We start from the raw sequence: 112,638 nt of genomic DNA on the forward strand, positions 1-112,638 counted from the left end.
CGCGGAAACCACGAGGCCCTCATGCTGGACTATCTGGAGCACGGGGCGTATGACCTCTGGCGGGTCAACGGCGGCGACGCCACGCTCGAGAGCTACCTGGACCGGGGCCGGCTGCACATCCCGGACGAACACGAGGCCTTCGTGCGCGACACCGAGCTCTACCTGGAAACCCCGTCGTTCTTCTTCGTCCACGCCGGCCTGAAACCGGAACTCAGCATCGCCGAGAACCTGGCGCGCCACGACGAAACGGTGTTCCTCTGGGAACGTGGCCATCTGAAGGCGCAGCAGCCGGCCTGGGAGAAACCCGTCGTCTGCGGTCACACGCCCCTCCCCGAACCGCTCGACCGGCCCCTTTTGATCTGCATCGACACCGGTTGCGTCTACCACACCCACCCGCGCCTTGGCCGCCTGACCGCGGTGCGCCTGCCGGAGCGTGCCTTCGTCAGCGTGCCCTACGTGGGATGAGGAACGGGCGGCTCCCGGTCTTCAGAAGGTGAACCAGAGCCCTCCGCGGAAAACCGGGCGGTGCAGGCCCACTTCCAGGTAGAGGACGCGCCCCTCGCCGACGAGGGAAGAGAAACGGGCGAAGAGATCCACGAACAGGCTGAAACGCCGGTTCTTGGTGAAGCGCGTCTCGTTGAACGAAAAGAGCAGGCCGGGCCCGAAGCGCAGGCCCACGTCGAGGTCGTAGCCCCGGTAGCCCGCGTTGCCCAGCGTGCGCTCGAAGCCAAAGATCCGGACCGCCCCCCCGAGGCCGCCCGAGAGCTGGACGTTCCCCTCGCCGCCCCCGAAGGACGGGGACACGTCGGCGCCCAGCACAAACTCCTGCGTGTAGAAGCTGCGCAGGGCGACGTAGCCCACCTGCAGCCCGCCGCTCGGAAGCACCCCCACCCCCACCTGCACGTGCCGGCCGGCCGGGGCCGGCTGGGCGGCCGCCGGCCCGGGCAGGCACACCACCACCCCGCACAACGCCCACAGCCACCGCACAGGGCTTCCGTGCTTCTTAACGATGCCCGTGGAACAATTCATCCCGGCACCCGATTCGGTAGTGTTTTTTCCGAGAACCGCTTCCTTCTCCTGATAGCAGGCCGGAACGGGCCAAGCAAGATAGCACACATGCCGTTACGTTGTGGTATCGTCGGGCTGCCCAACGTGGGTAAGTCCACCCTCTTTAACGCCCTCAGCAACGCCGGGGCCGAGGCCGCCAACTATCCGTTTTGCACCATCGAGCCCAACGTGGGCGTGGTGCCCGTGCCGGATGAGCGGCTGGACCGGCTCGCCGAGCTGGCCGGCTCGGCCCGGGTCGTGCCCACCACCATCGAGTTCGTGGACATTGCCGGGCTCGTGGCCGGCGCCTCGAAGGGCGAGGGACTCGGCAACCAGTTCCTCGCACACATCCGCGAGGTCGATGCCCTCCTGCACGTCGTGCGGTGCTTCGAGGATGAAAACGTCGCCCATGTGGCCGGTTCCATCGACCCCGCCCGCGACATCGAGATCATCGAGACCGAACTGCTGCTCAAGGACCTCGAAAGCGTCGAGAAGCGCATCGAGCGGACGGCCCGGCTCGCCAAGAGCGGCGACAAAAAGGTGCAGGCCGAGCTGGGGTTCTACGAGCGCCTGCACGCCCACCTCGACGCCGGACGCCCGGTGCGCGCCTTCGCCGTGCAGGGCGACGACGAGGCGGCCTGGTTGAAATCGCTCTTTCTGCTCTCGACCCGCCCGGTGCTCTACGTGGCCAACGTGGCCGAGGACGACCTCCCCGGGGGCAACGCGCATGTGGCGGTCGTCCGTGAGATCGCGGCCCGGGAGGGCGCACGCGTCGTGGTGGTGTCGGCGGACCTGGAGGCCCAGATCGCCGAGCTGCCCCCCGAAGAGCGGGCCGACTTCCTGGCCGCCGCGGGCCTCGAACGCTCGGGCCTCGAACGCCTCATCCGGGCCGCCTACGACCTGCTCGGGCTCATCACCTTCTTCACCGCCGGCCCGAAGGAAACCCGGGCGTGGACCGTCCGCCGGGGCACCCGCGCCCCCGCCGCCGCCGGCCAGATCCATTCCGACTTCGAACGGGGCTTCATCCGCGCCGAGACGATCAAGTTCACCGACTACGTGCGCTACGGCTCCGAGGCAAAGGCCCGCGAGGCCGGCGCCCTCCGTGCCGAAGGCAAAGACTACGTCGTCGAAGACGGGGACGTGATCCTCTTCCGGTTCAACGTCTGATCAGAACAGCTTGCCGAAGAGGAAGGTGAGCGTCGGCGTGCCGAAGAAGTGTTGCGCTTCCTGCACGGTGGGTTCGAGCAGCTGGATGCCCTGGAAGAAGTAGGTGAACGTGTAGCCGAGACGCACGCCCTGCACCACGCTGCGGCTGCGCCCGAGGTGGGCTCCGAGGGCGAGGGTGCCGCCGAGGCCGAAGCGGGCCCGTCCCTTCGGCAACGCGCTGATCGAATCCAGCCGCTTTTCCCCTTCGTCGAGGGTGCCGTTGCCGTTGTCGTCGAGAAAGTAGGGATACTCCCACCCGAATGTCGGGCCGGTGGTCACCTGCAGGTACGGGCGGAAATTGTCTTCGATGCTTTCCCGGAAAAGCCGCTGCTGAAAACCGACCTGCGCCGGCAGCATCAGCAGGTAGTTGGCCTTATCCGGGATGTCCTTGCGCCCGAAGCGATCGAAGAAGGCCACCTCGCGCTCGTCCTTGCCGGCGGCCAGGCTCAGATCCACCAGGAAAGACACCGAGGGCGTCAGGCCCAGGTGGTAATAGCCGCCGAGGCCGAAGCCGCTGTTCGTGAGCAGCACCTGGGCCCCGAGGCCCGTGCCGTACGGGTTCTCCTCCGCCTCCGTCCCCTGACCCCGTGCCGGCCCGGCCCAGCACAGCAGCACCGCCGCGGCCGTAAGCCAGGGCGTGACGAAAAGCAGGCAGCACCGCACGCAACGCTTCATGACAAAAAGAAAGATCGTACCGGCCTCTCTTTTCGAAACCGCACCGGAAGAGGTTTGTTCTGTCCGTTGCGTATCTTTCCGACACGTTTCCTCCCACCAGGATGCTTCCGGACATGCACTTGCTTCGTTTTCTCTTGCCGGCGGGCCTGGTCGTCGTGCCGGCCCTGCTCGCGGCCGGATGCGGGCCGTCCCGTCCGGAGGCCGGCGTCGAACGGCCGCCGCTCGAAACCTACGCGGACTCCGTGGCGATGCGCGTCTATGAGGCCATGGGCGGGCCCGAGGCCTGGGCCCGCCTCCGCTACCTCGGCTTCGAGTTCGCCTTCCAGCCCGAAGGTGGCGAGCGTCGCCCCGGACGAAAGCACTTCTGGGACCGGCACACGGGCGCCTACCGGCTCGAATGGACACCGGGCGGCGACACCACCTACGTGGCCCTGTTCGACGTCGACACCCGGGACGGCACCGTGTACCGGAACGGCGCCCCGGTCGATTCGGCCGAGGCCCACAGGCTGCTCCAGACCGCCTACCGCAGCTTCATCAACGACACTTACTGGCTGCTGATGCCGGTGAAACTGTTCGACCCCGGCGTCAATCGCCTCCACGTGCCCGACTCGTCCGACGCCGGCACGGACGTCCTCCGCCTGACGTTCGGCCCCGTAGGCCTCACCCCGGGCGACACGTACTGGGTCTACGTGGACAGGGCCTCCGGCCTCGTCCGGCACTGGGCCTTCGTGCTGCAGGGACGTGAAAACCAGCCGCCGGCACACTGGGACTGGGCCGGCTACGAGACCTTCGAGACGCCGGCCGGCACGATCCGTCTGGCCACGCGCAAGGTCGGAGCCGCCGGCACCCTCCTGACCGACCGCATCACCCTGCCCGAGAGGCCGCCCGAAGGCATCTTCACCGACCCGGTGTTGTAAGGGTGGAGGCGTGGAAGAGGAGGAAAACCACGTCCACCCTTCCCTGCCCCCACACCGTGAAGCGCCCGATGGACTACCGTTTTCTGATAGCCCGGCGGTATCTGGCCAGCCCCAAGCGGGTGTCGCTGATCTCGACGATCACCGGCATCTCGATGGCCGGGGTGGGGCTCGGGGTGGCGGCGCTGCTGGTGGTCCTCTCCGTGATGAACGGCTTCTTCGACTTCGTGCGGGACATGCTCGTCTCCTTCGACCCGCACGTGCGGATCGTCAGCACCTCGGAGCGCGGCTTCGCCCATGCCGACTCGCTCCGGGACGTGGCGCTCTCCCTGCCCCACGTCGAGCACGCGGCGCCCTACGTCGAGGGCAAGGCGTTGCTGGTGCATGAGGGCCTGGCGGAGGTCAACAAGGTCGTCATCGTGCGGGGCGTGGAGGCGGCCACCCTGAGCGGCGTCAGCCGCGTCGTCGAGCGGACGCGCCTCGGCACGTTCGACCTGGGCCGGCACGACGGGCGCCCCGGCATCGTCGTCGGGCAACGCCTGGCGCAGCGCCTCGGCCTGGCCGTCGCCGAAGCCGGCCGGCCGGCGGGCGAGGTCGGGCTGCTCTCGGCCCCCGCCATCGAGCGACTCTTCACCCGGGTCTTCAGCGGCCCGCAGCTGCCCCGCTTCGAGGTACGCGGGCTCTACGAACTCGAAGCCGTCTACGACGAGAACCACGTCTTCATCGCCCTCGACGAGGCCCGGCGGCTCTTTCGCATGGGCGACCGCGTCTCCGGCCTCGAACTGCGCCTGGACGACCTGGACCGGGCCGGGGCCGTCAAGGCCCAGCTCGAAGCCCGCCTGGACCCCGAACGGTTCACCGTGCTGACCTGGTACGACCTGCAGCGGTCGCTCTACGACGTGATGCTGCTCGAAAAATGGGGCGCCTCGCTCATCATGGCCCTCATCGTGATCGTGGCCGCCTTCAGCATCGTCGGCTCCCTCACGATGGTTGTCATCGAGAAGCGACGGGACGTGGGGGCGCTCCAGGCGATGGGGGTCTCCCGCCGCAACATCCGCCGCATCTTCCTGCTCGAAGGCCTCTTCATCGGCGTGATCGGCACCGGGGCCGGCCTGGCGCTGGCGCTCGTCCTGCTCGTGCTTCAGCAGCAGTTCGGGCTGGTACGGCTGCCCGGGGCCGGGTCGTTTCTGATCGAGGCCTACCCGGTGGCCATCCGCGCACTCGACGTGGTCCTGATCGGGCTCGTCTCGGTCGCACTGTGCGTGGTGGCTTCCCTCTATCCGGCCCGGCGGGCGGCCGCCATCGAACCGGCCCGGGCCGTGCAACTCGACGGCTAGGGCGGCCCGGCTTCATGGATTATTGGCGGAGGAACCCGGCGCGCACCGGCGCGTTCGGTTGCGGATCCGGCCGAAGCGGCCTTATCTTCATAATCTTGCGCCGCATGGCGGCATGGCCGACCGGAACAGCACGCACGACGCCCCCCTCACGGGCGATAACCGAACGAGAACCATGGCACGCAAAGATCAGTTGACGGGCAAAGGCCCCGTTTTCGGGAACAACGTCTCGCACGCCAACAACAAGACGCGGCGCCGCTTCGAGGTGAACCTGCAGAAGAAGCGGTTCTACATTCCCGAAGAGAAACGCTGGGTGACGCTGCGCGTCTCCACGCAAACGCTCAAGACGATCAACAAGAAAGGCATCAAGGCGGTGCTCGACGAGGCCCGCCGGCAGGGGATACGCCTCTAACGCCCCGAACCAGCCACAGGTACGCATCATGGCCAAGAAAGGAAAAGACATCCGGCTGAAGGTGATCCTGGAGTGCACCGAAGCCCCGGGGACCTCGCGCTATGCGACCACGAAGAACCGTCGCAACACGCCGGAACGCCTGGAACTGCGCAAGTATAACCCGGTGCTGCGCAAGCATACGTTGCACCGTGAGATCAAGTAACCCGTTATCGTAGCGAGGCTGTCATGGCAAAGAAGGTCAACAAGAACCAGCGTACGGACCGGATCAAGAATTCGGTCAAGAACCGCATGGCGAAGGTGGTGGTGGCCGTCAAGAAGGAGAACGGGCAGTACACCTTCCGGCAGAAGATGGTGCCGATCGACGAGGTGAAGGCCGAGTTGCAGGCGGCCCAGGCCTGACGCGGGCGGCCCGGTCGCCGGTACACACCGCCGCCACGACCGTGCCGCCACGGCGGGGTGTAGCGCAGCCCGGTTAGCGCGTCTGCTTTGGGAGCAGAAGGTCGCCGGTTCGAATCCGGCCACCCCGACCTCCGGGCGTGCCCTGCGCCCGACGTTTTCTCACGCGCCCGTAGCTCAACCGGATAGAGCAGCGGACTTCTACGCAAACGTGGGCCGCTGTGGAGAAATCTGCAGCGTGTAAGCGGTCAAATTCGGGGGAACCTACGGGCAGCCGGGTCGGCTGCGCTATGGCCATCCCGAGCCAAGCCCCGGCGGGAAGCGGCCTGCCGGCCCCCGCCGGGGAAGGTGTAGAGACTAGACGGCCGCCACCTACGTCCGGGCCCGAAGCCGGGGACCGGATAGGGTGAAGGGATAGTCCAGGGAGCCGGGAAACCGGCACAAACCTGAATCCGCAGGTTGCAGGTTCGAGTCCTGCCGGGCGTGCCCCCCTTCGGGTATGCAACCCACAAGCCGTGCCGGGTACGCGCGCTTCCCCACGGCACCGCACCGCCTTCCGTACAGGGCGCCCTTTCCGAGAGGAACGGGCGCCCGTTGCCTTTCAGCCGCCCTCTCGAACCGGGGACCGGCGCCGGATTCGCCGGGCTTTCATCGAGCGTTCCGAACCCGGGTCGCACCCGAACGTAGCGATCCTGTCGTCGCAAGCCGTCCACCTCACTGCCCGGGTACGATGGAACCGCTCGATCCCCTTCTGGCGGCCCGGTGGCAGATGGCGCTGTCGCTGGGCTTCCACATCGTCTTCGCCTGCATCGGGATGGTGATGCCCTTCTTCATGGCGGCGGCGCACCGGCGGTGGCTCCGCACGGGGGAGGTCGTCTACCGCGAGCTGGCGCGGCGCTGGGCCTACGGGGTCGCCATCTTCTTCGCCGTCGGGGCCGTTTCCGGGACGGTGCTCTCGTTCGAGCTGGGGATGCTCTGGCCCCGGTTCATGGAAATCGCCGGTCCCATCTTCGGGCTGCCGTTCGCCCTCGAAGGCACGGCCTTCTTCCTGGAGGCGATCGCGCTGGGGCTGTACCTCTACGGCTGGGACCGCCTCCCGCCGCGGGTGCACTGGGCGGCGGGCGTCGTCGTGGGCATCGCCGGGGTGTTCTCGGGGATCTTCGTCGTGGCGGCCAACGCCTGGATGAACAGCCCGGCGGGCTTTGCCTGGGTCGACGGGCAGGCCACGGACATCGACCCGGTGGCGGCCATGTTCAACGCGGCGTGGCCGTGGCAGGCGCTGCACATGACGCTGGCGGCCTTCGTGGCGACCGGCTTCGCGGTGGCGGGGCTGCACGCGGTGCTGCTGCTCCGCCGTCCGGGGCACCCGCTGCACCGCGCCGCCCTGCGCATCGCCCTGCCCTTCGCCGTGGTGGCCGCCTTCCTGCAGCCCGTCAGCGGCGACCTCTCGGCCAGAGACGTGGCGCGGCGGCAGCCCGAGAAGCTGGCGGCCATGGAGGCGCTCTTCGAGACGCAGGCCCGCGCCCCGCTGCTCATCGGCGGGCTGCCGGACGTGGAGACGCGGGAGGTGCGCTACGCCCTCGAACTGCCCGGCCTGCTGAGCTTCCTCGCCTTCGGCGACGTGGACGCCGAGGTGCAGGGGCTGGACGCCTTCCCGCGTGAGCTGTGGCCGCCGGTGGTCGTCACCCACCTGGCCTTCCAGGTGATGATCGGCATCGGCTTCTTCCTGATGGGCGTGGCGCTGCTCTACCTGTGGGCCCGCTGGAAGCGCCCCGCCTGGCTGGACCACCCCCGCTTCCTTCGGCTCCTGGGGCTGACCATGCCGCTGGGCTTCGTGGCCGTCGAGGCCGGGTGGATCGTGACCGAGGTGGGCCGGCAGCCGTGGATCATCTACCAGATCCTGCTCACGCGGGATGCCGTGACCACCATGCCGGGCATCTGGGTCTCACTCGGGATTGTGGTCCTCGTCTACGTCCTGCTGACCGCGTTCCTCGTCTGGCTCATGCGGCGGCAGATTCGCGCCCTGCACGCCCGCCCCGTTTCGGACTTCGTCACCCCTCCATCGGTGTCATGACCCCGTTGCTGGCGTTCATCGTCTTCGTGCTGGCCGTCTCGCTGGCCCTCTACCTGCTGCTCGGCGGGGCCGACTTCGGGGCCGGCATCCTGGAAGGACTCACCCGCGGGCGCGACCAGCGTCGCCTGGCCGACGCCATCGCCCCCGTCTGGGAGGCCAACCACGTCTGGATCCTGCTCGTGATCGTCATCCTGTTCGTCGGCTTCCCGTCGGTCTACAGCACACTCACGCACTACCTGCACCTGCCGTTGCTGGCGGCGCTGCTCGGCATCGTCTTCCGGGGCGCGTTCTTCGCCTTCCGGCACTACGATGTGGGGGTGGACCCGGCACACCGGCTCTACGCCTGGGGCTACCGGATCTCGAGCGTGTGGACGCCCTTCTTCCTGGGGATGACGCTCGGCGCGGCGTTCCTCGGCCGCATCGACACGGATCCGGCCTCGTTCGTCGACGGTTTCGTGGCGCCCTGGCTGAACCCGTTTGCGGCGGCGGTGGGGCTCTTCACCGTGGTGCTGTGCGCCTACGTGGCGGCGGTGTTCATGGTGGGCGAGGTGCCCGCACGGGCCGAGCAGGCCTACTACGCCCGCCTGGGCGCGCTGCTGCTGGCCGCCGCCGTGCCCCTCGGCGGCCTCGTCTTCTGGACGGCCCACCTGGGCGACTACCCGCTCTGGACACGGTTCCTCCGGACTCCCGCCGGCCTGGCGGCCCTGGCCGCCGCCACGCTGCTGCTGCCGCTGATCGCGCTCAGCCTGCGCCGCCGCCGGGTGTGGACGAGCCGCGTGCTGGTGGGGCTCCAGCTCCTGGCCATCCTGGGCGGCTTCTTCGCCGTGGAGTACCCCGCGCTCGTCCGCCTGCGCGACGGCACGGCGCTGACCCTTCTCAACGCACAGGCCCCGCCGGCCGTGCTCGCGTGGCTGGCCGCTGCGCTGGTGCTCGGCGTCGTCGTGGTCTTCCCCGCCACCGGCTACCTGTTCTGGGTCTTCAAACACGGCCGGCAGGCCCCCTCCGGAGACACCGACCCGGCCTGAGCCGGCCGCAACCCGGTCAGGCCCGTGCCCCGGCGGATACGGCTTGACGGGTTCGGCGCTCGGCAAACGCCATCTCGATCAAGAGCGCGACCGGCCCCACGATGAACAGGGCGTAGAAAGGCGCATGCACGACCTCCGCGAGCCGGAGCACCGTCTCGACCAACGCCACCGCAAAGGCGACGACGGCCTGTCCCGGTTTCGAGGTGACCGTCGTTTTGGGGTCGGTGATCATGAAAAAGACGAAGAGCTGGTACATGGGGCCGGTCAGCGGAGCCACCTCGGCCAGGAAGGAGTCCCCCGTAATGAAGGTGCGCACAAAGGCGAAGAGCAGGAAAGCCGCTACGTAGGTAGCGCAGATGTGGAAGCGGCGGAAGCGCCAGATGATGACCGAGCCGAGGATCCAGATCACGAGCATCGGCCAGAGGTTGTTACCCCACTGCACGCTGAGCGGGGCGACCGCATGCGGCGCCAGGAACAGCATGGCACAGATGCCGAAGTTCGAGGGATTCCAGAGATGACGCCCCCGAAAGCGGAGGACATACTTCGACGTGATCGTCAGCAGGCTGCAGACGACGAACGGCCAGTAGAGCGGTGTCCGGATCAGGATCCCGACGCTGATGCCGGAGATGTAGGCGCTGGCCAGGTGCGGCCACCGATCACGCAACAGGCGGGAGAGCACGACCTCCGCCACCAGCGCCGTGAAGATGGCCAGCAGGATGGCCCGGTAGCTCTCCAGGATCCCGAAGGAGAGATGCCCGCCGATCAGGATCGAGGTGATCAGCAGGGGAGCGGTATAGCGCCCGTCGTACCGAAGCTTCCAGCGTGTCATGACGGCTCGACCACCCGGTGAATGCGGCCCGTCTCCAGGCCGGTCAGGGTCTGTACCCGCCCCGAAGGCCATCGGATGACGGCTTTCTCGATGCGGGCTCCCCGCCCGAGCCCGAAGTGCAGGCGGCGCTGGTTCTGTGCACAGAAGCCGCTCCCGCCCGAAACCTCCTGGCGCTGCCGCCGGCCGTCCCAGTAAAGCTCTACGGCGGCCCCGATGGCGCTTCGGTTGCTGGCCGTACCGGTCAGATCGAACGCCACCCAGTCGCGCCCGGCATCCACCGTGTTCCTGTAGACCAGCAGGGGGCCGCGCTGATGCGCCACCACGACGTCCAGCACGCCGCGGTTCCAGAGATCGGCCAGGGCGACGGCCCGCCCGTCGAACGTTTCCCGCACACCGACTGCCTGCGCGACCTGTTGAAACCACCACTGCCCGGTGTTGAGCCAGAGCTTCTTGTGCTGGTAGCCCGACAGGCTCCGGCCTTCCATCGCCGGCCAGTTCTTCGCGTCGGAGATGATCGCCCGGTTGCCACCGGCCACCTTGGAGAAGTCATACCAGTAAGAGCGCTCGCGGTCGGCCGAGACGTAACCGTTCGTGACGAACAGATCGAGCCAGCCGTCGTTGTTGAAGTCTCCAAACTGGGCCCCGTAGCTCCAGCCCCCCATCTCGACGTTGAAGGCACCGGCCATATTCCGGTAGCGCAGGTCCTTGCCCGACGGCTCCGGCACCCACAGGTTGTTGCCCTGCACCAGGATGCCCGGTTCCGTAATGTTGGTCACATAGACCGAGAGCGTGCCGTTGTTGACGATGTCGCCGAAGGCCACATTCATCCCGCTTTTCGGGGTGAAGCCCACGCGCGTCGCCTCGCCGGCGGCCACGAACCCTTTCCCTTCCTGGTTGAGGTAGAGCTCGTCCGTGCCGTAGTCGTTCGCGATGAAGAGATCGGGGTAACCGGTTCCCCGCAGGTCGGCGGCGGCAACGGCCATCATCCAGCGCCGCGTCTCCAGCAGGCCCATGGCTGCCGTGACGTCCTCGAACGTCCCGTCGCCGCGCCCGCGCAGCAGGTATTTGCGGCCGCCGTTGTTCGCATACTCGAAGCTTTCCGGCATGATGCGGGTGTGCTCGAGCCGCCAGAGGTTCACGTCTTCCGGGTAGTACCCGCCGAAGAACAGGTCAAGATGGCCGTCCCGGTCGTAATCGAGCCAGATGGCGGCATTCACGTTGGCCCAGGCGGGCAGGCCGGATCCGTCTGTCACGCGGGTGAAGGCGCGGCCGGCGTCGTTGTGGAAGAGCTCGGAACGTCCCCACTTGTAGAGAAAGAGGTCTTCATAGCCGTCGTTGTCGTAGTCGCCCCAGACGGCGCCCATCGAGACGCCGGTGCCTTCGCGGTTCACGTCTGCGAGGCCCACCTGGGGGGCCACGTTCTCGAAGGTGCCGTCGCCCCGGTTGCGGTAGAGCGCGTTTTCGGCACCGGTGCGGCTGGAGGTCACGTACAGGTCTGCCCACCCGTCCCGGTCGAAGTCCACGACCGACACGGCGGCGCCCATCGAGGCCACCTGGGGCATGATGTGGTCGAGCTTCGGATCCAGCACCGGTGCCTCGTGCCGGAAGCGGATGCCGGCGGCCGCCGAGACTTCCTCGAAGTAGAAACCGTACCGGCTCAGGGCTTCCTCCGGCCGGAGCCCGGCCGCGCCCGTGGACGTGCGCGAACGCAGGTAGCGATCGGCCAGCGGGAAGGCCAGCAGGGCGAGGAAAAAGAGGACGACGCCGGCCCGTATCGTGCGTTTGGGCATGGCAAAGAAACGGTCAGAGGTACCCCTGGGCGGCCAGGCGGGCCCCCTGCTGGTCGTACAGGCCCGGGTCCTCGGGCGTCCAGGTCGCCAGCCCGTCGACGTACCGGTTGTACATGCAGAAGGCCGCCGCGATCAGGACCGTGTGGTGGAGCTCTTCGTCCGTGGCGCCTTCGGCCCGGGCCCGTGCGACGTCCTCCGCCGTCACCTGCCGCCCGCCGAGCTGTACCTTCTTGGCAATGCGCAGGAGCGCCTTGAGCTTCTCGCTGACATCGGCCCCCTCGAAGTCCGCCCGAACCTGTTCCACCACCCCGGCCCGGTCGCCGAGCAGATGCCGGGCCGCCGCACCGTGCGAATGCATGCAGAAAAAGCAATCGTTCTCCGAGGAAACGTATGCGGCGATGAGCTCCCGCTCGCCCGGGGAAAGCGAGGAGGGTCCCCGGAGAAGCTCCTGGGCCAGCGCCCGCAGGTGCCGGCCCGTTCCGGGAAATTGCTCGAGCAGCCCCACGATGCCGGGCAGCCCCTCCGGGAGAGATACGTGTGCCATGGGCGTGAAGACGGTATGATGGATGATCCCGGGAATACACAAGATAGGACACCTCCCGCACCGACGAAAGGCCCTCTCTCGTACCTGAGACGACGCGGCCGTCCCCGGCCGGAAGGGAGGGCGGTCCAAGCGACCTCCCCGCACCGGTGCCGCACCCGGCAGGCCCCTCCCGAACGACGGCACGTCTTCCCCCCGGGATCGCGCACCATGCCTCCGGGGTTTCACCCCCGGCTTTTCTGCGAACCCGAACCCACCCGACCGATGCACCGGCGCTTTCAACAGATCGACGTTTTCGGAGCCGAACCGTTTTCCGGTAACCCGCTCGCCGTCGTCCTGGACGGGACGGGGCTCTCGGACGAGGCGATGCAACGCTTCGCGCGCTGGATGAACCTGTCCGAAACCACGTTCATCCTCCCGCCCGCCTCACCGGAGGCGGACTACGCGGTGCGCATCTTCACGCCCGCCTGCGAGCTCCCCTTTGCCGGTCACCCCACGCTCGGCACCTGCCATGCCTGGCTGGCCGGCGGCGGGAGGCCGCGCCGGGCGGACCGGATCGTGCAGGAATGCCGGGCCGGCCTCGTGCCGATCCGGCGCACCGACCAGGGACTGGCCTTTGCCGCACCGCCACTCCGGCGCACGGGACCGGTGGACGAAGCTTTCCTTGAACACCTGGCGGCGATCCTCCGGCTCCACCGATCCGACCTCGTCGATGCCCGGTGGGTCGACAACGGCCCCGGGTGGGTGGGGGTGCTGCTGGAAGATGCGGAGCGGGTGCTTGCGCTGGAGCCCGACTTCGGCCGGTCTACGGACCGGCTCTACCTGGGCGTCGTGGGGCCTTACCCGCCGGGCTCACCGTGTGCCTTCGAGGTGCGGGCGTTCTTCGGCGAGGAGCCGGGCATCATGCGGGAAGACCCGGTCACCGGAAGCCTCAACGCTTCGCTGGCGCAGTGGCTCCTCGACACCGGCCGGGCCCGGGCGCCGTACGTGGCAAGCCAGGGGACGCGGCTCGGCTGCCGCGGCCGTGTACGGATCGAACGGGATGCGGAGGGCACCGTCTGGGTCGGCGGGGCCACCACCACGTTCATCCGGGGCGAGCTCGCACTTTGACACCGCCCGCGGGCCGCCGCCTCGTCCGAGCGCGGCGATACTTTCAGGGTTCCGGATTTCGAATTCCCGGAAGGAAGGGGGGCCGGAAGCGGCGCAGGCGCAGCGCGTTCGTGACCACGAAAACGCTACTGACGCCCATGGCCGCCGCCGCGAAGATGGGCGAGAGCAGGAGCCCGAAGGCCGGGTAGAGCGCCCCGGCGGCCACCGGGATCAGGATCGTGTTGTAGAAAAAGGCCCAGAACAGGTTCTGCCGGATGTTCCTCAGGACGGCCTTCGAGAGGGCGATGGCGTTCGGAAGGCCGCGCAGGTCGTCCGACATCAGCACGACGTCGGCCGCCTCGACGGCGATGTCCGTGCCGGTGCCGAGGGCCACGCCGACGTCCGCCCGGGCCAGCGCCGGCGCGTCGTTGATGCCGTCGCCCACGAAGGCGACCCGGTGCCCCTGGGCCTGCAGCCGCTCCACGGCTTCCGCCTTGCCGTCCGGCAGCACCTCGGCGAGCACCTCGTCGATGCCGAGTTGCCGGGCGATGGCCTCCGCGGTGCGGCGGTTGTCCCCCGTGATCATGGCCACGCGCAGTCCCAGCCGGTGCAGGGCCGAGACGGCCGCCGCGGCCGACGGCTTGGGCGGGTCCGCCACGGCCAGGACGGCCACCGGTTCGCCGTCCACCGCCGCATAGAGCGGCGTCTTGCCCTCGGCCGACAGGCGCGCCGCCGCCTCCGCGAAGGGCGCCACGCTCAGCCCCAGGCGGGCCATGTAGCGGTCGGCGCCGGCCTGAACGAGGTGTCCCTCGACGCGGCCGCTGACGCCGTAGCCGGGCACGGCTTCGAACGCCGTCACCTCGCCCGGCACGATCCCGCGCCGGGCCGCCTCTTCCACGATGGCCTGCCCGACCGGATGCTCGGAACGGGACTCGACGGCGGCGATCCACCCGAGAAGGGTCGCTTCCCCGCAGGGAGGCCGCCCCTCCCCCGCCGCCCGCAGGACGAAGTCGGTCAGTTGCGGGCGTCCGCGGGTGAGGGTACCCGTCTTGTCGAGGGCGACCACGCCGGCTTCCTGCAGGGTCTGCAGGGCTTCTCCCCGGCGGAACAGGATCCCCAGCTCGGCCGCCTTGCCGGTCCCCACCATGATCGAGGTCGGCGTGGCCAGGCCCATGGCGCACGGGCAGGCGATGATGAGGACCGCCACGGCGTTCACCAGGGCAAACGTGAGCGCCGGGCGGGGTCCAACGAGCAACCATACCCCGAAGGTGACGGCGGCAATCCCGAGCACGACCGGCACGAAGACGGCAACGACCCGGTCGGCCAGCGCCTGGATGCGCGGCCGGGCCTGCTGCGCCGCCTCGACCATCCGGACGATCTGGGCCAGCACCGTCTCGGCCCCCACGCGCGTGGCGCGGAAAACGAAACTGCCCGTCCCGTTGACGGTCCCACCGACCACCTCGGCCCCCTCCGACTTCTCGGCCGGGATCGGCTCGCCGGTGATCATCGACTCGTCCACGTACGAGGCGCCCTGCACGACGACCCCGTCGACGGGGATCCGCTCTCCCGGACGCACCCGCACGAGGTCGCCCGGTACCACCTCGTCCACCGGAATCTCCACCTCGGCCTCGCCGCGGAGCACCCGGGCCGTCTTCGGCTGAAGCCCCATGAGCCGCCGGACGGCCTCGCTCGTACGCCCCCTGGCCACGGCCTCCAGGTATTTCCCGACCAGGATGAGCGTGATGATGGCGGCGGATGCCTCATAATAGACGTGCACGGTCCCGGCCGGCAGCACGGACGGCAGAAACGTCGCCACGACGGAGTAGCCGTAGGCGGCGCTCGTGCCCAGCATGACGAGCGTGTTCATGTCGGGGCTGCCGTGGCGCAACGCCGCCCAGCCGGTCCGGTAGAAGGGAAGGCCCGGCCCGAACTGCACGACCGTCGCCAGCGCGAAGAAGACGTAGTGCAACGTCGCCATCGGGACGACACCCGCCAGCCCGTCGCGCAGCGGCGGAAACAGCATCGGCGCCATCTCCAGTACCAGCAGGGGCAGGGTGAAGAGCACGGCGACCGTCAGGCGACGGCGCAGGGTTCGACGCTCCGCTTCGCGGGCTTCCCGCTCGGCGTCGAGACGGTCCTTCCCCGGTTCGATCTCCAGCACGTCATAGCCTGCCCCGCGCACGGCGGCCCGGAGGTCGGACGGAGCCGTCACGCCCGCGACGTAACGGACGGTGGCGCGTTCGGTGGCCAGGTTGACGTCCGCCTCCAGAACACCGTCGACGCCCCGGAGCGCCTTCTCCACACGACGCACGCACGCGGCGCACGTCATGCCCCGGATGCCGAGGGTCAGTTCGGCCGTGCGAACGCCGTAGCCGCTCTCCTCGACCGCCCTCACGAGCGCGTTTCGGTCCACCTTCCCGGCATCGAACCGGACGGTGGCGCGTTCGGTGGCCAGGTTGACGTCCGCCTCCAGAACACCGTCGACGCCCCGGAGCGCCTTCTCCACACGACGCACGCACGCGGCGCACGTCATGCCCTCGATGCTCAGCGTCGCGGCGGCGTGCGGGCCGGGCCGGTCGTTCGTCCCGGTCCCCCGGTGCACCTGCGCGTCTTGCGTTTCAGGCTGCTGCATATCGCTCCCTCCATGAAGACGTGGCGGTTCCAGACAAATGACGCCCGAACCGGGGACCGGTTACACGGTCAGGGGTTCCGTTCGTTTCCTTCGACCCGGTACAAACGCCGTGGAAGAGCATGTGAAAAGGGATTTGCCGGAGAACCCGACAGCCCTTAAATTGTAGATTTCGGGTGCCGGGTGTGCCTGGCACCTTACCTGGTGACGTGGCCGAGAGGTTAGGCAAGGGTCTGCAAAACCCTGTACGGCGGTTCGAATCCGCCCGTCACCTCATCCTGAAAACGGGGATCGCGACGCGCTTTTCGCTGTTTTCCCGTCAACCTGGCAGCCCTTTCTCCTCCGGGAGACGGGGCTTTTCTTTTATCCCGCACCCCCGAAACCAACCCGTTTCGAGGGGTGGGCGCAGCGCGTACTGGCAATCGTGCTGACAGTAACGAGGCTCACCAGACCACACCGAACGGGTCCCTTCCTCCAAAACGAAACGCCCCGCCTCCCTCCGGGGGAAGCGGGGCGTTGATGTGTGCGGCGGAGCCGGGTCTAGGCGGCCACGACGACGCGGGCGTGGCGGAGCACCTCGCCGTCGAGCAGGTAGCCGCGCTGCACCTCGCTGAGGATGGTGCCGGGGGCCACGCCCTCGGGCGCGGGCTGCCGCATCACGGCCTCGTGCAGGTGCTCGTCGAACGGGACGCCCTGCACGTCGATGGGCTCGACGCCCAGCTGTTGCAGCGCCACGGAGAACTTCTGATAGACGAGCTCGAAGCCCTGGAACAACCCGGCACAGGCCTCGGGAAGGTCCTGCGTCCGGGCCGACTCCAGCGCCCGCGCCACGTCGTCGTAGACCTCGAGCACCGGCCCGAGCACCCGTTTCTTCGTGGCCTGCGCCGCGCGGGTCAACTCCCGCTCGGTGCGCCGGCGGAAGTTCTGGAAGTCGGCGGCCGTGCGGAGCAACTGCTCCCGCATGCGTTCGAGGTCCGCCTGCACCTGCTCCAGCGTCGGCTCTTCCTCCTGCACCTCGGCGGCCGGCTGTTCCGTGGCCGCGGCTTCTGCCTCCACGTTCGGGTTGACGTGCTCTTTTTCCATGGTTCTATCGGTTCAAAAGGTTATTCGCGTGGTTCGATCGAAGCGGGGACTCAGGCCTCGACGGCCGCTTCGGCCGTGACGGCTTCGAAGACCAGCCCCGAGCCGTCCGCCGCCCGGTCGATCCGGACGGTGGCGCCGTCGGGGATCGTCCCGGCCAGCACCTCTTTGGCGAGCTTGTTGGCTACCTCGCGCTGCAGGACGCGCTTGAGCGGGCGGGCACCGAAGACCGGGTCGAAGCCCATGTCAGCCAGCCAGTCCTTGGCGGCGTCGGTCAGTTCCAGCGTGAGGCGGTGGCTCTGCGCCGCCAGCGCCCGGATGCGGGCGAACTGGATCTCGACGATCTGCCGGATCTGCTCCCGGCCGAGCGGGCGGAAGACGACGATCTCGTCGATCCGGTTGAGGAACTCGGGCCGCATCCGGCTCTTGAGCAGGTTCATCAGCTCCTCCTTGAGGCGGTCCGCATCCTGCTCCGGCAACGTGCCGCCGGCGGCCTCCATGCGCTGCAGGATCAGCTCCGAACCCAGGTTGCTCGTCATGATGATGATGGTGTTCTTGAAGTCCACCACCCGGCCCTTGTTGTCGGTCAGGCGGCCGTCATCGAGCACCTGCAGCAGCACGTTGAAGACCTCGGGGTGCGCCTTCTCGATCTCGTCGAGCAGGACGACCGAGTAGGGGCGACGGCGCACGGCCTCGGTCAGCTGCCCGCCCTCTTCGTAGCCGACGTAGCCCGGCGGCGCCCCGATGAGGCGGCTGACGGTGTGCCGCTCCTGGTACTCGCTCATGTCGATGCGCACCATGGCGTGCTCGTCGTTGAAGAGGAACTCGGCCAGCGCCTTGGCCAGCTCCGTCTTCCCGACGCCGGTGGAGCCGAGGAAGATGAACGAGCCGATGGGCCGCGTGGCCTCCTGCAGGCCGGCCCGCCCGCGCCGCACGGCGTTGGCGACGGCCTCGACGGCCTCGTCCTGCCCGACGACCCGCTTGCGGAGCTCGTCCTCCAGGTGCAGCAGCTTCTGCCGCTCGCTCTCGAGCATCCGGCTGACGGGGATGCCCGTCCAGCGCGAGACGATCTCGGCGATGTCCTCGGCGTCGACCTCCTCCTTCAGGAGCGCGCCCTGCCGCTGGATCTCGTCGAGCTTGGCCTGGGCCTGTTTGATCCGCTCTTCGAGCTGCGGGATGCGGCCGTAGCGGATCTCGGCCACCTTGTCGTAGGCGCCCTCGCGCTCGAGGTTCTCGGCCTCGACGCGGAGCCGGTCGATCTCGGCCTTGGCCTGGCGGATCTGCTGGATGATCTCCTTCTCCTCCTGCCAGCGGGCCTTCAGCTCGGTGCGGCGGGCCTCCAGGTCGGCCAGTTGCTTCTGGATCTCCTCGAGCTTGGCCTGGTCGTTGTCCCGCTTGACGGCCTCGCGCTCGATCTCGAGCTGGCGGATCTGCCGTTCGAGGTTGTCGAGTTCCTCGGGCATCGAGTCGATCTGGATGCGCAGGCGGGCCGCCGCCTCGTCGATCAGGTCGATGGCCTTGTCGGGCAGGAAGCGGTCGGTGATGTAGCGGTGCGAGAGCTCGGCCGCGGCCACGATGGCGCCGTCGGTGATGCGCACGCCGTGGTGCACCTCGTAGCGCTCCTTGATGCCCCGCAGGATGGAGATGGTATCCTCGACCGTGGGCTCTTCGACGAGCACCATCTGGAAGCGGCGCTCCAGCGCCTTGTCCTTCTCGAAGTACTTGCGGTACTCGTCGAGCGTGGTGGCGCCGATGGCGCGCAGCTCGCCGCGGGCCAGCGCCGGCTTGAGGATGTTGGCGGCGTCCATGGCGCCTTCGGCCGCGCCGGCACCCACGAGCGTGTGGATCTCGTCGATGAACAGGATGATCTGGCCGTCGGAGCCGGTGACTTCCTTGACGACGGCCTTCAGGCGGTCCTCGAACTCACCCCGGTACTTGGCCCCGGCGATGAGGGCGCCCATGTCGAGGGCATGGATGCGCTTGTTCTTGAGTCCTTCGGGCACGTCGCCCTGCACGATGCGGATGGCGATGCCCTCGGCGATGGCCGTCTTCCCGACGCCGGGCTCACCGACGAGCACCGGGTTGTTCTTGGTGCGGCGGCTCAGGATCTGGAGGACGCGGCGGATCTCCTCGTCGCGCCCGATGACCGGGTCGATCTTACCCTTGCGGGCCAGGTCGCACAGGTCGCGCGTGAAGCGTTCGAGGGCCTGGTAGCGGTCCTCGGCGTGCGGGTCGGTCACCCGCTGCGAGCCGCGCACCTCCTGCAGGGCCTGCAGGATCTTCTCCTTCGTGACGCCCTGCGCCTGGAGGGCCTGCCCGACGGCATCCTTCGACTCGGCCAGCGCGATGAGCAGGTGCTCGGTGGAGACGTACTCGTCCTTCAGGAGCCCGGCCTCGGCCAGCGCCCGGTCGAAGACTTTCTTCAGGTCGTTGCCCAGGTACTGCCCGGAGACACTGGCGCCGGTGACGGTGGGCAGCTTCTCCAGCGCCTCGTCCGTCTTGTGGCCGAGGTAGTCCAGGTTGGCGCCCAGCTTTTTCAACAGCGAGACGGCAATGCCCTGGGGATCGTCGAGCAGCGCCTTCATCAGGTGGGGCGGCTCGATGCCCTGGTGGTTGCGCGAAGCGGCGATCTCCATCGCCTTCTGCACGGCCTCCTGGGCTTTGACGGTAAATTTCTGCAGATTCATGGTTCGTTGTCCGATCTGGTGTGTGGGACGGGTTGCGCGGTGCGGGGAAAGCCACACACGCTATGCACGACGCAGGTGTTTTTCGGCCCAGGTCTTCAGTTCGGCCCGGGCCTGTTCACTCAGGTGCTCGGGCACGTGGACTTCGATCTCCACGTAGAGGTCGCCGGTGTTCCGGTCGGTCTGGACGCCCTGGCCGCGCAGGCGGAGCTTCTGCCCGTGCTGCGTGCCGGGGGCGATGCGGAGGCGCACGTTCTGCCCGTAGGCGTTGGTGATGGTGCGCGTGGTGCCGAGCATGGCCTCGACGGCGTCGATGCGCTCGGTCACGTAGAGGTCGTCGCCGTCGCGGCGGAAGCGGGGGTGCGGCAGCACCTCGAAGGTGATGTAGAGGTCGCCGCGGGAGCCGTCGGGGCCGGGCTGGCCGTGCCCCTTGAGGCGGATGCGCGTGCCGGAGCGCACCCCTTTCGGGATGGTGATGCGCACCTTCTCGCCGCCGGGCAGCTCCACCTCGCGCTTGCCGCCGCGCAGGGCCTCGTCGAAGGTGAGGCGCATCACGGTGCGGACGTCGCGGCCGCCGGCCCGGCGCCGGCCGCGGGCCCCGAAGAACCCGTCGCCCAGGTCGGGTTCGTCGAAGTCGCGGGCCCGACCGCCGAAGAAGGTGCTGAAGATGTCGCCGATGCCGCCGAGGCCCTCGTCGTTGAAGATGAAGTCCGGCCCGGCCCCGGAAGTCTCGACGCGGACGTAGGTGCCGTCCGGCGTGCGGTAGAAGCGCGTGCCGGCGCTGCGCCCGGCCCCGGTGAAGCCTTCGAAGCCGGCCCCCGCGAAGGGGTTGCGGCGGAGCGCGTCGTACTCTTTCCGTTTGGCCTCGTCGCTGAGGACGGCATAGGCCTCCTGGATCTCCTTGAAGCGCTCCTCGGCGTCGGGCTTGTCGGGGTTGCGGTCCGGGTGGTATTCCCGCGCCAGCTTCCGGTACGCCTTCTTGATCTCCTGGGGCGAGGCGTCCTCGGAGACCCCCAGGATGGCATAGTAATCTTTCGTGGCCGGGTTCATCACGATGTATGCGTTTTGATCACTGATGTTACGCAGTTAGGACCTGTGCGGTGGCGGAACTACCCCTCCGTCGCTGCGCGACACCTCCCCTTCGCATGGGGAGGGGCTTGATGGTTGCCGCATCGCGCAACCCCAGGCCCTTCCGCCTGGCCGCACCCGGCGGCCCTGCAGGGGGAAGTACCCCGAAGGGGGTCGCTATCTCGCTGCCATGAAGCGAAAGGAGCGAAACGGGGTGGCTTCGCCGCCTACTGCGTAACATCAGCCAGTTAATCATGGTCTCATCAACAAAGAGCCCTGCGCCGACACACGGGCCGGGCAGGGCTCGACCAGCGGCCGTCCGGCGGACGGCACGGTTCGAGGAAGGAGGGCTTACGAGATCTTGATCCGAACCGGCTTGCTCTCCTCCCGCTTCGGCACCGTGATCATCAGCACGCCATCCTTGAACGTGGCCTTGATCTTGTCGGCGTCCACGTTCTGGCCGAGCTGGAACGAGCGGAAGAAGCGGCCCTGCCACCGCTCGATGCGATGGAACTGCTCGCCCTTCTCCTCACGCAGCTGCTTGCGCTCGCCGCTGACCATCAGCGTGCCGTTCTCGAACGTGACCGTCACGTCGTCACGGGACAGCCCCGGCAGATCCATCCGCACCAGGTAGGCATCGTCGGTCTCCGAAATATCGACGACCGGCGTCCACACCTGGGACAGCGCGCCTTCCTTCTCTTCGGTCAGGTTGCCGAAGAAGCGATCGAAGAGACGATCCACTTCACGTTGCAGGCGCGACATCTCGGTAACAGGAGCATAGGGCATGATGTTGGCCATAACCATCACCTCCTTTGCGTGTGTTTAAGGTTCCTGTTACAGTGATGCTGGACTGACTGCGGTTTGCCCGGCCCGAGGGCCGGGGGCCTCACCCTCGTGAAGCCGCCCGGTGGTATTTCAAAGGGCGTGCCAGCCCGTGGGTTCTGTCAATCCGTGAGGCTGTTTCTAGCATCCCGTCAGGGGAAAGGCGCCGCGCGCCTGTTCTCCTGTCAGGGGCTCGCCCGTGGTGTCAGGGGGCAGGGCGGGGCCGGGGGAGAGGCTGTCAGGATGACAACGCAGCAGCGAGTGGGGCCTCCGGGGGCAACACAAAAGGGAGCACACGCGGGGCCAGCCCGAAGCGGTACGACCGGCTGCGCAGCGGCTCGCCGTCGAGGTTCACCAGGAGGTCGTCCGGGCTGTGTACCGCCAGCGCCGGGACGCGGGCATAGACCGCTCCGGTATCCGCCGGAGGGAGCCCCCGCAGCAACTCGGCCAGGGTAGCCAGCAACTGGCCCGCCGGCATCTCGGGCAGCACGAACACATCGAGCAGGCCGTCGTCGAGGCAGGCCCGGGGGCAGACCTGAAAGCCGCCGCCGGCCTGCCGGCCGTTGCCCACGGCAAAGACGAAGGCCGTGCCTTCCCAGGTAAAGTCGTCGCCGGTCAGGTGCAGGCGCCGGGCCTGCAGGGTGGTCATGTGGCGGAGCCCCGAGATGAGGTAGGCGGCGCGGCCCAGCAACTGCTTCTGGGCCGCCGGCGTCTCGGCGGTCACCTGAGCGCCGAAGCCTCCGCTGGCTACGTTGATGAAGGTGCGGCGCCCGGGGGCGTCTTCCGGGGCCTCGTCCACAGATACGTGCCCCACGTCGATGGGGCGAGCCGTCCCCTCGGCCGCCAGGCGCAGGGCCGCCTCGGGGTTGGCGGCGTCGAGGCCGCAGGCGGTGGCGAAGTCGTTGGCCGTGCCCTGGGGCACCACCCCCACGGCGCACCCCGCCGGGCCCGCCCGCATCACCCCCTGCACCACCTCGCTGAGCGTGCCGTCGCCACCGGCGGCCACCACCCGGGGGACGCCGGCGCGCACCGCCTCTTCGGCGAAGAACGCGGCATCCCCGCCTTCCCACGTAACGCGTACCTCCACGCGGTGCCCCGCTCCCCGTACGGCCTCGACAGCCGCCCGCAAGGCGGGGCGCGCGGCGACCTTTCCGTTAACGATCAGGCGAAGCATACGAGGGGCCATGGCGACGGGACGGCGACAGGGAAGAGCAAGGTATCGGATCGAAAGAAGACATACCAGCCCTGGATCGTTCGAGAGAACGTCGTTTTTTTTTGAATATCAATTGAATATCAATGCTTTTGGATTCGACCCCTTTTATCTTCTTTTTCGCCCTCTTCCGCACCCAGCCCGTACGTGAGACCATGATTCTGATTTTCACCCGCTCGTGGACCAGCCTGCTGCTTCGCGGGCTGCTGGCGATTCTGTTCGGTGTGCTGGCGCTGCTGTGGCCGCAGCTGACGTTGCACGTGCTCGTGATCCTGTTCGGCGCCTTCGCCCTCATCGATGGGGTGCTCGGCGTGACGGCTGCCGTGCGCGGGCGCCGGGTGCACCCCCTCTGGTGGCTGCTCCTGCTCGACGGGGTGCTGAGCCTGCTCTTCGGGGTGGCGGCGCTGGTATGGCCGCAGATCACGGCCATCGTGCTGGTCTACCTGATCGCGTTCTGGGCCCTGTTCACGGGGTTCGTCGAGCTGCTGGCGGCCTGGCGGCTGCGCAAGGTGGTGAAAGGGGAGTGGCTGCTGGCCCTCAGCGGGGTGCTCTCGGTGCTGTTCGGCTTCGGGCTGGCGCTCTTCCCCGGCGCCGGGGCCCTGGCCCTGGTGACCGTCATCGCCGTCTTCGCCATCCTCTACGGCGCGGTGCTGGTGGCGCTGGCCCTGAAGGTGCGCCGGCTGCGGCGCTGGGCCGAAGAGCAGTTTGCCGCCACCCTGCCAGGATGACGAGCCGGGCGAAAAAGTGACGCACTGGCATGGTTTTTAAAGGGCCGGCGGGTGATGACCCATCAGGCATCATTCCTTCGAATCCCATAGAACGAGGTGAACATTATGGCCACGACGAAACAGTTACCCCGCGAACAGTGGAAGGAGTACTTCGATACCTTTACCAAGAACTTCCTGAGGGACCCCAACCCGGAAGCCGCCGTCATCGAACTGGTGTCTCCGGAGCTGGGCGACCAGGTGGAGGCAGACCACGTCCGGGTGATCGGGGTCACCTACGATCATAAGGACAACGTGCTCGAGGTGGCCCTGGAGGACCTCGATCATCTGATCTACAACCCCAAGGAGATCTGGGTGCTCGAAGAGGATAATGGCTTCGTGAGCTCGATCGAGGTCGTCCGGGACGACGACACCCGCGAGATCATCCGGCTGCAGAGTGTAGGGATCGTGCCGGCGAAGCAATAGCGCCGGCCGGCATCATGCGTTAAGGCGTGACCATGGACACCGGAGGCTGCCTGGCCCCCGGTGTCCGTGCTTTTAGTTTCACAGCAAGTCTGACAGGAGGAAATAGAACCATGGCAAAAATTATCGGCGTTTCGAAGTTTGAACGGCTCTTTCGGGAGGCGGCCAGCCTGGACGTGGACAAGAACGACCTGGCGCGGCTGAACGACTTCGTACGGCAGAAGGTGTATGACCTGTTGCTGGCGGCCCAGGCCACGGCCAAGGCCAACCAGCGGGATATCATCCAGCTGCACGATCTGCCGCTGACGCTCGGCTTCAAGGAGAGCATGCGGGCCTTCGACGGGCTGGACACCGAACTGGAGCTCCAGCCGATCCTGGATCAGCTGGCGGCCCTGCCCCCGCTCGACCTGGAGTACAGCTATGAGGTGGAGGCGGAGTTGCCGCGCCTGGTCGGCGGGCTGACGGTGGCGCTGGCGCGCGCCTTCAAAATCCTCGATCCCACGGTCAAGAACCCGCAGACCGAGCACTGGGAGCGGGCCATGGCTATCTTTGACCTGCTCTTTTAGCCTGCCCAAGACCGCCTCTTCGGCACGCTCCACCCAGCCCCGCCACGTCCATGAACGACCTATTCTTTCTTTTTCTGATCCTCTCTAGTGCTGTGTCAAGTTATAATTGACGGGTATAGCCGCTTCAACTTCACCCGCGCATCCGCCGTCGTGAACTGCCAGTCTACACCCCGCTGCTTTGCGTTGCGCGCCTCGTACCAGGCGGCGATCTCGCCCTCTAACTGCGATGCATTGCCGATGCGGCGACAGAGACCCTGACGAACCAGCACCGAAAGCTCGATCTCGGCCATGTTCAACCACGAACCATGCACCGGCGTCGAGACTATCTCCAACTTGCGCACGATGCGCCGGGCGCGCTCGGCGTCGAAGACCTCGTAGAGCGCCGAGGCGGTGTGCGCGGAGAGGTTGTCCTGAACCAGCGTGATCGTCTCGGCGTCTGGATAGAGGTCTTCGACGAGGTGGGCCACCACACGAGCCCAGGTCAAACGGTCCTGACGCTCCTTGACGAGCACCTTCCGGAAGCCGCCCAGGGGCTCGCAGAGCATATAGAGCGTGCGGGTCCCTTCGCGTTTGTACTCGTAATCCACGTGCCGCACCCCGTCGGCACGCGTGAAGGGCTGTCGCACCTCGCTGATGAGTTGCTTGCGCGCTTCGTCGAGGCACACAACCGGTCGGAGCGGGTCGTAGGGCCGGGCGTAGACATCGAGCACTTGCTCCATCTGGCAGACGAAGGCGGCATCGGCCTGAGGAATTACCCACGACTTAACGCGCCAGGGCTTGAGTTCGTTTTTTTAAGCAACTGCCGCACGCTCTCATGCGAGATCGATTCGACGTAACCGAGTTCGATCATACGGTCAGCCAGAAGGCGGAGCGACCACCGGGCAAAGCCTTCCGGCGGCTCTGAACAGCGCAGGGCCACCAGATGAGCCTCGACCTGCCCGTCGAAGATCTTCTCTTTAACCGGTTCGCGTTTTTTGCCGTAGAGAGCCACCTCGAAGCCTTCTTCGACGAAGCGCCGACGTAAGCGCTCGACGGTTCGGACACTGACGTTGTAGCTTTCGGCGATGCGTTCATCGGTCCAGGCCGGTGCGCCCTGGCTCTGGTCTGCTTTGAGCAGCATGAAGGCTCGTTTGACCGGCGGGACACCTTTTGAACGCCGCTCAATGAGGTCATCGAGGTGCTGGCGTTCACTGTCATTGAGCGTGACGCAGTATTTTTTGGCCATGGCAGGAAGTGGCTTCAGGAGTGAGCGACTGTTGAAGCTACTATCCTACCCGGCAGATGATCCTTGACGCAGCACTAGCCTGTCGCCGATCTTCCGACAGCAGATCCTGGAGGCCCGCCGGGCGGGGATCATGCGCCTGATCGAGAAGCAGCGCGGCTCGCGGGTGATCTCGATGATCCACCGGCAGGAGACCCTCTCCTTCCTGGGGATCGGGTTCAACCGGTACATCTCCATCGAAGACGCCGAGGAGGTGCTGCGGGCCATCCGCCTGACCGACCCGAGCCGGCCCATCGACCTGATCGTGCACACGCCGGGCGGGCTGGTGCTGGCCGCCGGGCAGATTGCCTGGGCGCTGGCCGACCACCCGGCCAAGGTGACGGTCTTCGTGCCGCACTATGCCATGAGCGGCGGCACGCTGCTGGCCCTGGCCGCCGACGAGGTGGTGATGGACCGCAACGCCGTCCTCGGGCCGGTGGACCCGCAGCTGGGGCACCAGGCCGCCGCCTCCATCGTGGCGGCCGTACGCCGTAAGGACCCCAACCACGTCTCGGACGAGACGCTCATCCTGGCCGACATGGCCGAGAAGGCCCTGGGACAGGTGGAGCACAGCGTCCGGCAGCTGCTGGCGCGGAAGATGGACCCGGACCGCGCCGCCGAGACGGCCCACCTGCTGGCCTCCGGTGTGTGGACGCACGACCACCCCCTGCGCGTCGACGATGCCCGCGCCCTGGGCCTGAACGTCTCGACGGACATGCCGCCGGAGATCTATTCGCTCATGGCGCTCTACCCGCAGCCCACCCGCCAGCGGCCCTCCGTGGAATACGTGCCCATCCCGGACCGTACGACGCGCCCGGCCCAGCAACCCGGAGGAGGTGCGCGATGATTCCGATTGGCGACGACGTACCTGAAAGGCGCTATCCGTTCGTGACGTACACCCTCATCGGGCTGAACGTCCTGTTTTTCTTCGTGGAGCTGGCGCAGGGGCCCCGGCTGCAGGAGTTCATCTACCGGTGGGGCACCGTGCCGGCGCTGGTGACCCGGTGGCCGGATCAGCCGGAGGTGCTGTGGACGCTCTTCACGTCGATGTTCCTGCACGGCGGCATCGCCCACCTGGTGGGGAACATGCTCTACCTGAACGTCTACGGCAAGTCGCTCGAGGGCAACATGGGGCCGGTCCGGTTCCTGCTGTTCTACCTGCTGTGCGGGCTGGCCGGCGGGGTGGCCCACGTAATGATGAACCCGGCCAGCACGGTGCCGGCCGTCGGGGCCAGCGGCGCCATCTCGGGGGTGCTGGGAGCCTACCTTCTGTTCTTCCCCCGTGCCACGGTCTACCTGGTGGTTCCGCTGTTCCTGTTCTTCCCGGTGGTGGCGCTTCCCGCCTCGTTCGTGCTCACGTGGTGGTTCGCCCTCCAGATCATCGGGGGGATGACCTCGTCGGCCTTCATGCAGGTCGGCGGTGGTGTGGCCTACTGGGCCCACATCGGCGGCTTCGTGGCCGGCATGGCGCTGATCTACCTCTTCCGGCGGCGCGAGGACCAGCCGTTCCGCTACTACGGTCGCCCGGACCGGCATTACTTCGAGCGCTACCGGCGGCACGCCGGGCCGATGCCGTTCTGAGGCTCGGTCACGCCACGGCGGCCGTCGCTTCGGCGGGGGTCGCCTGGCCGTCGGCCCCGGTGGCCGCGGCGACCAGCGCGGGCGGCAGCTCGCCCAGCGTGGTGTGCACGGCGTCGCGGGCGACGTAGTAGCCCTGCAGGGCCTGCTCGCGGTCGGCCACGGAGAGGGTTTCCTTGCTCGCCAGCGCCAGGAAGTGGGCCTCGAGGCCCGGGGCCAGGTCCACCCACAGGCGCAGGATACTGGCCAGCTCGTCGGCCTGCTCGCCCAGCCGGACCAGCGGCGCGGACGCCTCGTGAGGCACGTCGTGATAGGTCAGCAGGGCCCGCCAGGCCGAACGCATCGCCGCCAGGCTCTGGCCCAGCAGGCGGTGGTAATCCGGCGAAGGCTTTCCTTTCTCGGCACGGGCCGCCTCCAGGTGCTTCAGGGCCTCACGGATCAGGTGGGCCACTTCGTCCATACGTGCGCGCGTATTCATCTCGGCAACGGACTTGATTAAACTTTCACGGGTCGATGCGACGTTCTGACAGGCTCAACGGCCATGCCTCGGGGAGTCAAACGGTGTGCCGGAAGGCCCCGCACCATCTGCCCCAAACTAAGGAAGCCGTTTCGTATGTTCATCCCCGTGCCTGGAAACCTGCGGATGGCCTCCCGCCCTCCTTTTGCCGCCGATGAACGAGCCGCTGCTCCAGCCCGCTGCCGAACAGGCCGTACCGCCGCGCCCCCGGATCGAGATCGGGCTGATGGTGGCCGGCCGGTTCGACGCCGTCGACCGCGCCGCCATCCAGCTGATGCGGAAGGACCTGCTGGCCACGCTTCAGACGCTGTTCCCCGCGTTTACCTGGCGGCTCCCGGTGGTGCGGCGGCGGGAGCTGTACCTGGAGGCCCCGGCCGAACCGGTGGACCTGATCGAACGGGTGCTGACCGAGCGCGACGCCTACCGGTGGGACCTGGGGATGGTGGTCACCAGCCTGGATCTGCGCAGCCACTTCAAGCCGTACATGGTGGGCGCGCCGGCCTCCTCGCTCGACGTCGCCGTGCTCTCCACGGCCCGCCTCGACCCGCTCGATGCGCTCGAAGGGGACGACGAGGAGTCGGTCCGCACGGCGCTGCTGGCCCGGCGGCTGAAGGCGCTGGCCCTCCACCTCTTCGGCCACCTGAACGAGCTGCCGCACCAGGAGGACCCGGAGGACGTGATGTACGACTTCAACACCGTGGAGGACCTCGACCGGATGCACCGGTTGGCCGACCGGGAGCGGCTGGAGGAGACGCTCCGCGAGGTGGCCGACCAGCGGCTGGAGGAGACCGAAGCCTACCGGCGCGGCGGGCAACGGCTGGGCTTTGCCCTGCGGGTGCTCTGGCGCGAGCGGCGCAACCTGACCCACGCCGTGCGCGAGGTGGAGCCCTGGCGCTTCCCGCTCCGCTTCAGCCGCATGACCACCGCGGCCGTCTCCACGTTGCTGGTCTTTCTGCTGACGGCCGAGGCGTGGGAGTTCGGGATGGGGCAGCCGCCGGGCCGGATGGCCGGGCTCGCCCTGGCGGCGCTGGTGGGGGCCAGCACCTACGTGCTCCATCGCCAGCACCTGCTCACGCGCCGCCGCCGGGCCCGCCTGAGCGAGCAGCGGGTGGTGGCCACCCTGTCGGCCGTCGTGGCGGTGGCGCTGGGCCTGGTCACCACCTACGGCCTGCTCTTCGGCATGGGCCTGGCCGCCGGCCTCGCCCTCTTTGCGCCCGAGGTGGTGCAGGCGTGGACGGCTTCGCTGGGGAGTCCCCCGGCCCTGCGGCACTACCTCGTCCTGGCCGCCTTCCTCGCCACGCTGGGTCTGCTCACGGGCGCCCTCGGCGCCTCCTTCGAGGAGGAGCACTATTTCCGGCACGTCCTCCTGCTCGACGAGGAGACGTGAGGTGCCGCCTCAGGCGGGACCTCAGTCCTCCGCCTGGCGCCCGGCGCGGACCTGCTCGCGGGCCTCGCGCAGGATCGTCACCGTCTCGGCGACGGAGAGTTGCAGGGCGTAGGCCACCTCGGGGATGGTGAGCTTGTGCACGTCGCGCAGCAGCAGCGCCTGACGCGGCACCGTGGCCAGCCGGTCGATGGCCTCCTCGTCGGCCAGCTGCTCGTCGGGCAGGGGCACATCGTCCGGGAAGACGTCCTCCCACTTGGTGATGTCGTCGGGCTGGTACCATTCCCAGAACGACTCCTCGTCGTCGTAGAGCGGCTCAGGCGGCAGCGGCGCCTCCAGCGAGACGGCCCACAGGGCCCGGTTCGTCTTCTCCCGCTCGATCAGCTTCTGCAGCACCCGATGCTGGGTGCCCAGCAGCCAGGCCCGCAGGCGCACCGCCTCGGGCTTCTCCCGGCGGCTGTACCAGGCCCGCACCAGCGTCTCGCCGACGAGCTCTTCCGGCGTCAGGTCGGCCGGCAGCAGGTCCTTCATGAAGCGATGGTAGCCGATGTCCCTGCGGGCGGCGCGAAGGAGTTCGTTCAGGTGGGGCTCCACCAGGCGGTTGAAGGCCGCCCGGTCGCCGTCGAGGGCGGCCTGCCAGAGGGTCTCCTGTGAAGGCGAGGTCGTGGTCATAACAGTCAGCGGGTTTGACGTCGTGTGATGCGGGCCTGGTGCCGCGTGCCGGCCCCTGGCTCCACGCTAGATACGCATTTTTTTTCATTATCTGCCACGGGACCGGTTCCCTGGCGCAGGCCCGGGACGGGGCCCGGCCGTGTTCTTCGCGATAAATTACCGGCGCGTTGTATATTGGCCCGTCCGCCGCCCTTCTCCTCAACCCCGCACCGTTTTGGACTGGCTCACCGACCCGGAAATCTGGATCGCGCTGGCGACGCTCACCTCGCTGGAGATCGTCCTCGGCATCGATAACATCGTCTTCATCTCCATCCTGGCGGGCAAGCTGCCGGCGCACCAGCAGGCCCGGGCGCGCACGCTGGGGCTGGCGCTGGCCCTCATCGGGCGGCTGGTGCTGTTGTTCTCGCTGGCCTGGATCATGCGGCTGACCACCCCCCTGTTCGAGGTCTTCAGCTACGAGATCTCGGGGCGCGACCTGATCCTCATCGGGGGCGGGCTGTTCCTGCTGGCCAAGAGCACCCACGAGATCCACAACAAACTCGAAGGGGAGGAGAACGGTCAGGAAGCCGGGCAGGGCGTCACCTTCGCCGGCGTGCTGACCCAGATCCTGCTGCTCGACCTCGTCTTCTCGCTCGACTCGGTCATCACGGCCGTCGGCATGGTCGAGCAGGTCCCCGTGATGGTGGCGGCCATCGTGATCGCCATCATTATCATGATGCTCAGCGCCCGGGCCGTCTCGGCGTTCATCCACCGGCACCCGACGGTGAAGATGCTGGCGCTGTCGTTCCTGCTGCTCGTGGGCGTGGCCCTCATCGCCGAGGGGCTGGACCTGCACATTCCGCGCGGCTACATCTACTTCGCGATGGCCTTCTCGGTGTTCGTCGAGATGCTCAACCTGAAGGTGCGCCAGCGCAAGGCCCGGGCCGCCGCCCGGCCGGTGGAGCTACGCAAGATGCCGGTGCTCGAAGAGAAGCCGTGACGCCCGGCGACGGGCCTCAGAACGGCGCCTCGTCGTCCGGCGGGATAGGGGGCGCCCCGAAGCCGTCGCCACGCCCCAGGCCGGCGTCGTCGTGCCCGTCGGGCGTGTAGTGCATCGTCAGGTTCTCGAAGCGGGCGAAGTGCTTGACGAAGGCCAGGCGGACGTCGCCGATGGGGCCGTTACGCTGTTTGCCGATGATGATCTCGGCCAGCCCCTCGGTGGAGTTGCCGTGCTCGTCGACCGTGATGCCGTAGCGCTCGGGCCGGTAGATGAACATCACCACGTCGGCGTCCTGCTCGATCGAGTTATGCACGACGATGTCGTTGGCGACGAAATTGTGCGGACCGGGGACGGTGAGGTCGAATACCTCCTCCACGCCATCGGGTTCGATGGAGACGATCTGGTCCCAGTAGAGATCGCTTTCCGCCAGGCGGGCGAGCAGGCCCGCCCCCACCACGGCAGCGACGCGGCGTGCGCGATCCCGGCTCAGGTTGGTCTGATACAGAGCCGTTCCACAATACTGATGGCCCAGGCGGGCCTGCATCTGGCGGGTGGTGAGGCCGGCGCGTTTCATGGCCGGCACCACCAGCGCCTGCCAGACGCTCCGGGGGATCACGTCCCGGTTGGTATTCGCCTCGTGGGTGTGCAGAGATGCTTGCCCGGATCGTTCCGGCTGGGCGACGTGCCGGGGGAGCGCAAGGTGTTCTTCCGGGGAGAGGGCATCCAGGCGTTTCCAGCCCTCCACCGTCAGGAATTTGTGGTTGGCCGTTGCGCGGATGGTGCGGCCGAGGCGGGTCGTGATCTTGTAGACCGGCTTGACGCCCGTGGGAAAGGCCCGGCTGACGGGGGCTCGGACCAGCTTGAGGGTCGCGGGATCTACCGCCCACACGTCGAACCCGCCGTGGGGATAGCGTTCCACCAGGTCGCGGAGGGGGACGCGTCGGCCCGTATCGGCCCGCGTGACGAGCGTGTCGCCGGTGAGGCAGCCGGACTCGCGGAGGTCGGAGAGCTGCGGGCGTTTGTCGCCGCCGCGCGTCTCAACGGCGCGGCTGAGCTGCGAGAGGGCGATGACGGGCACGTCCAGCTCTTTGGCCAGGCTCTTGAGCGAGCGCGAGATCTGGGCGATCTCCTGCTCGCGGTTGGCGCTACGCGAGAGGTTGGTCCCGTGCATGAGCTGGAGGTAGTCCACGATGACGAGCCCGATATCGTGCTCGGCTTTGAGGCGGCGGCACTTGGCGCGGAGCTCCAGGATGGAGAGGCCCGGCGTGTCGTCGATGAAGATGGGGGCGGCCGAGAGGCGGCCGGCGGCCCGGGCCAGGCGCGGCCAGTCGTCTTCACTGAGGCGGCCGGTGCGGGCCGCCTGTGCGTCGACGCGGGCCTCGGACGTGAGCAGGCGCTGCGCCAGCTGCTGGGCGCTCATCTCCAGCGAGAAGATCGCCACGCCGGTGCCCATCGTGGGGTGCAACGCCGCGTTCCGCGCACAGGCCAGCGAAAAGGCGGTGTTATGCACGCAGATGTCGTTGGCAACGAAGTTGTGCGTCTCCGGAATGGTCAGGTCGTAGACCTGCTTCACCCCCACGGCCTCGATGGCCACGATCTCGTCCCAGTACACCTCGCTCTCGGCCAGATTTTTCAGGCCGGCATGGTCCAGCGCCCCGGCCAGGCGCCGGAGCCGATCCCGGCTGAGCGCGCGTTTCCCAACGTGCAGGTTCGTATAGCCCCGGAGGCCGGCCTTCTGGCCCAGCGCCTGCCACGACGCCGCCCCTTTCGCGGCCCGCAGCTGCTCCCAGACCCCGACCGGGACCAGATCGCGGTTGGTCTGGTACCGTCGCCCTCGGAGCGCTTCCCGGACGCACGCCAGCGCCTCCTCTTTGCCGAACATACCAATCTCCCGCACGAACGTCTCGATGGAGCGGGCGTCGGTGATGTCGAGCTGCCAGGCCGTGCGCCGCCCCGCCCGGTATTTCACCCGGCGCTCTTTCAGGCGCGCGATGATGCCGAAACGCAGCAACAGGTGCTGGACCTGACGCGCCAGCCGCTCGCTGGCCGTGGCATAGCCGAGCTGCGGCTGCCCGCTGCGGAGCACCGTCGCCCAGCCATCGGTGGCAAACAGGCGGTTCAGGAACAGCGCGACGAGTGGCTTCTGGAGGGTGAAGACCACGGCCGGGATGTGCTTGGTGTGGGCCGAGCATCCCCAGAGGCCCAGGGCCTGGAGCCACCGGGTGAGGGCGTTCTGGCTGGACCGGCTCATGGCCGCATGTCCCTCGGGCGCCAGCGTGGCCGCCGGCACGTCCAGCGCGTCGCAGAAGCGCTCGAAAGGTGCGGCACGGGGAGCCGGCGTCCCGGCCTGCCATTCCTCCACGGCCCTGCGCGTCACGCCAACGGCCCCCGCTACGTCTGCCGTGCCAGCAGGATGATCCTGCAGCATCGACGTGAGGGTGCGTGCAAAAGCCCGGCGGTTCCGGATCGTCGCGGCCGCATCGCTCGCCACACGGAGGGTGGACGTGCGCCGCCCGCCCGAGGTCGATACCGTCGTGGTCAGCCCGCCGAAGGCCTCCACGGCCCGGGCGAAATCCTCGCGGAGGGCCGGGTTGCCGTTGGTGAACTCGGGGCACGTCTTGGTCAGACAGCCGTCACCGATGAGGTAGGCCAGCAGCTTGACCCGGTGCGCCGGAAGGGTTACGCTGCCGAAGACGTCGAGGCGGCGCGGGACGGCCACATGGTCGCCCACCCGCAGGGCCGAGAGCGGCTTCCAGCCTTCGATGGTGAGGAACGGATGGGTCAGGGTGGTCTCGATCGAGCGCCCCAGCCGGGTGCGCACCCGGAAGACCGGCTTGAGGCCATCGTCGACGTACGCCGAGGGCTCGGTGAACCCGAAGCGCCCGTTGGCGTGCAGGGTCAGCAGCCGGGCCCGCCGCCGCCGGTAGAGCGCTTCGATGGTGACCAGGCTCCCGTCTTCCAGAAGGATCTCACTGTCATACGCCAGGCATTTCCCCATCGACGGGCGCGCGGCGATGATGATCAGGTCCGACTTCTGCCAGCCGCCGGTCATCTCGTCGAGGCGGGTGAAGCCGCTGGGCACGCCGGTGATGCCGCCCTCGCGCCCGTGGATCGCCTCGAGTTGCGCCAGCGTCTCCTTGAGCACCTCGTTCATCGACGCGGCGGCCCGGCGAAGCTGCGTGTCCGAGATGCGGAAGATCTCGGCCTCGGCCTGGTCGAGCAGCTCGAAGGCATCCGCCCCGGGGTCGTAGCCCCGGCCGATCAGCCCGGTCATCGTCTCGATCATCTTTCGCAGGAGCGACTTCTCGGCGATGATCCGGGCGTGATACTCCACGTTGGCCGCCGAGGCCACCTTCGTCGTCAGCTCGGAGATGTAGTAGGCCCCGCCGACGTCGTCGAGTTCGCCCCGGCGCCGGAGCTCTTCCGTGAGCGTGATCAGGTCGACGGGATTACCGCGTTCGAAGAGGCTCAGGATGGCCAGGTAGATCTTCTGATGCTTCGCGCTGTAGAAGGCGTCCGGCGGCAGGATCTCGATGGCGCGGGGGATGGCTTCCCGCTCGATGAGCATCGCCCCGAGGACGGACTGCTCCACGTCGACCGCCTGCGGCGGCACACGCCCGCCCGGGGAAGCGGCCTCGGCACGATGGCGCCGGCCCCCGCGCATCAGCTTTTCGAGCGGGTACGGCTGGCCCTCGTCGTCGATGTTGAAGGGTCGCTGGGGAAGGTCTTCGTGGTCCGCCATGCCGGGTTCGGGTCAGCCGTTCGAGGGATGCGGGGGGGCCTGGGTGTGCCCGGTGAGCTGGTCGTAGCGCGTGCGGAGCAGCTTAACGTCCTCCCAGGTCGGACGTTTCCACTGCGGGTTGCGCAAAAGCGCCGCCGGATGGTAGGTCACCATCAACGGTAACCCGTGGAAATCGTGGAACTTGCCACGCAACGATGCCAGCGATGACTGCCGCCCGAGCAGGGCATTGCCGGCGGTTTTGCCCACACACAGCAGGAGCCTGGGCCGGACGAGTTCGATCTGCTTGTAGAGGATGGGAAGGTGCGCCTCGATCTCGGCGGGCAGCGGGTCCCGGTTGTTGGGAGGACGGCTCTTCAGAATGTTGCAGATGTAGACCTGGTCCCGCCTGAAGTGGATGGCTTCCAGGATCTTGTTGAGCAGCTGCCCGGCCCGTCCCACGAAGGGTTCGCCCTGCCGGTCTTCATCCGCCCCCGGCGCCTCGCCGATGACCATCAGGTCCGCGTTCGGGTCGCCCGTGCCGAAGACGGGGTTGAGCCGCTGCGCGTCGAGGGGGATGAGGACCGTCTCCGCCACATAACGGGCCACCTCGTCGAGCGTGTTCATGCGGCGCAGGGGAGATTCCGGCGGGATGAGCGCGGCGATCCGTTCGTAGGGCGAGAGGGCAGGGTCTTCATCCGGGGCGACGGGGTTGCCGAACAGATCGAGCGTGGGCATGACTTCCGGGGGCGTGGGTGGGGAAGACGAGCGGCCGGCGGCAGGCGACGCGGCGAGCCGGCCCGCCACGGCACCGGACACCGGTGCGGAGGGAACAGGCGCTTCTGCCTCCTCCAGGGGAACGAAAGCACCGGAGAGGGCCATTTCGAAACGCAGGGCCGATCGAAGTTCGTCCAGCAGGGTTTGCATGGTGCCGGGGCCTCGCCCCTCGTTGGGTCCGGTGCCTGCCTCCATAAGCCCGGTAAACTTAGGCCCGGCAGCACGAATTTCTCAAGGCCGCCGGGCCCTTCGACCGGCTTTTCACACGGAGACGAAGAGCCCTCGAGGCCATGGCGCAAACCACCGGGCCGCGCGGGCGTATAGGGACCGGACCGTCCCACCCTCTCCCTGACGTCATGCGCATCCGTACCCTGCCGCTCCTGTTCACGCTCGTGCTCTCCGGCGCGGCCTGCCGGGACGAGGCCCCCCAGGCGCCGGAGCCCGCCCCCGAAGCCACGGCCACCGTCGTGCGCGAGGTGCCGCCGGACACGCTCGCCGCCCGCCTCGCCGCCGAAAGGCCCCCCCTCGTCCTCGACGTGCGGACGCCGGAGGAATACGCCGGGGGGCACGTCCCCGGCGCGCTGAACATCCCGCACACCGAGGTGGCCGCCCGGCTCGGCGAGCTGGCGCCGTACCGGGACCGGGAGATCGTCCTCTACTGCCGCAGCGGCCGCCGCGCCGGAATCGCCGCCGACGTGCTGAAAGAGGCGGGCTTCTCCCGGCTGGCCCACCTCTCGGGCGACATGCCGGGCTGGGCCGCCCGGGGGCTGCCGGTGGAGCAATGAGCCATCTCGCGTCGCTGCTCGGCCTGTGCGTGTTTCTTCTGGCCGCGTGCCGCACCACGCCGGACGTCCCCCCCGGCGTGGTGCCGCTCTCGGCCCGGTTCGATTCGCTGGCCCAGCCCTATGCCTTTGCCCTGCCCGTGCTGGCCCCGGTGGAGGGCGTGGGCGGCGTGCGGGCCGGGGACTGCGGCCGGTGCCACGAGGCCCACTACGCCGAGTGGCGGGGCTCGACGCACGCCCGCGCCCTGCACGACCTCCAGTTCCAGGCCGAGATCACCAAACCCGACGCGCCGAAGTGGCTCTGCCTGAACTGCCACGCCCCCGCCGGCAACCAGCGGGCCAGCCTGGTGACAGGCCTCGACGGCGGCGACGTCCTCCGCCCCGTGACGCGGCCCAACCCCGCCTTCGACGCGCAGATGCAGGCCGAGGGGGTGACATGCGCCGCCTGCCACGTGCGCCCCGACCCGGAAACGGGCCGGAGCGTCATCGTCGGCGCGTTCGAGACGGACCGGGCGCCGCACCCGGTGCGCGTGGACCCGGCCGCCCTGCGCGACGTGTGCCGCCGCTGCCACGACCCGCAGGGCGAGCCCCTCACGCGCAACCTGGTATGCTGGTTCGAGACGTACCGCGAGCTGGAGGAAGGACGGGCGGCCCTGCCGCCGCCGCTCCGCTCGGCGGACTGCGTGACGTGCCACATGCCCGCGACGCGCCGCCGCCTGGCCGTCGGGTTCGACGACCTGCCCCTCCGCACGAGTCACCGTCACTGGTGGACGGGCGGCGGCGTGCCCAAGACGTTCGGCGCCTACGACAGCCTCCTGGCGCGGGGTTTCGCGCCGGCCCTGGACGTGGCCTGGGCCGGCCTCGACGGGGTGGACGGCGGCGACTCCCTCCGCCTCACCCTGCACCTTACCAACCGGGCGGCCGGCCACCACCTGCCCACCGCCGACCCCGAGCGCTTCCTCCTCGCGCTCGTCTCCCTCCACGACGCCGGCGGCGACACGCTGGCCTCGACCCGCCTCCGCATCGGGCAGACGTGGGCCTGGAACCCCGCCCGCAAGCTCGCCGACCACCGCCTGCGCCAGGGCGAGACGCGGGTGTGGACGGCCACGCTCCCCCGCCCGCCCGGCCCGCCCCGGGGCCGCCTCGACGTGACCGTCCTCCACGTCCGTCTCACCACGTCGAACGCCCGCCACATGATGACCGGAGCCCCCGCGGTGGACGAAGCGCTGCTGCCCGGCGGGCGCCGCCTCGTGGCCGAGCTGCCCGCCCACTATCCGTTCGCCACGTACATCTACGCGGCCTCGCTCGACCTCGCCACCGGCGCACGACGGGTCGCCACGCCGGAGGAGTTGATCGCCCGCTCGAAGGCCGAGCAGGGACGCCCCCTCCCGGAACGCGTGTACTGAGCCGGCTCCGTGCCCGCTTCCGGCGAGACAACCGGAACCTGTTTATCTTCCCTCGACGAGAAGCACGGTAGACGTGCCGGTGCAGGGCATAGAAAACCGGGAAAAAACCCGGAATGCGATGAAAACGAGAACATGGTGCCTGTTGCTGTGCGTGGTGGCCTGGTGGCCGGCCCTTCCGGCCGGTGCCCAGGAGCTGTCGGCTACCGAGATCGTGCGCCGCGCCGACGAAAAGATGCGCGGCACCGAAAGCAGCACCGGCGAGGTGAAGATGACCATCGTGCGCCCCACCTGGACGCGCGAAATGCAACTCAAGACCTGGGTCAAAGGGACGGACTATGCCCTCATCCTGGTCACCGCGCCGGCCCGCGAGCGAGGCACCGCCTTCCTCAAGCGCGGCAACGAGATCTGGAACTGGCAGCCGAGCATCGACCGCGTGGTCAAGCTGCCGCCCTCGATGATGAGCCAGTCGTGGATGGGCTCCGACTTCACCAACGACGACCTGGTCAAAGAGTCGAGCATGGTCGAGGACTTCGAGCACCGGCTCCTGGGCAGAGAGGAGGTCGGCGGCAGGCTGTGCTACCAGATCGAGCTGACGCCCCGACCCGACGCGGCCGTGGTGTGGGGCAAGATCCTCACCTGGATCGACCGGCAGGATTTCGTGCAGATGAAGGCCGAGTTCTACGACGAAGACGGCTGGCTGGTCAACACCATGGTCACGACCCGGGCCGGAGAAATGGGCGGCAAGGTGATCCCCATCGTCATGGAGGTGATTCCCGCCGACAAGCCCGGCCACAAGACCGTGATGGAGCAGTTGAGCATCGAATTCGACAAACCCATACCCGACGACTTCTTCTCGATCCAGAATATGAAACGGCTGCGCCTCTGATGGGCGCGGCCGTGCCGGACGGGCCGGTGCGAAGCCGGTGCCGGCGGGCCGATGCTTTTTCCGAAAAAGGCTTTCGCCATGCGAACCCTTGTCGTACTGGCCTGGCGCAACATCTGGCGGAACAAGCGCCGCACGTGGATCACGGCGGCTTCCATCTTTTTCGCCGTGCTGCTCTCGACCCTGATGGTGTCCATCCAGAAGGGGGCCTGGGATCGCATGGAAGAGAGCGTGGTCAACTATTACTTCGGCTACGTGCAGATCCACGGCCGGGGCTACTGGGAAGACCGGTCCATCGACCGGGCTTTTGCCGAGACCGACAGCCTGCGGCGCCTGGTCGAGGAGATACCGGGCGTGGAGACGACCGTGCCGCGGCTCGAATCCTTCGCGCTGGCGGCCCACGGCGAGCGCACCCTCGGCGTGATGGCGGTGGGCATAGATCCGGAGCGAGAGCACGCCATGACCCGGTTGCGCGAGCGCCTCGTGCAGGGCAGCTACTTCGAAGACGACGAAGAAGCCGTGCTGGTAGCCGAGGGCATGGCCGAACGCCTGAACACGCAGGTGGGGGATACGCTCGTGCTGTTGAGCCAGGGCTACCATGGCGTCAACGCGGCCGGCAAATATGTGGTGAAGGGCCTGATCCACTTCGGCTCGCCCGAGCTCAACCGGCTGATGGTCTATCTACCCCTGCCGGTGGCCCAGTACTTCTACGGTGCCGACGGGCTGATCACTTCCATTGCACTGAAGGTGACCGAAAAAGACGACGTACCGCAGATCCTGGCCACCCTGCAACAGAGGCTCGACACCACGCGCTACGAGGTGATGGACTGGCACCAGATGATGCCCGAACTGGTGGAGGCGCGTGCCGTGGACACCGCCGGCAACTACCTGATGCTGCTCATTCTGTACCTGATCGTGTCGTTCGGCATCTTCGGCACCATCCTGATGATGACGGCCGAGCGCACGTACGAGTTCGGCGTGCTGGTGGCCATCGGCATGCGGCGCCTCCAGCTCTCGGTCGAGGTGTGGCTGGAGGTCCTGTTCATCGCCTTTCTGGGCACGCTGCTGGGCTTTCTGGCCAGCTTCCCGCTGGTGTACTACTTTCACCGGCACCCGATCGACCTGTCGGGCTCCAGAGAGCTGGCCGAGACCTACGCGCAGTTCGGCTTCGAGCCGGTTTTCCCGGCGGCCTTCGAGCCGATGGTGTTTCTGGGCCAGGCCATCGTGGTGTTCATCATCACCTCGGTGCTGGCGTTGTACCCGTTCTGGAAAATCGGCCGCCTGCAGCCGGTGACGGCCATGCGCCACTGAGGTCCATGTGCGGCACCCCGGCGGATCCGGTTTGCAAAAGCCCGAATCATGCTGCTGAAGATAGCCTGGCGAAATATCTGGCGAAGCCCCGTACGCAGCTGGGTGGTGATCGTGGCCATCGCCCTGGGCGTGTGGGCGGTGATCTTCCTGATGGGCTTTTCTACCGGGATGGCCAACAGCTACGTGGACAGCGCCATCCGCCTGGAGGTGGGCCACCTCCAGGTGCACCACCCGGAGTACCTGACCGACCGCGAGGTGCAGTTCGTGCTGCCGCAAGCCGACTCGGTGGCGAACCTGATTGCCGCCGGGCCGGGCGTGCAGGCCGTGAGCGTGCGCACGCTCGTCGGCGGCATGCTGTCGTCGGCGCGGGGTAGCCATGGCCTGCGGGTGCGTGGTGTAGATCCTGCCGAAGAGGCAGCCCTCTCGCAGCTCGACCGGAAGCTGGTGGAGGGCGCCTACCTGCCCGAAGGGCGCCGCAATGCCCTCTACCTGGGAAAGAAGCTGGCCGACCGGCTGGGCGTGCGCCTGCGCTCGCGGGTGGTGCTCACCTTCCAGGACCTGGAGGGCAACATCACCTCGGCGGCTTTTCGCGTGGCCGGCCTGTTCGACGTGGAGAACAATGCCTTCGAGGAGGGCACGGCCCTGGTACGCCGTGAAGACCTGAACCGCGTGCTGGGCCGGCCCGGCGCCGCCCACGAAATCGCCGTCTTGCTGGAGGATGCCGCTCTGGCCGACACGGTGGCGGCCCGCCTGCGCAACCGCCTGCCCGGGCTCGACGTGCAGACCTACATGCAGCTCTCGCCCGAGATCCGGCTGTTCGAGTCGCAGATTTCCGCCTCGGTCTATATCATCATGGTCATTGTGATGCTGGGGCTCATCTTCGGCATCATCAACACCATGCTGATGGCGGTGCTGGAGCGCGTGCGGGAGCTGGGCATGCTCATGGCTATCGGCATGAACAAGCTGCGTGTCTTTGCCATGATCATGCTCGAGACCCTCCTGCTGGGACTGGTGGGGGCACCCCTGGGCATCGCCGTGGGCTCGGTTATGATCCGGTGGTATGCCCGCCACGGGCTGGACTTGAGCCGCTATGCGCAGGAAGGCCTCAGCGAGTTCGGCATGTCGGCCGTGATTTTTCCCGACGTCTACCCGGGCATGTATGTCGAACTGGCCGCCGCCGTGCTGATTACGGCCGTCCTGGGCAGCCTCTATCCGGCCTGGAAGGCCGTCCGGCTGCGGCCCGTGGAGGCCCTGCGCAAGCTCTGACGGGGCGTGCACCGGCCCCGCACCATGACGCCTGGAACCGGATGAACCCCACACGCCCCGGCGGCCCATGGCCGCCGGGACCCTGACCCCTACCCACCATGAACGTGCTCGACATTACCGGCGTGACGAAGGTGTACAACCCCGATACCGTGCCCGTGCATGCCTTGCGCGGGGTGGACCTCGAGGTGTCGGCGGGCGAGTTTACGGCCATCGTGGGACCGTCGGGCTCGGGCAAGACGACCCTGCTGAACCTCATCGGCGGGCTGGACCGGCCCACCGCGGGCCAGATACGCATCAACGGCATCGACCTGGCCACGCTGTCGGCGAACAAGCTCATCGACTTCCGGCGCGACCACATCGGCTTCGTCTTCCAGTCGTACAACCTCATCCCGGTGCTGACGGCGCGCGAGAATGCCGAGTTCGTCATGCTGCTGCAGAAAAGGCCGCGGGCCGAGCGCGAGGCGCGCGTGACGCAGTTGCTGCGCGAGGTGGGGCTGGAAGACAGGATGGACTACCGGCCCACCCAGCTCTCGGGCGGGCAGCAACAGCGCGTGGCCGTGGTGCGCGCCCTGGCGCCCCGGCCGCGCTTCATCCTGGCCGACGAACCCACGGCCAACCTCGACTCGGTGTCCACGGCCAACCTGCTCGACATCATGGCACGCCTCAACCGCGAAGAGGGCGTCACCTTCCTGTTTTCAACCCACGATCAACGCGTCATCGACCGGGCCCGCCGCGTGGTGCGCCTCGAGGACGGCCAAATCGTTTCGGATGAGGTCTTTGACCGGTAAGGTACTGCTGCTGGGGCTGCTGCTCGGCCCGGTTCCCCTGGTCGGCTCGGCTCAGACGCCCGACGCGGGCGGCTCCCTTGACCCGTGGCAGGCTTCGGGCTACGTCAAGATCCTGCAATCGGCCATCTTCCTGGAGCCGGTGTCGCCCCGGCTTCCCTTCGAGACGCAACTCTATGACAACCTTCTGCACCAGCGCCTCAACCTCGACTGGTACGCCAGCGAGCATTTGAGCCTGCAACTGGGGTGGCGCAACCGCCTGTTCTGGGGCGACCAGGTGCGCCTCTTCGGTGCGTCCTTTATCGAACTGCAGGAGGAGGGCGACGAGCTACTCGACCTGAGCTGGGGCCATGCCTCTCCCAGCGGCGTGGCCGTGCACAGCGCCATCGACCGCCTCTACGCCACCTGGACCCGGGGCCTCTGGGAGGTGCGCCTCGGCCGCCAGCGCATCAACTGGGGCATCAGCACCATCTGGAACCCCAACGACCTGTTCAACACCTTCTCGTTCGTCGACTTCGACTACGAGGAGCGGCCCGGCAGCGATGCCCTGCGCATCCAGCGCTACCTGGGCTTCGCCGCGCGCCTCGAACTGGCCGTCCGCCCGGCCGGCCGCCTCGACGAGGCCGTCATCGCCGGCCTCTACGCCTTCAACAGGGCCGAATACGACGTCCAGATACTGGCCGGCCGCATGCGAACCGACTGGGTGCTGGGGGCCGGCTGGGCCGGCGCCCTCGGCGAGGCCGGCTTCAAGGGCGAGTGGACAGCCTTCTACGACCCCGAGGCCGACCGCATCGACCTGGCAGCCACCGTCGCCCTGGACTACATGTGGCCCGGCGCCTTCTACCTCAACGCCGGCTTCCTCTACACCAGCACCGGCACCACCGACGGCGCCCTCGACCTGTTCGGCTACCGCCCCTCGGCCAAAACCCTCTACCCCTTCACGTACTCGCTGCTGCTCACGAGTTCCTACGCCTTCACCCCCCTGCTCAACGGCAGCCTCACCCTCATCTACAGCCCGGGCCCCAGCCATACCACCTTCCTCAACCCCACCCTCACCCTCTCGATAGCCGACAACTGGGACCTGGCGCTCGTCGGCCAGCTCGAGGCGCTGCGCCGCGACGGCACCGGGACCTTGCCCGTCAAGGCGGCCTTCCTGCGCCTGAAGTTTTCGTACTGACGCCCGGGCACACCATGCCCTTTTAGCGGGCCAACGACCGTGCTTCAGGAATCCCCGGGGGCACGGTAGGCGAGCAGCCGCAGGGCGTTGAAGACGACCACGAGGGTGCTCCCCTCATGGAGCGCCACCGCCGGACCGATGCCGAGGCCAAAGAGCGTGGCCGGGATGAGGAAAACGACCATCCCCAGGCTCATCCACAGGTTCTGCCGGATAATGCGGCTCGTCTGGCGCGAGAGGCCGACGGCAAAGGGCAGGTGCTCCAGCCGGTCGGCCATGAGCGCCACGTCGGCCGTCTCCAGCGCCACGTCCGATCCGGCAGCTCCCATCGCGATGCCGACGGTGGCATTCGCCATGGCGGGGGCATCGTTGACGCCGTCGCCCACCATCGCCACCTTCTCTTCGCGGCTGAGTCGCTGGATGATGTCCACCTTGTCGTCGGGCATGAGGTCGCCGTAGGCCTCGTCCAGGCCGACTTGCCGGGCGATGGCGTCGACCACCCGCTGGTTGTCGCCCGAGATCATCACCATGCGGCGCATGCCCAGTTCGCGGAGCCGGACCACGGTTTCGGCGGCGGCCTCGCGCGGGGTATCCATCAGGCCCAGCACCCCCAGGTACCGCTCGCCGCGGCGGACAATCATCGTGGTGCGGCCTTCCGTCTCCAGCCGCTCGACGGTTTCACGGATCGTCTCGGGCAGCGGCAGACCTTCGACCTCGCGGAAGAGATCATCCTTGCCGATGTAGACAACCTCACCATCCAGCCGGGCCCGGACGCCGCGCCCGGTGATGCTCTCCAGGTCGTGCGCCTCCTCCATGGCCTCTCCGTTCAGACGTTCTCTTCCAAGTCGAACGACGGCCCGCGCGAGGGGGTGATCGGAGAGCTTCTCGACGGCGACGGCCGTTCGGAGGAGCGCTGCTTCTTCGACGTCCTCGGCAGGCACCACGTCCGTCACACGCGGATTGCCCTCGGTGAGCGTGCCGGTCTTGTCGAAGGCGATGGCCGAGAGCGTGCCCAGGTTTTCGAGCGGGCCGCCGCCCTTGACGAGCACGCCACCGCGCCCGGCGCGGGCCACGCCACTGAGCACCGCGCTGGGTGTGGCGATGGCAAGCGCGCACGGGCTGGCGGCCACCAGCACCGCCATCGCCCGGTAGAAGCTGGCCGCGAACGGCTCGTCGAGGACGACCCAGGCAAAGAGCAGCAACACCACGAAGCCCAGCACGGCCGGCACGAACACCCGTTCGAACCGGTCGGTGAAGCGCTGGGTAGGCGACTTCTGCGTCTCGGCCTCGGTCACCAGCTGCACCACCCGGGCCAGCGTCGACTCGGTCGAGCGACGCGCCACGACGACCTCCAGGGCGCCGCTGCCGTTGATCGTGCCGGCAAAGACGCGATGCTCGGGGTCGAGTTGCTGCCAGCGCTCCAGGGCTTGCTCGGGATCCTCGACCGGCTTTTTATCCACGGGCACGCTCTCGCCCGTGACGGGAGCCTGATTGACGGCGCTCGTGCCCTTCAGGACGAAGCCGTCCGCCGGGATGCGCTCGTCGGGGCGCACGATGACCACGTCCCCGACCTCCAGTTCTTCGACGGGAATCTCGCGTTCTTCCCCCCCGCGGTGCACGATGGCGGTGTCGGGCGCGAGGTCGGCCAGCGCCTCGATGGCCCTGCGAGCGCGGCCCATGGCGTAGTGCTCCAGGGCGTGGCCCATCGAGAAGAGGAAAAGCAAGAGCGCCCCCTCGAACCACTCGCCCAGCACGGCGGCTCCGGCGGCGGCGACGAGCATCAGGAAGTCGATCTCGAAGCGGCCCACCCGGATGTTGTCGATGGCCTCACGGAGCGTGAAGAAGCCGCCGAAGAAGTACCCGCCCAGGTAAAGTGCGAAGGGAATCCATGCCATGACGCCCGTGAAGGTCTCCAGCCCCCAGCCGAGCCCGACGCAGACGCCGGAGATGATGGCGAAGATGAGCTCGGTTTTTTCGCCGAAAACGCCCCCGTGGTCATGCTCTGGCTCCGCCTCGGGGCGATGCTCCGGCCGGGGGGCAGCAGGTTCTTCCGGTGCGGCAGACACGCCTTCCTCCTTTTCGAGGGGGCGTACCGGATGCGGCTCACGCTCCACCACCCGGACGCCCATCTCGCGGAGCACCTCGCGGAGGGCCTCTTTATCGATCCGCATCCTGTCGAACTCCACCCGCAGCAGGCCGGCTGCGGTGGCCTCGGCCTCCAGCACGCCGGGACGGTGCCGGAGCCGCTCGGCGACGGTGCGCGCCCGGCGCTGATGGAGGATTCCTCTGACCTCCCAGAGCACATGCCCGTACTGATCGGTGATGCGCGCACCCTGCCGGAGCGCCAGTTGTCGGATGCGCGGCAGGGGCAGCCCATCCGGGTCGTAGTGGATGCAGAGTTTCGCCGGCTCACCGTCGGTAGCGGTGAGGACATGGACGTGCTCCACACCCTCCTGTGCTTCCAGACTGGCGGTAAGCCGTCGCACACAGGCGTCGCGGGCGTCCGGCACGTCGGGCAGGAGGATGGGCAGGTCGAGTTGCAGCTTGTCAGGCATGGTTCTTTCCGTTTGCGAGGGCAAGGATCTGCCGGGCGCCGCGCGCGACGATGAGGAAGATGAGCGCGCCGGCAAGGAGGTCCGGAAGGCGTGAGGACGTCGCCCAGACGAGCAGGCCCGCCACGATGACGAGCCCGTTCACCTTGATGTCGTTGGAGGTGAAGATCCAGCTGGCCTCTACATGGGCCTCGCCCCGGCGGGCGCGGGTCAGAACGAGGAGCGTCGCCACATTGCCGACGAGCGCGAGGGCGGCGACGACAATCATCGTGGTTACGTCCGGGACGCCTTCCCCCATCACAAACCGGCGGGCGACCTCGACGAGGCCGAAGACGGCGAGGCCGAACTGGAGATACCCGCTGTAGCGCGCGAGCCGCTTCTTGCGCAGCATCGGGCCGCCGACGGCCGCGAGGCTCAGGGCATAGACGAGTGCGTCGGCCAGCATGTCGAGCGAATCGGCCACGAGGCCCATCGAGCCCGCGAGAAAGCCGGCCGTGATCTCGCCCACGAAGAAGGCGGCGTTGATGGCAAGGGCGACCGCCAGCGGGCGTTTCTCGTCGTCGGAGGTGGCCTCCAACGGATCGTCTACCGCCTCGGTCGTGCCAACTTGAATGGCACCCAGCCCGAGCCTTTCCAGCGCCGCGGTGATGCCGGCTGCCTCACGGCGGTGGTACACGGTGAGGCGCCGCGCCGGGAGGTCGAAGACCAGGCGCTCGACGCCGTCCATGCCTTCGAGGCGCATCCGGACCATCTGCTCCTCGGCGGCACAGTCCATCTTTTCGATGTGGTAGGTCGTCCGGAGCATTGGGTCAGAAGTTGTCGTGGGGCTCCCTCTCTGCTAAGACAGCGTTCATACGGCCACCTCCCCGCGCTCGCCCGTCGAGATGCGCACGGCGTCTTCCACGGGCCAGACGAAGATCTTTCCGTCGCCGCGCAGGCCCGTGTGCGCTTCCCGGCGGATGGTCTCGACGATCGGCTCGACGAGCGCGTCGCGGCAGACGATCTCGAGCCGTACGTGCGGGATAAAGTCCGCGAGTCCTTCCTTGATCGTATGCGGCGCGCCACCGGCACGCCCGCGCCCGAAGCCCCGAACGTCGGATACACTCACCCCGGAGAGCCCTTCCACATGGTGCAATGCGAGCGTCACGGATTCCAGTTTGTGCGGTTTGATGTAGGCTACGATGGCTTTCATGAGGAACACCTGGTTGCGGGAGAGGAAAGTGAAAGGCGCACCCGCCCGGGCGGATGCGCGGGTTTCGGGGATCAGGCCTCGGAGGCGCCCGGTCCGTCCGGCGCATCCGGAGAGGGATGGACGGGCAGGGCGCGTTCCGGCGCGACGGAGAACCATTTGTAGAAGGCCGGGAGCACCAGCAGCGTGAGGACCGTCGAGGTGACGAGACCGCCGACCACCACGGTGGCCAGGGGCCGTTGCACCTCCGAGCCGGTGCCCGTGGAAAAGAGCAGCGGGATGAGCCCGAGCGCCGTGGTGAGGGCCGTCATGAGCACCGGGCGCAGGCGCAGGAGCGCCCCCTCCACCGACGCGCGGTCCATCTCTACGCCGTCCTCGATGAGCTGGTTGAGGTACGTCACGAGCACCATCCCGTTTTCGAGCGCGATGCCGAAGAGGGCGATGAAGCCCACCGACGCCGGCACCGACAGGTTCTGCCCGGTGATGAAGAGCGCCACGATGCCGCCTACGAGAGCCAGCGGGATGTTGAGCACGATCAGCGCCGCGTTCCGGAGCGAGTTGAAGCTCGCATAGAGCAGCAGAAAAAGCAGCAGCAGCGTGATCGGCACGACCACGGCGAGGCGCTTGTTCGCCTCCTGCTGAAGCCGGAACTGCCCGCCCCACGTCGTGAAATAGCCCGTCGGCAGGTCCACGCGTTGCCGGATCACCTCCTGCGCTTCCTCGACGAAGGAGCCGATGTCGCGTCCCTCCACGTTGAGCTGGATGGTGATGAAGCGCTGGTTGTTCTCGCGCGTGATCTGGCGCGGGCCGATGATCTCGTCGATCTCGGCGAGGTCGCTCAGGGGCACGATCGCACCGCCGGGTGTGGGGATGAGCAGCCCCGCGATGGCCTCCGGCGTTGCGCGATACTCGGGCTTGAAGCGCACGTAGATGTCGAAGCGCCGGATGCCCTCGAAGATCTGCCCTGCCGTCTCGCCTCCGATGGCGGCGCGGATGGTCCGTTGCACGTCGGCCACGCTCGCGCCGTAACGGGCGATGGCCTGGCGGTCCACCCGGATGCGGAGCTGCGGCGTGCCGCTGATCTGGTCGGCCTGCACGTCGGCGGCACCCGGCACCTGCTGCACGGCGGCGGCGATCTCGTCCGCCTTCTCCTTGAGCACGTCGAGGTCGTCGCCGAAGAGCTTGATCGCCAGTTCGGCACGGACGCCTTCGAGCAGTTCGTCCACCGTCATCTGGATGGGCTGCGTGAAGTTCGTCAGCACGCCGGGGATCTCGCCGACGTCCCGGCGGATGCCTTCGAGCAGGGCTTCCTGATCCTCGAACCGCCAGGTGTCCTCGGGTTCGAGGATCAGGTACATCTCGGCGCTGTTGACCGGGTCCGTATGCGCCCCGACCTCGCCCCGCCCGATGCGGCTGACGACGTGGCGGATCTCCGGGATCTGCATCAGGCGGCGTTCCACGCGAAGCGTCGTCTCCGTGCTCTCCCGGAGCGAGATCGAGGGGGCCATGGTCAGCCGGAGCACGAGCGTCCCCTCCTGAAGCGTGGGCGTAAACTCGGAGCCCAGGAACGGGAAGATGGCCATGCCGATCAGGAGCAGTGTCACCGCCAGTGCGACGGCCCATTTCCGCGAGCGAACGAAGAACGTCACCAGTGGGCGGTAGGCCGCCATGGCCCACGCCAGGGCGCGCTCGGCAATACCCGGCTTCTTCTTCGAACCGTCCGCCTGCCGGGGCACGCGCCGCATCAGGAGGTCCGAGAGTACCGGGGCCACGAACAGGGCGAAGAGGAGGGAGCCGAACATCGCCAGGGCCACGGTATAGGCCAGCGGGCGGAACGTCTTGCCCTCGACGCCCTGCAACGTGAACAGCGGCAGAAAGACGACCACGATGATCAGGATGGCGAAGGCGACGGGCCGCGCCACTTCCCTGCACGCCCGCGCCACCACATGGACGCGCGGCTCATCCGGATCCGCCTCCCGCAGCATCCGGTCCACGTTCTCCACCATCACGATGGCCCCGTCCACCATCATGCCGATGGCGATGGCCAGCCCGCCGAGCGACATCAGGTTGGCCGAGATGCCGAACTGCTTCATCCAGATCATGGCGAAGAGCACCGAGAACGGGATCGCCAGCGCCACCACCACACTCGGGCGGAAGCTGCCGAGAAAGACGAACAGCACCACCACCACCAGCACGATCCCCTGCAACAGCGCATCCGTGACCGTGGCCACGGCGGACTCGACGAGCGTCTTTTGCTCGTAATACGGCACGATCCGCACCCCTTCGGGCAGGATGTCGTTGATTTCTCGCACCTTCTCCTCCACCCGCCCGATGACCGTCGAGGCGTTGGTGCCGAAGAGCTTGATCACCATCCCGGCCACGATCTCGCCGAGGCCGTCCATGGTCTGTACGCCGCGCCGGATGGCCCCGCCGATGGTCACCTCGGCCAGATCCCGCACGAAGACGGGTGTGCCGTCCACCGTCTTGACGACGATGTTTTCGAGGTCCGAGCGCCCTGTCGCCAGGCCCACCGAGCGCACGATGAACTCCTCGCTGTTCTGCTCGATGAACTGCGCGCCGACGTTCAGGTTGTTCGCCTCGATGACTTCCAGCAGCTCCTGGATGGTCACATCGTACTGCAGGAGCGCCGCCGGATCGACCTGCACCTGAAACTGCTTCTCGTAGCCGCCGATGCCCAGCACCTCCGTCACCCCTGGCACGGTCTGGAGGTTGTACTTGACGATCCAGTCCTGTATCGTGCGGAGTTCTTCGAGGCTGTACTGCCCGGTGGTGTCGTCGAGGTAATAGAAGAGCACGAGCCCCATGCCGGTGGAGATCGGCCCCATCTCAGGCTCACCGAAGCCCTCGGGGATCTGATCCCGGGCCTCTTGCAGGCGCTCGCCCACGAGTTGGCGGGCGAAGTAGATGTCCGTCCCGTCTTTGAAATAAATGTTGACCACCGAGAGCCCGAAGTTGGACACCGACCGGATCCGCTCCAGGTTCGGCAGGCCGTTCATGGCCGTCTCGATGGGGTAGGTGACGTACTGCTCGATCTCCTCGGGTGCGAGCCCGCTGGTAACGGTAAAGACCTGCACGAGCGAAGGCGACACGTCCGGGAACGCATCGACGGGCAGCTGCCGGTAACTGAGCCAGCCCCCGGCCATCACCAGCACCGCCAGCACGAGCACGAGCAACGGGCTCCGCAGGGATTGTTCTATGAGTTTATTCATGATGCTGCGTACCTGGCTTAGTGGGCGTGACCTTCATCCAACTGATCTTTCTCGAGTTCGGCCTTGAGCGCAAAGCCGCCGCGCGCCACGTACCGATCACCCGGCTTCAGTCCCGAAGTGATTTCCACGTGGGCCTCGTTCCCGCGCCCGAGGGTGACCGGCCGCGCGACGAAGCCCTCCGGCGTCTCGACGAAGATGACCGTATCGCCGCCCATCGTGATGACGGCAGATTTCGGCACCAGCATCGGGACCTCCACGGCGTCGACGGTGATCGTCCCGTTGACGAACAGGCCGGGCCGCCACCGCCCGTCGGGGTTCGGCAACACGATGCGGGCGATGGCCGTCCGCGTCTCCTCCCCCACGATGGGGCGGACGTACGAGATGACGCCCTCCCCGCGCAGCTGCCCGCCGGTGGTGACGAGGGCCACCTGCTGCCCTTCCCGGACGAAGTCGAGGTCCTTCTGGAACACGTTCAGATCCACCCACACCGTGCGCAGGTCGGCGATGGCGAAGGCGTCGGCGTCGGCATTGAGCGCCTCGCCCTGGCTCACGTGCTTCTCGACGACCACGCCGGCGATCGGCGCCGTGAGTTCGTAGTGCACCAGCGCGTGTTCCGGCTGTTCGGCCAGGGCGTCGATGTATGCCTCCGAGAACCCGAGCGCGAGGAGCTTCTGCCGCACCGAACGCAACGCGATGCGCGCTTCGGTAAGGGCCTGACGGGCTTCGAGGTATTCCTGCTCGGAGGTGATCTTCTTCCCGAAGAGCGTCTCTTCTCGCCAGTAGTTCGACGCGGCGATGTCCAGCCGTTCGAGGTTCGCCAGATACATCGCCTTCAGATCGGCCAGTTCGCGGCTGTCGAGGACGGCCAGCACATCGCCGGCCCGCACCCGGTCGCCGACGGATCTGTCCACCGAATGCACCACGCCGGAGACGCGGGGCACGATGTGGGCGAAGTGGTCCTCATTGACCTTCACCTCGCCGGGGAACGTGAGCGTGAGGTGGAGCGCGCCGGGGCCCGCCGTCGCCACCTCGATGTCGAACTCCGCCAGCGTCTCGGGCGACATCCGCACGACCGGCGTCTCGTCGAGATCGCTTCCGGCTTCTTTGTGTGTGTCGGCGGGCGGCGGTTCGTCGTCGCCGCAGCCGGTCAGCGCGACGACGCTCAGGAACAGGAAGGCCAGGAGGGGCCGCACAAAAGCCCACTTCAATCTGAATCTATGGTACGTGTTCATGGGTATTCACTGGTTTGAGACGTCGGAGAGAGGCGTGCCGATGAGGCGCTCGACTTCGGCGCGGGCCGCGTGGTAGGCGGCCAGCGCGTCGACGTACTGGTTCGTGGTTTCGAAGAGGATGCGCTGGGCATCGAGCACCGTGAGGAGGTCGAACTTGCCTTCGCGGTAGCCTTCCTGCGTGGCGGCGAAGTTCTCCCGCGCTGCGGGCAACACCGCTTCCCGCAGCGTGCGGACCTCGCCGTATGCGGCGGCCAGCAACGCGTAGGCTTCGGCAAGCATGCGCCGCGCGCGCGTCGCTTCGGAGCGGCGCAGTTCTTCCCCCTGCCGGAGCCGGTACTCGGCCTCGCGGATGGCCCCCTGGTTGCGGTCGAAGATGGAGAGGGGAATCGAGACGCCGGTGGTCAGGGCCGTCTCGCCGAGGTCGCGGAGGCGCCGGACGCCCAGGAGAAGGCTCGGGTTGGGGATGCGACGCGCCTTTTCGAGTGCCACATTGGCGCGGCGAAGCGCCATCTCGGCGCTCCACCGGGCCACGTCGGGGTTGCGCTCGACGAAGGCTTCGAGGGTTGCCATCGGGGGCGGCGGTACGACGACCGAGAGGTCGCCGACGACGCGCTCGAAGGTGGGGTCGGTCCGGCCCCAGGTGGCGGAGAGGCGCACGCGGGCCGCCGCCAGCTCGCGCGCGGCGCGTTCGCGCTGTATGGCCGCCGTCGAGCGGACGACCTGCGCCCGGCGTTCTTCGAGCGCCGACACCTTGCCGGCCTCCACGCGCGCGGCCACACTCTCGTAGAATAGCTCTGCCTGCCGGGACAGGCTGTCGGCCAGCAACATCCGCTGTTGCGCCGCGAGCAGGTCCGTGAAGGCCTGCGCCGTCTCGGTGAGCACGTCGAGGCGGACGGTCTCGTAGTCCCAGCCGGCGAGGTCGCGTTCGAGGGCCGCCACGTCCCGACGCCTGCGCCGGTCTCCTCCGAGTTCGATGAGTTGGCTCAATCCCACCGTGAGCTCGGCGGCATCGGTGCCGCTCACGGGACCGCCCCCGGCGAAGTTCTCCAGGTCGGTCCCGATCTCCGGGTTGGGCGGCAGCCCGGCCTGCAGCGTGTGGGCCTCACGGGCGCGCACCTCCCATCCGAAGGCGCGGAGGTCGGGGTTGTGCAGAAGGGCCAGCGCGAGCACTTCACGCAACGTGAGGACGCCTTCCGGGGAAGGATCGCGCGCGACTAGGGAGTCGGCGCTTGCCGGGGATTGGGGGGGATGGTATGCGGAAACAGCATCGCCGAGCGGTCGGGGCGGCGGCCAGGCTGCGTCGTACGTCGTCGCGCAGCCGGAAAGCACCGCCAGCAACCCCAGCGCGGCCGGCGCCAGGTAGAGCAGTCTCATAACGTCACTCCGGGTCGTGATGGAAAAGCCGGGACGGCAAGCCCCACCGGCAGGCGGGTGCGGCCGTGGCGCACGGATACACCACGGCCCGGGCCGTCCCATCAGGAAGAAGCGGACGCGAAAGACACACGCGCCCGAAACGATCCGGAGTGGATCAGATCAACAGCACGACGGTGCTGAGAGAGAAGAGCGAAGAGGGGTCGTGAGAAGCGGGATGCGCCGGCCACATCGCCACCGACGGACGGGGCTGGGCGGGCAGCAGGGCGGTCACCGGCAGCGCCATCGCAGGAACGGCCGCTGCCTTGACCGGGAAGAACGCCTGCGCGTCGAAGAAACTCACGAAGAGTGGCACATCTACGCAGTCCTCGCAGATTTCCTCGGGCGTCGTGCCCGCCTGCAAGGCCGCGTGCTCCTTGTGGATCTCCGTCACTATCGACCAGAAGTCGGAGCCGCAATCGTTGAGGTGCGCGGTTTCGATTTCCACCCGTCCGTCCCCCTCGAAGCAGAGCACGATGCCCGCCAGCGCGTGCCGGCCCACCGGGAAGAGCAGAAACAGGCCGGTGAGCAGCCACACGACGGGGGCGCTTCGCTTCCTGATCTGTCGAAGGTTGAACGACATGGGCGCAAAGGGGAGGAGCGTATCGGAGTGATCGACACGCGCGACGTTTTCTAACCCCCGTCTATTGCTCTCCCCTCGTACTTGTTTCTCGGAGCCCCTTCTCTTTGCGAGATCTTTACGATAATGACTCCCAGGGGTCAGGAGTGGCCAGCGCAGTATGCTGGAAGCGAGGGGATCAAAGCGATACCGCCACGCGGTCCAGGATGGCCTCGGCGACGGCACGTTTGGGCATCCGCGGCAGGTCTTCGACGGTGCCGTCGCGGGCGAGGAGGGTGACGCGGTTCGTGCCGGGGCCAAAGCCCGCGCCGGGCTCCTTCGGGTCGTTCAGCACGATCCAGTCGAGGTTCTTCGCTTCGAGCTTGCGCCGGGCGTTGGCCGGGCCGTCGTCGGTCTCCAGGGCGAAGCCGACAAGCACCTGCCCGGGGCGTTTCTCGCGGCCGAGGGCGGCCAGGATGTCCGGCGTGGGACGCAGGCGCAGCACCATCTCCGCGCCCGTCTTCTTGATCTTCGAGGCCGAGATGGCCTCCGGCGCGAAGTCGGAGACGGCGGCGGCCCCGATGACGAGGTCGGCGTCCCGGTGGGCCTGCACGGCGGCGTGCATCTCCTCGGCCGTCACCACGTCGACGCGGGTGACGCCGGGCGGGGTGGGGAGCGCGGTGGGGCCGGCCACGAGCGTGACGCGGGCACCGCGCCGGGCGGCAGCCTCCGCCAGCGCGAAGCCCATCGTGCCGGTGGAGTGGTTGGTCAGGTACCGCACGGGGTCGAGGGCCTCGCGCGTGGGGCCGGCGGTGACGAGCACGTGGCGGCCCGCCAGCGATCCGGCCGCCTCCGTGGCGCCGGCGAGCATCGCCACCACCCGGTCGAAGATGGCCTCCGGCTCGGGCAGGCGCCCCTCGCCTACGAGGCCGCTGGCGAGCTCGCCGTGGGCCGCCTCCATCACCTCATAGCCGTAGGAGCGCAGCCGCTCCAGGTTGGCCCGCGTGGCCGGGTGGCGGTACATGTCGTGGTCCATCGCCGGGCAGATGAGCAGCGGGCAGCGGGCCGCCAGCGCCGTGGCCGTGAGCATCGTGTCGCAGAAGCCGTGGGCCAGCTTCGCCACCGTCTGCGCCGTGGCCGGGGCGACGACGAACAGGTCCGCCCACAGGCCCAGCCCCACGTGCTTCGTCCACGACCCGTCCGCGTTCTCGGGGAAGATCTCGATGAGCACCTCGCGTTCGGAGAGGGTGCCCAGCGTCAGCGGGGTGATGAAGCGCGTGGCGTCGGGCGTCATGAGCACCTGCACCTCGGCGCCGGCCTTCTTGAACAGCCGCACCAGCACCGCCGCCTTGTACGCAGCGATGCCGCCGGTGACGCCGAGCAGCAGCCGGCGGCCTTCGAGCGGGCGAGGGTCGGGGACGTCGGGCATGGGCGCGCAGGGGAATAGGGAAGGCATCAGCGCTCCAGAAACGAGCGGACGAGCCGCAACGTTTCTTCGGTGGCCCGGTCGAGCTCGTCGTTGACCACCACGGCGTCGAAGCGGTCGGCATATTCGAGTTCTTGGGCGGCGCGCTCCAGGCGGGTGCGAAGCGACGCCTCCGTCTCGGTGCCGCGCCGCCGGAGCCGCTCGGCCAGCACCGCCAGCGAGGGCGGGCGGATGAAGATCACGAGGGCGTCGTCGCCGAAGAGCCGCTTTACGTTCATGGCCCCCTTTACCTCGACGTCGAGCAGCACCGGGCCGGTGCGGGCGGCCTCGCGCACCTCCCGCACGAGCGTCCCGTAGAAGCGCCCGGGATAAACCTCCTCGTACTCGATGAACGCGCCCTCGTCGATCAACCGGCGAAATTCCTCTTCCGAGACGAAGTGATAGTGTACCCCGTCGACCTCCCCGGGCCGCGGCGGTCGTGTGGTGGCCGAGACGGAGAAGTGCATTCCGGGAAAGGCATCGAGCACCCGCCGGGCGATGGTGGTCTTGCCCGACCCGCTGGGTGCCGTCAGGACGACGATCTTGTTTGTCGTGCGCACGTCACTCCGTGTTCTCGATCTGCTCCCGGATCTTCTCCAGCTCTTCCTTCATCCGGACGACCAGGTGGGCGATGGTGGCATCGTTGGCTTTCGACCCGATGGTGTTCACCTCCCGGTTCATTTCCTGCGCCAGGAAGTTCAGCTTCCGCCCGACGGGCTCGTCGCCGGCCAGGGACTCGCGGAAGAGGGCCAGGTGGGACCGCAGGCGGACGCACTCCTCGGTGACGTCGAGCTTGTCGGCCAGCAGGGCGATCTCGAATTCGAGGCGTTCGGCGTCGAGGCGGTCGTCGCCGAGCAGCTCTTCGAGGCGGTCGTGGAGGCGCCGGCGGGCCTGCTCGACGCGCGCGGGCGCCTGTGCCTCGACCGCCTCCAGCAGCGTCTCGATCGCGTCGATGCGGCCGGCCAGCTCGGCCTGCAGGGCCTGGCCTTCCTGCCGGCGCATGGCCCGGAGCGCCTCGACGGCCGTCTCCAGGGCGGCGCGAACCACCGCCCAGGCCTGCTCGCTGCGCCCGGTCACGTCCTCCTCGGCCTCCACCGGGATGAAGATGTCGGAGAACTGGAGCAGGTGCTCGAGGCGAACCGGCCCGTCGAGGCCGGCGGCGTCGCGCGCGCTTTCCAGCAGGCGGGCATAGGCCCGGGCGGCTTCGGGATTCACCCGCAGGGGCAGCACGTCGTCCCCGGTCTGGGTCAGTTGAACGTTCACGTTGATGCGGCCCCGGGCGAAGGCCTGTTTGACCAGGCGCTGGATCTCCCCCTCGTATTCGCTCAGCACGCGCGGCAGGCGCACCGACACCTCACAGAACCGGCTGTTGACGGAGCGCATCTCCACGGTGGCCGCAAAGCCGTCGGCCTCGGCGCTGCCGCGCCCGAAGCCCGTCATGCTCGCAATCATAGCGTCCTCGGTTTCGGAATGGCCGGGAGCCGTCCGGGTATGAGAAAAGCCGGAATGCGGCGACACTCCGGCTTTCCGGGCGGAGAGGGTGGGATTCGAACCCACGGTACCGGGTCTACCGGTACACACGCTTTCCAGGCGTGCCCCTTCGACCGCTCGGGCACCTCTCCGGGGATGATTCCTTCAATATGCTTCGAAAGGAGAATTTGTTCTGGAAAGAAAAGGTGGAGACGCACCGGTGCCTCACACCTCCATGATCTCGGCCTCCTTGTGTTCCAGGAGCCGGTCCACCTTTTCGATGTACGCGTCGGTCAGTTTCTGCAGTTCTTCTTCGCCCTCGTAGCGCATGTCCTCCGGGAGGTTCTCCTCCTTCTGTACCGACTTGATCTCGTCCCGGGCGTGCCGGCGGATGTTGCGGATGGCGATGCGGGCGTCTTCCCCGCGCAGGCGGGCGGTACGGGCCAGGTCGCGCCGGCGCTCCTCCGAGGGAGGCGGGACGGGGATGCGGATGACGTTGCCGTCGTTCGAAGGGTTGAGGCCCAGGTTGGCCGCCATGATGGCCCGTTCGATCTCGTTCAGGGCGGAGCGGTCCCAGGGCTGCACCACGAGCAGGTCCGGCTGCGGAGCGCTGATGCTGGCCATCTGGTTGAGCGGCGTGTGCGTGCCGTAGTATTCGACCCGTACCGAGTCGAGCATGGCCGGGGTGGCGCGGCCGGCCCGGATGGTGCTCAGCTCGTGACGCAGGTGCTCCAGCGTCTTTTCCATGTGCTCACGAGCATCTTCGAGGATCAGTTGAATGCTCTCGTGTAACATCGTGGCCTCCGGACTACGGTTGATGTGCACGGGGACGTCAGATCCGGGCGACGTCGGCCGGCTTCGGGTCGTTCCAGTGCACCAGCGTCCCGACCCGCTGGCCCTGAACCACCTTGAGCAGGTTGCCCGGCGTTTTCATGTTGAAGACGATGATGGGTTTCCGGGATTCCTGGCACAGCGTGAAGGCCGTCATATCCATCACGCGCAGCCCCCGCCGGATAACCTCGCTGCCGTGGATCGTGGTGAACCGCTCGGCCGTGGGGTCTTTCTCCGGATCGGCCGAGAAGACCCCGTCGACACGGGTCCCTTTGAGGATCACCTCGGCGTCGATCTCCAGGGCCCGGAGGGCGGCCGCCGTGTCCGTGGTGAAATACGGGTTGCCGGTGCCGGCGCCGAAGATCACCACACGGCCCTTTTCGAGGTGCCGGATGGCACGCCGCCGGATGAACGGCTCGGCGATCTCCTCCATCTTGATGCTCGACTGCAGGCGCGTCCACACGCCGATCTGTTCGAGGGCGTCCTGCAGGGCCATGGCGTTGATCATCGTGGCCAGCATGCCCATGTAGTCCGCATGCGCCCGCGTCATTCCCTTCGTGGCATTGGTCACGCCGCGAAAGATGTTGCCCCCGCCGATGACCACGGCCACCTCGACGCCGTGCTCGACGACCTGCCTGATCTCCCGGGCGTAGAGCGTGAGCACCTCCTCGTCGATGCCGTAGGGCTCCCGGCCCAGGAGGGCCTCTCCGCTGAGCTTCAACAGCACGCGCCGGTACCGCAACGCGTCGCTTTTCGTCGAACCGTCGGCCATCCTGGCTCCTCTTTTCCGTTCGTACGCGGCAGGCAAGCTACAGCCTCCGCCACTTCTTTGCAATGCGCGCCCGGGCCGCCCAAAAAAAGGGCACGCCTCGCGGTGCGCGAAACGTGCCCGGATTTGGTGACGGCACGGAACCTACCCTCCGAGGGCGAAGCGCACGTACCGTTTCACGGTGGCACCCGCCTGCCGGAGCATCTCCTTGACCGTCATCGAGGCATCCTTGACGAAAGGCTGCTCGATGAGCACGTTGTCTTTGAAGAAGCGCTTCAGCTTGCCCTGGGCGATGTTCTCGAGGATGTGCTCGGGCTTGCCTTCGTTGCGGGCGGCCTCCCGGGCGATCTCGAGCTCTTTGGCCTTCACGTCCTCGGGCACCTCTTCGACCGAGAGGGCCACGGGGTTGAGTGCGGCCACCTGCATGGCCACGTCGCGACCAACGCTCTCGACGTCCCCGTCACCCTGCACCTCGACGAGCACGCCGAGGCGGGCCCCCGGGTGGATGTACGAGATCACCTGCCCGTCTTCGCTTTCGAGCAGAGCGAAACGCCGCACGTCGATCTTCTCGCCGATCTTGCCGGTCAGATCCGTCAGCGCGTCGGCCACGGTGCGACCGTTCTCGAAAGGCAGGGCCAGCAACGCCTCGCGGTCGGCCGGGCGCTCGCGCAGGGCCAGCTCCGCAACCTGCCGGGCGAACTGCTGGAACTCCTCGTTGCGGGCCACGAAGTCGGTCTCGCAGTTGACCTCGACCAGCACGGCGGTGCGCCGGTCGTCCGTGGCGGCGGTGACGACCAGGCCCTCGTTGGCCTCCCGGTCGGCGCGCTTGGCGGCCACCTTCTGCCCCTTCTTGCGCAGCAGCTCGATGGCCGCGTCGAAGTCGCCACCGGCTTCTTCGAGCGCCTTCTTGCAGTCCATCATCCCGACGCCGGTGATCTCACGAAGGCGCTTGACGTCTTGTGCCGAAATAGCCATGATGCTTCTATCTAAAACGGATTTCGCTGGAAAAACGGAAGGGCCGTCTCAATCGGCCTCCTCGGCTTCCTGTTTGCGCTTGGCCTTCTCTTCCTTGCCGGCCGCCTCCTGAAGTTCTTTCTCCTTGGAGCCCTCGTTCACCGCGTTGGCGATGATGGCCGTCACCAGGTCGATGGACTTCAGGGCATCGTCGTTGGCCGGGATCGGGTAGTCGACCAGATCCGGATCGCAGTTCGTATCCACCATGGCGATGATGGGGATGCCGAGCTTGCGGGCCTCGCTGACGGCGATGTGTTCGCGGTTGATGTCGACGACGTAGAGGGCGCCGGGCAGCCGGGCCATGTCCTTGATGCCGGTGAGCACCTTCTCCAGCTTCTCGCGCTCGCGGCGTTTCATGAGCCGCTCCTTCTTCTTGAGCTGGTCCAGCGTGCCGTCTTCCTCCATCTTGGCCAGCTCCTCCATGCGGCGGATGCTCTTGCGGATGGTCTGGAAGTTGGTCAGCGTCCCACCGAGCCAGCGCTCGACGACGTAGGGCGACTGGCACGCTTCGGCATGGCGGCGGATGATCTCGCGGGCCTGTTTCTTGGTGCCGACGAAGAGGATCTTCTTCCCGCGCCGGGCGAAGCGGGCCGCAGCGTCGGCGGCCCTGTCCAGCAGGGCCTGCGTCTGCGTCAGGTCGATGATGTGGATGCCGTTGCGTTCCATGAAGATGAAGGGCCTCATCTTCGGATTCCAACGGCTCGTAAGGTGGCCGAAATGGGTGCCGGCCTTGAGCAGATCTTCGATGGAGGCGCGGTGCGCGCTCTGCCGGGTTTCCTGTACGTCCTGCGTTTCCATGACTTTCTCCGGGTTGAAACCGCTACGACCCTCGCCTGCACCGCAAAACGAACCCGGCCGGGGCCGGGACCGCCACCCTGTGGTGCATCAGGTCGTATGAGGGATGACAAAGCCTCGCCGGGCCATCCGACCCGGCGGGGGGAATACTGCCGCTTACCGCTTCGAGAACTGGAAGCGTTTGCGCGCCTTGGGCTGGCCGTACTTCTTGCGCTCGACCATGCGCGGGTCCCGCGTGAGGAAGCCGGCGTCGCGCAGCGGCTTGCGCAGCTCCTCGTTGTGCTCGACCAGCGCCCGCGCAATGCCGAGCCGGATCGCCTCGGCCTGCCCGGTCAGCCCGCCGCCCCGCGCGTTGACCACTACGTCGAACTTCCCCTGCGTGCCGGTCACCTCGAAGGGCGAGAGCACCACCGTGCGCCGCCAGGCGAGCGGAAAGTAGGCCTCCAGCGGCCGCTTGTTGATGATGATCTTTCCGCTCCCTCCCGGGCGCAGGTACACGCGGGCCACGGAAGTCTTTCGGCGCCCGACCGCCGTGTGTTGAGCCAGTGTTGCCATGATGTAGCCTGATGAGATCAAGAAAAACGAGGCACGAAGGTTACAGCGTGAGCGGTTCCGGCTGCTGGGCCTCATGCGGGTGATCGGGGCCGGCGTAGACCTTCAGTTTCTTGAACATCCGGCGCCCGAGCGGGCCCTTCGGCAGCATGCCCCGCACGGCGTTCTCCACGATGAACGCCGGCCGGCGCTCACGCATCTGTTTCGGCGTGCGGACCTTCTCGCCGCCGGGATAGCCGGTGTGGTAGAAGTATTCCTTCTCCGTCTCCTTCTTCCCGGTGAAGCGCACCTTGTCCGCATTGATCACGATGACGAAGTCGCCGGTGTCGACGTGGGGCGTGAAGACCGGCTTGTGCTTGCCGCGCAGGATCGCCGCCACACGCGAGGCCAGCCGGCCCACCGTCTGGTTCTCCGCGTCGATCACGTACCAGCGACGCTCGATCTCGCCGGCTTTCGCGCTGTAGGTCTTAAAGCTGTTGGCATCCATGAGGATCTCCGGCTCACGGGAGCAGGACCGCCCGGGGCTCCACCCCCGCCGGCCCGGCTCCGCGGGCTCTCTTGACGTCAGACAAATAAGATCCGGGTCCGGACGACCGGATGAATGGTCATGGCCCCGGCAACGGGCGCAGCTATGGCGCTAGTCTCGCAAAATACGACCTTTGCGCCACGCTGTCAAATCCGGAACGCCACCTTCGCGATACCCTTCAGACGCCCCGGAAACGCCGTGCGGGCGCGTGACACGCGCAAACCTCCTTCAGGTTTTGGGGCCGGAAACGTCTTCCTGCAATTTTAACCGGAACGACGCGCCCGTTCCTTCCCGGACTCCCGTGGATGAAACGGGCACAATCCCTATCTTGTACTCCCCCACCCACCCCAAGGCATGCCGTACAGGAAAGCGCCCGGTCCGGCAAGGAACCGGGCGTGCGGTTCCCCCGGCATGCACCGGCCTATGTTTACCCAGGCATTGCATGCAATCCAGGCCGTCGCCGCCCAGCTCCCGTTCCACCTCGACGACACGGAACGGGTCAACGAGGTTTTCCGAACGTGGCGCACCCGGGAAACACCGGAGACCCGGCGCCTCGTCGACGTGTGGACCTACTGCTACACCTGGCGCTACTTCCTCATGAAGTTCATGCAGGAGCCGGCCTACGACACCGCCGACTTCGACGTGCTGGTGGAGAATGCCTACCGGAAGATCGAAAGGCACCGCGGCGAGCTCGACGCCGACAACCTGTATGCCCAGTGGGTGAGCGTCGTATGCAAGAACACCTTTCTCAACTACGTCCGGCGCCGCCGCCGGAAACTTCCCCTGGACAACCTGGACGACACCCGGAACGTCCCGCCCCCCTCACCCGACAGCCTCGACGCCGGCACCGTCTACCTGGCGGTACGGCATGCCATCGACCGCCTGCCGCCGGCCCTGCAGGAGGCGGCCCGGATGCGGTTGCTGGAAAACGCGACCTACGAGGAGATGGGAAACCGCCTGGGAAAACCGCTGCCGACGCTCCGCACCTACGTCAACAAGGCCATCAAACGATTGCGAAAAGACCCCGGGCTCCGGCACCTGTTAACCGGTCTATCTTGAATTTTCATAGAAGGAGGTTAGATGCACACAGGTCAGGGTGTTTGGATGGCAAGAGATCCTGGCGCCGGTATATGCAACCCCCGCCCGGCCACCGACTGATCGAATTCTTTTCTGCGAGGAGTTACGCATGACGAAGATCGAGGAAAAGCTGCTCCTGTACACGGAGCTCTCGCCGGCGGAGCGGCGCGAGGTGGATGCCTACGTGGCCGGGCACCCCGAATGGAAAGCTCCGTGGGAGGAGGCGCGCGCCTTCGCAGCGTTGTTGCACCGCGCCGGCACACTGCGGCAAGACCCGCCCTCGGACGAAGTGCTCGCCTACTACGTCGCCACACGGCGAATGGAACGGCATCCGGGCCCCGCTCCGCTCCAGGAAGTGTTCGAGTGGCTGGAGGCACGCCTTGCCGGAGACGCCGGGCTGCAACAGCGGTGCAACCAGCTGGAACAGCGGATGTACCAGATCGAAGCGGCCGGTGACTTCGCCCGCCGGTTCGAGGAACTGACCGGCCACACCCTGGGGCCGCCGGCGACGTCCCGGGCGCCGGACCGCCCCGCCCGCCCGGCCGCACGCCTGCATCGCCTTATCGCGCGGCCGCTGGGACGCATGGCGGCCGTCGTCTGCCTCCTCGTCCTGTGCTACGGCACCCTCTTCCTCGCAAGCGAACTCACAACGAGCGACCTGACCCAGGCCGCTCTCACCACCGACGAGGCCCTCGAGGCGTTCGGACCCCGCCTCCGGGCCACGTTCGACGCCTCGGACGACGCCCGGGCCGACAGCCTCTATCTCCTGGGCCTCGAGGCACTGCGGGACAGCCGCCGCTCATTCCTGGGCCTTTTCCCCCGCTTCGACCCCGACCGGCTCCGGCAGGCCGCCGGCTATTTCGAGGCTGCCGGCGAACTGGTGCCCCGCAACTCCTATCTGGACCTGGAGATACAGTTCTACCTCGGCAAGATCCACCTGGCCCGGCAGGACACCGCCGCCGCAATCGCCGCGTTCGAGCAGGTCGTGGAGGAGGGCGGCAGCCAGAGCGCCGAAGCCCGGGCCATTCTGGAGATGCTGCACGCGCGTCCCTGAGGCCCGGCCTAGCTGTCCAGAAACAGCGGGGCAGGGCACGACTTGAGCAGGGCTACCGTCGTGGAGCCGAAAGCGATCTCCCGGATCTTGGAAACCGAGTGGGCACCCGCCACCACCAGATCGGCGCCATACTCCTCGGCGTGCTTGACGATCAGGTCGGTCGGGTTGTCTCCCTTCATGCTCTGCGCCTGCACGGGAAAGCCGTGTGCCTTCAGGTAGGCCTGCGCCAGCCGCAGGATCAGCTCCGATTCGGAGGCGCTGTCCCTGTGTATGTTCAGCAGCTTCACCTCGAGGTCGTCGCCAAAGGGACGCAGGTGTATGAACCGGCGGAGGGCGCGTGCGGACGCCCTGCTGCCGTCGTAAGCCACCAGCACCCGCTTCACCGGGTGGTAGGCTCCTCCCACCACCAGCGTCGGCGCAATGGTGTTTTTGACGACACGCGCCAGGGTGTTGGTGTCCTGTTTCGAATGGCCGTAGAAGAAGTGCGGATCCTTGCCGACGACGAGGAGATCGTGGTAGTTCATGTCTTCCACGATGCGTTCGAACGGAACGCCTTCCTCCACCACTTCCGTGTGCGGCAACCCGGCCTTTTCGACCTCCTTCTGAAACGAGGCAATCAGCTGCTGCGCGACGGCGCGCGTCTCCTCGGTCAGCCGCTCGCGAAGCTTCTCGGCGTAATACATGCTGCCGATGCCCCCGCCGCGCGCGCTGGCCTCGATGCTACCCAGGTCTACGACGGCCAGGCCGGTCACCTCGGCACCATACCGCCGGGCAATGTCCTCGGCATACCGGATGGCCACCAGGGTGTCCGAGTCGGGATCCAGCGCCACAAGAATTCTTTTGATCATGGCAGACCCATGCTGCATTGTGGGGATTCGGTCCACAAACTTAAGCGAAGGAGACGGCGCGCACAATCGGTCCGGTGAGAAAACCGTACAAAGGCGCCCTGCATATTCCTTTCCGGTAATACAACGGCAACCCGGACACAGGCACCGGTATACCGGCGTGTATCAATCCTCTCCCTGCCTGTCCCCCGCGTTTCCCACACCCTTTTCTATAACAGTTTTTTTAAAGAATCGGATGTTTTAGTAGTAGTAGGATCTGTGGAAATGTGGACAACGGAAAAATCCACATCGGGGTGGGTGATGGGTGGATAAAAAGGAGGGTTGATCCCCAGCCTGTCCACACGGAGGGTGCGTTTTGAAGTCGCGGGCGTACGTGTTTTGCGCGGAAAGGGCGGGTTATGCACGTTTCCACCGTTGTCCACAGAAAAGAGGGGAACGACGGCCGGAATTTGTCCACCGTGGCGGGGGATGTGGATCGATCCGGATAACGTGTGCGGGAGGAGGGGGAAAATCCACACGTGTCCACATCGTGGATAACCCGGCGGGTTTATCCAGACCTCGTCCCCCGGCTTATCAACGGGTTGTCCACGGTGTGGAAAGCGAAAAGGGCGGCTGCGGATGGCCGGCGCGGGGCCGTCACGGTTTTCCGAGAAGGGCGAACATCTCTTTCTTGTAGGCCTCGACGCCCGGCTGATCGAAGGGGTTGATGCCGAGCAGGTAGCCGCCGACGGCCACGGCGTGCTCGAAGAAGTAGAGGCAGGCCCCCAGGTCGCCGGGGGCGATGCGGTCGAGCCAGAGGGTCATGGCCGGCACGCCGCCGGCGACGTGCGCGCGGAGGGTTCCCTCGTAGGCCTGGCGGTTGATGTGGCGCATCGTCTGTCCGGCGAGGTAGTCGAGCCCGTCCAGGTTGTCGCCGGTGGCGGGCACCGGCAGGTCGCCGCCGTCGTGCTCGGCCATGAGGAACGTCTCGATGAGCAGGCGTTTGCCATCTTGCACGTACTGGCCGAGCGAGTGGAGGTCGGTCGAGTACTGGACGACGGCGGGGAAGAGGCCTTTGTGGTCCTTCCCCTCACTCTCGCCGAAGAGCTGTTGCCACCACCCGCCGATGCCGGCCAGGCGCGGCTCGAAGACGGCCAGCACTTCGACGGCATAGCCGTGCTCGTGGAGCAGGTAGCGCCGGGCGGCATAGTCGAGCGCGGGGTTGTCCCCGGTGCCGGAGAACCGGCGGCAGGCGTCGACGGCGCCATAGAAAAGGGCGTGGATGTCGATGCCGGCGACGGCGATGGGAAGGAGGCCGACGGGGGTGAGGACGGAGAAGCGCCCGCCCACGTCTGGCGGGATGACGTATTTCTTATAGCCCTTCTCCGCCCGGAGTTGGTTGAGGGCACCGCGTTCCGGGTCGGTGGTGACGATGATGCGGCGGTCGGCGTCGTCGAACCGGGCTTCGAGCCACTGCCGGAGGAAGCGGAAGGCCAGCGCGGGCTCCAGCGTGGTGCCGCTCTTGGAGATGACGTTCAGGTAGACCGACTTTCCTTCGAGGTAGGCCATCAACTCGCGCAGGTAGGCGCCGCTCATGTGGTGGCCGGCGAAGAGGATCTCGGGCGTGCGGGGGGCGTCGTCCCCGCGGCGGGCCGGGAAGTAAGGCGTGAGGGCGTCGATGACCGCCTTCGCGCCGAGGTAGGACCCGCCGATACCGATACAGACGAGCACGTCCGCACGCTCGCGGATCTCGGCGGCCGTCGCGGCGAGGTCTTCGAGCAGGGCGTCGTTCGGAGAGAGCAACAGGTCGCGCCAGCCCGTAAATTCGTGTCCGGCGCCCGTCTTTTCGATGAGGGCGCGATGGGCTGCCTCCACCCGGGGGCGCAGGGTCTCCAGGGCACTTTTCTCTATGAAAGCGTCAACCGGCGTCGGGTCGAATCGGAGCATCGCGGAAGGGGATCGGGTTGGTAGGGACCGTGGAAGGTGTCGCCGCATGAACAGACGCAGCGGGTGTTTGTACATCCAAAATTCTAAATTCGAGAACCGAAAAATCCGGGAGGGGGAGAATAACAATGCGTGAATTCATTTCGGTGGAGGAGGCCCGTGCGCTGGTGCTGGAGGCGGTGGCAGCGCAGCCGGTGGAGCGTGTCCCGCTGGCGCAGGCCTACGGGCGGACGCTGGCGGAGCCGGTGGTGAGCCGCGAGCACATCCCGCCGTTCGACAACGCGGCGATGGACGGGTTTGCCGTGCGGAGCGCGGATCTGGCGACGTTGCCGTCTTCGCTGCGGGTGATCGAGGACGTGCGGGCAGGGGGAATCCCTTCGCACGCCATCGTGCCGGGCACGTGCGCGCGCATCATGACCGGGGCCCCCGTGCCGGAGGGGGCGGACACGGTCGTGCCGGTGGAGTGGACGGAGACCGGTGAGGACGCGGGTTCGGTCCGGATGCTGCGGGTGCCGCCGGCAGGAGGGCACGTGCGCCGGGCGGGCGAGGACGTGCGGGCGGGCGAGACGGTGCTCGGGGCGGGGGCGGTCGTGACGCCGCCCGTGGTGGGCCTGCTGGCGACGCTGGGGTATGCCGAGGTGGCCGTGCGCGTGCCGCCGCGGGTGGCCGTCGTCGCCACGGGCGACGAGCTGGTGCCCCCGGAGGCGACGCCGGGGCCGGGGCAGATCCGAAACGCCAACGGGCCGGCCCTCGCCGCGCAGGCCCAGGCCGCCGGCGCCGAGGTCCTGCCGCCCCTGCACGCCCGCGACACGCTCGAGGACATCCGCACCGCCGTCGAGCGGGCCCTGGAAGCCGACGTGCTCGTCTTCTCCGGCGGGGTGTCGGTGGGGGACTACGACTTCGTGAAGCAGGTGCTCGACGAGATGGGCCTGACGCTGCGGTTCTGGAAGGTGCGGCAGCGCCCGGGCAAGCCCCTGGCCTTCGGGCTGCTCGGCGGCAAGCCCGTCTTTGGCCTGCCCGGCAACCCGGTTTCCTCGGCGGTGTGCTTCGAGCAGTACGTCCGCCCGGCGCTGGCGAAGATGCTGGGGCGGGCCGCGGTGCTGCGCCCGTGCCTGCGGGCCGTCCTGGCGGCGCCGGCGAAGAAGGTGGCCGGGCTGCACTATTTCGCCCGCGGCGTCGCCGCCACCGGCGCGGACGGGCGCCTCACGGTGCACCTGGCCGGGCCGCAGGGCTCACACGTCTATACCTCGGTCGTACGGGCGAACTGCCTCGTTCACCTGCCTGAAACGATGGTGGATCCGGAAGCCGGCACGCTTGTTGACGTGGAATGGTTGAACTGGTGAACACGCCGGCAACCTGCCGGAATGTCCAGCCTGCAGACCATACGGTACGGAATAATGCATAGACGATCCCTGCAAGCCATCCTTTTCGCGTTGCTCCTGCTGCCGCTTCCGGACGCCCCGGCGCAGGACCGCCTGGCGGTGGGGAGCAAGGTGCCGCTGGTCGACCTGCCCCTGCCGGGCGTGGACGGCGACACGATCACCCTGGCGGCGGCCGCCGGGGAGAACGGGCTGCTCGTTCTCTTCTCTTCGAACACCTGCCCGTGGGTCGATGCCTGGGAGGATCGCTACCGGGTCGTTGCAGAGACGGCCCGCTCGCTCGGCATCGGCATGGTCGTCGTCAACCCGAATGCGGGATACCGGGACCGGGGCGACGGGCCGGCGGAGATGAGGGCCCGGGCGGAGGAGAAGGGCTACGCGTTCCCCTACGTGGTGGACCCGGATCATCGCCTCGCCGACGCGTTCGGGGCCGAGCGCACGCCGGAGGTGTTTCTGTTCGACGGCACCCTGACGCTCGTCTACGAGGGCGCCATCGACGACAGCCCCCGCGATCCGGAGGCGGTGCAGCAGCCCTACCTGCTCGACGCTCTCCATGCCCTGGCCGAGGGCCGTCCCGTCCCCGCCGCGTCGACGCGGTCCATGGGCTGCACCATCCGCCGCACGCAGGATTGACACGGCGGCAACAATTGGCGGGGCGTGCCGTTTTTTCGGTATGGTAGCCCGTTACGCCCTGTTGCCCGTGTGCCGGCTCCTTGCCGTGATGCTTGTGCTCGCCGTGCCGGCGGCCGTGCGGGCGCAGCCCGCCGGCGGCTGGCTGGTCCGGGGCGACTCGCTCCGGGACGCCGGGGCCTACGAGCTGGCCCGCAAGGCCTACGAGCGGGCCCGCGATGCCCGCTTCGTCGAGGCGACGCTCCGCCTCGGCACGCTCGCCCTCGACCTGGGCCGCTGGGGTGAGGCCGGCGACCGCTTCGACGAGGTGCTCGAACGCGACCCCGACCACCTGGCCGCCCACTACTACCGCGCCATCGCCCACCGCGAGGCCGGCCTCTTTCGCCCACCCTTCGGTCCGTTGCGCGAGGCGCTCGCATGGCGGAAGGCCGAAGCCCACTTCGAACACGTGCTTGCGCGCGACTCCGCGTTTCAGGACGTGCTCGTGCAGTACGCCCGGCTCGAAGCCTATCGGGGCAACCACGAAAGGGCGATCGGCCTCGGCTATGCCGGGCTTCGCCTCCGCCCCGAACTCCCCGAAGTCCACCTCGGGCTCGTCGTCCTCTACCGGCGCTTCCTTCGCGAAGACGAGGACACGGCGACGGCCTGGCTCGCCGCGCACGAGGACCCCTATGCCGCCTTCTTCCGGGCGGAGCGCCTGCGCCGGGCGGGAGACCTCGCCGCCGCGGCGGCGGCGTACCTCGATCTGCTCGGCCGGACCGGTCCGATGCCCCGCACGCTCGTGCTGCTGGCGCTGGCGCGCGTGGAGGCTGCCCGCGGCCACCCGGACCGCTGCGAGGCCTGGTACCTCCGCGCCGTCGACGGGATCGCCTCGCCCGTCGAGGCGGCCTTCGTCTTTGCTGACACCGGCTACATCCTCGCGCCGGACGAGTTGCGGGCCTACCGCCGGCTCGCCGACCCCGCCGCCCTCCGTGCCTTCTTCCGGCGCGTGTGGGCCCGGCGCGACCCGCTGCCCGCCGCCCCGGAGAACCCGCGCCTCGCCGAGCACTACCGCCGGCTCGTCTACGTCGAAGAACAGTTCGCCTACCACGGACGCCTGGCCTGGTGGAACGACCCCGACAAGGTCAACCGGCTCGCGTTCGCCGAGGTCTACCGCCTGCCCCGCGACTTCAACGACAAAGGGCTGATCTACCTGCGCCACGGCCCGCCGGACGACCGGGTCGCCACGCTCGAAGCCGAGACGCCGAACGAATCGTGGCGCTACGCGGCCACGGGCGACGAACCCCCGATGATTTTCCACTTCGCCACGCTCGGCGGAGCTGCCTGGCGGCTCGTGCCGGTGCTCCTCGGCGCTGAGGTCATGAACGACCGCCTCGACTGGGGCGCCCCCTTCATGCGCGGCTACCTGATCTACCAGGACGAGCCCCGGCGGCGCGAGCTCGACCTGCTCGGCTTCGAGCAGGAGATGCGCGCGCAGAGCCAGGCCGACGTCGACCGCGGCCTCACCACCGACCGGCACACCTGGGTGCCGCCCGTCGAGCGGCTCGACCTGCCCGCCGTGACGGCGGCGTTCCGCGACGGGGACGGCCGTACGCGCCTGGAGGTGCATTTTGCCTTCCCGGCAGCGACCCTGGCCCGGCACGCCCCCGCGCACGCGCGCCATGTGAACGTGGAGGCCGGCCTGAGCCTGCGCACGACGACCTTCGACGACGTCGCCACGGAGCGCGTCCGGCGGCGCGTGCCCCGCTCCGCCGATCCCACCGGCGGCGTCCTCGACGCTCTCGCCGTCACGGCTCCGCCGGACTCGTACCGCGTTGACCTCCACGTGCGCACGGAGGACGGGCGCGTCCTCGGCACCGCCCGCCTCGACCGCCGCCTGCCCGGCTTCTCCGGCCCGGGGCTCGCCGTGAGCGACCTGCTCCTGGCCCATGACATCGCACCGGTACCGCCCGGCGAGACGGGCACCCACCACGACCTGCGCGTAAAGGCCGCTCCCACGCTCCGTTTCCCGCGCCGCCGTCCCTTCTTCGTCTACTTCGAAATCTACCACCTCACCCCCGGCGACGACGGACGGGCGCGCTACACGCTCGAATACACGCTCACGCCCGAGCGGGGAAAGCGGCGGGCCAGGGCGTCGCTCACCCTCCGGGTCGACCATGAGGTGCCGGGGAGCACGGCCGTCGAGTACACCGAGATCGATGCCGGCCGGGTGGAGCCGGGGGCCTACGTGCTGGCCGTCACCGTCACCGACCGGCGGACGGATCGCTCCGCCACCTCCATACGGCGAATCGAGATCGAAAAATGAGCGGTCCCGCCGGGTTGGAGAGTTCGCGTTTCGTGGGATATGTTGTGCGCTGCGTGGGGAGCGCAACGGGATGAGCCGGATCGTTCGTACGGAGGACAACGTGTTGCTGTTTTATTGTACAGAGAAGGGCAGGCTGGACGTGCTTCGGGAGCGGGGCATCGAGGAGGAGGCGCGCCTGTGGACCACGCTTGACGCCGCCCGGCAGGCCTGCCGCGACGCGCTGGTCGTGGTCGACGCGACGCGGCTGGCGGAGGCGCCGGTTGAGGTGGGTGACGGTCAGGTGCGGGTGCCGCAGGTGCCGCCCGGAGCGCTGTGCAACGTTACGCCCTACCTGCCGCCGGAGCCGGTGACGGCCGCGGGCGGCTACGTGGTACGCGCCGGAACGCCCGAGCCTGCATTGCTGCTCATCTTCCGGCGCGGCGTCTGGGATCTCCCCAAGGGCAAGTGCGATCCCGGCGAGTGCCCCCCGGACTGCGCGTTGCGGGAGGTACGTGAAGAGGTCGGTGCCGGCGACCTGCGTATCGTCTGTCCGCTGGGCGTCACGCGGCACGGTTATCCCCGGGACGGGCGCTACGAGGTCAAGACGACGCACTGGTATCTGATGGAGACCGTCGCCACGGCGTTCACGCCGCAGGCCGAGGAAGACATCGAGGCGGTGGCCTGGGTGCCGTGGTCCGAGGCCCGGGCGCGGCTCGGCTTCGAGACGCTCCGCCGTCACGCCGCGACCGTCGAGCCGGTGGTTTTCGACCGGTTGATCCGGTGAGCGGCGCTCAGGGTTCCTCGACGGCCTCGACGAACAGGGCAAGCACCTCCCGGCCCAGGCGCAGGTCGGCCCCCGAGAGGTTGACCAGGGCCACCACCACGACGCTTGTCTCGGGCTGGATGAGCAGGATCGACGTGCCGCCGACGGAGCCGCCGCTGTGAGAGACGATGCGCCGTCCGACGTCGTCCGTGCCCAGGGCCCAGCCAAACCCGTAGCCGACCCCCTCGCCGGCCCTCGTCCGCTGTTCGGTGAACAGGAGCGCCCGGGCCTCCGTCGGGAGGAAGTCGCCGCTCAGGTGGGCGTTGGCGAAGCGGAGCAGGTCCTCGGTGGTCGAGAGGAAGCCGCCGCCGGCCCACTTATAGCTGTTGTCCACGAACGGCGCGTTGACGAGCCGCCCGGCCTCGTCCCGCACGTAGAAGCGGACGCGCTGCGCGATGAGGCTGTCCACATGGTCGGCGACGGTATGGCGCATGCCGAGCGGGTCGAAGACGCGCTCCTGCATGACGCGGAGGAAGTCCTGCCCGGCCGCCCCTTCGATGACGGCGCTGATCAGGTTCCAGCCGTAGCTCGTGTAGCTGTAGCGCGTGCCCGGCTCGAAGAGGAGCGTGTCGGCGGCGAAGATCGCCAGGCCGTCGGCCACCGTGGCGAAGTGCTCCCGCAGGAGGAACTCGTCGCCGCGGTAGTGGCGGATGCCGGCCAGGTGGCCGCCGAGCTGGCGCGTGGTGATCGGCCACCGCTTCTCGGGAAAGGCGGGGACGTAGCGCTGCACGGGCGCGTCCACGTCCAGCCGGCCCTCGGCGTAGAGCAGGGCCGCGGCCGCCGCCGTGAGCGGCTTCGAGATGGAGCCGATACGGAACTTCGTCGTGGGCCAGACCGGCACGCGCTGCTCCAGGTCGGCGTACCCGAAGCCCTCGGCCCAGACCGTCTGGCCGTCGACCGAGACGGCGATGGAGAGGCCGGGCCAGCCCTGTTCGAGGTAGTGCCGCCAGGCCAGCGCCCGGGCCTCGGCCACGACGCCCGCGTAGCGGGACGGGGCCGGCGCCGTCGCGGGCGGGGCGGGCACCGGCTGCGCCCCCGCCGTCACGGCGAGGGTCAGGAGCAGAAAGACGGGGAGGCGGAGGAAGAGCTTCATGGCGCGACGCGGTCTGAGGGCGTTTCGTTCAGGTCAGGAAAAAACGAATCCCGCGCGGCAACCACAATTGCCCCTTCCGGAGGGTGCCCGTCACAGCTGACCGGCCAGCTCGCGGAGGAGGGCCTCGCGTTCGGTTTCGGGCAGGTCGTCGGCCTCCACCTGGAGCGACTGCGGCGGCGCGTCAGGGGCGGGAGCGGTGGCCGGGTGCGGGGTGGGACGGCGGCGCGTGTAGTGCAGCGCCAGGGCCAGGCCGCCCGTGAAGGCGGCCGAGATCAGCAGGAGGCGGAAGAAGCGGGACATGGAGATGACCGTCTTGTGTGTCTGAGCCTGTCAGGTGCCTGTTGCGTTTCTTGCCACGGAGACACAAAGGCACGAAGGTGGTTTCGGGGGGCGGGGCCTCCAGGTTCTCTGGTGGCCGGATGGGGGGTCAACGCGGCGGGTACCGGCGGGTTCGCGCCGGGTCAGCGAGAATTTCGGCGAAAGCGGGGTAGCCGGTTTCGAGCGGAACCGGCTACCCGGCGCGATACGCGCAAGGTGGCCGGCGGGCGGCGGCCGGGCCTCCAGGAACCTGCCTTTTGCTACGTCGTAACCGGCCCCGTCCTTTCTCTTTTGAGGCATCATGCTCGTTATCCGCCGGACTCTTCGCGTTGCGGCCGCCGCGATGGCCGCGTTGCTGCTCGTCGGCGTCGCCGCGCCGCTGATCCGGCAGGCGTGTGCGCAGGCGCACCGGGCGGCCATGGAGGCTACGGCGGATCGCTCCCACGAGGCGCCGGCCCATGCGATGCCGGTTCCGCCCGCGGCGACGCACGACGGTGCCGTGCCTGCGTGCGTGCACGCCGATCAGGGTCCGGCGGCGATGCAGCCGTCCCTCCCGCCCTGCTGCTTCATGTCGATGGCGGGCGACGACCCCGGCACGGCCACGATGACGAAGTCCTCCGGGGTGCCGGTGCCTCCGGTTGTGCCCGGAGTTCTTGGGGTGCCGCCCGCACCGCCGCCGGCCGTCCCCTCGCTTCGCGCCAGCGGTGAGGATCCGCCCGCTCCGCCCTTCGCCCTGCACCTGTTGTACGCGGTCTTTTTGCGTTGAGACCCTTCCGGTTCGGCCCTCCGCACATCCCGGCCGAACCGTTGCACGCCGCCCTGCCTGACGCCGCACCCCGAGAGCGGGGGGTGTCGTTCGGTATGCCCGTTGGTTTGATTCCCGTCTCAACGCTGTCAGGCTATGCCTTTCCCTTTGTCTGGCCGGAGCCCGGTGCTCCTGCTTGCTTTGCTCTTTGCCGGGCCGGTGCATGTTCGGGCCCAGGTTCCGGACACCGTGCGGGTGCACGACCTGCCCACCCTGCTGGCCGTCGTCCGGGCCGAGAATCCGGCTTTGCGGGCGGCCCGCCTGCAGGCCGAAGCCCTCGGGACGCGCCGCGATCAGGTGGCCGCGCTGCCCGACCCGATGGTCATGTTCACGTACCAGCCGTTTCCCGTGCTGACGGCGCGGGGCACGCAGCGCACCCAGCTCCGCCTCGAGCAGTCGATCCCGTTTCCCGGCAAGCTGGGCCTGGGCGGCGAGGTTGCGGGCCTGGGGGCCGAGGTCGCCGGCTACGAGGCCGACGCCCTGGCCCAGGACCTTGCCTTCCAGGTCAAGGAGGCCTATTACGAGCTGTACCGTCTCCAGCGGCAGGAGGCGCTCCTCCGCGCCTTCCAGGACCGCCTGCGCGACTATGAGGCGGTGGCCGCCACCCGCTATGCCGTCGGCGAGGGGATGCAACAGGCCATCCTCAAGGCCCAGCTCGAACGCAACACCCTCGACCAGCGGCTGCTCGACCTGGCACGGCAGCGCCGCACGGCCCTCGAAGCCCTGAGCCGCCTGCTCGACCGGCCCGTCGCGCTCGACACGCTGCCGGCCCTGTCCCTGCCCGCTCTTCCTTCGCTGCCCGACGAAACCCTCGTGCAGGTGGCCCGTCGCGCTCGTCCCGAGGCCGCCGCCCTCGATGCCGACCTGGAGCGGGCCCGCGCCGAGATCGCCCTGGCTCGCCGCGACTTCCTCCCCGACTTCGGCCTCAGCCTCACCTACTTCGACATCGCCGCCGCCGACATGCCGCCCACGGCCACGGGGCGCGACGCGCTGGCCCTCGGCGTCTCGGTGAAGGTGCCGCTCCAGCGGGGACGCCTCCGCGCCCGTCTCGAAGAGGCCCGCCTGCGGCAGCACCGGGTCGAGGCCCGCCGCGAAGCGCTGGAGGCCTCCTTCCGCACCACCATCGCGGACCTGCGCAGCCGCCTCGAACGCGAGCGCGACCAGCTCGACCTCTACCGCGACGTCCTCCTCCCCCAGGCCGAAGCCACCCTGGAAGCCACCCTCAGCGCCTACACCACCGGCCGCACCGGCTTCCTCGACCTGCTCGACGCCGAACGCGTGCTGTTCACGCTGCAGACGGGCTACGAGGACGCTTACGCCCGCTACCTCCAGGCCGCCGCCGCCCTCGAACGCGCCCTCGGCCTGGATCGCCTCGCCGACCTCGATGAATCGCTCTTCCGATGAACGTCATGAAAAAGCTGATGCTCTTCACCGCGCTGCTGATCCTGACGGCCGGCGGCTTTCTGCTGGGCCGCCTGACCCACCCGGGCACCGGCCACGAAGCCCCGCCGGCAGCACCGGACACCTCGGCCGGACCGGCGGCAGCGGAGCGCAAGATCCTCTACTGGCGTGCGCCCATGGATCCGAACGAGATCTACGACCGGCCCGGCAAGTCCAAAATGGGCATGGACCTCATCCCCGTCTACGAAGACGAGGTGGCGGGGGAGGGTACGGTCACCATCGACCCGGTAACGATGCAGAACATCGGGGTGCGCACCGCGCGCGTCGAGGTGACGGCGCTGCGGCGGGCGATCCGCACGACGGGCCGCTTCGTCATGGATGAGCAGGGGGCGCATACCGTCTCGCTCAAGGTGGGCGGCTGGGTCGAGAAGCTGTATGTGGACTTCAACGGCGCCGTCGTCCGGGCGGGCCAGCCCCTGCTCGAGCTCTACAGCCCGGACCTGGTGACGACGCAGGAGGAATACCTCCTCGCTTTTCGGAATGCGCGGCAGGCCGCCGGGAGCAGCCGGCCCGGGGTGCAGGCCGATGCCCGCCGCGTCCTCGAAGCCGCCCGTCGTCGCCTCGCCTACTGGGACCTGAGCGAGGAGCAGATCCGCCGCCTCGAGACGACCGGTATCCCGCAGCGGACGATCACCTTCTTCACCCCTGCCGCCGGCGAGGTCATGAACAAGCAGGTGGTCGAAGGGCAGTACGTCGCGCCCGGGCAGCCGCTCATGGACATCGTCGACATCAGCAGGATCTGGCTCATCGTCGACGTCTACGAGCAGGACCTGGCCTGGGTGAGGCCGGGCACGCCTGCGCAGGTCGCGCTGCCGTATGCGCCGGGCGTGACCTACACGGCCCGGGTCGATCACATCTACCACATGCTCGACGGGGAGACGCGGGCGGCGCGGGCCCGCATCGTGCTGCCCGGCGGGCATCACGCGCCGCTCAAGCCCGGCATGTACGCCACCGTCACCCTGGAGGGGGCGCCGACGGCCCCGTCGCCGGTGGTGCCGGAGGAAGCGGTGCTCCAGACCGGGGAGCAGGCTTTCGTCGTCCTGGCCCTGGGCGGGGGGCGCTTCCGCCCCGTCGAGGTGCGGGTGGGGCTCCGGGCCGGCGGGCAGGTGCAGATCCTCGACGGCCTGCAGGGCGGGGAGGAGGTGGTCATCCGTGCCCAGTTCCTCATCGACTCCGAGGCCCGGCTCAGGAGCGCCCTCGGTGCGCTGGCCGGGCATCACAACCATGGGGCGGCCCCGGCCGAGTCCGGTCATGCCGGTCACGCCCCGGCGGCCGGCATGCAGGCGGAGGGCGGCGTGCAGGTGGTGCGCGTCACCGTGGGTGCCGCCGGCTTCGAGCCGCAGCGCATCACCCTGCAGGCGGGCCGGCCCGCACGGCTCGTCTTCGTGCGGACCACCGACGGCACGTGCGCCACGCAGGTCGTCCTCCCGGGCCTCGGCCTCGGGCCGGTCGATCTGCCGCTTCACCGGGAGGCCGCCCTCGACTTCACGCCGTCGGAGGCGGGGACGTTCACCTTCGCCTGCGGGATGGAGATGCTCAAGGGCACCCTCGTCGTCACCCGCTGATTCAACCCGTTGCAGAGAACCATGCTGGCACGTCTCATCGCGTGGAGCGCCGAGAACCGGCTGCTCGTCCTCCTGACGACCCTGCTCGTGGCCGGTCTCGGCGTATGGGCCACGCTGAACACCCCCGTCGACGCCCTCCCGGACCTGTCCGACGTGCAGGTGATCATCAAGACCGAATACCCCGGTCAGAGCCCGCAGATCGTCGAGGAGCAGGTGACCTACCCGCTGGCCACGGCCATGCTCGCCGTTCCCTTCGCCCGCACGGTGCGGGGCTACTCCATGTTCGGGACCTCGTTCGTCTACGTCATCTTCGAGGACGGCACCGACATGTACTGGGCCCGCAGCCGGGTGCTGGAGTACCTGAGCACGGTGACCGGGCAGTTGCCCGAGGGCGTGCGGCCGGCGCTCGGCCCGGATGCCACCGGCGTCGGCTGGGTCTACCAGTACGCCCTGGTCGACACGACGGGGCGGACCGACCTGGCCGAGTTGCGCTCGCTCCAGGATTTCTTCCTCAAATACGAGTTGCAATCGCTCGAAGGGGTCGCCGAAGTGGCCACGGTGGGGGGCTTTGTGAAGCAGTATCAGGTGGTCGTAGACCCGCAGAAGCTGGCCGCCTACGGGATTCCGCTCGCGCACGTGAGGCAGCAGCTCCGGGCGTCCAACCGGGATGTCGGCGGGCGGTTGCTCGAGCTCGGCGAGCGGGAGTTCTTCGTGCGCGGCCGGGGCTACCTGCGGGGCCTCGACGACATCCGCGCCGTTCCGCTGAAGACGCGCGACGGCGCGACCGTCACCGTCGGCGACGTGGCCACCGTCCGCCTCGGCCCCGAGATCCGGCGGGGCATCGCCGAGAAGAACGGCGAGGGCGAGGTCGTCGGCGGGATCGTGGTGATGCGCTACGGGGAGAACGCGCAGCGCGTCATCGACCGGGTCAAGGCCCGCCTCGAAGAGCTCAGGCCGGGGCTGCCTCCCGGCGTCGAGATCACGACCGAGTATGACCGTTCCGCCCTCATCCGGCGGGCCGTCGGTACGCTGACGACGAAGCTGTGGCAGGAGCTGGCCGTCGTGGCCCTCATCGTCCTCGTCTTCCTGCTGCATGCCCGCAGCGCCTTCGTCGCCCTCGTCAGCGTGCCCGTGGGTATCCTCGTCTCGCTGCTTGTGATGTACTACCTGGGCATCAACGCCAACATCATGAGCCTGGGGGGGATCGCCATCGCCATCGGCGTCATGGTCGACGCGTCGCTCGTGATGGTCGAGAATGCCCACAAGCACCTCGAGCGGGCCCGGGCGGCCCTGGGACGGGCACCGGAGCGGGAGGAGCGCGTGCGTGTGGTGCTGGATGCCGCCCGGGAGGTCGGGCCGAGCCTGTTCTTCTCCCTGCTGATCGTGACGGTGAGCTTCCTGCCGGTCTTTGCCCTGGGGCAGGTCGAAGGCCGGCTGTTTCGCCCGCTGGCGCTCACGAAGACCTTTGCGATGGCCGCCGCCTCGCTCCTGGCCGTGACGCTGGTGCCCGCGCTCATGGTGGTGTTCATCCGGGGGAAGATCCGGCCGGAGGCGCGCAACCCGGTGGCGCAGTTCTTCATCCGGGCATACCGCCCGGTCATCCGCGGCACGCTCCGGCACCCGTATCTCGTGCTCGGCGTGAGCCTGGTGCTGCTCGCCGGCTCGCTCCTGCCCGTGCAGCGCCTGCTCTTCGGCACCACGTATGTTCCTTTCCCCCAGATCGGGTCCGAGTTCATGCCGCCCCTGGACGAGGGGGACCTGCTCTACATGCCCACGACGCTGCCCGGCGTCTCACCCCAGAAAGCAAGGGAGATCCTCCAGCAGACCGACCGCATCCTCAAGCGCTTTCCCGAAGTGGAGAACGTCTTCGGGAAAATCGGCCGGGCCGAGACGGCCACCGACCCCGCCCCGCTCTCGATGGTCGAGACCACCATCCGCCTCAAGCCGGCGGACCAGTGGCGGCCGGGGATGACGAAGGATCGGCTCATCGAGGAGATGGACCGGGCGCTCCGGCTCCCCGGCCTTTCGAATGCCTGGACGCAGCCCATCCGCAACCGGAACGACATGCTGGCCACCGGCATCCGCACGCCCGTCGGGCTCAAGCTGGCCGGGCCGGATCTGACGACGCTCGAACGTCTCGGCCGGGAGATCGAGGCCGTGCTGCGCCCGCTTGAGGGCACCCGCTCCGTCTTCTCCGACCGGACCGTGGGCGGGTCGTTCCTCGACGTCGAGGTCGACCGCTTCGAGGCGGCTCGCTACGGCCTGACCACCGACGACGTGCTGGACGTCGTCGCCATGGCCGTAGGGGGGATGAACGTGACGACGACGGTCGAGGGGCTGGAGCGCTACCCGGTGAACGTCCGCTACCCGCCCGCGCTGCGGGAGGACCTGCCCGCCCTGCGGGCCGTGCTCGTGCCCATTCCCTCGGGGGCACAGGTGCCGCTCGGCCAGCTGGCCCGCTTCCGCCTGGTCGAGGGGCCGCCGATGATCAAGAGCGAGAACGCCCGCCCGAACGCCTGGGTCTACGTCGACCTCGAGCAGGGGGTGGACGTGGGCTCGTACGTGCAGCGGGCCCGCCGGGTGGTGGCCGAGGCGGTGGCCCTCCCGCCGGGCTATTCACTCCGCTGGAGCGGGCAGTTCGAGTACATCGAGCGGGTCAACCGGCGCCTCGGCGTGCTCGTGCCCCTGACGCTGGCGATCATCTTCCTGCTGCTCTACCTGCATTTCCGCAACCTGACCGAGACGCTGATCCTGATGGTGACCCTGCCGTTTGCGGCGGTGGGCGCGGTCTGGCTGATGGCCTGGCTGGGCTTCAACTGGAGCCTGGCCGCCGGCGTGGGCCTGATCGCCGTGGCGGGCCTGGCCGCCGAGACGGGCATCGTCATGCAGGTCTACCTGGACGAGGCGGTGCGCCGGTACGGGCGGGAGGGGCGTCTCACCTCGAGGGCGCGGCTGCACCAGGCGCTCGAAGAGGGGGCCGTGGATCGCGTCCGGCCCAAGCTGATGACCGTCTTCACCACCCTTATCGGCCTGCTCCCGATCATGGTCGGTACCGAGACGGGCTCCGAGGTGATGAAGCGCATCGCCGCGCCGATGGTCGGCGGGCTCGTCAGTTCGACGCTGCTGACGCTCGTCGTCATTCCGGCGCTCTATGCCGTAGTGCGCGGTTTCCAGCTGCGCCGCACGTTCACGCCGCCCGCCGGCGACGATCTCCCCGAGGAGGCTGCCGCCGGGGTGGCCGTCCCCGCACCGGGCGGGCGGTGAGGCCCGCCCGTGCCGGCCGACGTGGGGACCGGGCATGCGGCGATGTTGCCTCGCCGCCCCGGCGGCGGCGCACCAGGCAGATGCGCTCGCTGGGCGACCTCTACGAGGCCGTCGTCGAGGGGCGGTGGAGCGCGTGCGGCCCAAGATGATGACCGTCACCGCCATCATGGCCGGCCTGCTGCCCATCATGTGGGGGCACGGCACGGGCTCGGAGGTGATGCGCCGCATCGCCGCCCCCATGATCGGCGGCATGGTCACCTCCACCGTGCTGACCCTGTGGTGCTGCCCGTGATCCATTACCTCTGGAAGGACTACGCCCTGCGCCGGCGGTCGACCCCCGCCCCGGGCGACGACGCCACCTGAGGCCGGTAGGGAAAGGGGGGCTAAGGGTAAGGGAGGAATGCTTTCGTCCTCGCGTGCTCCGCCGACTTCCTCGGGGCACGGGGCGGAACGTGGCTCATTCCGGCTTCCTCTGCAGCCATTCCGCATCCGCCGCATCCTTCAGACGCCCCACCGATCGCTTGTTCTGTATCAGGTGCTGCCGGCTGATCACGGGAATACGAAGCCCCTCGATCTCGACCTCTTCACGTGCCTCCCATGCCTCGTCGAATTCGACGCCACTGATCGTTGTCAGAATATCGATCCGCCGGGGCGCAACGCCGATCTGAAACACCATGTCCGGCGCCGTGAGATCTGCTTCAGACAGGCCCGATATGGGCGCACCAAAGGTCGTCAGGGCCCGGAGAACCTTGCGTGCGTTTTCTTCGGAGCGGCGAATCCACAGGTCGATGTCTCCCGTGGCCCGGGGACGTCCGTGCACGGCCAGCGCATACGCCCCCACGAGCAGGAACTCAACCTTCTCGTCGCTGAAGGCGGACAATATGTCTCTGTAGTCGGGATTGAGCAAGGGTGCCCTCGAGGAAGGTCCAGGCATCGACCGTCAGCGGCCAGACCATCGCCAGGCGTTCGGCTGCGGTCGTCTGAAGCAGATCGTCTTCCCAGTCCTCATCATGCAACCGCTTCACCCGGAGCACCCGCCTTTTTTCTTCCCGGTTCATTCTGTTTCCTCCATGTGTGCCGTGCTTTGTACTCGGCACGAGCGGCGGGGGGTCCGGAGCGGGTAAGGCGAGGACTGCCGCCGCATCTCGCTCAAGCATACGCCCGGAGCACGTCCCGCACAAGGGGTGCCCTCGTCTCCACCCGCCCGTGTACGGCCGGCGTGGGGACCGGGCATGCGGCGATGTTGCCTCGCCGCCCCGGCGCCGGGCTACCCGTCGATCACCACCGGTCGTACTGCCTGGGCTCCGTGTGGGGTGGTCAGGCGAACGAAGTAGCGTCCTGCCGGCCAGGCGCGGGCGTGCAACACATACCGGCCGCGCCCGGCGGCCTGCACGGGCAGCCGTTCCCGCCAGATCCGCCGGCCGAGCACGTCGAACACCTCCACGGTGAGGGGCGACGGTGCCGGCAGGCGGTAGGCGACCGTCGCGTGGTCCCGGAACGGGTTCGGATAGATCGCCTCGATGCCCCATGGCGCAGGCACGTCCGCCGCCTCCGCCGGTGTCGGCACGTTTCCGTACGTGACCCCGCCCACCCGGGCATAGGTCAGTTCGGCGCCGAACAGGTTGCCGGTCCGCACCGGGCCGATGTCCGCGGCATAGCACGCCTCGTGCAATACGGGGCCGGCGGCGACGAAGCACTTCAGCGCGGCGGTCTCCACCACCTCGTTGCCGATCCGTAGCCGCTCGTTGTAGCCTCCCCGAACGAAGTACAGCGTGTCGGGCGGCACGTGGTAGAGCGTGTCGCCGAAGGCCGCGCGCATGTCGAAGTGCGCCAGGAAGTCCGGGGCGTCTTCCCAGGCGTTCAGGGGCAACGGCGCGGCCAGGGTGTCGGCCGCCGGGTCTCGCACGGTCACCACGGTGCCGGCGGTGTCGTAGCGGACGTAGAGGGTGTCGACGAACGGGCCCACCGTGCCGACGGCCGGGACGGAATCGCGGCGGATGAAGTACCGCCGGCCCCGGACCAGCGTATCTCCTACGATCGTGCGGACGTGGGCGTCGAGGCCGCCATAGACCCAGATGTTGCCGACCTCGAGGGGGTAGTACCGGTGCCAGTCGAGCGTGTCGGGGATGGGTTGTGCCCGGGCGGGTGCGACCCCGGCGACGAACAGGGCCAGGACGAGCGAAACGATACGCATGGCGTCCTCCGCGAAAGCAATGAACGGGTGGGTGATGTACTTCGGGTGTCTCCTCGAACTGGCCGGAGCCGGTCGTTGAAAAGGGTTCTTTCTTTGGCCAGGGACGGGCTTCACGGGTGCGCCCCTTGTTCTGGAGAGCCCGGGCTGACGGGACGTGCAACGCGTCCAGATCCGCGGCTACGCGGTGGTGGCGTCGGGCAATGGGTCGCCAATAATGATCTCCACGATAGCCAACACTACGCTTCTTATCTACAGCCTTTTGCGCAAATCGCAACAAACGATACCCCAAAAACCAACACCATGCCCTCCTTTGAATCATACCGTTGGATAGCCTTTTCCTGCACGAAGCGAGCTGGACAGCAACCCGCAGGCCCCCTGCCGATCCGGGCCGCCCCGCGCCTTGCGCCACGGCCCCTTGTAAGGCGCCGGCCGATGCCGTAGGTTTTGCCGTGATCGTTCCACTGCATCCACCCGTAGCCCCATATGGACCTGCTCCCCGAATGGGCACCGAACGTGCACCCGCTCCTCGTCCACTTCCCCATCGCGCTGCTGTGCACGGCCGTGCTGCTCGACGCGGCCGGGTTGTTGCTGCGCACGAACCCCTTCTGGCGGCGGGGGGCCACCACGCTGTTCGTCCTGGGTGCGGCCGGGGCCGTAGCCGCCTTCTTCAGCGGGCGCGCCGCCGCCGACAGCGTGCTTCCCCCGGCGGCGGCCAACCCGGTCCTGACCGAGCACGCCGACCTGGCGCTGTGGACCGTCTGGTTCTTCGGCGTCTACGCCGTGGTGCGGCTCGTCGCCCACCGCTTCGACCGCACGGCGACACCTGCCGTTGCATGGGCGCTCTTCCTGGTGGGCGCGGGCGGGCTGGTGCTGCTCTACGAGACGGGCGAGCACGGCGCCGAACTGGTGTTCGCGTACGGCGTGGGCGTACGGGCCGCCGCCGAACCGGCCGCCCCGCTCGTCCTCCCCGCCGACACCACGGCCGGCCCGGTGCCCACGGGCGACGGGGGCTGGGCCTGGAAGCCCGCCCGGGCCGCCGCATGGAAGGCCCGCTTCGCCTGGCCCGAGGGCCCGCCGGACGCCCTCCACACCGCCCTCGTCGACGGCGGGCCCCGGGGCGACGTGCTCGCCCTCGAAGCCGCTTCCGGCCCCGTCACTTTCCTCCACCAACAACCGATCGGCAGCCTCCAGGCCGACCTCGCCGTGCACCTCGACGACTTCACCGGCGCATTCCGGTTCGTTCACCACTGGCAGGACGCCCAGAACCACCACTTCGTGGCCCTCGAAGACGGGCACATCCGGCAGGGGCGCGTGGCCGGCGGCCGCGAGGAGGTGATGGACGAGGCCCCGCTGGCCCCCTCCGCCTGGCTGGCCCTCCGCGTGGTGGCCGACGGCACCCACTTCCGCGCCTACGTGGACGGGCGGCTCGTCGTGCACGGGCACGGCCCGGCCCCCTCCCCCGGCCCCGCCGGCCTCCGCCTCGACGGCACCGGCACCGTCCTCCTCGACCACCTCACCGTGCAGAACCTCCGCCCCGCACAGGACGCCGGCCACGACCATTGAGGCGGCCGGAGCCTCCCGCCCCGCCCGTCGTACACCAACTCGTCGCGCACGTCCATGTAACCAGCCAGGAGACGCTCATGAGCACCTACTATTTCGCCCGCACGCTCGATCTCCCGGCCGATGATCGGGAGGCGTGTGTGCCTTCTCCTCCGCGATGCCGCCCGCCGCGCCGGGCTGCTGTGACGGCCCTCACGGCCGGCGGAAGGTGAAGGCCAGCCCGAACTGCACGCCGCCTTCGACCAGGTCGTAGCCGCCCTGCACGAGCACGAAGCCCAGGCGGGCCACGGCGCCGAGCGAGAGTGTGGAGGTGAGGTGGATGTCGTCGCCGTCCTCCTCGGCCCAGATGCCCAGTCCCACGCCGGGCTGCACGGGGGCGTCGAAGGCGTCGAAGAAGAAGAACAGCGTGCCCACCAGGCGCTCCGGCTCGTCGCCCGCGCCGAGGACGGCGCCGTTGACGGCCACCTGCAACAGCCCGCCCCAGCGGGGCCGCACGAACCCGGAGGCCAGCCCGATCGGCGCGCGTTCGTGGCCGAAGTAGCCGGCCGTCCCGCCCGCCACGGCGATGAGCCCCACGGCCGCCGCTCCGGCAAGCGCCGCCGGCAGCAGCTGCTCGTCGTCATCGTCGTCGTCCTTCTTCCCTTTGCCCGGGCCGTCGAGCAGGCCGCCGCGTTTGCCGTCGCGCCCGGCGTGGCCGCCCTTTTTCTCGCCTTCGTCCGGGTCGTCGTCCGCATCGTCGCGGGGGCGGCTGCGGGTGCGGTCCGAGGGAGCGGGGTCGGTGCGGCCGATGGTGTCGCCGCGCGGGCGACGGGGGCCGGTGGCCACGCGCGGGTAGGGCCGCCCGGTGCGGATCACGATCCAGATCGTCCGGTCCGGGATGTAGACCGTGGTGCGGGCCGGCGGCCGCGGGACCACCTCCGGCTCGCGCTCCGGCGGCACGTGCTCGGCGAAGGCGATGCGGAGGATCTCCGGCTCGCGCAGCTCGAAGCCCGTCTCGAAGAGCCACCGGGCGGTGTCCGCCGGTACGTCGGCGAAGAGGGTGGCCCAGTCCAGGTCGAGGCCGTCGAAGCGGTAGACGAACGGGGCGGGTTCGAGGGCGAAGCTGTCCACCGACACGACGAGTTCGGTGACGCGGCGGCCGCCGGCATAGACGCCGGCGCGGAGGTCCAGGGCCGTCAGGCGCACGCCGGCGGGCAGGCGGTCGGCCGGCACGCGGCGGCCGTCGAGGATGGCTTCGTCGCCGGGGACCCACCAGAGGGTGAAAGTCATGGCCGGGCGTCCCGCCTCGACGCCGTAAGCATATTCGAGGGCGAGCGTGTCGAGGAAAGGCAGCAGGTCGAGGCCGGCCCACGGCTCGAGCGTGCGGCCTTCCGCCAGGAGTGCGGCGGGCCAGTCCATGACGTGGAGCACGCCCCGGCGCAGGGTCGGCTCGGGCACCTGCGCGTGCAGCGTACCGGCCAGCCCCGTCGCCAGGATCACCCACAGCCCGAGAACACGTGAACGACGCATCCGTCCGTGCGGTTGGTTGGTACAGCGCGGCTTTCTGCATAGCCGCACCGGCCGGATGTACGGTCACGCTCCCGGTTTGATTCGCCCGGCGCGGAACGTACGATGGGCCGCGCGTAGAAGGGAAAGAGCGACGCACGGGGCGTCGCCTCTCGTCCGGAAAGGCGCCATGACCGACCTGCTCACCGACACCTTCGGCCGCCGGCACACGTACCTTCGCATCTCGCTGACGGAGCGGTGCAACCTGCGCTGCCGGTACTGCATGCCGGCCGGGGGGGTCCCGCTGCGCCCGCGCGAGGAGATCCTCACCTTCGAGGAGATCGAGCGCCTGGCCCGGCTTTTCGTGCGTGCCGGGGTCGAGAAGATCCGGCTGACCGGCGGTGAGCCGCTCGTCCGCACCGGCATGGAGGCCCTCGTCGAAGCCCTCGGCGCGCTCCCCGGCCTCCGGACGCTGGCCCTCACCACGAACGGCCTCCTCCTGCCCAAAAAGCTCCCGCGCCTGCACGCCGCCGGCGTCAACCTGCTCAACATCAGCCTGGACACGCTCCGGCCCGAGCGGTTCGACCACATCACCCGCCGGCAGGGGCTGGCCCTCGTCCTGCACGCCATCGACCTGGCCATCGCCTACGGCTACGACCCGGTGAAGGTCAACTGCGTGGTGATGCGCGGCTTCAACGACGACGAGCTGGCCGACTTCGTGGCCCTGACCGAGACGAAGCCCATCGAGGTGCGCTTCATCGAGTACATGCCGTTCGCGGGCAACGGGTGGCAGGATGCCCGCTTCATGCCCTACCGCGACATGCTCGCCCGCCTCGGCGAGCGCTTCCCGGTGCTGGAACGGCTCGACGACGGGCCGAACGCCACGGCGAAGACCTATCGGGTGCCGGGCTTCCGGGGACGGATCGGCTTCATCACCTCGATGAGCGAGCATTTCTGCGACGGATGTAACCGCCTGCGCCTCACGGCCGACGGCAACCTGAAGGTGTGCCTCTTCGGCCGGGCCGAGGTCAGCCTCCGCGACGCCCTGCGGGCCGGCGCCACGGACGACGAGCTCGGAGCGATCATCCGGGCGGCCGTCCGCCGCAAAAAAGCGGCCCATGCCGGCATGCACACGCTTGCGAAAGCCGAAAACCGGCCGATGATCCTGATCGGGGGATGAACCGGAACCGGCTCGTCCGGCCGCGGGCAGGGTGCTTGCCCTTCGCCCGGAAGGCTCCTATCTTGCGGCGTTCATCCACCCCGAGAAGCCGAACGACCGTCAACCCAGACCGAATCTGAAGTCATGACTGATGTACCTGCGCTGACGCACGTGACCCCCGCCGGGGGGGTGCAGATGGTGGATGTTGGCGAAAAAACCGCAACGGTGCGCACCGCGGTGGCGGCCGGCCGTGTGCTCCTGGGGGAAACCGCCTTCCGGCTCGTCGCCGAAAACAAGATCCGCAAGGGCGACGTGCTGACGCTGGCCCAGATCGCCGGCATCATGGGCGCCAAACAGACGAGCAAGCTCATCCCGCTCTGCCACGACGTCCTGCTCCGCGGCGTCGACGTCGACCTGACGCTCAACGAAGCCGAGCACGCCGTCGAGATCCGGGCCTACACGAAGAGCGTCGGGCCGACGGGTGTCGAGATGGAGGCCCTGACGGCCGTCTCGGTGGCCGCTCTGACGATCTACGACATGTGCAAATCCGTCTCGAAAGAGATCCAGATCACCGACATCCACCTGCTGGCCAAGACGGGCGGGCAGAGTGGCGACTACCGCAAGGGCGAGAACCCCTGACAACGGGCATAACAAAGGCCGATGGAAGCACTCCTCAGCACTGCCGGGCTGCTCGTGATCCTCGCGATCGTGCTCGGCCTCATCATTTTCCTCTACTTCATCCCGGTCGGGCTGTGGATCACGGCCTTCTTCTCGGGCGTGCGGCTCCGGCTCGTGCGGGACCTGGTCGGCATGCGCCTGCGCAAGGTGCCGCCCCACCTGATCGTGCGCCCGCTCATCACCGCCTACAAGGCCGGGCTGGAGCTGAGCCCGCCGCAGCTGGAGGCCCACTACCTGGCCGGCGGGCACGTGCAGAACGTCGTGCGGGCCCTCATCTCGGCCGACAAGGCCAACATCGACCTGACGTTCGAACGCGCGGCGGCCATCGACCTGGCCGGGCGCGACGTGTTCGAGGCCGTGCAGGTGTCGGTCAACCCCAAAGTCATCGAGACGCCGCCGGTGACGGCCATGGCGAAGGACGGCATTCAGGTCCGCGCCATCGCCCGCGTGACCGTGCGCGCCAACATCGACCGGCTCGTCGGCGGCGCCGGCGAGGAGACCATCCTGGCCCGCGTCGGCGAAGGCATCGTCACCACCATCGGTTCGGCGGATTCGCACAAGGCCGTGCTGGAAAACCCGGACTCCATCTCCAAGGTCGTCCTCTCGAAAGGCCTCGACTCCGGCACCGCCTTCGAGATCCTCTCCATCGACATCGCCGACGTGGACGTCGGGGAAAACATCGGGGCGAAGCTGCAGGCCGATCAGGCCGAGGCGGACCTCAAGATCGCCCGCGCCAAGGCCGAGGAACGGCGGGCCGCCGCCGTCGCCCGCGAGCAGGAGATGCGCGCGGCCGTCCAGGAGCAGCGGGCGCGCGTCGTAGCGGCCGAGGCCGAGATCCCGCTCGCCATCGCCGAGGCCTTCCGCAAGGGCAACCTGGGCGTGATGGACTACTACAACCTCCGCAACATCCAGGCGGACACCCGCATGCGCGATGCCCTGGGCGGGGGCGAAACGCCTCCCTCGGGCCAGGAGTGACCCCGGCGGGGCGCCGAAACGCGGAGGCAGGCACGGCGTATGGGGAGGCAGACACGACCGCGGTCCTTCCCCCTGTTCCCATGACCGGCACCATCCTGCACCTCGACATCGAAGGCGGCTTCTACGGCCTCGTGGCCGACGACGGCACCCGCTACCTGCCGCTCGACCTGGACGAAGCGTTTCAGCAAAACGGCCTCCGCGTCCGCTTCGAGGCGGAGCCGGCACAGGTGCTGACGCTCCAGCAATGGGGCCGTCCCGTGCGGCTGACCCGGATCGAAGCCCTCTGAAGCGCGTCCCGCCTGTTGCTTTTCCGCGAAAACGCGCGCGCTCCGGCAACCGGAGACCCGGCTTACCGGTAGGAGCGCCCCGCTCCCCCGTCTTCCCGCAGCCAACCCCCGACAGGACCGATGGAAGCGCATGCACCGGCCGGCCTGCCCGCCCGCACGGCCCGGATGGTATCGTTCGCCACGCTGGGCACCCTGAGCACCACCCAGGAGCTGGCCGGGCGGGCCCTGGCCGCCATGGAGGGCGCCGATCCGGAGCAGGTGGCCGAGGAGACGCTGTGCCTGGTCGCCACGGCGACGGCCCGCGCCGCCGGGGTCGGCCTGCGGGCTGCGCCCGACCTCGCCGGGGCCGTCCTCCCCGCCCTGCTCGACCTGCCCTTCACCTACCGCGACTACCTCGTCGGGGGGGCCATGATCGAGACGCAGCACGCCGCGCTGCAGGAAGCCGCCGAAGCCGTCACGGGGCGCCTGCAGCGCATGCGGGCCTTCTACGAAGCCCACCTCCCCCCGAACCAGTTCCCCGGCCCCACGGCGCTCTCCGACAAGATGGCCCTCTGGATGGGCCGTATCAGCCCCCCGCGCCTCCCGGAATCCCCCACCCGCCGCCTCGAACGCCTCGACCTCGTGCCCGTGCTTGTGACGCACCTGCGCCTCATCCTCGCCTTCGCCCGCCGCGAAGCCGGCCCCTGACCGCCACCCGCGCCGACGAACCCTTCCCCGCAGACCCGCATGGAACCACCGTTCATCCCCGAATACAACAAGCCCGATGCCCCCGGCATCGCCATGAACTTCGACAACACGGTGTCGCTCTACCACATCGTCGAGCCGGAGGACGACTTCGTGAAGGCCGCCTCCGACGTCTTCGCCCTGCTCAAGCAGGCCGAGGCCGCCTATCCCGGATGGCCCCGCGTCTTCTACGTCGACATCCGGGGGCATGCCGGGCCCCGCCACGGCTTCACCGACGACTTCTTCGAGTTCCAGCAGGACTTCTGGTTCGCCACCATCGCCCACTTCGTCACGGCGTTCGAGCTGCCCCTGACCGGCCCACTCGTCAACCCCAACCCCCAGCGCAACGACCTGCCGGACACGCTCGTGATCCGCGAGCCGGGCGAAGATCCGGCGTGACGGCGCAGGGTCATCCACCCGGACGGACCCCTCACCACCCCCATTCGGCCGCCTTGTCGCGGTACCAGGCCTGCATGAGGTAAAAGGCTTTTTTGCGCAGGCCGGCGTCGGACACCAGCCCCTTACGGTTCCAGAAATCCTGAATGCGCGGCAGGGGACGACGCGGCGAGCGGAAGTCCTTCAGGATCCATGGCGACGTGCCCCGGAGGAAGGGGATCCGGTCGAGCATGGCCAGGTTGTGTTCGTAGACGGAGGCCTGGTACGTCTCCGTCCAGCGGTCCAGTGCCGTGCCGTGGTAGCCCTGCAGGGCCCCGCCGCCGAACTCGCTCATGATGACGGGCTTGCCGTAATCCGACTGCCAGCGGAGGCCGGCGCACGCCTCCGGCAGGGCCGGGCCGTACCAGCCACAGTAGCTGTTGATGCCGATGACGTCCACCACGCCGGCCAGCGGGTCGTCGATGTAGAGGATGCCCTCCTCATGCCGCTGGGTGTCGAGGGCCGCCGTGACCAGCCGCGTCGGGTCGAGGCGGCGGATGGTGGCGGCAAGCCGGGAGAGGAAGGCGAGGCGGGCCTCGCTGAGGGGCGTCTCGTTGGCCACCGACCACAGGATGACCGCCGCCCGGTTGCGGTCCCGCATCACCATCTCCGTCACCTGTTGCTCGGCGAGGGCGTAGACGGCCGGGTTCTCGAACTGCACCGTCCAGTAGACGGGGACCTCGGCCCACACGAGCAGGCCCAGGCGCTCGGCGGTGCGCACCATGTGCTCGTTGTGCGGGTAGTGCGCCAGGCGGACGAAGTTGCAGTTCATCTCCCGGGCCCAGCCGAGCAGGACGGCGGCCGCTTCCGGCGTGGCGGCCCGCCCCCCGCCGAAGGGACGTTCCTCATGGAGGCTGACGCCCCGCAGGAAGATCGGCTTGCCGTTGAGCAGGATGTCCTCCCCCCGCCGCTCGATCGTCCGAAACCCGATCTCGTCGGTGAGGGTGTCTTCGCCGGCCTGGAGGATCACCTCGTAGCGTTTCGGGTCGGCGGGCGACCAGCGTGCCAGCCCCGTGGCCGGCAGTTCGACGGCAGCGTAGCCCTGCGCGTCGGTCGTGAAGCGCCGGTGCAGGTTTGCTTCGGGGATCGCGACGGTCACGGGGCGGCCGGCGGCCTCCGGCCCGTCCAGCTGGACCCCCCCGCGGATCACCTCGGGGGTGTCCGGGTCCAGCTGGAGAACGTAGTCCCGGATGAACGTGGCGGGTGTCGTGACGAGTAGCACCGAGCGGGTCAGCCCACCGTAGTTCCACCAGTCGAAGTTGACTGTCGGCACGCCGTCGTGTCGGCGCCGGTTGTCCACCTTCACGATGAGCACGTTCTCGCCGTCGCGCAGGTGTTCCGTGACCTCAATGTTGAACGGCGTGAAGCCGCCCACGTGATGGCCGATCCGTTCCCCGTTGAGGTAGACGTGCGCCTCGTAGTTGGCCGCGCCGAAGTAGAGGAAGGCGCGCCGGTCGGAGGCCGGGGTGTAGGGGAAGGCCCGTTTGTACCAGACGGTGCCTTCGTAGAAGAAGAGGCGGTCGTCCTGGGTGTTCCAGTCGCCGGGGACGTGCAGCGCCGGTCCCGCGTCGAAGTCGTACTCGATCAGCTCCCAGGGCCGGGTCATCTTCCGGTCACGGAAGAAGCCGTCGGAGGCGATCTCGTAGCGGTGGTTGTAATAGCCGGTCTCGAAGGGATCGATGACGACGCCCCAGCGCCCGTCGAGCACCAGGGGGTCGCGCGCGTAGACGTTCTGGAGCAGCCTGTCGGGAACCTGTGCGAAGGCCGGGGAGGCCACGACGAGCAGCAGCGGAGCGAGGCGAAGCAACATGATCGATGCAGGTCATGGTGGGCCGGGACGTCCCAGTTTAAGCAACGAAACGCCGCGTGTCCACCCGCTCCCTCATCCGGAACGGTTCACGGTCCGTTGCCAAAGAGCGCTTCGAACTCCTGGCGCTGCTGCAGGTCGCCCAGCATCAGGAGTTCCGTGTCCGGGGTGAGCACGGTCGAGGCCGAAAGGCGGGTGTTCAGTTCCCCGTTGCGCCGCAGGGCGATCACGGTGAGCCCGGTACGCGCGCCGATCCCGGTCTCGGCCAGGGTCTTGCCGGCAAGTGACCGGGGCAGCGGCAACGCGAACAGGTCGATCCCCTCCCCCAGCACGAGCAACTCTTTCCCCTTGAGGATCGAATAGACGGCCTCGACGCCCAGCGAGGCATAGCTGAGGACGAAATCGGCACCGGCCCGGTGGATGGCCTCGAGGTTGCGCTCGTGCGTGATGCGGCTGACGATGCGCAGCTCCGGGTTCAGCTTACGGCAGTAGGCGGCCAGGTAGATGTTCATTGCATCGTCGTTCGTGGTCAGCACCACGGACGGGGCCTCCAGAATCCCGGCGCGCCGGAGCAGGTCGTAGTCCGAGGCATCGCCGGTGAAGACCCGGTCACACACGGCCCGGACGCGCTTGCTCACGGCGGCATCCCGCTCGACCAGGTGGACGGGAACCTCCCGTTCGCGCAGGGCCCGGGCGGCGGCCGCCCCGACCCGCCCGCCGCCGATGACCAGCACGGGGTTCGGGTTGACGTCGTAGATGAAGAACAGGTCGTCCAGGGTGCTCAACTGCTCCTCGGTGCCGATGACGACGAGCACGCTGGCAGAACCCAGCCGCAGCTCCGGCCGGGCCGCCAGCAGCCGCCCACGCTCCCACACGCCGATGATGCTCACCCCCGAGATCTGGCGCAGGCGCGTCTCCCGCACCGTCTTCCCGGCCAGCGGGGTCCGGTGCACGGGCAACTCCGCAATGAGCAGGTCCCCGTACCGGCCGACGGGGTGCGCGTGCGCGTGCAGGGCATTGACCCGGCTGGCAAGCTGCTCGCCCAGCCACTTCTTCAGCGGCAGCACGTGCGTGGCCCCGCTGAGCTGTAGCACGTCCACGGCGTCTTCCTCGCTGGCCACGGCGACCACCGGAACCGACGGCTCCAGCTCCCGCACCGTAAGGATCAGGTTGGTGTTCGTCGTATCCTCCCGGTTGGCGAAGACCAGGCGGGCGCGGTTCAGGTGGAGCGCCTCGTAGGTCGTCCGGCTGTCAAGCTCGCCCGTGACCACCGACACCCCGTCGAAATGCCGGGACGCCGCGACCGCCGGGTCCGGCTCCAGAACGAAATAGGGAACGCCCTCCTGCTCCAGCCGCCGGATGAGGCCCGGCGCAATGCTGTCGTAGGCGCAAAGGACGACGTGCCCCTCCGTGCCGGGCGGAACGCGGCGCGGCGCGCGCATCCGCAACTGTGACTCCAGCCAGGGCGCGTAGAAGAAACGGATAAAGGCAAAGGGCAACACGATCAGAAGCAGCACAATGCCCGAGAGCAGCACGACGATGCTGAAGACGCGCCCGAGGTCGCTGTGAAACGTGATGTCCCCGAAGCCGAGCGTGCTCATCACCGTCAGCGTCCAGTACAGCCCGGTGATCCAGGAGTGCTGCTGCCCCTCCACCTCCAGCATGATGACGTGGAAGAGCACGGCATAGACCGCAATCACCACCCCCAGAAACGCCAGGTACTTCAGCAGCGACCGCACGTTGCGCCGGACCTGGGGGTCGCTGAAAAAGTAGGAAAGCTGTGTGCTGACGAATTTCATCTACGTCGATGGTTGAACCCGCTGTCCCGTCCACCGGGTTAACGCCGGTACCCGATGCGGCGTTCGGCCCCCGACGCCGGATTCGGCCGGCGCGGGATGACGGCCACCGGACCGCCCTTCCCGCAACGCCTGCCACCTCCTCGCCGGTTGTGGCGAACCGGAGACCGGCCAGAGAGGAACCGGCGAAGATCTTTGCCACGAAGGGGATTCGAAGCGCAAACAGCATTGAGCCTGCCGCGGATTCGCAACAATACGTCCACGGGCGCCCCAACCGCAAAGGGGAGGGCGTCAGGGCAGAACGGCGTGGGCCGGAAACCCCGGCGGCCTGGTTCGTATCATAGTCCGGATCGAAAAATCGCCCTTCCCATTTTCTCCCTGTCGTGATGAATGTTGCCGTGTGGAGTCGCCGGCTGATCGTTCCGGTGCTGTGGGGTCTGTTGATCTTGCCCGTCGCCCGTGCGTGGGCGCAGGAAGCCCGCTTCGAGGCGCTGGCGGACACCGTGCCCGGGATGATGGCGGCCGCCGGCGTCCCCGGCCTGGCGCTGGCCGTGATCGAAGACGGCACCGTCGCCTGGGCCCGGGGCTTCGGGGTGCGCAGCACCGTGACGAACCCGCCCGTCGAAGCCGGCACCGTCTTCGAAGCCGCCTCGCTGAGCAAACCCGTCTTCGCCTACCTCACCCTCCAGCTCGTCGACGAAGGCGCGCTCGACCTCGATCGCCCGCTGGCCGAATACCTGCCCTACGCGGACATCGCGCACGACCCGCGCTACCGCAAGATCACGGCCCGTATGGTGCTCAACCACACGACGGGCTTTCCGAACTGGCGCCCCCCCGGCGACTCCCTGCGCCTCGACTTCGACCCCGGTACCCGCTTCCAGTACTCCGGAGAAGGGTTCGTCTACCTGCAAAAGGTCGTCGAACACCTGACGGGCATGCCGCTCCGGGTGCTCGCCGTCCGGCGCGTCTTCGAGCCGCTGGGCATGACGCAGAGCAGCTTCGTGTGGGAGGACCGGTTCGGGCCGGCCGTCGCCGCCGGGCACCGGGAGGACGGCGTCGCCTTCGACAAGTTCGTCCCGCAGGTGGGCAATGCGGCCTGGAGCCTGCACACCACCGTGCAGGACTATGCCCGTTTCATGATCGCCGTGATGAACGGGGAAGGGCTCAGCACCACCCTGCACCGGGCCATGCTCAGCCCGCAGGCCGACGCCGAGGCGGGCATGAGGTGGGGGCTCGGATGGGGGCTCCAGCCCGCCGGGGACGACCTTGCCTTCTGGCACTGGGGCGACAACGTGGGCTACAAATCCTTCGCCATCGCCTTCCCCCGGAGCCGGCGCGGCCTCGTCTTCCTCTCCAACAGCAACAACGGCATGCTCCTGCTCCACGCCCTCCTGAAGGAGACCTTCGGCCAGGACCAGCCCGCCGCCGACTGGCTCGGCTACGACCGCTACGACGACCCGCAGTACCAGATCCGGGCCGAACTCTACGACGTCCTCCTGAAACAGGATGTGGCCGCCGCCATCGCCCGTTACCATGAGCTGAAGGCCGAAGCCGCCTATCCGCCCGTCGCCTTCGAAGAGGATATGCTCAACACCCTGGGCTACCGCCTGCTGCGCACCGGCCGCGTCGAAGACGCCATCGAAATCTTCAAGCTCAACGTCGAGATGTTTCCGAACGCCTACAATCCGTACGACAGCCTCGGCGAGGCCTACATGGTCCAGGGCGATCTCCGGCGTGCCCTCGAAAACTACCAGAAGTCCGTCGAGCTCAACCCGGAGAACGAGCACGGGGCCCGGATGATCAAACGGCTGCGGGCGGCACTCTTCAGGCAGCCGTGAGCCGGCTCAGTAGATCAGCACCTCGGTACCCGGCAGATGGACGAAGACGGCCGCCGTCGTGCCGAGGAGCTTCCCCGTCGCGACGTCCTCGGCGTACGTCACCACGAAGGCAATGCCCTGGCCGGTGGCGTCATAGTAGGCGGTGTTCTCCTCGTACGGGTTGACGAAGACCTGCAGGGGGGCAAACCGGGCCCGGATGGCGTCGATGGTGCTGCGGGTGGAGAAGCCGTCGGCGGTCTCATAGGCGGGATCGGTGGCATGGATCTGCACCGCCCGGTCGTCCCGGTAGTAGACCACCAGGTGCGGCGAGCCCGGAGGCCCCCAGAGGTCCAGCTCCACGCCGCTGTCGTTCGGCACCACCCAGGTGCCGTCGGGCTCGCCCAGCAGGCGCCGCACCTCGGCCCGCGTAGCCTGGAGCCGAACCGGTCCCAGGCGCTCCCCGGGGACGATGAGACGATCCGCCGCTCCGTCCCCCGCCTCACAGGCGACGAACACGCAACCGGCAACCAGCACCGGGACGATCGTTCCGAACGTGCGACGAAGCATGTTTTGATCGGGGTGATTGTGCATCAGGCATCCCGCCCCACGGCGAAAAAGCCAGGACCATTACGCCACAAGGTAATCCGGTAAGCCGCCATCCTCAAGCCGATGCCCGATCTTCTTCCCTCCGAAGCGGCCTGGCGTGACCTGACCCTGCCGCTCGATGCGCTGCTCCGCCCGGTACTGCGGTGGACGGTCTACCTGGGCGTATTGCTTTTCGTGCCCTACGTGCTGGTCTGGGGCTGGCCCGCGATCCACCTCGACTGGCCGTCGGCGTTGCTCACGGTGCCGGCCGGCGTGGCGGGGTTCGTTGCGGTCTACGCGGTGAGCGCGGTCCTCCACGAGGGGCTTCACGCGCTCGTCATGGTGACGGCCGGCGTGCCGTGGCGGTCGATCCGGTTCGGCGTGCGGTGGCGCGACGGCGTGGCGTACGTCCACACCGACCGGCCGATGACGGCGCGGGCCTACCGCGTCGTGCTGGCTGTGCCCGGCCTTCTCCAGGGCGTGCTCCCCGCGCTGGCCGGCCTTTTCTACGGGAACGGCTGGCTCCTGCTCTACGGCTACGTCATGCTCGTCTCCTCGCTCGGCGACGCGGTCATGCTCCGGCTGCTCGCCCCGCTCGACGGCGCCACCCTCGTCCGCGACCACCCCACCGAACTCGGCTGCCAGGTCGACGGCGTGGCGCGTTGAGGATGCAGGGCCTTTCGTCCACAACGCGCTCCGGGCCTTCGTGGCAAAGAAGGGCCAATGAGCCGGTTGAAGGCGGAGCGGGCTGGCTGCCCGCGTTTCAACCGGTGCTCCGGAACCAGGCGCGGAGGACCTGCTCGGCGGGTTTGTCCTGGGGGGTGAAGTCGAGGTCGCGGGGGCGTCGTCCGGGGTCGGCCTGCCATTTCCAGATAATGACGCCGGCGAGCCAGGGCGCGTCCCAGCACGCATCGAAGAAGGCCTGAAAGAGCCGGGCCTGCAGGTCGAAGTCGGGGGCGAGGTGGCCGTACTCGTCGCGAGAGGGCCAGCGCCAGGGTTCGGCGGCAGCGTAGGAGACGCTCCGGTAGCCGAGCTCGGTCAGAAGGACGGGCCTGCCGGTGCGACGGGCGATGCGCTCGAGCGCCGCGCGATGGGGCGCCCAGCCGGCCCGGAGCGTCGCGAGGGAAGGACTGTCCGTCTCAGCGAGGGGGAAATAGGCCTGGACGCCCACGTAGTCGAGCGCATCCCAGAAGGGCACGTGCTCGAAGTCGTCGTGCCAGTTGGCGGCATAGGTGAGGGGACCGCCGTAGAGGGTCCGCACGTCGGCGATGAGGCGGCGCCAGAAGGCCTCGCGCGTGCGGACGGCCCGGGCCAGCTCCGTGCCGACGACGAGCAACGCGGCGTCCGTCCCGGCGGCGAGACGGGCGTAGTGCAGGATGAAGTCGCGGTAGGCGCGCTCCCAGGCCGTCCAGGCGGCTTCGGAGTCGAAGGTAAGGTCGGCCGTCCACGCGCCGCGCATCCAGAGTTGCGGCTTGAGGATCAGGCCGAGCCCGCGGGCGCGGAGCCGTCCGGCCAGGTCACGGATGCCGGCGTCGCTCTCGGCGTACCAGTGGCCGTCCGGGTTGTGGCGCAGCGCGGGCGTCTGAGGGTCCGGCTGGAACGCATAGGGGATGACGGCGACGTGGGTGACGCCGAGCCCGGCGAGGCGGTCGAGGAGGCTGTCGGCGGGAGGATGGCGGGCGTCGAGCGTGACGGCGCGGATCCGTGCATCCGGCCGGGCGGCCCCGTCCTCCTGCCGGAAAGGCGCCCATCCGAACGCCGCGACGAGGCCGGCCACGAGCACCCCGCCCAGGCCGGCCGTCAGAAGAAAACGCAGGTTCGTCATCGCGCACCTCGGCGGCAGGATCCAGCGATACCGGACTCCGTTTTGTCCGGCCCGCAAAATCTGTTAGATTTAGCGAACTTGCAAGATAAAAGCGGAGCCTTTTGCCGCCGCCCGTCGCATCAGGGAGGTCGCCGCCATGTACACCCGTCGCCAGTTCTTCGGCGCCCTCGGGCGCCCGGCCGCCGCCACGATGGTGGCCGCCACGTTCCAGCCCGCCGCCCTGCCCCGCCTGCTCGACGTGCTCGCCGGCTATGCGGGTCCCCCCGAGGAGATCGCCCGGGACGAGGACTTCTGGGCCGAGGTGCAGCAGGCTTTCACGGTGGACCGCAGCCTCATCAACCTGAACAACGGCGGCGTCAGCCCGGCGCCGGCCATCGTGCAGGAGGCCATGAAGCGCCACCTCGACTACTCGAACGAGGCACCCGTCTACACGATGTGGCGCATCCTGGAGCCCCAGCGCGAGGGCGTCCGGCAGCGCCTGGCGCGCGCCTTCGGCTGCGACGCCGAGGAGATCGCCCTCACCCGCAACGCCTCCGAAGGGCTCCAGATCTGCCAGCTCGGCTTCGACCTGAAGCCCGGCGACGAGGTGCTCACCACCACGCACGACTACCCGCGCATGATCACCACCTTCCGGCAACGCGCGCGCCGCGAAGGGATCCGGCTGGTCCAGTTCCCCCTGCCCATCCCCGCCGAGGACCCCGACGAGGTGGTGCGGCTGTTCGAGGAGCACATCACCCCGCGCACCCGGCTCATCCTCATGTGCCACATCGTCAACATCACCGGGCAGATCCTGCCCGTCAAGCCGGTGGTGCAGATGGCCCGGGCGAAGGGCATCCCCGTCATCGTCGACGGGGCCCACGCGTTCGCCCACTTCGACTTCACGCACGCCGACCTCGACTGCGACTACTACGCCACGAGCCTGCACAAGTGGCTCTTCGCCCCGCACGGCACCGGCATGCTCTACGTCCGCCGGGACAAGATCCGCGACCTCTGGCCGATGACGCCGGCTCCGGATACGCTCGACGACGACATCCGCAAGTTCGAGGAGATCGGCACGCATCCGGCCGCCAACTACCTGGCCGTGGCCGAGGCGCTCACGTTCCACCAGGGCATCGGCAGCCGGCGCAAGGAGGCCCGCCTGCGGTATCTGACCGACTACTGGGCCGAACGCCTCCTCGCCCACGACCGCGTGCGCCTGCACACCAGCCGCAAGCCGGCCTTCTACTGCGGCATCGCCACCGTCCAGATCGAAGGCATCGACCCGGTCCGGCTCGGGGAGTACCTGTGGGAACGACACCGCATCATCGTCACCCCCATCCAGCATCCCGAGTTCGAGGGGCTGCGCATCACCCCGAGCGTGTATACGACGCTGGAAGAGCTCGACCGCTTCGTCGAGGCGATGGAGCACGTCCTCCGCCACGGCTTGCCGGAGGGTTGAGCGTTCTGCGTTGCGCGTTGCGCGTTGCGCGTTGCACGTTGCGCGTTGCACGTTGCGCGTTTTTCCCGAACGAAAATATGAAGCCATCGTCCCAGAACCCATGGGTCTTTGTGCCCCGACAGTCCGTCATGATCGATCTTCGATCCGTGTCCATCCGTGTGCCCTGATCGGATCGAGCTCGCTGTGCCTCCGAGGGATAGCGCCGGTTTTTTCACAACGTACCACGTGAAACGTGCAACCTGAAACCTCCAAATGACCTATGACCCGAACCCTCGTCGTCGCCTGGATGGCCGTGCTGGCCGGATGCACCACGCCCGCGCCGGAGACGGTGCCGGACGGAGGCCGCAGCGTCGTCGCCACCGGGGCCGCGCCGGCCGCCGTCGGGCCGTACTCGCAGGCCGTCCGGGTGGGTAACCTGCTCTTTCTGGCCGGGCAGATCGGGCTGGACCCGGCCACCGGGCAACTCGTCGAGGGCGGCGTAGTGGCCGAGACGCGGCAGGCCATGGAGAACCTCCGGGCCGTCCTCGAAGCCGCCGGCTTCTCGATGGCCGATGTGGTGCAGGCCCAGGTCTTCCTGGCCGACCTGAACGACTACGCCGCCATGAATGAGGTCTACGCTTCCTTCTTCGACGGACCACCGCCGGCCCGCGCCGCCGTAGAGGTGGCCCGCCTCCCCCGTGACGCCCGCGTCGAGATCATGATGACGGCGGCGCGATGACGCACGACGTTGCCATCGTGGGAGGCGGCATCGTGGGGCTGGCGACGGCCTACCAGCTCGCCCGGCAGGCCCCCGGCCGGTCGATCATCGTGCTCGAGAAAGAGGCGGCGCTGGCCACCCACCAGACGGGCCGCAACTCGGGTGTCATCCACTCGGGCATCTACTACCGTCCCGGCTCGCTCAAGGCCGAGAACTGCCGGGAGGGCCGCAAGGCGCTGGTGGCGTTCTGTGAGCGGGAAGGGCTGCCGTTCGAGGTGTGCGGCAAGGTGATCGTGGCGGTGACGGAAGCGGAGCGGCCGCGCCTGCACGCCATCCTGGAGCGGGGACGGGCCAACGGCATCGCGGCCCGGCTCATCGGGCCGGAGGCACTGCGCGCGCGCGAGCCGCACGTGCGGGGCGTCGAGGCCATCCTGGTGCCCGAGGCCGGCATCGTCGACTTCCGGGCCGTGACGCTCCGTCTGGCCGAGCGCGTCCGCGAGCGCGGGCACGAGGTACGAACGAACGCCGCCGTCCGCGACGTGGCCGTGCGCTCCGACGGGTTCACGCTGGCAACCGAGGCCGGCGAGGTCCGGGCACGCTACCTGGTCGGGTGCGCCGGCCTCTACGCCGACCGCCTCGCCCGGATGTGCGGCCTCGAGCCGGGCGTGCGCATCATCCCGTTCCGGGGCGAGTACTTCGAATTGAAGCCGCCCGCCCGCGCCCTGTGCCGTCACCTCATCTACCCCGTGCCCGACCCGGCCTTTCCGTTCCTGGGCGTCCATTTCACCCGGATGATCGACGGGCGGGTCGAGTGCGGGCCGAGCGCCGTCCTGGCCTTCGCCCGCGAGGGATACACCTTCGGCACGGTGAACCTGCGCGACCTGGCCGAGATGGTGACCTATCCCGGCTTCCGGCGGCTGGCGGCCCGGCATGCCCGCACCGGCTGGCACGAGCTGCGGCAGTCGCTCTCGAAGCGCGTCTACCTGCGCGCGCTCCGGCGCCTCATCCCCGACGTCACGCTCGACGACCTGGCACCCCGCGTGGCCGGCGTGCGGGCCCAGGCCGTCCGCCCCGACGGCACCCTGGTCGATGATTTCCTCTTTGCCGAGACCGACCGGGCGGTGCACGTGTGCAATGCGCCCTCACCGGCGGCCACCGCCGCGCTCAACGTGGGCCGCTTGGCCGCCGAACGCCTGCTGGCCCACCTGGCGTAACGTCCCGTATCACAGGCGGCACGGACGTGCGACGAGCCTGGCGCATCGCGGCCGGCAAACCTGTAACGAGAAACCCGAAACGCACGATGGCCTGGATCGACATGATTGACGAGGCGGACGCCTCGGGTGAACTCAGGGAGATCTACGACGAGATCATCGGGAGCCGGGGCAAGCTCTCGAACATCATGCGCATCCACAGCCTCAACCCGCCCACGATGCGGGCGCACCTGGCCCTGTACCTGAAGATCATGTTCGGTCGCTCCGGCTTGCACCGGGCCGACCGCGAGCTGCTGGCCACGGTGGTCTCGGCGGCCAACGGCTGTGCCTACTGCGTGCACCACCACGCCGAGGCGCTCAACTTCTACTGGAAAGACCGCGACCGGGTGCAGCGGGTCGCCGCCGACTTCCGCGCCGACCCCGACCTGACGCCCGCCCAGCGGGCCATGCTCGCCTACGCCGAGAAGCTCACGAGAAAGGATGCAGGATGGCGAGCGCAGGAAGCCCGCGGCTTCAGGGCTATGTTGGCCGTGTAGGGCCGCGTGACGCGGCCGGACGGCCCCATGAGATAGCCCATGTGGGAGGAATGCGCCTTTGCCCGGCGCACAACGTTCAGGCTGAGAGCAGGAACTTTCGCAACGACACTGAATGTCTCGTAAAGATTCAACGCCCACATGCCCACCCTACGTTACCGATACCGCTTCTATCCCAACGCCGAGCAGCGACAGATGCTCGCCCGGCAGTTCGGCTGCGTTCGGTACGTCTACAACTGGGCGCTGGCACTCAAGCGCGATGCGTTCCGTGAGCGAGGCGAGAAGATCGGCTACGCCGAGACGGACAAGCGGCTGACGGCGCTGAAGCGGGAGCCTGATCATGCGTGGCTTAACGACGTCTCCAGCGTCCCGCTTCAGCAAGCCCTTCGGCATCTCGACAAAGCCTACACGGCGTTCTTCCGGGGCACCGCCCGGTTTCCTCGCTTCAAGGCAAAGAAGCACCGTCAGAGTGCCACGTACACCCGGCGCGGCTTCTCGCTCAGAGACAGCGGAGTGCCGGGGCAGCCTGTCGTGAAGCTCGCCAAAATGCGCACCCCGCTCAAGATTCGGTGGAGCCGCCCGCTTCCATCCGCTCCGTCTTCGCTGACGGTGGTTCAGGAGCCCGACGGGAAGTACTACATCTCCTTCGTTGTCGAAGTGGATTATCAACCTCTCCCGAAAACCAAGAGAGAGGGGGGTATCGACCTCGGCGTGAAGGATGTGGTCGTCACGTCGGATGGGTGGCGCAGCGGTAATCCGAAGCATCTCAAACGCGCTCTGGATCGCCTTGCTCTGGAGCAGAAAAGGCTCGCCCGCAAGCAGAAGGGTTCCAAGAACTGGCACAAGCAGCGCCGGAAGGTGGCGAAGCTGCACGCGAAGGTCAGGAACCAGCGGCAGGATTTCTTGCACCAGCTTTCGACGCGGCTCGTGCGGCGGTACGACACCATCTACACCGAATCGCTCTGCATCCGGGGCATGGTTAAGAACCACAGCCTCGCCCGGGCGATCAGCGATGCCGGTTGGAGCGCGTTCGTCGGGATGCTGGAGTACAAGGCGACGTTGTACTGCAAACGCTTTGTGCAGATCGACCGCTGGTATCCGAGTAGCAAGACCTGCTCGGGTTGTAACTACACGATGGAAACCCTCCCGCTGGGTGTGCGGGCATGGGTATGCCCCCGCTGCGGGGCAGAACACGACCGCGACGTAAACGCGGCACAGAACGTTCTGGCGGTCGGGCAGACCGTAGCCGAACGATCGTTCGGCAATGCTTGTGGAGACGGTGTAAGACCGGCGCTAGCCTCGGTTAGCGAAGGCGACTGTCGATGAAGCAGGAATCCCACGTGCCCAGAGCCGTGGGAGTGTCAACCGCACCCCGCACGCCATGACCGAGGCCGACGTGGCGGCCCTCCGCGAGGCCGGCTTCTCCGACCGCGACATCCTGGACATCAACCTGATCGTCAGCTATTTCAACTTCGTCAACCGGATCGCCTCGGGCCTCGGCGTAGACTTCTCCCCCGAAGAGGCCGGCGGGTACCGGTATTGACGCTCACAGGCCTGCCTCAGCCTGCGTTTGTACCGGCTCCTGCCGGGTCGTACCGCCACCGACACTGTTCCCCCTGACAAGGAAGAACAGGGCGATCATCAAGAGGGTGAACTGGAATTCCATACCCAGATTGCCGATGGAGTTCCAGCCGTGCGGAAGGTGAACGATCAGAATAGCGCCAACCATCACCACGGCGAAGATGAGACCGGCCACCCGGGTCATCCACTCTTTCGAAACACCCCCGGCCAGGATGAAGATACCTCCCAGCGACTCCGCAGCACCGAGCAGCGCCACCAGAAAGACCGGCATCTGCATCTGCTCCGCCATCCCGCTCAGGTTACCAAACTTGCCCAGCCCGTGGTACAGAAACACGCTTGCCAGCGCAATGCGCAAAAACCAGTGGGCGTGTGGGGCGAGATTGTTCAGGAAGTTCATGACACCCTCCGTCAGGTTGGTTAGAAACGGGTGAAGCCAACCCCTCCCCGGTATCGGTTACCGGCCGGTCCTCTCCAGGCGACGGAATAATTAACCATTCGGAGAAAGAATTTCAACGGGTTACACCTCAAAAATCGTTATAACGACCAAACGGGAGGAAGAGCGTAACGCGGTTGGGATCAGGCACTCTAAAGACGATGAAGCCGCCGGCGGGCCCATGCCCCGGACCGGCGCCTCCACTGGAAACTTTCGCTCGACGGGCTGCACGGGCGCACCCCGCGGTTCCTGGGGCTGGAAATCCCCTCCTCCCGCCGGCGCCTCGTACAGATCCTGCCGGGCCTGGGATGGACCATCGGACCGGGTGTGATCGAGCTCGGCGGGCGCATCCCGCTCTCGGGACGCAACCTGCCCGCCGGACCGGCCTTGTTTGCCGGCTATTTCTTCAAATGGCGACGTTGAACCCGCTTCCGGATAACCCTGGTGGCGAGGGACATCACGGCGCGTTATATTTAGCCCCCACCCGAACCACCGGCCGGGCCGCCGGTGACACCCACGCTATGAAGGAGAAGGGGCTATCGTGGAGCAAAAGCGTATATTCCTCACCCTCGATTCGGAAACGACGCCGGATCGGCAACTACCCGAGGCGAACGAGCACCTCTCCGTCAACCTGGCGTTTCTCGAAGCCCATGCCTTCGGCAACACCGGGTTCATCGTCAAGATGATCGATCTGTTCATGGCGCAGGCCCCCGGCCTGCTCGCGATGCTGCGACAGGGCCGGGCCCGGTCGGACTGGGAGCAGGTCCGCTTCGTGGTACACAAGATGAAGTCGTCCGCACGGATTCTGGGAAGCGAGACGCTTGCGCAGGCGCTGGCCTGTGTGGAGCGGCAGGCGGCCCGCCCCGACGCCCACGAGACCCTCCCGCTCCGGATCGACCAGGTAGCCACCCTTTACGAAACAGCCCTTCACGAACTGGAAGCCGTGCGACGGAAATACGTATAGGATCGCGTCTGGCCGTCAGCGACACAGGTCATCGACGGGAAGCCGGCCGGGCGTTTGCATCTCCCCGGCGCGTCCGCACGACCCCTCCCGCTGCCGGAACCGGTGGCGAGGGCCGGATACAAGGAGAAGGATTATGATGCGGTGCCTTGTCGTAGACGACGATGCGCTTGCACGGGCATTCATGGAGCACTTCATCGCCCGGCACGGCGCGCTGGAACTGATCGGCTCGTGCGAAAGCGCCCTCGAAGCCAGCGGCATACTCAAGCATGAGCGCGTCGACCTGGTGTTTCTCGACATCGAAATGCCGGAGATGAACGGCCTGGAACTGATCCAGCGGCTCACCCGGCGTCCCCAGGTCATCCTCGTAACGGCCAAAGAGGAATACGCCATCGACGCGTTCGAAGTCGAGGTGACCGACTACCTGCTCAAACCGGTCAAGTATGCCCGTTTTCTGAAGGCCGTCGAGCGGGCGGAGCGCCGGGCGCGGGCCGAGCGCCTGCAGGCCGAGCACGTTTTCATCAAGACGGAGGGCCGCCTGGTCAGGCTCGAACTGGCCGCCGTGCAGTGGATCGAAGCCCAGGGAGATTACGTCCTGATCCACACCGACACCGGGCGCTACCTGGTCCATTCCACCATGAAAGCGATGATCGATCGCCTGCCGGAGAACGACTTTGCCCGCGTGCACCGCTCCTTCATCGTCCGCCTCGACCGGATCGATGACGTCTCGGCGACCTCGCTGGTGGTCGGGCGCAGGGTCATTCCCATCGGTGCCTCCTACAAGGAGGATCTGCACCGGCGCCTCCACACGCTCTGATGCCTGTCTACGCCTTCCAGGTGCCTGTACCTTTACCTCACCGCGGCGCCGGCTACCACGGCCCTTGTGCTTACCGGCTCACTCGTAGTCGTGCTCGAAATACTCGATGCCGCGGGCGGGGACATCGCTTTTCTTCTGGCGGATACGCTCGGCCAGGCGTTCGGCGAAGACCTCGGCCGGGTCGTAGCCGTAGTGGCGCAGCAGGTGGTTCATGGCGATGACCTCGCAGAGCACGGTCACGTTCTTGCCCGGCGTGATCGGGAGCTTCACCAGCGGCAGCGCCACGCCCAGGATGTCCCGCGTCTCGTCCACCATGCCGAGGCGTGTGTACTCCTCGGTCGGGTCCCACTCGTGCAGGCTCACGACCACCTCCACCCGTTTTTGAAAGCGGATGGCGCGGATACCGAACATGGCCCGCACGTCGATCAGCCCCAGCCCGCGGATCTCCATGAAGTGCTGCACCAGGTCCGTCCCCGAACCCATCAGCACCTGCTCGTCCTTCTTTGTCACGATCACCACGTCGTCGGCCACCAGGCGGTGCCCGCGCTCGACCAGGTCGAGGGCTACCTCACTCTTGCCGATGCCGGCCTTGCCCGTGATGAGCAGGCCGATGCCGTAGACGTCGACGAGGGCGCCGTGAATGGACTGCTGCGGGGCGAACTGGTCCAGCAGAAAGTCCCGCAGCACCGTCATGAAGTTGACCGTCGGCAACGGGGTTCGATACACCGGAACCCCCCGCTCCGTGGCCATCTCGACCAGCACCGGGTCCAGCTCGTTGTTCTCGGTCAGGAAAAGACAGGGAATGGGAAAGCGGAGGAGGGTCTCAAAGGCGGCCCGCCGCGCCGCCGGGTCGAGATGGCGCAGGTAGGCGTTCTCGGTGTTGCCCAGGATCTGCACGCGCTGGTGCGTGAACACCTCGACGAACCCGGCCAGCACCAGGCCCGGCCGGTGCAGCGTGCTCTCGACCACGAGGCGATTACCGGCTTCGACCTCGTTGACCGCTTCGACCGGCAGCCCCACCGTGTGGCGCAACTGCTCCACCATGAAGGCCACCGTGATCGACTCTTTCTGAAAAATTTTCGGCTGGTGTGGCATGGTCGGCTCAGGGCACCTCGACGGTTTCCAGGATGCGCCGGACGATGTCTTCGCTGGTGACCTCCTCGGCCTCGGCTTCGTAGGTGATGGCGATGCGGTGGCGCAGCACGTCCATGGCGACCGAGCGGACGTCTTCCGGCGTGACGTAGGCCCGGTGTTGCAGAAAGGCGTGGGCTCGTGCGGCCAGGTTCAGGTAGATCGACGCCCGCGGGGAGGCGCCGTACTCGATCAGCGGCCGGAGGGTCGCCAGCCGGTAGGATGCCGGATCGCGGGAGGCCATCACCAGGTCGATGATGTAGTGCTCCACCCGCTCGTCGATGTAGAGCTCGTTGAGGACACGCCGGGCCGAGAGGATCTGGGCGGGCCGGACGACCGGCCGGATGGCTGCCTTGTCGCCGGTGCGGGCCATGCGGCGCATGATCTCCAGTTCCTCTTCCCGCGTCGGATAGCCCACCTTGATCTTCATCATGAAACGATCCACCTGCGCCTCCGGGAGCGGGTACGTCCCTTCCTGTTCGATCGGGTTCTGGGTGGCGAGCACCAGGAAGGGTTGCTCCAGCGGGAACGTCGTCTCGCCGATGGTGACCTGGCGTTCCTGCATGCTTTCGAGCAGGGCGCTCTGCACCTTGGCCGGGGAACGGTTGATCTCGTCGGCCAGGATGAGGTTGGCGAAGATGGGACCCTTCTTGATGAAAAACTCCCCCTCCTTCTGGTTGTAGACGAGCGTGCCCAGCAGGTCGGCCGGCAGGAGATCCGGGGTGAACTGGATGCGCTGGAACCGGGTGCCGATGGCCCGGGCCAGCGAGCTGACCGTGAGGGTCTTGGCCAGCCCCGGCACCCCTTCGAGCAACACGTGCCCGTCGGCCAGCAGGCCGATGAGCAGGCGCTCCACCATATACCGCTGCCCGACGACCACGCGGCCGATCTCGGCCATCAGGTCGTCGATGAAAGCACTCTCCCGGGTAATGCGTTCGTTGACGAGCGCCAGATCAAATTCGCTCATGAAGGAGGCGGGTTTCCGGTTGACGTACGACGACGGCCGGCACGGCGGCCCGTGAAACAGGTCATACCCCCTTTCCTCCGTCGAGGATCCACCCGGCGGCCCGGCCGCCCCTCAGAGCAAGAGGGTCTCCGGCAGGAGGCCGAAGCGGTCTTCGAAGGCCGCCTGGATACGGTCGAGGGCTGCCGGGAGCGCAAACGGCTGGCCGACGAGCAACACCCCGCCCCCGCGACCGGTGATGTGGGCCCCGTAGAGCCCTTCGAGGCTCATCGCCCGCACCTGCTCCACGACGAAGTCGGCCTCGGGTGTCACGTTGCCCCAGTCGTTGCGCTGTGCGGCGTGTGACATCAGCAACAGCGCTCCGAACATCTGCCAGTCGCCCCGCCGCACGGCCCCGACCAGCTTGGGCACGAGCCGGTTTGCGGTGACCAGGTAGCGGACGACGGGACGGTAGCGACGCGGAAGCACATCCAGCGCCCGCTGCAGATCCCGGTGCTCGAGTTCCCGGAACGAAGCCAGCGTGGCAAACCCCTTGCGCCGGAGCAGTTCCAGGGCGGCCCCGGCCTTTTCGACCCGGTGCCGGTCGTGCTCGGCGGCGTCCGGAGGCGGTTCGGGCATGGCCACGAGCCCCCACCCCGGCTTCTCCTGCCCCGCCGTCATGACGGGCAGGGACTCGAGTGTATGGGTATCGACCAGGATAAACGCTTCGGCACGGCCGGCGTCGCTGGCCAGCAGGTAGGCGGCGCTGAAGGGCTGCTCCATCACCTCGGAGAGCGTCGTGCGGACGGCCCGTATCAGCGTGGTGGTGTCGTCGGCACGGGCGAGCAGGGCCTGCAGGGCGCGGGCAGCCGCCACCCCGGACGCCCCCAGTCGCGCCTCCGCCACCGCCTGCGGCACCGTACCGACGACCACTGCCTCGACCCCGTACCCCGGCGGCGCCAGGCATCGCAGCAGCGTCCCCACCGCCCGGGCGAGCCGCGGCGCCCCCGCCGGCGACCCGGAGGCCCGGTCCGGCCCAAACGCCCACGCCCCCTCCCCTTCCAGGGCAACGCGCACCCCCGCCTCCTCCGTCCCACGGACTGCCACGGCCATCCCGTGAGCGACCGAGCGCATCAGCGCAAAGCCGCCGACATGGTGCGTGTGGTCGCCAATGAGCGCCAGGCTACCGTGCGCGAAGGCGGCCTCCACCGGAACCGTCTTCGCACCAAAATACTCCGCCAGCAGGCTCACGGCCCGTTCCGTCAACTGTACCGGCCGAAGCATCTCCCGCTGCTGCAACCGGTCGAGGGCGTGCAGAAAGGGCCGGACCAGCGAAGGGGTCGCGTATCGTTCTGGAGGAATCATACGAACTCGGTGCGCGAAAGGGCGCGGCAGACCGGTGGGGCGGAGAACTGTCGGGGGGGCAAGAAGGGGAGATCGTACCGCCGCCGCGGCGACAAAACGAAGGGAGGATCGTACGGGCCCCCGTCGTCTTTTGCAACGAAGGGGAAAAAGCGCGGCTATTTTTCGAGAGATCTACACGGCACAGGTTATGGTTCCTATGATGCGAAGCCCGAGGGGTTTCCCGGGGACGAAAAAATGACCCGCTGCCGTCGCGTATCGGGGCGAAGGGCCGGGGCCCGTCCCGGCCTTGCCCTGCCTGCCGGTACGTCGTATGTTGTCGTTCAATCACGCCCCGCCTCCGAAAAGCCCATGCGCACCACCCGACACCTGCCTGCCTTCGCGTTGCTGCTGTGGGGACTCCTTCCGGCAGCCGGATGCCGGGCGCAAGTCCCGGACGCCGCCGTCCAGATCGCCGGGGCCGTCAGCCCGCTGCCGGAGGACCTGCGCGACGGCGCCACGGTACGAGGCTACGACGCCGACGGCAACCTGGTCACCCTCCGTGAGGGCGCCAACGGCCTGATCTGCCTGGCCGACGACCCGAACCGTGAGGGCTTCCATGCGGCCTGCTACCATGCTTCGCTGGAGCCCTACATGGCCCGGGGCCGCGAACTGCGGGCGCAGGGCATCACGGGCGTCGAGTCGTTCGAGGTTCGCCACCGGGAGGCGGAAGAGGGGAAGCTCAAGATGCCGGAGGCGCCGGCCACCGTGTACAACCTCTCGGGTGACGCCTTCGACCCGGCCACGGGCACGGTGACGGCGCCGCGCCGCCTCTATGCCGTCTACATCCCGTATGCCACGCCGGAGACGACGGGCCTGCCGGATCGCCCGCCCGGTCCCGGGGCGCCGTGGATCATGCGGCCCGGCACCCCCTCGGCACACATCATGATCAGCCCGCCCTCGAACTGACCGGCGGCTTCTCGGCCACCAGCAGGCCGTAGCGGAAGGCACCCAGCGCATAGGCCAGGCGCAGGCGCACGACGGTGCGCAGGAAGACGCGGTCCGCGTGCCGGCCGTCGAGGAGGAAACGGGCGTAGCGGGGGCGGGTGAGCAGCCTCCACGCCAGCCGCCGCAGCACCACGGACCAGGTGCGGGCGACGCGCCGGCTCAGGTCCTCGTGCCGCACGTTCCGGAAGCCGGCCGCCTCCGCCATCGCCGCGTAGTCCGTCAGGGTGCCCAGACCCGGCAGGCGTCCCTCGCGGCAGATGGGCTCGAGCAGGTGGCGCACGGCCCAGGGGCGGGCGCCGTCGGCGGCCAGCCAGGCGCACACCGCCAGCCGCCCGCCGGGCCGCAGCACCCGGTATGCCTCGCGGAAGAACGCGGCCTTGTCGGGCAGGTGGGCCAGGCTCTCGATGGCCAGCACCACGTCGAAAGTCCCGTCCGGGTGGTTGTTCGCCAGCCAGTCGCCGTGGCGGTACCGGAGGTTCTCGTTGCGGGCGTCGCGGGCCACGGCCTGGATGAACTGCACCTTTGAGACCGTCCAGCCGGTGACGTGCGCGTCGTAGTGCCGGGCCAGGTAGCGGGCCGTGGCGCCATAGCCGCACCCGACGTCGCAGACGACTTCGCCCGGCTGCAGGCCGGCGGCCCCGGCCACGTGGTCGACCAGGTGCTCCACGGCCCGCCCGGGTGCCTCGAACCGGCGCCGCCACAGGCCGTGGTGCAGGTGCTCGCCCCACACCTCCCGGTAGAAGATGTCGAGCGTGTCGTAGTGCCGGGCCACCTCCGCCGGGGTGACGGGCTGCTTCGGGTGGATCATGGGACTTGACCCGGCACCATGGTGCCGGCCTTATCTTGAACCAGAACGCGGGGCGCCGTGCCCCGGCCCGGCAGAAGATCCATCTCGGGAGACGATACCATGACCATTGGCACGCTGGCAAAACGCGCCGGGGTAAAGCGCTCTACGGTGCGGTACTACGAACGCCGGGGGCTGCTGCCGGCCCCCGCGCGGCGCCGCTCCGGATACCGCGAGTACACCGAAGAGCACGTCCGCCGGCTCCGCTTCATCCGCCGGGCGCAGGCCCTGGGCTTTACCCTGGCCGAGATCGGGGAACTGATGGCACTGCGGGTCGAGCCGGAAGGCCGGGCCGGCGACGTGCGCCGCCGGGTCGTCCGGAAGCTCGAGGACGTGGAGGCCCGGATCCGGGACCTGGAGGCCCTGCGGGCCGTCCTCCTCGAACTCGTCGGGGCGTGTGCCGGCGCGGGGTCCACGGCTGCCTGCCCCATCCTGGAGGCCCTGGCAGAAGGATCGGAAAAATTAATTCCTCTGGAAACCCCGCACCAGGGTGCCGGGCGTAACCCCCCGTGAATCGTTTCCCAAAACACAGCGAAACACGAAGCCATGACCACGACACGCAAAGTAGAGATCTATTCCGCGGGCTGCCCGGTCTGTGCCGAGACCATCGCGCAGGTGCGGGCGCTGGCCTGCCCCTCGTGCGAGGTAACGGTGGCGGACGTGCACGACCCGGCCGTGGCCGAGCGGGCCGCGGCGCTGGGCATCCGCAGCCTGCCGGCGGTCGCCGTCGACGGGCGCCTGGCTGACTGCTGTGCCGGGCGCGGCGTCGACGGCGACGTGCTCCGGCGCCTCGGGGTGGGCGTGCCCCGCTGACGGAGGCGCTCTCGTCGTGCTTACTCCGCCGGGGTGAGGACCTGCACCGGGTGGATCAGGGTTTTTTTTCTCAGCCGTACGACACGGCAGAAACCTCTGCAGGCTGTCGAGGTTACGGGCTCATCTCACCTCGCCTGCCGGATCCGGAACGTGTCTACGCCTCCTCAACATCGGGCGGCTCCGTGCTCTCCTGGTGCGAGAAACGATCGTACCCGGTGGCTCCCTGTGCTTTGCCTGGCTCTCCTGGGAGCCTGTAACCCGGCACAGGCGGGCGATGTGCCACTGCCACCGTGGAATCCGCTGAAACACCAGGCGGACATCAGACAAGCTCCTCTCAGGACGCGTCACACGTTCGATACGGAGGCCCCGGTTCTCACACGTTGCACCTCCTTCTTGCCGGTATGGATGCTGCGCGAACCTGCTGGATCAGGAACGTGGCTACCCAAAACACCGGAAACCGGCTCGGCTTCACCCGACTCCAGCGGACACCGGCCAGACAGACCGCATCGCACCCGGGGGTGCCGAACGCCTGAAGGTGTTTTCGCGCCGGCCTCATCTCCCAGGCATCGTCTCTGCCGTGTCTTTCGGATCTAGCCGGGCAGATCGGGCCGGCAAACCGCTGCGCCCGACCTGTGCCTGCTTCTCTCGTCGTGCCTCAACCGACTGAAGCCAGGCATACCCCCTGTATCCGCTGGATTCGTCGTGCCCCGGGCACGGCAGAAACGAGACCATCCCCTCCTATGGAACCTTCTGCGACGGCACCTCGCAAAGGCCGGCATGCTGCGGCGGCGGCAAGTGAGGTGCATACCCTTTCATCGCATGGACCGGGCATGGCGCGACCGGGCAGGCGCCTCCCTGCAAGACCTCGCCGGCACAAGGACAGCGCCGAGAGCAAGACGTTCATCGCCCTGCTATATGCCACCCTGGTCGCGCTGCTCCTCCTTTTCTTCGGCTTGCTCTTCATCATCATGCCGGGTGCCTGCACCTGACGCGCTTCGGGCCATGGGGACCTGCAACTGCAGGTCCCCATGGCCCGGCGCAACGGACATGCACCGCCTTTTCCCATCCGTGGTTACCTCGCTTCAACCCAGCACAGGTTCATCATACCATGAAGCAAAGCAGCGCCCATGAAGCCTGGGGGACTCGCCTCGGGCTGATCCTGGCCATGGCGGGAAATGCCGTGGGACTCGGCAACTTCCTCCGCTTCCCGACGCAGGCCACCAACCACGGCGGAGGATCCTTTATGATCACGTATTTCATCGCGCTCCTCCTGCTCGGCATCCCGCTTATGTGGATCGAATGGGGACTCGGCCGTCATGGGGGGCGATACCGCAAGGGACATATCCCCGGCATGTTCGCCTCCGTCTGGCGACATCCGGCGGCAAAGTACGTGGGGGTCCTGGGCCTGGTCATCCCGTTCGTGGTTCTGACCTATTACACCTGTATCGAGAGCTGGACCCTGGCTTTCACCTTCTTCTCCATCACGAAGGATTACTGGGGCCTCGAAACACAGGAAGCCATGATCGGCTACCTGCGATCCTTTCAATCCGTCGGCGACCCGAGCATGCACGGGGCCTTCATGCCGTTCGTCTTCTTCCTCGCCACGCTCTCCATCAACATATGGATCGTCTCGAAAGGCATCTCGGGAGGCATCGAGCGGCTTGCGAAAATCGGCATGCCGCTCCTCTTTCTCTTCGCCCTCGTGCTGGCCATCGTGGTCTGTACGATGCCTGCACGCCCGGACATCGGAGCAACCCCCGCCGATGGTTTCCAGTTCATCTACCGGCCGGACCTGTCCGGGCTCAAAAGCCCTGCGGTCTGGCTGGCCTCAGCCGGCCAGATCTTCTTCACGCTTTCCGTCGGCATGGGAACGCTCCAGACGTATGCCTCCTACCTGCGCTCCAAAGACGACATCCTGCTTTCCGGTCTTGCCACCTCAGCCACAAACGAAACCGCCGAGGTTGTGCTCGGCGGCTCGATCGCCATTCCAGCCGCCGTGGTCTTCTTCGGGGTTACGGGTGCCACCCAGATCGCCGCGTCGGGCGCGTTCAACCTCGGGTTCGCCACCATGCCCGTAGTGTTTCAGCAGCTCCCCTTCGGCCACGTGCTGGCCTTCATGTGGTTCGGCCTGCTGTTCTTCGCAGGAATCACCTCCTCTGTCGCCATGGCAACGCCGATGATGGCCTTCTTCCGGGAAGAGTTCGGCCTGCGCCGCGAACCGGTCGCATGGGGACTCGGGGCCGCCGTGCTCCTGTTCGGCCTCTTTCACATCGCCTGGCTGGACTATGGCTTCCTGGATGAATGGGACTACTGGGGCGGCACGTTCGGCCTTTCGCTTTTCGCGGTGGCCGAAGTCATCATCTTCATGTGGATCT

General features: G+C 68.2%; 105 protein-coding genes, 3 tRNA genes and 2 pseudogenes (2 of these 110 only partly in view). 60 read left to right on the top strand and 50 right to left on the bottom strand.

The features are described from left to right. Positions 1-465, top strand: the 3' portion of a protein-coding gene (locus GQ464_RS09725) for a metallophosphoesterase family protein (RefSeq protein WP_166979028.1). Its footprint begins 189 nt before the window's first position; the window shows 465 of its 654 coding nt (coding positions 190-654); its start codon lies beyond the left edge, outside the window; it ends in the stop codon at positions 463-465. Positions 466-486: 21 nt separating this feature from the next. On the opposite strand, the gene GQ464_RS09730 is transcribed toward GQ464_RS09725, so the two are convergent. Continuing rightward, the gene (locus tag GQ464_RS09730) at positions 487-987 is read right to left on the bottom strand and encodes a hypothetical protein (protein ID WP_166979031.1); all 501 of its coding nucleotides are present in this window, start codon (positions 985-987) and stop codon (positions 487-489) included. A 129-nt stretch (positions 988-1,116) separates the two neighbouring features. On the opposite strand from GQ464_RS09730, the gene ychF reads away from it, so the two are divergent. Beyond that, positions 1,117-2,214: a redox-regulated ATPase YchF gene (gene ychF, locus GQ464_RS09735; RefSeq protein WP_166979034.1), complete on the top strand. Its 1,098-nt coding sequence runs from the start codon at positions 1,117-1,119 to the stop codon at positions 2,212-2,214. Here the strand turns inward: ychF and GQ464_RS09740 are convergent, their stop codons facing one another. Next, positions 2,215-2,928, bottom strand: a complete 714-nt coding sequence (locus tag GQ464_RS09740) for a hypothetical protein (RefSeq protein ID WP_166979037.1) — start codon at positions 2,926-2,928, stop codon at positions 2,215-2,217. Between the two features lie 113 nt (positions 2,929-3,041). Here GQ464_RS09740 and GQ464_RS09745 point away from each other — a divergent pair, with 113 nt between their 5' ends. From GQ464_RS09745 to GQ464_RS09780, 8 genes are all read left to right on the top strand, one after another. Beyond that, positions 3,042-3,845 (top strand): hypothetical protein, encoded by an 804-nt coding sequence (locus GQ464_RS09745; RefSeq protein ID WP_166979040.1) that lies wholly within the window; start codon positions 3,042-3,044, stop codon positions 3,843-3,845. A gap of 68 nt (positions 3,846-3,913) precedes the next feature. Then, positions 3,914-5,179 (top strand): ABC transporter permease, encoded by a 1,266-nt coding sequence (locus GQ464_RS09750; protein ID WP_166979043.1) that lies wholly within the window; start codon positions 3,914-3,916, stop codon positions 5,177-5,179. Between the two features lie 172 nt (positions 5,180-5,351). Further along, entirely contained in the window at positions 5,352-5,588 is a 237-nt protein-coding gene (gene rpmB, locus GQ464_RS09755) for a 50S ribosomal protein L28 (RefSeq protein ID WP_166979046.1), read from the top strand. Between the two features lie 28 nt (positions 5,589-5,616). After that, positions 5,617-5,790 carry a 50S ribosomal protein L33 gene (gene rpmG / locus GQ464_RS09760; RefSeq protein WP_166979048.1) on the top strand — a complete coding sequence of 58 codons (174 nt, stop codon included), beginning with the start codon at positions 5,617-5,619 and terminating at the stop codon, positions 5,788-5,790. A 23-nt stretch (positions 5,791-5,813) separates the two neighbouring features. Then, entirely contained in the window at positions 5,814-5,987 is a 174-nt protein-coding gene (locus tag GQ464_RS09765; RefSeq protein WP_166979051.1) for a DUF4295 family protein, read from the top strand. Positions 5,988-6,040: 53 nt separating this feature from the next. Continuing rightward, a tRNA-Pro gene (locus GQ464_RS09770) sits at positions 6,041-6,115 on the top strand. A 599-nt stretch (positions 6,116-6,714) separates the two neighbouring features. Then, positions 6,715-8,058 (top strand): cytochrome ubiquinol oxidase subunit I, encoded by a 1,344-nt coding sequence (locus GQ464_RS09775; protein ID WP_166979053.1) that lies wholly within the window; start codon positions 6,715-6,717, stop codon positions 8,056-8,058. Continuing rightward, positions 8,055-9,083, top strand: a complete 1,029-nt coding sequence (locus GQ464_RS09780) for a cytochrome d ubiquinol oxidase subunit II (RefSeq protein ID WP_166979055.1) — start codon at positions 8,055-8,057, stop codon at positions 9,081-9,083. Before GQ464_RS09775 ends, GQ464_RS09780 begins: the two co-directional genes overlap by 4 nt. Before the next feature lie 16 nt (positions 9,084-9,099). On the opposite strand, the gene GQ464_RS09785 is transcribed toward GQ464_RS09780, so the two are convergent. The 3 genes from GQ464_RS09785 to GQ464_RS09795 are packed head-to-tail and all read right to left on the bottom strand — an operon-like array spanning position 9,100 to position 12,246. After that, positions 9,100-9,912 carry an RnfABCDGE type electron transport complex subunit D gene (locus tag GQ464_RS09785; protein ID WP_166979058.1) on the bottom strand — a complete coding sequence of 271 codons (813 nt, stop codon included), beginning with the start codon at positions 9,910-9,912 and terminating at the stop codon, positions 9,100-9,102. Further along, positions 9,909-11,702 carry a CRTAC1 family protein gene (locus tag GQ464_RS09790; RefSeq protein ID WP_166979061.1) on the bottom strand — a complete coding sequence of 598 codons (1,794 nt, stop codon included), beginning with the start codon at positions 11,700-11,702 and terminating at the stop codon, positions 9,909-9,911. The genes GQ464_RS09785 and GQ464_RS09790 overlap by 4 nt, the downstream gene beginning before the upstream one ends. Before the next feature lie 13 nt (positions 11,703-11,715). Beyond that, positions 11,716-12,246 carry a carboxymuconolactone decarboxylase family protein gene (locus GQ464_RS09795; protein WP_166979064.1) on the bottom strand — a complete coding sequence of 177 codons (531 nt, stop codon included), beginning with the start codon at positions 12,244-12,246 and terminating at the stop codon, positions 11,716-11,718. 261 nt (positions 12,247-12,507) lie between these two features. Between GQ464_RS09795 and GQ464_RS09800 the strand changes: the two genes are divergently transcribed. Next, entirely contained in the window at positions 12,508-13,353 is an 846-nt protein-coding gene (locus tag GQ464_RS09800; RefSeq protein ID WP_166979067.1) for a PhzF family phenazine biosynthesis protein, read from the top strand. Between the two features lie 43 nt (positions 13,354-13,396). Here the strand turns inward: GQ464_RS09800 and GQ464_RS09805 are convergent, their stop codons facing one another. After that, positions 13,397-15,865, bottom strand: a complete 2,469-nt coding sequence (locus tag GQ464_RS09805) for a heavy metal translocating P-type ATPase (protein ID WP_423816185.1) — start codon at positions 15,863-15,865, stop codon at positions 13,397-13,399. A 299-nt stretch (positions 15,866-16,164) separates the two neighbouring features. Between GQ464_RS09805 and GQ464_RS09810 the strand changes: the two genes are divergently transcribed. After that, positions 16,165-16,235: transfer RNA gene (locus GQ464_RS09810), tRNA-Cys, on the top strand. A 266-nt stretch (positions 16,236-16,501) separates the two neighbouring features. On the opposite strand, the gene GQ464_RS09815 is transcribed toward GQ464_RS09810, so the two are convergent. From GQ464_RS09815 to yegS, 5 genes are all read right to left on the bottom strand, one after another. Continuing rightward, complete coding sequence (locus tag GQ464_RS09815) at positions 16,502-17,044, bottom strand: nucleotide exchange factor GrpE (protein WP_166979073.1); 543 nt, start codon at positions 17,042-17,044, stop codon at positions 16,502-16,504. A 50-nt stretch (positions 17,045-17,094) separates the two neighbouring features. Beyond that, a complete protein-coding gene (gene clpB, locus GQ464_RS09820; protein ID WP_166979076.1) occupies positions 17,095-19,728 on the bottom strand; it encodes an ATP-dependent chaperone ClpB in 2,634 nt (877 codons plus the stop codon). A gap of 60 nt (positions 19,729-19,788) precedes the next feature. Continuing rightward, positions 19,789-20,775, bottom strand: a complete 987-nt coding sequence (locus GQ464_RS18900) for a DnaJ C-terminal domain-containing protein (protein WP_166979079.1) — start codon at positions 20,773-20,775, stop codon at positions 19,789-19,791. 369 nt (positions 20,776-21,144) lie between these two features. Next, positions 21,145-21,591 (bottom strand): Hsp20/alpha crystallin family protein, encoded by a 447-nt coding sequence (locus tag GQ464_RS09835; protein ID WP_166979082.1) that lies wholly within the window; start codon positions 21,589-21,591, stop codon positions 21,145-21,147. 262 nt (positions 21,592-21,853) lie between these two features. After that, positions 21,854-22,801, bottom strand: coding sequence for a lipid kinase YegS (yegS, locus tag GQ464_RS09840; RefSeq protein ID WP_228350171.1), 948 nt, complete (start codon positions 22,799-22,801; stop codon positions 21,854-21,856). Between the two features lie 179 nt (positions 22,802-22,980). Here yegS and GQ464_RS09845 point away from each other — a divergent pair, with 179 nt between their 5' ends. The 3 genes from GQ464_RS09845 to GQ464_RS09855 all read left to right on the top strand — a co-directional run bounded on the left by GQ464_RS09845 (position 22,981) and on the right by GQ464_RS09855 (position 24,578). Next, entirely contained in the window at positions 22,981-23,553 is a 573-nt protein-coding gene (locus GQ464_RS09845; RefSeq protein WP_166979088.1) for an HdeD family acid-resistance protein, read from the top strand. Between the two features lie 105 nt (positions 23,554-23,658). Next, positions 23,659-24,015: a DUF5335 family protein gene (locus tag GQ464_RS09850; protein ID WP_166979091.1), complete on the top strand. Its 357-nt coding sequence runs from the start codon at positions 23,659-23,661 to the stop codon at positions 24,013-24,015. A gap of 110 nt (positions 24,016-24,125) precedes the next feature. After that, on the top strand, positions 24,126-24,578 hold the full coding sequence (locus GQ464_RS09855) for a DUF1931 family protein (RefSeq protein WP_166979094.1): 453 nt from the start codon (positions 24,126-24,128) through the stop codon (positions 24,576-24,578). Positions 24,579-24,673: 95 nt separating this feature from the next. On the opposite strand, the gene GQ464_RS09860 is transcribed toward GQ464_RS09855, so the two are convergent. Continuing rightward, positions 24,674-25,803, bottom strand: a protein-coding gene (locus GQ464_RS09860; protein WP_228350172.1) for an IS630 family transposase whose coding sequence is annotated in 2 segments (ribosomal slippage) — positions 24,674-25,371 and positions 25,371-25,803 — 1,131 coding nt in all. Because the reading frame shifts where the segments join, the coding sequence is not laid out codon by codon here. 79 nt (positions 25,804-25,882) lie between these two features. Here GQ464_RS09860 and GQ464_RS09865 point away from each other — a divergent pair. Together GQ464_RS09865 and GQ464_RS09870 are read left to right on the top strand one after the other, a co-directional pair. Continuing rightward, a complete protein-coding gene (locus GQ464_RS09865; protein ID WP_166979397.1) occupies positions 25,883-26,686 on the top strand; it encodes an SDH family Clp fold serine proteinase in 804 nt (267 codons plus the stop codon). Then, entirely contained in the window at positions 26,683-27,420 is a 738-nt protein-coding gene (locus GQ464_RS09870; RefSeq protein ID WP_166979394.1) for a rhomboid family intramembrane serine protease, read from the top strand. The genes GQ464_RS09865 and GQ464_RS09870 overlap by 4 nt, the downstream gene beginning before the upstream one ends. 7 nt (positions 27,421-27,427) lie before the next feature. On the opposite strand, the gene GQ464_RS09875 is transcribed toward GQ464_RS09870, so the two are convergent. Continuing rightward, positions 27,428-27,895 (bottom strand): hypothetical protein, encoded by a 468-nt coding sequence (locus tag GQ464_RS09875; protein WP_228350173.1) that lies wholly within the window; start codon positions 27,893-27,895, stop codon positions 27,428-27,430. A 193-nt stretch (positions 27,896-28,088) separates the two neighbouring features. On the opposite strand from GQ464_RS09875, the gene GQ464_RS09880 reads away from it, so the two are divergent. Continuing rightward, positions 28,089-29,321 (top strand): DUF2391 domain-containing protein, encoded by a 1,233-nt coding sequence (locus GQ464_RS09880; protein WP_166979388.1) that lies wholly within the window; start codon positions 28,089-28,091, stop codon positions 29,319-29,321. Positions 29,322-29,342: 21 nt separating this feature from the next. Here GQ464_RS09880 and GQ464_RS09885 read toward each other — a convergent pair whose 3' ends face one another. Further along, complete coding sequence (locus GQ464_RS09885) at positions 29,343-29,990, bottom strand: RNA polymerase sigma factor (protein ID WP_166979385.1); 648 nt, start codon at positions 29,988-29,990, stop codon at positions 29,343-29,345. Positions 29,991-30,204: 214 nt separating this feature from the next. Between GQ464_RS09885 and GQ464_RS09890 the strand changes: the two genes are divergently transcribed. Next, on the top strand, positions 30,205-30,969 hold the full coding sequence (locus tag GQ464_RS09890) for a TerC family protein (protein WP_166979381.1): 765 nt from the start codon (positions 30,205-30,207) through the stop codon (positions 30,967-30,969). Between the two features lie 16 nt (positions 30,970-30,985). Here GQ464_RS09890 and dnaB read toward each other — a convergent pair whose 3' ends face one another. Next, positions 30,986-34,711: a replicative DNA helicase gene (gene dnaB, locus GQ464_RS09895; RefSeq protein WP_166979378.1), complete on the bottom strand. Its 3,726-nt coding sequence runs from the start codon at positions 34,709-34,711 to the stop codon at positions 30,986-30,988. Between the two features lie 12 nt (positions 34,712-34,723). Beyond that, positions 34,724-35,425: a uracil-DNA glycosylase gene (locus tag GQ464_RS09900; protein ID WP_228350174.1), complete on the bottom strand. Its 702-nt coding sequence runs from the start codon at positions 35,423-35,425 to the stop codon at positions 34,724-34,726. Between the two features lie 395 nt (positions 35,426-35,820). On the opposite strand from GQ464_RS09900, the gene GQ464_RS09905 reads away from it, so the two are divergent. From GQ464_RS09905 to GQ464_RS09935, 7 genes are all read left to right on the top strand, one after another. Beyond that, positions 35,821-36,249: a rhodanese-like domain-containing protein gene (locus tag GQ464_RS09905; RefSeq protein WP_166979372.1), complete on the top strand. Its 429-nt coding sequence runs from the start codon at positions 35,821-35,823 to the stop codon at positions 36,247-36,249. Next, positions 36,246-37,652 carry a multiheme c-type cytochrome gene (locus GQ464_RS09910; protein ID WP_166979370.1) on the top strand — a complete coding sequence of 469 codons (1,407 nt, stop codon included), beginning with the start codon at positions 36,246-36,248 and terminating at the stop codon, positions 37,650-37,652. The genes GQ464_RS09905 and GQ464_RS09910 overlap by 4 nt, the downstream gene beginning before the upstream one ends. Before the next feature lie 118 nt (positions 37,653-37,770). Then, complete coding sequence (locus GQ464_RS09915; RefSeq protein WP_166979368.1) at positions 37,771-38,538, top strand: outer membrane lipoprotein-sorting protein; 768 nt, start codon at positions 37,771-37,773, stop codon at positions 38,536-38,538. A gap of 78 nt (positions 38,539-38,616) precedes the next feature. Further along, positions 38,617-39,846 carry an ABC transporter permease gene (locus GQ464_RS09920; protein WP_166979366.1) on the top strand — a complete coding sequence of 410 codons (1,230 nt, stop codon included), beginning with the start codon at positions 38,617-38,619 and terminating at the stop codon, positions 39,844-39,846. Positions 39,847-39,894: 48 nt separating this feature from the next. After that, a complete protein-coding gene (locus GQ464_RS09925) occupies positions 39,895-41,112 on the top strand; it encodes an ABC transporter permease (RefSeq protein ID WP_166979364.1) in 1,218 nt (405 codons plus the stop codon). Positions 41,113-41,210: 98 nt separating this feature from the next. After that, positions 41,211-41,900, top strand: a complete 690-nt coding sequence (locus GQ464_RS09930; protein ID WP_112325805.1) for an ABC transporter ATP-binding protein — start codon at positions 41,211-41,213, stop codon at positions 41,898-41,900. Next, positions 41,881-43,074: a hypothetical protein gene (locus GQ464_RS09935; protein WP_166979362.1), complete on the top strand. Its 1,194-nt coding sequence runs from the start codon at positions 41,881-41,883 to the stop codon at positions 43,072-43,074. Before GQ464_RS09930 ends, GQ464_RS09935 begins: the two co-directional genes overlap by 20 nt. A 44-nt stretch (positions 43,075-43,118) precedes the next feature. Here the strand turns inward: GQ464_RS09935 and GQ464_RS09940 are convergent, their stop codons facing one another. From GQ464_RS09940 to rplM, 17 genes are all read right to left on the bottom strand, one after another. After that, the gene (locus tag GQ464_RS09940) at positions 43,119-45,626 is read right to left on the bottom strand and encodes a heavy metal translocating P-type ATPase (protein ID WP_112325803.1); all 2,508 of its coding nucleotides are present in this window, start codon (positions 45,624-45,626) and stop codon (positions 43,119-43,121) included. Continuing rightward, positions 45,619-46,428, bottom strand: a complete 810-nt coding sequence (locus tag GQ464_RS09945; RefSeq protein ID WP_166979360.1) for a cation efflux transmembrane domain-containing protein — start codon at positions 46,426-46,428, stop codon at positions 45,619-45,621. The genes GQ464_RS09940 and GQ464_RS09945 overlap by 8 nt, the downstream gene beginning before the upstream one ends. 45 nt (positions 46,429-46,473) lie before the next feature. Continuing rightward, complete coding sequence (locus GQ464_RS09950; protein WP_166979358.1) at positions 46,474-46,815, bottom strand: P-II family nitrogen regulator; 342 nt, start codon at positions 46,813-46,815, stop codon at positions 46,474-46,476. Positions 46,816-46,886: 71 nt separating this feature from the next. Next, positions 46,887-50,042: an efflux RND transporter permease subunit gene (locus GQ464_RS09955; protein ID WP_166979356.1), complete on the bottom strand. Its 3,156-nt coding sequence runs from the start codon at positions 50,040-50,042 to the stop codon at positions 46,887-46,889. Between the two features lie 17 nt (positions 50,043-50,059). After that, entirely contained in the window at positions 50,060-51,250 is a 1,191-nt protein-coding gene (locus tag GQ464_RS09960) for an efflux RND transporter periplasmic adaptor subunit (protein WP_166979354.1), read from the bottom strand. Between the two features lie 30 nt (positions 51,251-51,280). After that, a complete protein-coding gene (locus tag GQ464_RS09965; protein WP_166979352.1) occupies positions 51,281-52,648 on the bottom strand; it encodes a TolC family protein in 1,368 nt (455 codons plus the stop codon). Between the two features lie 154 nt (positions 52,649-52,802). After that, the gene (locus GQ464_RS09970; protein WP_228350175.1) at positions 52,803-53,267 is read right to left on the bottom strand and encodes a hypothetical protein; all 465 of its coding nucleotides are present in this window, start codon (positions 53,265-53,267) and stop codon (positions 52,803-52,805) included. Positions 53,268-53,442: 175 nt separating this feature from the next. Then, on the bottom strand, positions 53,443-54,672 hold the full coding sequence (gene coaBC / locus GQ464_RS09975) for a bifunctional phosphopantothenoylcysteine decarboxylase/phosphopantothenate--cysteine ligase CoaBC (RefSeq protein WP_166979347.1): 1,230 nt from the start codon (positions 54,670-54,672) through the stop codon (positions 53,443-53,445). Between the two features lie 26 nt (positions 54,673-54,698). After that, positions 54,699-55,268 carry a guanylate kinase gene (gmk, locus tag GQ464_RS09980; RefSeq protein WP_166979345.1) on the bottom strand — a complete coding sequence of 190 codons (570 nt, stop codon included), beginning with the start codon at positions 55,266-55,268 and terminating at the stop codon, positions 54,699-54,701. A 1-nt stretch (position 55,269) separates the two neighbouring features. Beyond that, positions 55,270-56,160: a YicC/YloC family endoribonuclease gene (locus GQ464_RS09985; RefSeq protein ID WP_166979343.1), complete on the bottom strand. Its 891-nt coding sequence runs from the start codon at positions 56,158-56,160 to the stop codon at positions 55,270-55,272. A gap of 80 nt (positions 56,161-56,240) precedes the next feature. Continuing rightward, positions 56,241-56,330, bottom strand: a tRNA-Ser gene (locus tag GQ464_RS09990). Positions 56,331-56,403: 73 nt separating this feature from the next. After that, a complete protein-coding gene (frr, locus tag GQ464_RS09995; RefSeq protein ID WP_166979341.1) occupies positions 56,404-56,973 on the bottom strand; it encodes a ribosome recycling factor in 570 nt (189 codons plus the stop codon). Between the two features lie 37 nt (positions 56,974-57,010). Then, positions 57,011-57,781, bottom strand: a complete 771-nt coding sequence (pyrH, locus tag GQ464_RS10000) for a UMP kinase (protein ID WP_166979339.1) — start codon at positions 57,779-57,781, stop codon at positions 57,011-57,013. Positions 57,782-57,922: 141 nt separating this feature from the next. Next, the gene (gene tsf, locus GQ464_RS10005; RefSeq protein ID WP_166979337.1) at positions 57,923-58,753 is read right to left on the bottom strand and encodes a translation elongation factor Ts; all 831 of its coding nucleotides are present in this window, start codon (positions 58,751-58,753) and stop codon (positions 57,923-57,925) included. Between the two features lie 48 nt (positions 58,754-58,801). Beyond that, positions 58,802-59,590, bottom strand: a complete 789-nt coding sequence (gene rpsB / locus GQ464_RS10010) for a 30S ribosomal protein S2 (RefSeq protein ID WP_166979335.1) — start codon at positions 59,588-59,590, stop codon at positions 58,802-58,804. A gap of 153 nt (positions 59,591-59,743) precedes the next feature. Continuing rightward, the gene (rpsI, locus tag GQ464_RS10015; protein ID WP_166979333.1) at positions 59,744-60,142 is read right to left on the bottom strand and encodes a 30S ribosomal protein S9; all 399 of its coding nucleotides are present in this window, start codon (positions 60,140-60,142) and stop codon (positions 59,744-59,746) included. 40 nt (positions 60,143-60,182) lie between these two features. Further along, positions 60,183-60,626 carry a 50S ribosomal protein L13 gene (gene rplM, locus GQ464_RS10020; protein ID WP_166979331.1) on the bottom strand — a complete coding sequence of 148 codons (444 nt, stop codon included), beginning with the start codon at positions 60,624-60,626 and terminating at the stop codon, positions 60,183-60,185. A 462-nt stretch (positions 60,627-61,088) separates the two neighbouring features. Here rplM and GQ464_RS10025 point away from each other — a divergent pair, with 462 nt between their 5' ends. Together GQ464_RS10025 and GQ464_RS10030 are read left to right on the top strand one after the other, a co-directional pair. Continuing rightward, entirely contained in the window at positions 61,089-61,724 is a 636-nt protein-coding gene (locus GQ464_RS10025) for an RNA polymerase sigma factor (protein WP_166979329.1), read from the top strand. 127 nt (positions 61,725-61,851) lie between these two features. Continuing rightward, positions 61,852-62,796, top strand: a complete 945-nt coding sequence (locus tag GQ464_RS10030) for a hypothetical protein (protein ID WP_166979327.1) — start codon at positions 61,852-61,854, stop codon at positions 62,794-62,796. 8 nt (positions 62,797-62,804) lie between these two features. Here the strand turns inward: GQ464_RS10030 and GQ464_RS10035 are convergent, their stop codons facing one another. Both GQ464_RS10035 and GQ464_RS10040 read right to left on the bottom strand, forming a co-directional pair. Then, positions 62,805-63,644 carry a universal stress protein gene (locus GQ464_RS10035; RefSeq protein ID WP_166979325.1) on the bottom strand — a complete coding sequence of 280 codons (840 nt, stop codon included), beginning with the start codon at positions 63,642-63,644 and terminating at the stop codon, positions 62,805-62,807. Between the two features lie 633 nt (positions 63,645-64,277). After that, positions 64,278-65,567, bottom strand: coding sequence for a glucose-6-phosphate isomerase (locus GQ464_RS10040; protein ID WP_166979323.1), 1,290 nt, complete (start codon positions 65,565-65,567; stop codon positions 64,278-64,280). A 125-nt stretch (positions 65,568-65,692) separates the two neighbouring features. On the opposite strand from GQ464_RS10040, the gene GQ464_RS10045 reads away from it, so the two are divergent. The 4 genes from GQ464_RS10045 (at position 65,693) to GQ464_RS10060 (ending at position 70,641) form a co-directional block, all read left to right on the top strand. After that, positions 65,693-66,907 carry a molybdopterin molybdotransferase MoeA gene (locus GQ464_RS10045; RefSeq protein WP_228350176.1) on the top strand — a complete coding sequence of 405 codons (1,215 nt, stop codon included), beginning with the start codon at positions 65,693-65,695 and terminating at the stop codon, positions 66,905-66,907. A gap of 54 nt (positions 66,908-66,961) precedes the next feature. Then, positions 66,962-67,576, top strand: a complete 615-nt coding sequence (locus GQ464_RS10050) for a thioredoxin family protein (RefSeq protein ID WP_166981785.1) — start codon at positions 66,962-66,964, stop codon at positions 67,574-67,576. 40 nt (positions 67,577-67,616) lie between these two features. Beyond that, the gene (locus GQ464_RS10055; protein WP_228350177.1) at positions 67,617-69,878 is read left to right on the top strand and encodes a GWxTD domain-containing protein; all 2,262 of its coding nucleotides are present in this window, start codon (positions 67,617-67,619) and stop codon (positions 69,876-69,878) included. A 70-nt stretch (positions 69,879-69,948) separates the two neighbouring features. Next, a complete protein-coding gene (locus GQ464_RS10060; RefSeq protein WP_228350178.1) occupies positions 69,949-70,641 on the top strand; it encodes an NUDIX hydrolase in 693 nt (230 codons plus the stop codon). A 7-nt stretch (positions 70,642-70,648) separates the two neighbouring features. Here the strand turns inward: GQ464_RS10060 and GQ464_RS10065 are convergent, their stop codons facing one another. Then, entirely contained in the window at positions 70,649-71,773 is a 1,125-nt protein-coding gene (locus tag GQ464_RS10065; protein WP_228350179.1) for a serine hydrolase domain-containing protein, read from the bottom strand. A gap of 90 nt (positions 71,774-71,863) precedes the next feature. After that, the gene (locus tag GQ464_RS10070; protein ID WP_166978572.1) at positions 71,864-72,073 is read right to left on the bottom strand and encodes a hypothetical protein; all 210 of its coding nucleotides are present in this window, start codon (positions 72,071-72,073) and stop codon (positions 71,864-71,866) included. Positions 72,074-72,392: 319 nt separating this feature from the next. Between GQ464_RS10070 and GQ464_RS10075 the strand changes: the two genes are divergently transcribed. From GQ464_RS10075 to GQ464_RS10095, 5 genes and pseudogenes are all read left to right on the top strand, one after another. Continuing rightward, positions 72,393-72,857 (top strand): hypothetical protein, encoded by a 465-nt coding sequence (locus GQ464_RS10075; RefSeq protein ID WP_166978574.1) that lies wholly within the window; start codon positions 72,393-72,395, stop codon positions 72,855-72,857. Positions 72,858-73,022: 165 nt separating this feature from the next. Then, positions 73,023-74,300: a TolC family protein gene (locus tag GQ464_RS10080; RefSeq protein WP_166978576.1), complete on the top strand. Its 1,278-nt coding sequence runs from the start codon at positions 73,023-73,025 to the stop codon at positions 74,298-74,300. 5 nt (positions 74,301-74,305) lie between these two features. Next, the gene (locus tag GQ464_RS10085; RefSeq protein ID WP_166978578.1) at positions 74,306-75,922 is read left to right on the top strand and encodes an efflux RND transporter periplasmic adaptor subunit; all 1,617 of its coding nucleotides are present in this window, start codon (positions 74,306-74,308) and stop codon (positions 75,920-75,922) included. A gap of 21 nt (positions 75,923-75,943) precedes the next feature. After that, positions 75,944-79,186: an efflux RND transporter permease subunit gene (locus GQ464_RS10090; RefSeq protein WP_166978580.1), complete on the top strand. Its 3,243-nt coding sequence runs from the start codon at positions 75,944-75,946 to the stop codon at positions 79,184-79,186. Between the two features lie 62 nt (positions 79,187-79,248). Beyond that, positions 79,249-79,549, top strand: a pseudogene (locus GQ464_RS10095) (efflux RND transporter permease subunit); the annotation flags it as partial. Positions 79,550-79,643: 94 nt separating this feature from the next. Here the strand turns inward: GQ464_RS10095 and GQ464_RS10100 are convergent. The 3 genes from GQ464_RS10100 to GQ464_RS10110 form a co-directional block, all read right to left on the bottom strand. Further along, on the bottom strand, positions 79,644-80,093 hold the full coding sequence (locus GQ464_RS10100; RefSeq protein ID WP_166978584.1) for a nucleotidyltransferase: 450 nt from the start codon (positions 80,091-80,093) through the stop codon (positions 79,644-79,646). Then, positions 80,038-80,244 (bottom strand): hypothetical protein, encoded by a 207-nt coding sequence (locus GQ464_RS10105; RefSeq protein ID WP_228350181.1) that lies wholly within the window; start codon positions 80,242-80,244, stop codon positions 80,038-80,040. Before GQ464_RS10105 ends, GQ464_RS10100 begins: the two co-directional genes overlap by 56 nt. A 209-nt stretch (positions 80,245-80,453) precedes the next feature. Next, positions 80,454-81,380 carry a T9SS type A sorting domain-containing protein gene (locus GQ464_RS10110; RefSeq protein ID WP_166978586.1) on the bottom strand — a complete coding sequence of 309 codons (927 nt, stop codon included), beginning with the start codon at positions 81,378-81,380 and terminating at the stop codon, positions 80,454-80,456. Between the two features lie 483 nt (positions 81,381-81,863). On the opposite strand from GQ464_RS10110, the gene GQ464_RS10115 reads away from it, so the two are divergent. Further along, a complete protein-coding gene (locus GQ464_RS10115) occupies positions 81,864-82,943 on the top strand; it encodes a DUF2231 domain-containing protein (RefSeq protein ID WP_166978588.1) in 1,080 nt (359 codons plus the stop codon). A gap of 77 nt (positions 82,944-83,020) precedes the next feature. Continuing rightward, a complete protein-coding gene (locus tag GQ464_RS18730; RefSeq protein ID WP_262899648.1) occupies positions 83,021-83,152 on the top strand; it encodes a hypothetical protein in 132 nt (43 codons plus the stop codon). Here GQ464_RS18730 and GQ464_RS10120 read toward each other — a convergent pair. Beyond that, positions 83,133-84,449 (bottom strand): hypothetical protein, encoded by a 1,317-nt coding sequence (locus tag GQ464_RS10120; RefSeq protein ID WP_166978589.1) that lies wholly within the window; start codon positions 84,447-84,449, stop codon positions 83,133-83,135. The two genes, GQ464_RS18730 and GQ464_RS10120, sit on opposite strands and share 20 nt — an antisense overlap. 166 nt (positions 84,450-84,615) lie before the next feature. Between GQ464_RS10120 and moaA the strand changes: the two genes are divergently transcribed. The 6 genes from moaA (at position 84,616) to GQ464_RS10150 (ending at position 88,646) form a co-directional block, all read left to right on the top strand. Continuing rightward, a complete protein-coding gene (moaA, locus tag GQ464_RS10125) occupies positions 84,616-85,605 on the top strand; it encodes a GTP 3',8-cyclase MoaA (protein ID WP_166978590.1) in 990 nt (329 codons plus the stop codon). A 123-nt stretch (positions 85,606-85,728) separates the two neighbouring features. Further along, a complete protein-coding gene (gene moaC, locus GQ464_RS10130) occupies positions 85,729-86,223 on the top strand; it encodes a cyclic pyranopterin monophosphate synthase MoaC (RefSeq protein ID WP_166978591.1) in 495 nt (164 codons plus the stop codon). 21 nt (positions 86,224-86,244) lie between these two features. Then, positions 86,245-87,237 carry a flotillin-like protein FloA gene (gene floA, locus GQ464_RS10135; protein ID WP_166978592.1) on the top strand — a complete coding sequence of 331 codons (993 nt, stop codon included), beginning with the start codon at positions 86,245-86,247 and terminating at the stop codon, positions 87,235-87,237. A gap of 80 nt (positions 87,238-87,317) precedes the next feature. Further along, entirely contained in the window at positions 87,318-87,524 is a 207-nt protein-coding gene (locus GQ464_RS10140; RefSeq protein ID WP_166978593.1) for a hypothetical protein, read from the top strand. Positions 87,525-87,644: 120 nt separating this feature from the next. After that, positions 87,645-88,211, top strand: coding sequence for a hypothetical protein (locus GQ464_RS10145; RefSeq protein WP_166978594.1), 567 nt, complete (start codon positions 87,645-87,647; stop codon positions 88,209-88,211). A gap of 39 nt (positions 88,212-88,250) precedes the next feature. Continuing rightward, positions 88,251-88,646: a hypothetical protein gene (locus GQ464_RS10150; RefSeq protein WP_166978595.1), complete on the top strand. Its 396-nt coding sequence runs from the start codon at positions 88,251-88,253 to the stop codon at positions 88,644-88,646. A 31-nt stretch (positions 88,647-88,677) separates the two neighbouring features. Here the strand turns inward: GQ464_RS10150 and GQ464_RS10155 are convergent, their stop codons facing one another. Beyond that, positions 88,678-90,492 carry a glycoside hydrolase family 2 protein gene (locus GQ464_RS10155; RefSeq protein WP_166978596.1) on the bottom strand — a complete coding sequence of 605 codons (1,815 nt, stop codon included), beginning with the start codon at positions 90,490-90,492 and terminating at the stop codon, positions 88,678-88,680. 86 nt (positions 90,493-90,578) lie between these two features. Further along, positions 90,579-92,288 (bottom strand): potassium channel family protein, encoded by a 1,710-nt coding sequence (locus GQ464_RS10160; RefSeq protein ID WP_166978597.1) that lies wholly within the window; start codon positions 92,286-92,288, stop codon positions 90,579-90,581. Between the two features lie 383 nt (positions 92,289-92,671). Between GQ464_RS10160 and GQ464_RS10165 the strand changes: the two genes are divergently transcribed. Beyond that, complete coding sequence (locus GQ464_RS10165; RefSeq protein WP_228350182.1) at positions 92,672-94,123, top strand: class A beta-lactamase-related serine hydrolase; 1,452 nt, start codon at positions 92,672-92,674, stop codon at positions 94,121-94,123. 6 nt (positions 94,124-94,129) lie between these two features. Here GQ464_RS10165 and GQ464_RS10170 read toward each other — a convergent pair whose 3' ends face one another. After that, a complete protein-coding gene (locus tag GQ464_RS10170) occupies positions 94,130-94,669 on the bottom strand; it encodes a hypothetical protein (protein ID WP_166978599.1) in 540 nt (179 codons plus the stop codon). Between the two features lie 102 nt (positions 94,670-94,771). Here GQ464_RS10170 and GQ464_RS10175 point away from each other — a divergent pair, with 102 nt between their 5' ends. Beyond that, complete coding sequence (locus tag GQ464_RS10175; RefSeq protein WP_166978600.1) at positions 94,772-95,353, top strand: DUF3267 domain-containing protein; 582 nt, start codon at positions 94,772-94,774, stop codon at positions 95,351-95,353. A 97-nt stretch (positions 95,354-95,450) separates the two neighbouring features. Here the strand turns inward: GQ464_RS10175 and GQ464_RS10180 are convergent, their stop codons facing one another. Next, a complete protein-coding gene (locus GQ464_RS10180; RefSeq protein ID WP_166978601.1) occupies positions 95,451-96,512 on the bottom strand; it encodes a glycoside hydrolase family 113 in 1,062 nt (353 codons plus the stop codon). Positions 96,513-96,648: 136 nt separating this feature from the next. Between GQ464_RS10180 and GQ464_RS10185 the strand changes: the two genes are divergently transcribed. The 6 genes and pseudogenes from GQ464_RS10185 to GQ464_RS10210 form a co-directional block, all read left to right on the top strand. Beyond that, on the top strand, positions 96,649-97,950 hold the full coding sequence (locus tag GQ464_RS10185) for an aminotransferase class V-fold PLP-dependent enzyme (RefSeq protein WP_166978602.1): 1,302 nt from the start codon (positions 96,649-96,651) through the stop codon (positions 97,948-97,950). 286 nt (positions 97,951-98,236) lie between these two features. After that, the gene (locus GQ464_RS10190; RefSeq protein ID WP_272493471.1) at positions 98,237-98,668 is read left to right on the top strand and encodes a RidA family protein; all 432 of its coding nucleotides are present in this window, start codon (positions 98,237-98,239) and stop codon (positions 98,666-98,668) included. Next, positions 98,665-99,861 carry an L-2-hydroxyglutarate oxidase gene (lhgO, locus tag GQ464_RS10195; RefSeq protein ID WP_166978605.1) on the top strand — a complete coding sequence of 399 codons (1,197 nt, stop codon included), beginning with the start codon at positions 98,665-98,667 and terminating at the stop codon, positions 99,859-99,861. Before GQ464_RS10190 ends, lhgO begins: the two co-directional genes overlap by 4 nt. An 86-nt stretch (positions 99,862-99,947) precedes the next feature. Further along, positions 99,948-100,394 carry a peroxidase-related enzyme gene (locus GQ464_RS10200; protein ID WP_166978607.1) on the top strand — a complete coding sequence of 149 codons (447 nt, stop codon included), beginning with the start codon at positions 99,948-99,950 and terminating at the stop codon, positions 100,392-100,394. Between the two features lie 138 nt (positions 100,395-100,532). Beyond that, positions 100,533-101,717, top strand: a complete 1,185-nt coding sequence (locus GQ464_RS10205; RefSeq protein WP_166978609.1) for an RNA-guided endonuclease InsQ/TnpB family protein — start codon at positions 100,533-100,535, stop codon at positions 101,715-101,717. 55 nt (positions 101,718-101,772) lie between these two features. Beyond that, positions 101,773-101,934 (top strand): annotated as a pseudogene (locus GQ464_RS10210) (peroxidase-related enzyme); the annotation flags it as partial. 3 nt (positions 101,935-101,937) lie between these two features. Here the strand turns inward: GQ464_RS10210 and GQ464_RS10215 are convergent. Further along, on the bottom strand, positions 101,938-102,369 hold the full coding sequence (locus GQ464_RS10215; RefSeq protein ID WP_166978613.1) for a DoxX family protein: 432 nt from the start codon (positions 102,367-102,369) through the stop codon (positions 101,938-101,940). A gap of 577 nt (positions 102,370-102,946) precedes the next feature. On the opposite strand from GQ464_RS10215, the gene GQ464_RS10220 reads away from it, so the two are divergent. Then, complete coding sequence (locus GQ464_RS10220) at positions 102,947-103,369, top strand: Hpt domain-containing protein (RefSeq protein WP_166978615.1); 423 nt, start codon at positions 102,947-102,949, stop codon at positions 103,367-103,369. A 133-nt stretch (positions 103,370-103,502) separates the two neighbouring features. Beyond that, on the top strand, positions 103,503-104,183 hold the full coding sequence (locus GQ464_RS10225; RefSeq protein WP_166978617.1) for a LytR/AlgR family response regulator transcription factor: 681 nt from the start codon (positions 103,503-103,505) through the stop codon (positions 104,181-104,183). A 78-nt stretch (positions 104,184-104,261) separates the two neighbouring features. On the opposite strand, the gene hprK is transcribed toward GQ464_RS10225, so the two are convergent. From hprK to GQ464_RS10240, 3 genes are all read right to left on the bottom strand, one after another. Then, the gene (hprK, locus tag GQ464_RS10230; RefSeq protein WP_166978619.1) at positions 104,262-105,278 is read right to left on the bottom strand and encodes an HPr(Ser) kinase/phosphatase; all 1,017 of its coding nucleotides are present in this window, start codon (positions 105,276-105,278) and stop codon (positions 104,262-104,264) included. Between the two features lie 7 nt (positions 105,279-105,285). Then, positions 105,286-106,281 (bottom strand): AAA family ATPase, encoded by a 996-nt coding sequence (locus GQ464_RS10235; protein WP_166978621.1) that lies wholly within the window; start codon positions 106,279-106,281, stop codon positions 105,286-105,288. Between the two features lie 111 nt (positions 106,282-106,392). After that, on the bottom strand, positions 106,393-107,622 hold the full coding sequence (locus GQ464_RS10240; protein ID WP_166978623.1) for a galactokinase family protein: 1,230 nt from the start codon (positions 107,620-107,622) through the stop codon (positions 106,393-106,395). 348 nt (positions 107,623-107,970) lie between these two features. On the opposite strand from GQ464_RS10240, the gene GQ464_RS10245 reads away from it, so the two are divergent. Further along, entirely contained in the window at positions 107,971-108,567 is a 597-nt protein-coding gene (locus tag GQ464_RS10245) for a hypothetical protein (RefSeq protein WP_228350183.1), read from the top strand. On the opposite strand, the gene GQ464_RS10250 is transcribed toward GQ464_RS10245, so the two are convergent. Further along, entirely contained in the window at positions 108,548-109,414 is an 867-nt protein-coding gene (locus GQ464_RS10250) for a methyltransferase domain-containing protein (protein ID WP_166978625.1), read from the bottom strand. The two genes, GQ464_RS10245 and GQ464_RS10250, sit on opposite strands and share 20 nt — an antisense overlap. A 99-nt stretch (positions 109,415-109,513) precedes the next feature. Here GQ464_RS10250 and GQ464_RS10255 point away from each other — a divergent pair, with 99 nt between their 5' ends. The 4 genes from GQ464_RS10255 to GQ464_RS10270 form a co-directional block, all read left to right on the top strand. After that, positions 109,514-109,963 (top strand): heavy metal-responsive transcriptional regulator, encoded by a 450-nt coding sequence (locus GQ464_RS10255; RefSeq protein ID WP_166978627.1) that lies wholly within the window; start codon positions 109,514-109,516, stop codon positions 109,961-109,963. A 33-nt stretch (positions 109,964-109,996) separates the two neighbouring features. Further along, complete coding sequence (locus tag GQ464_RS10260; RefSeq protein ID WP_166978629.1) at positions 109,997-110,263, top strand: thioredoxin family protein; 267 nt, start codon at positions 109,997-109,999, stop codon at positions 110,261-110,263. 830 nt (positions 110,264-111,093) lie between these two features. Continuing rightward, on the top strand, positions 111,094-111,252 hold the full coding sequence (locus tag GQ464_RS10265; protein WP_166978631.1) for a hypothetical protein: 159 nt from the start codon (positions 111,094-111,096) through the stop codon (positions 111,250-111,252). Between the two features lie 119 nt (positions 111,253-111,371). After that, on the top strand, positions 111,372-112,638 hold the 5' portion of the coding sequence (locus GQ464_RS10270; protein ID WP_166978633.1) for a sodium-dependent transporter. The gene runs 362 nt beyond the window's last position; the window shows 1,267 of its 1,629 coding nt (coding positions 1-1,267); it begins with the start codon at positions 111,372-111,374; its stop codon lies off the right edge, out of view.

This window comes from Rhodocaloribacter litoris, from assembly GCF_011682235.2.
Taxonomy (GTDB): domain Bacteria; phylum Bacteroidota; class Rhodothermia; order Rhodothermales; family ISCAR-4553; genus Rhodocaloribacter; species Rhodocaloribacter litoris.

Coding starts and splice junctions, on each gene's coding strand:
- ychF (WP_166979034.1), top strand. CDS start 1,117: ATGCCGTTACGTTGTGGTATCGTCGGGCTGCCCAACGTGGGTAAGTCC.
- GQ464_RS09740 (WP_166979037.1), bottom strand. CDS start 2,928: ATGAAGCGTTGCGTGCGGTGCTGCCTGCTTTTCGTCACGCCCTGGCTT.
- GQ464_RS09745 (WP_166979040.1), top strand. CDS start 3,042: ATGCACTTGCTTCGTTTTCTCTTGCCGGCGGGCCTGGTCGTCGTGCCG.
- GQ464_RS09750 (WP_166979043.1), top strand. CDS start 3,914: ATGGACTACCGTTTTCTGATAGCCCGGCGGTATCTGGCCAGCCCCAAG.
- rpmB (WP_166979046.1), top strand. CDS start 5,352: ATGGCACGCAAAGATCAGTTGACGGGCAAAGGCCCCGTTTTCGGGAAC.
- rpmG (WP_166979048.1), top strand. CDS start 5,617: ATGGCCAAGAAAGGAAAAGACATCCGGCTGAAGGTGATCCTGGAGTGC.
- GQ464_RS09765 (WP_166979051.1), top strand. CDS start 5,814: ATGGCAAAGAAGGTCAACAAGAACCAGCGTACGGACCGGATCAAGAAT.
- GQ464_RS09775 (WP_166979053.1), top strand. CDS start 6,715: ATGGAACCGCTCGATCCCCTTCTGGCGGCCCGGTGGCAGATGGCGCTG.
- GQ464_RS09780 (WP_166979055.1), top strand. CDS start 8,055: ATGACCCCGTTGCTGGCGTTCATCGTCTTCGTGCTGGCCGTCTCGCTG.
- GQ464_RS09785 (WP_166979058.1), bottom strand. CDS start 9,912: ATGACACGCTGGAAGCTTCGGTACGACGGGCGCTATACCGCTCCCCTG.
- GQ464_RS09790 (WP_166979061.1), bottom strand. CDS start 11,702: ATGCCCAAACGCACGATACGGGCCGGCGTCGTCCTCTTTTTCCTCGCC.
- GQ464_RS09795 (WP_166979064.1), bottom strand. CDS start 12,246: ATGGCACACGTATCTCTCCCGGAGGGGCTGCCCGGCATCGTGGGGCTG.
- GQ464_RS09800 (WP_166979067.1), top strand. CDS start 12,508: ATGCACCGGCGCTTTCAACAGATCGACGTTTTCGGAGCCGAACCGTTT.
- GQ464_RS09805 (WP_423816185.1), bottom strand. CDS start 15,865: ATGACGTGCGCCGCGTGCGTGCGTCGTGTGGAGAAGGCGCTCCGGGGC.
- GQ464_RS09815 (WP_166979073.1), bottom strand. CDS start 17,044: ATGGAAAAAGAGCACGTCAACCCGAACGTGGAGGCAGAAGCCGCGGCC.
- clpB (WP_166979076.1), bottom strand. CDS start 19,728: ATGAATCTGCAGAAATTTACCGTCAAAGCCCAGGAGGCCGTGCAGAAG.
- GQ464_RS18900 (WP_166979079.1), bottom strand. CDS start 20,775: ATGAACCCGGCCACGAAAGATTACTATGCCATCCTGGGGGTCTCCGAG.
- GQ464_RS09835 (WP_166979082.1), bottom strand. CDS start 21,591: ATGGCCAACATCATGCCCTATGCTCCTGTTACCGAGATGTCGCGCCTG.
- yegS (WP_228350171.1), bottom strand. CDS start 22,801: ATGGCCCCTCGTATGCTTCGCCTGATCGTTAACGGAAAGGTCGCCGCG.
- GQ464_RS09845 (WP_166979088.1), top strand. CDS start 22,981: ATGATTCTGATTTTCACCCGCTCGTGGACCAGCCTGCTGCTTCGCGGG.
- GQ464_RS09850 (WP_166979091.1), top strand. CDS start 23,659: ATGGCCACGACGAAACAGTTACCCCGCGAACAGTGGAAGGAGTACTTC.
- GQ464_RS09855 (WP_166979094.1), top strand. CDS start 24,126: ATGGCAAAAATTATCGGCGTTTCGAAGTTTGAACGGCTCTTTCGGGAG.
- GQ464_RS09870 (WP_166979394.1), top strand. CDS start 26,683: ATGATTCCGATTGGCGACGACGTACCTGAAAGGCGCTATCCGTTCGTG.
- GQ464_RS09875 (WP_228350173.1), bottom strand. CDS start 27,895: ATGAATACGCGCGCACGTATGGACGAAGTGGCCCACCTGATCCGTGAG.
- GQ464_RS09880 (WP_166979388.1), top strand. CDS start 28,089: ATGAACGAGCCGCTGCTCCAGCCCGCTGCCGAACAGGCCGTACCGCCG.
- GQ464_RS09885 (WP_166979385.1), bottom strand. CDS start 29,990: ATGACCACGACCTCGCCTTCACAGGAGACCCTCTGGCAGGCCGCCCTC.
- dnaB (WP_166979378.1), bottom strand. CDS start 34,711: ATGGCGGACCACGAAGACCTTCCCCAGCGACCCTTCAACATCGACGAC.
- GQ464_RS09900 (WP_228350174.1), bottom strand. CDS start 35,425: ATGCCCACGCTCGATCTGTTCGGCAACCCCGTCGCCCCGGATGAAGAC.
- GQ464_RS09905 (WP_166979372.1), top strand. CDS start 35,821: ATGCGCATCCGTACCCTGCCGCTCCTGTTCACGCTCGTGCTCTCCGGC.
- GQ464_RS09910 (WP_166979370.1), top strand. CDS start 36,246: ATGAGCCATCTCGCGTCGCTGCTCGGCCTGTGCGTGTTTCTTCTGGCC.
- GQ464_RS09915 (WP_166979368.1), top strand. CDS start 37,771: ATGAAAACGAGAACATGGTGCCTGTTGCTGTGCGTGGTGGCCTGGTGG.
- GQ464_RS09920 (WP_166979366.1), top strand. CDS start 38,617: ATGCGAACCCTTGTCGTACTGGCCTGGCGCAACATCTGGCGGAACAAG.
- GQ464_RS09925 (WP_166979364.1), top strand. CDS start 39,895: ATGCTGCTGAAGATAGCCTGGCGAAATATCTGGCGAAGCCCCGTACGC.
- GQ464_RS09930 (WP_112325805.1), top strand. CDS start 41,211: ATGAACGTGCTCGACATTACCGGCGTGACGAAGGTGTACAACCCCGAT.
- GQ464_RS09935 (WP_166979362.1), top strand. CDS start 41,881: ATGAGGTCTTTGACCGGTAAGGTACTGCTGCTGGGGCTGCTGCTCGGC.
- GQ464_RS09940 (WP_112325803.1), bottom strand. CDS start 45,626: ATGCCTGACAAGCTGCAACTCGACCTGCCCATCCTCCTGCCCGACGTG.
- GQ464_RS09945 (WP_166979360.1), bottom strand. CDS start 46,428: ATGCTCCGGACGACCTACCACATCGAAAAGATGGACTGTGCCGCCGAG.
- GQ464_RS09950 (WP_166979358.1), bottom strand. CDS start 46,815: ATGAAAGCCATCGTAGCCTACATCAAACCGCACAAACTGGAATCCGTG.
- GQ464_RS09955 (WP_166979356.1), bottom strand. CDS start 50,042: ATGAATAAACTCATAGAACAATCCCTGCGGAGCCCGTTGCTCGTGCTC.
- GQ464_RS09965 (WP_166979352.1), bottom strand. CDS start 52,648: ATGAGACTGCTCTACCTGGCGCCGGCCGCGCTGGGGTTGCTGGCGGTG.
- GQ464_RS09970 (WP_228350175.1), bottom strand. CDS start 53,267: ATGTCGTTCAACCTTCGACAGATCAGGAAGCGAAGCGCCCCCGTCGTG.
- coaBC (WP_166979347.1), bottom strand. CDS start 54,672: ATGCCCGACGTCCCCGACCCTCGCCCGCTCGAAGGCCGCCGGCTGCTG.
- GQ464_RS09985 (WP_166979343.1), bottom strand. CDS start 56,160: ATGATTGCGAGCATGACGGGCTTCGGGCGCGGCAGCGCCGAGGCCGAC.
- frr (WP_166979341.1), bottom strand. CDS start 56,973: ATGTTACACGAGAGCATTCAACTGATCCTCGAAGATGCTCGTGAGCAC.
- pyrH (WP_166979339.1), bottom strand. CDS start 57,781: ATGGCCGACGGTTCGACGAAAAGCGACGCGTTGCGGTACCGGCGCGTG.
- tsf (WP_166979337.1), bottom strand. CDS start 58,753: ATGGCTATTTCGGCACAAGACGTCAAGCGCCTTCGTGAGATCACCGGC.
- rpsB (WP_166979335.1), bottom strand. CDS start 59,590: ATGGAAACGCAGGACGTACAGGAAACCCGGCAGAGCGCGCACCGCGCC.
- rpsI (WP_166979333.1), bottom strand. CDS start 60,142: ATGGCAACACTGGCTCAACACACGGCGGTCGGGCGCCGAAAGACTTCC.
- rplM (WP_166979331.1), bottom strand. CDS start 60,626: ATGGATGCCAACAGCTTTAAGACCTACAGCGCGAAAGCCGGCGAGATC.
- GQ464_RS10025 (WP_166979329.1), top strand. CDS start 61,089: ATGTTTACCCAGGCATTGCATGCAATCCAGGCCGTCGCCGCCCAGCTC.
- GQ464_RS10030 (WP_166979327.1), top strand. CDS start 61,852: ATGACGAAGATCGAGGAAAAGCTGCTCCTGTACACGGAGCTCTCGCCG.
- GQ464_RS10035 (WP_166979325.1), bottom strand. CDS start 63,644: ATGATCAAAAGAATTCTTGTGGCGCTGGATCCCGACTCGGACACCCTG.
- GQ464_RS10040 (WP_166979323.1), bottom strand. CDS start 65,567: ATGCTCCGATTCGACCCGACGCCGGTTGACGCTTTCATAGAGAAAAGT.
- GQ464_RS10045 (WP_228350176.1), top strand. CDS start 65,693: ATGCGTGAATTCATTTCGGTGGAGGAGGCCCGTGCGCTGGTGCTGGAG.
- GQ464_RS10050 (WP_166981785.1), top strand. CDS start 66,962: ATGCATAGACGATCCCTGCAAGCCATCCTTTTCGCGTTGCTCCTGCTG.
- GQ464_RS10055 (WP_228350177.1), top strand. CDS start 67,617: ATGGTAGCCCGTTACGCCCTGTTGCCCGTGTGCCGGCTCCTTGCCGTG.
- GQ464_RS10060 (WP_228350178.1), top strand. CDS start 69,949: ATGAGCCGGATCGTTCGTACGGAGGACAACGTGTTGCTGTTTTATTGT.
- GQ464_RS10065 (WP_228350179.1), bottom strand. CDS start 71,773: ATGAAGCTCTTCCTCCGCCTCCCCGTCTTTCTGCTCCTGACCCTCGCC.
- GQ464_RS10070 (WP_166978572.1), bottom strand. CDS start 72,073: ATGTCCCGCTTCTTCCGCCTCCTGCTGATCTCGGCCGCCTTCACGGGC.
- GQ464_RS10075 (WP_166978574.1), top strand. CDS start 72,393: ATGCTCGTTATCCGCCGGACTCTTCGCGTTGCGGCCGCCGCGATGGCC.
- GQ464_RS10085 (WP_166978578.1), top strand. CDS start 74,306: ATGAAAAAGCTGATGCTCTTCACCGCGCTGCTGATCCTGACGGCCGGC.
- GQ464_RS10090 (WP_166978580.1), top strand. CDS start 75,944: ATGCTGGCACGTCTCATCGCGTGGAGCGCCGAGAACCGGCTGCTCGTC.
- GQ464_RS10105 (WP_228350181.1), bottom strand. CDS start 80,244: ATGAACCGGGAAGAAAAAAGGCGGGTGCTCCGGGTGAAGCGGTTGCAT.
- GQ464_RS10110 (WP_166978586.1), bottom strand. CDS start 81,380: ATGCGTATCGTTTCGCTCGTCCTGGCCCTGTTCGTCGCCGGGGTCGCA.
- GQ464_RS10115 (WP_166978588.1), top strand. CDS start 81,864: ATGGACCTGCTCCCCGAATGGGCACCGAACGTGCACCCGCTCCTCGTC.
- GQ464_RS18730 (WP_262899648.1), top strand. CDS start 83,021: ATGAGCACCTACTATTTCGCCCGCACGCTCGATCTCCCGGCCGATGAT.
- GQ464_RS10120 (WP_166978589.1), bottom strand. CDS start 84,449: ATGCGTCGTTCACGTGTTCTCGGGCTGTGGGTGATCCTGGCGACGGGG.
- moaA (WP_166978590.1), top strand. CDS start 84,616: ATGACCGACCTGCTCACCGACACCTTCGGCCGCCGGCACACGTACCTT.
- moaC (WP_166978591.1), top strand. CDS start 85,729: ATGACTGATGTACCTGCGCTGACGCACGTGACCCCCGCCGGGGGGGTG.
- floA (WP_166978592.1), top strand. CDS start 86,245: ATGGAAGCACTCCTCAGCACTGCCGGGCTGCTCGTGATCCTCGCGATC.
- GQ464_RS10140 (WP_166978593.1), top strand. CDS start 87,318: ATGACCGGCACCATCCTGCACCTCGACATCGAAGGCGGCTTCTACGGC.
- GQ464_RS10145 (WP_166978594.1), top strand. CDS start 87,645: ATGGAAGCGCATGCACCGGCCGGCCTGCCCGCCCGCACGGCCCGGATG.
- GQ464_RS10150 (WP_166978595.1), top strand. CDS start 88,251: ATGGAACCACCGTTCATCCCCGAATACAACAAGCCCGATGCCCCCGGC.
- GQ464_RS10155 (WP_166978596.1), bottom strand. CDS start 90,492: ATGTTGCTTCGCCTCGCTCCGCTGCTGCTCGTCGTGGCCTCCCCGGCC.
- GQ464_RS10160 (WP_166978597.1), bottom strand. CDS start 92,288: ATGAAATTCGTCAGCACACAGCTTTCCTACTTTTTCAGCGACCCCCAG.
- GQ464_RS10165 (WP_228350182.1), top strand. CDS start 92,672: ATGAATGTTGCCGTGTGGAGTCGCCGGCTGATCGTTCCGGTGCTGTGG.
- GQ464_RS10170 (WP_166978599.1), bottom strand. CDS start 94,669: ATGCTTCGTCGCACGTTCGGAACGATCGTCCCGGTGCTGGTTGCCGGT.
- GQ464_RS10175 (WP_166978600.1), top strand. CDS start 94,772: ATGCCCGATCTTCTTCCCTCCGAAGCGGCCTGGCGTGACCTGACCCTG.
- GQ464_RS10180 (WP_166978601.1), bottom strand. CDS start 96,512: ATGACGAACCTGCGTTTTCTTCTGACGGCCGGCCTGGGCGGGGTGCTC.
- GQ464_RS10185 (WP_166978602.1), top strand. CDS start 96,649: ATGTACACCCGTCGCCAGTTCTTCGGCGCCCTCGGGCGCCCGGCCGCC.
- GQ464_RS10190 (WP_272493471.1), top strand. CDS start 98,237: ATGGCCGTGCTGGCCGGATGCACCACGCCCGCGCCGGAGACGGTGCCG.
- lhgO (WP_166978605.1), top strand. CDS start 98,665: ATGACGCACGACGTTGCCATCGTGGGAGGCGGCATCGTGGGGCTGGCG.
- GQ464_RS10200 (WP_166978607.1), top strand. CDS start 99,948: ATGGCCTGGATCGACATGATTGACGAGGCGGACGCCTCGGGTGAACTC.
- GQ464_RS10205 (WP_166978609.1), top strand. CDS start 100,533: ATGCCCACCCTACGTTACCGATACCGCTTCTATCCCAACGCCGAGCAG.
- GQ464_RS10215 (WP_166978613.1), bottom strand. CDS start 102,369: ATGAACTTCCTGAACAATCTCGCCCCACACGCCCACTGGTTTTTGCGC.
- GQ464_RS10225 (WP_166978617.1), top strand. CDS start 103,503: ATGATGCGGTGCCTTGTCGTAGACGACGATGCGCTTGCACGGGCATTC.
- hprK (WP_166978619.1), bottom strand. CDS start 105,278: ATGCCACACCAGCCGAAAATTTTTCAGAAAGAGTCGATCACGGTGGCC.
- GQ464_RS10235 (WP_166978621.1), bottom strand. CDS start 106,281: ATGAGCGAATTTGATCTGGCGCTCGTCAACGAACGCATTACCCGGGAG.
- GQ464_RS10240 (WP_166978623.1), bottom strand. CDS start 107,622: ATGATTCCTCCAGAACGATACGCGACCCCTTCGCTGGTCCGGCCCTTT.
- GQ464_RS10245 (WP_228350183.1), top strand. CDS start 107,971: ATGCGCACCACCCGACACCTGCCTGCCTTCGCGTTGCTGCTGTGGGGA.
- GQ464_RS10250 (WP_166978625.1), bottom strand. CDS start 109,414: ATGATCCACCCGAAGCAGCCCGTCACCCCGGCGGAGGTGGCCCGGCAC.
- GQ464_RS10255 (WP_166978627.1), top strand. CDS start 109,514: ATGACCATTGGCACGCTGGCAAAACGCGCCGGGGTAAAGCGCTCTACG.
- GQ464_RS10260 (WP_166978629.1), top strand. CDS start 109,997: ATGACCACGACACGCAAAGTAGAGATCTATTCCGCGGGCTGCCCGGTC.
- GQ464_RS10265 (WP_166978631.1), top strand. CDS start 111,094: ATGGCGCGACCGGGCAGGCGCCTCCCTGCAAGACCTCGCCGGCACAAG.